Here is a 114,786-nt window from a genome sequence, read left to right as displayed (position 1 = left end):
GGCAGACGAAAACTCGAAATACTCTGCGACAGCTGCTGCGCCTGCTCCTCCAGCGAGGCCGCGGCTGCGGCGGATTGCTGCACCAGCGCCGCGTTCTGCTGGGTCACACCGTCCATCTCCGTTACGGCCTGCCCAACCTGACCAATTCCACGGCTCTGCTCTTCTGAGGCAACCGAAATCTGTTCCATCAGCGTATGCACTTTATTCACAGAGCTGATAATAGAATCAATCACCTCTCCCGAACGATTCACCAGTTCCGCACCGTTTTTCACGCTGGAAACAGACTGGGCGATAAGGCTTTCGATATCCTTCGCCGCCACCGCGCTTTTCTGGGCCAGGGTGCGCACTTCACTTGCCACCACGGCAAATCCTCGCCCCTGCGTACCGGCACGCGCCGCTTCAACGGCCGCGTTCAGCGCCAGAATATTAGTCTGGAAAGCAATACTGTTGATGACGCTGGTGATGTCCTCAATACGCTTCGAGTTGGACGCGATAGTATTCATCGTTTCGATGACTTCACGGGTTACCGCTTCACCGGTATGGGCATTTTTCACGGCATCCTGCACCAGCTTACCGGCCTGGAACACGTTATCGGTGTTATTCGCCACCGTCGCGCTCAGCTCTTCCATGCTGGCGGCCGTCTGGGTAAGGGCAGAAGCCTGTTGCTCGGTACGGGAGGCCAGGTCGATATTGCCGGAGGCAATTTCCTGCGCCGCATGCGTTACGGTGTGGCTGGCATCGCGCACCTGAGAAATGGTGGAGAGCAGCGCCTGGCGCATCTGCTCCATCGAGGACATCAGGTGATCGATTTCATTCCCGGAATCACGCTTGATCGGTACCGGTACGTCCAGCTTCCCGGCCGCAATCTGTCGACAGTGCTCGCGCGCCAGGTTCACTGGCGCAAAGACCACGCGTTTCATCAGCAGGCTGACGACGAAGATCACCACCACGAACAGCACCGCAATGCAGGCGATAATAACCAGACCCGACACAAAATTATGGCTCGCATCCTCGTTAAGTGTTTTGGCGTACTTCTGGTGAACGGAGAGAACCTGATCGAGCACAATTTCATATTGGCGATCGAGTTGAGACACCACGGGAATAAGAGCGTTGAACCGCGACACATCGTGAGCGGCGGCAGCGGCAATCAGCGGTGCCAGTCCCTGGTTACGGTAATTTTGCCACGCTTGCTGGTAGGCAGTGACCAGCGGGGCTTCGTCCTGCAAACGCGGCGAGGCCATAAACGCCGAAAATGCACTATCGGCTTTGGTCAGCGCCTCTTTAACCGAGGCCAGTTTCGCAGGCGAGTCGGTGGCGTCCCCCGCTTCCACCATTTTTACATACTCCATAACCCTGACGCGCAGGGTTCGGCTATGGTTAATGGGATCAATAATGGACAGGACCACCTGAATTTCTTTGTTCACATTATCCAGCGAAGTATTACTTTTAATGATGAGCCCAACGCTGGTGATGGTGCTGGCCACAAAGAAGAAAAGCAGGGAAAACAGGATAATCAGGGATGATTTTTTCAACGACATAACACACCTCAGGGATATAATTTCCCTTTGGTTATCGGCTGAATCCGATCTTTAATTAATTAAAGTTATTGATATATCCGTCAGACGTTACCCTGTCACTCCACGGCCTTGTATCGCCGTTGCAGTGTGGCATCCAGTTTACGCTGGATTGGCTCCGGCGTTTCCCCTTCAATCAGTTTGCCAATCAGATCAAAGCAGTGCCAGGCGAGCTGGCGGTTATCCTGACGAACGGTATCGACAGGAATGGTCAGAGAATCATAGAGATAATGATCGTCAAAGCTGGCCAGACGCATATCGCTTTGCAGCAGATTATGTTGCCCCATATAGCGTAACACCCCTTCCAGCAGACCGCAGGCGGCGGTAAAAAGGGCTTTTGGCGGGCGGCCCAGGCGCGCGCAAAGTTCGGCAAACATTTCGTAGCCGGAGCTGGGATGGTAATTACCATGAATAATCCACTCCGGACGTAGCTCGACGCCAGCGTCACGCAGCCCCTGCTTAAACCCTTCCAGACGGTCACGCGTCGGGGAAAGCCGCGGCTGGCCGCCGAGGAAGTAGAACTCATCCGGATGCTGGCGCGCAATGTCGGCCACCAGCGTGGCGGTCGGGGTAATTGAATCGGTGAGGACCAGCGGCAGAGAACTGTCGTTCATATGACGGTCAAAGAGCACAACGGGCAACTGCTCGCTCAGCTTTTGATAATCCGCGTCGTTGAGCATGCTGGAGGCGACAATCAGCCCGTCCACCTGGCGGGCCACCATGTTATTGACCACCACCGTCTCCTGGCCCGGATTTTCATCGCTACAGGAGATCAGCAGCTGAACACCCGCCTCGCGGCAGAGGGTCTCCAGCTCATGAGAAAAAACGGCAAACCCGTAGTTGGTGATTTCCGGCACCACCAGACCAATGGTGTGGCTGCGGTTGTCCCGCAGCGAACGGGCGTGAATACTGGGCTGATAATGATGTTCTTTGGCAATCGCCAGCACACGCTCGCGTGTCTCCTCCGCCACCCGAAGCTCTTTGCTGCGGCCGTTCAGAACCAGACTGGCTGTGGCTTTTGATACCCCCGCCAGCTCCGCGATATCTTTAATGGTGACGCGTTTTGTTTTTCTCACAACGACTTAGATCCGGCTGCCAAAACCCCTATTCTATCATGCAGCTGCGCAGCGACCAGTAGCGTAATGTGATGTCGGACGCACCTTCGAAGCGAACCTGGGCCGGATGGTCAGGAAAATAGCGGCTGCTCATGATGCCTTCACCGTGATTGATGAAAATTTCGACGCTGGAACGGTCACACAGCACGCGTAAATGATGAACAGAGCCCTGCCAGTAGCGGGTCAACGTCTCTCCGGTTTCCAGGCTGGCGCGTTCCAGACGGATCCCCGCATCATCCACAATCAGCCGCAACGCGCCGGCAAAATCCACGTTTACGCACGATGCGCTCAGTTCGAACTCAAGACGGGTTCCCTTCAGCACCGGGGCATCGCTGGCGCGTCCCTGCCAGTGATGTTCATCCTCGCGCAGCGTTTCCAGCTCACGGACCGGCGTTTGCCAGAGCTTACCGTCGCGGTAGCGCAGCTCGCGCGGACAGGTCATCTGGTGGATCCAGCCGTGCCCTCGTGTAGGCTGGAGCATCTCTTCGCCGTCCGGCACGCCCATCCAGCCGATGAGGATGCGGCGGCCGTCTTCTGCCACCGTGGTTTGCGGCGCGTAAAATTCGAAACCGGCATCAAGCTCATGCAATTCGTCGTGCGCAAATGCAGGCGTTTGATAATCAAATGCCCCACTCATCCAGACGGACGGATAGGTGTTGAGATAGCGATGCGGTTCGCGCGCCAGCCCCTGTGGGCAGCAGATCAAGACGTGTGTGCCATCAAGCGCAAACAGATCCGGGCACTCCCACATATAGCCCGCGTCCGTGAGTCCATTGACGCCGTGACCGGCGATTTCGCCGCAGGACGCCCAGGTGTGCAAATCGGCTGACGTAAACAGCAGCACCTTGCCGCGCTTATGCTGATCCTGCGCCCCGAGCACCATGTACCACTGCCCGTCATGGCGCCACACTTTCGGGTCGCGGACGTGCCCGGTATACCCGTCCGGCAGGGGCAACACCGGTCCCAGTTTGGCAAACGTGCCGTCGTCATTTTGCACCGCCAGACACTGCCAGGCGGTGCGGCCGCCATCGTCAAACTTAACGTTGCCGGTATAGCACAGGGTCAGCACGCCGTTGTTATCCACGGCGCTGCCGGAGTAACAGCCATTGCGGTCATACTCTTCGTCAGGCATCAGCGCCATTGGCTCGTGCTGCCAGTGCACCAGATCTGCTGAGCTCCAGTGTCCCCAGCACTTGTAGCGATGATCGCAGCCCAGCGGGTTCCACTGATAAAACAGATGGTAACGTCCGGCAAACCAGATAAAGCCGTTCGGATCGTTCATCAGCCCCGTCACCGGCGCAGGATGCCACTGCGGATAGTGGCTGTCCGCTTGCGCACGCGGCTGGCCTTGCATAACGGCCTGCAACACGGCAGGCCAGCGGGAAGGTAAGGTCATTATTCAGAGTCCGTCTTATATTTCAGCAGCAGAGAGACGGTGAACGCCACGCCAAAGGCAATCACCATGCCGATAATATAGTTGAGCAGCGAGCTGGCCTGAACGATCGCCATACCGGGAAGCGCCGTCAGACCAACGGCGGTCATGTAGACATGCACCGACACTACCCAGGCCCCGCCCGCTGCGCCACCGATCAGGGCCGCGATAAACGGCTTCACGAAACGCAGGTTGATGCCAAAAATTGCCGCTTCGGTGATGCCCAGCATCGCGGAAAACGCCGACGGTAAGGTAATGGCTTTGATTTTGGCATCGCGGGTTTTGAACCACACCGCCAGACACGCCCCGCCCTGCGCCACGTTCGCCATCGCCCAGATCGGCAGCAGGAAGTTCACGCCAATCGACGGGTTACCCAACAGTCCGGCCTCAATAGCGTGGAAGCTGTGGTGAATGCCGGTAATGACAATCACCGAATAGAGCCCACCAAACAACAGCCCGGCCAGCCAGCCCGCGTGGGCAATCAGGGTGCTAAGAATAAAGGAGATCCCGTCGCCCAGCGCGCGTCCCGCCGGGCCAATAATCAACAGCGCGATAAAGCCGGAGATAATGACGGTCAGGAACGGCGTCAGGATCAGATCTAACGCATCCGGGATCGCCCGGCGAAGCTGTTTTTCCACAATGCTCATAAACCACACTGCCAGCAGCACCGGGAAGACGGTTCCCTGATAGCCAATCATGGCGATTTCAAGACCGAAGAAGTTCATGGTGTGGAAGCCGGATGCTACGCCCCAGGCGTTGGTCAGCGCCGGATGAGTCAGGATGCCGCCGAGCGTTGCGCCCAGATACGGGTTGCCGCCAAACTCCCGCGCGGCGGTGAAGCCAATCAGGATCGGCAGAATAATAAACGCCGCCGAGCTGCACATATCCAGCATGATATAGAGCGCGTTATCCGGATTAACCCAGCCGTAGGTTTTAACCATCCCGAGCAGGCCCATCAGCAGACCCGAGGCCACGATCGCCGGAATAATCGGCACGAAGATGTTGGAGAGCAGACGCGCGATGCGCTGGAACGGGTTAAGCTTGCGGGCTGCAATATCCGCCGCTTCCGATTTACTGGACTCGCTAATCCCTGCCGCCTGAATAAACGCGGTGTAAACCTTATTCACCACCCCTGTGCCGAAGATCACCTGCATCTGCCCGGCATTTCGAAAACAGCCTTTCACGCCTTCAACCTTGCCGATAGCCTGCTGGTCGGCAAGCGCATCATCGACCAGCACCAGACGAAGGCGCGTGGCGCAATGTGCCGCGCTGGCAATGTTCTCTTTGCCACCGAGCAGCGGAATCAGCTCGCGCGCAATATGATTAAAATCCATAGATACCTCTTCCTGACCTCTTTTTATGATGTTCGAAACGCCCCCGCAATGCGGGAGCGTGAAGGGTTAAAACCAGGTTTCCATCTGCACCCCAAAGTTCCATTCCCCACCCGCATTGAAGCCGCTGCTGCCAAAGGCGTCATCGCTGGCGTAGTTATCCAGCTTGCTGCTCCAGTCCATCCAGGTGGCGAACAGGCGCAGCTCCGGACGGCTGAAGAAATCGCCAATCTTGCCCGCCTTTAACGTCGGGGCAAAGGTTAGCTTGTAGAAGCTACCGTTAACCGCATTGCGATCCTTGTAGCCTTCCGGGTTTAAATCCATGTATTGATAACTGCCCTCGAACGCGAGGGCGAAATTCTGGGTCACCTCTTTGATCAGACGCGTATTGAGCGTGACCCACTCATAGCTGTCGCCCTTCACGTAGCGGTCCTTACTGCTTTGCGCCAGCACGGCGGGCGCAATGTGCCAGCCACCGCCCAGCGGCGTGACACCGTAACTTGCAAAACGCCAGGTATCGGCTTCTGACAGCAATGCGCCGTCTGCACCAATGCTTTTCACCTCGGCCCCCAGACCGTGGCCGTAAAGCAGCGCCGTTTTGGCGGAACCTTCCCGCAGGCCGTAGAAGCTCTCGTTATGCAGACCAACCAGCGCATGTACCCCGTTATTGGCCGCGTCGGTTTTAATCGGATCGCCGTTGCTGTCCTTACGGTCGTCATTATCTTTTGCCCGTAAGCCGCTGACCATCAACTGCACCGGCCCGGCGAAGTGGTTCATGCTTAAGATGTAGTTCTGGACGTTGTTGTCGATCTCCTCTTCGCTGCCGAAGTTACGGCCATAAAGGGAGAAGTTACTGCGCAGCGTATCGTTCCACTTCACGTCATAGACGCCGCCGCCGGTCCCGGCGAGAAATACCACGTCGGAATCCAGCCAGTGAATGTCGAAGTTGTCGCGGTCAAAACGCTTACCCGCCCAGAAGGTGCTGCCTTTCAGCGCGCCGGTAACGTCCGGCAAAGTGCCCAGCTCGGCAAAGGCCTGACGAATGTTCAGGTCGCTGCTGTCTGCCGACCAGTCGTTATAGGTTTTCTGACCGTCGGCCAGCATCGCCTTAAAGCGCGTCGTCGCGCCATTTTCCAGCGTCTGTTTGTGCTCAACATTCAGCTCAACGTAGGTATCCGCTTCGTTCCCCAGACGCCCGATGGCCCCACCCGTTTCCCCGGCGGGTGTCAGATAAGGACCGCTTTTGCTGCTGGAGGCAGCGTCGTTCATCAGCAGCCCGGAACGGGCGTAACCGTGAAACTCAAAACCGCCTGTCCGATCGGCTTTCTCTTCCAGCGCAGTGGTACGTTGCGCCACCGCCTGTGTGGAGGTTTGCGCTTCCTGCTGCGCAGCCACCAGTTGCTGCGTTTTCTGTTCCGCTGCCGTGGCGCGTTTTTCAGCAACCTGCGCACGGGTTTCCGCCTCCTGCAAACGCTGCTCCAGCGCTGCCAGGCGCGCTTCGATACGGGTCATATCCGTCTGGGCAAAAACAGAGGTACAGCCGGCCAGCATGCCTATCATCACGGCAAGTCTGCGTTTTTTATACATTTTGTCGCATCCCTAATAACTATCGGTAAAAGTGCTAAATTGCTAAACCGGTTTAGGCTGATGATACTAAACCGTTGAATTTTGAATCGGCAACGTTTTTTGCTAAACCGTTTTAGTAAGTGTGATCGAGGCGACAATTCAGGCCGCCGACCGGAGGCCTGGAGAGGTGAATTACAGTTCGTGATGATAAGGCAGCGCGGTCATTGCCCCTTTTGCGGTTGTCGCCAGCGCTCCGCAGCGCTGCGCTAACGTGATGACCTCTGAGAGACGGGCCTGGCCATGACGTGCCAGACCGAACAGCAGCCCGGCGACGAAAGCATCCCCCGCACCGGTGGTATCAATGCATTCCACGGTTGATGCAGGATAGTGCGTCAACGCGCCTCCCTGCCAGGCGGTCACGCCCTCTTTTCCCTGCGTCACCAGCACCAGCCTGGCCGGACAGGTGCGCATCAGCGCCGCCAGCCCCTCATGGACCTGCGCATTTCCGGTCAAGAACGCCAGCTCTTCCACCGAGATTTTCACCACATCTGCACAGGCTAATGCCCGCTCAAGACACTGGCGCAGCTCGACTTCATCGTGCCAGAGATCGGCGCGGATATTGGGGTCAAAGCTGACGAAACCGCCCGCCTGTCTGATAGCGGCCATCGCCTGAAACGTCGCGGAACGGCTGGGTTCGGCGCTAAGCGCGATAGAGCAGACGTGCAGCCACTCCCCGGCGCGGAATGGCGGGAGATCGGCGGCGTCAAGGAACAGATCAGCACTCGGGCGAACCATAAAGGTAAATGAACGTTCCCCGTCGTCATCGAGATCCACCACCACCGTGGAGGTGCGATGCCGCGGATCCCGTCTCAGCCATTCTGTATTAACCTGCTCATCCGCAAGCGTTTTTTGCATAAAACGCCCGAAGGGGTCGTCGCCCACCCGGCCTATAAAGGCGCTTCTGCCTCCCAGACGCGCTACCCCTACCGCAACGTTGGCCGGTGCGCCGCCAGGACATTGCAGCAGTTTGCCCTCTCCGTCGGGCAACAGATCCACCACTGCATCGCCAAGTACCCAGATCGTCTCCATATCACCTTCTTAGCTAAATAATGTTAAACCGGTTTAGCTATTTAAGCACAGGCAGGGTGTCGGGGAAATATGGCGAGGGACAATTTGCTTAACCCACCCGATGGGGCCAGTGAATATCACCCACGCCATTGAGCTGCGGGCGGGCGAACAAAAAGCCCTGGAAGCGGCGAATACCGGCGGATTCAAGCCAGCACCACTCTTCTATCTTCTCAATGCCTTCTGCGACCAGCGTAATCTCCAGATCGGTGCAGCAGCTGATTATCGACTTCACAATCGCCTGCTTGGGCCCGCTCAGGTGGATATCGCTGACGATCTCTCTGTCGATTTTGAGCTTATCCGGCTGGAACCGCGTGAGCAGTGAAAGACCAGCATAGCCGGAACCAAAATCATCTATCGCCAGCCCAACCCCTTCCGCGCGCAGCTGTTTAATGGCGCTGTTAAACTGGTTGAAGCCAGATATCATCTCGTTCTCAGTGACTTCAATGATCACCTGCTCTGGCTGTAGATTGTGCTTTTTGATCTGCGTTACCAGGAACTCTACCGCGCCCGGCACGTTAACCAGCGACATTGGCAGCAGGTTCACCGCCAGTTTGTGGCTGCCGATGCCGAGCTTTTGCGCCAGCGCAAAGGTCCAGGCTTTGGTTTGCAGGTCGACTTCGTAAATCTGTTCACGATCGAGACTATGGAAGAAATGCTCCGGGCTGCCGCCGTCGTTTCCGCGTATAAGCGCTTCGAGAGAACTGATTTTGCCTTCGGACGGCTCGACAATGGGTTGCAGCGCAAACTGGCAGGGCTGTCCCGCCAGCAGACCTAACCCTTTACCAAACGGCGCGCGCTCTCGCGAAAGCGTCCATTTATCAGGCTCATAGTCCGAAGCGGGTGGGATAGCGGTTTTGCCGGTGATAAAGGTCTGAATAAATTTGAAGACCCGATCCTCAGAAGTCAGATAGCTTTCCAGCTTGCTGTAATGCAGAACCGACGCCAGAACCGCTTTCGGGGTCTGAACATCCAGGTCAAACAGCAGCATTCCCACGTCTTCGAAACGTCTGCGCGGGCCGTAATCGCGCATCAGCTCCACCACGCCGGTATGCCGGTCATCCGCACGGATGGTGTTAAAAAGCGCGACGACGTTCTGTTCCGTGCCTTCGAGAATTTGCAGAACGTCACGTCCACTGGAGAGAAGAATGCCTGAGATGCCCTGCTCCGTATTACGGATCCTGGCCTTTTCAACCAGCGCGCTTAACGCTGCGGAGGTGCAGGTTAAGCTCAGCTGGCTTCGATAAATGAGAGTTGTCAGCACAGAAACGGGGTCCGGTATGGGGTATACGCCTGAACGGTACTGTTTAACATAGTTCCCTGTGGTGGCCTAGTCTATTCCACTTCGGGGTTGATTCTCCCCGAGACGGCTGTCGATCCGCGTCTGCATATAGTCGTAGAAAGGATTCGACGTTACGCGCATTAACGCATCTTTACCGACGCTCAGAACTGAGGTTTCTCCCCACAGGGCTATCGTCCCGAGACTGATTCCATAGCGGTTTTTCACCTCAGGATGGCGGCCATACAGATCGTCTTCAGGCGGGAACGGAATGGCAATATGCGACAGGGAATAAACCTCCTGCGGATACGAGACCGACAGCGGCGTCACCGTTTCCCGGGTGCTGCCCGCAGGCGTTGTCTTTGCCACCATATCAAACCTGTCAGGGCTGGCATTGGTCACGATTGTGACACTGTAACGTCTTTTCGCCTCGGGCAGCAGGTCAGCCACCGCCGTCCAGGATGATGGCCTGAACAGTGGACGGAAACTCCCGGCCTGATTGATGTCAAATACCACCAGTTCGCTGCCATTTGCCGGAAGCTGGTCAAACAGCCCGCTGACTACGGCGCGGGTACTGACCGTTGAATCCATGACCGACTGAAACGCCAGTACCGGCGGGAGCTGCGTTAGTTTGTGATCATGAACATCGCGGTTTATCTGCTCATGCAGAGCCCGGGTAAGCAGCCAGGACTGACGTGCCGCATTCACCGGGAACGAATTGTATTTATAAGGATTATATTCCGGCGAAATGTTGAGCCACGCGGCTTTGGCAAACGCCGGTAACATAGCCGGTAGCCCGGCGAATCCGGCAAAGCGCGCAAACGCCGTGACGCCAATCATCGGTGAGAGCAAAACGATCTGCTGAGGTTTACGCAGTTCAGGCGCATCAAGGGCGTCGAGGGCGTATTTCATCGCCAGCGCCCCGCCGTTGGAATAGCCCACCAGGTGCAGGGGGAGATCGTTCCCTGTCAGGCGTGTTGCTTCACGAACCGCAAGGCGCGTAGCTGCCAGCCACGCCTCCCAGTCAACGTCTGTCAACGCGCCCGGCGCCGTGCCGTGTCCGGGCAAACGAGGCACTACGGCCACAAAGCCGTGCTTTTGATAATTCACAGCCAGACGCCTGACGCTGTAGGGCGAATCCGTCAGACCGTGCAACAACACTACCGCCCCGCGCGGCTTTCCGGCAGGCATCAGCACAAACGACCGGTTTGCATCCGGAGTAAAGTGTCCTGGCCACACCAGGCTCTGACGGTAATAGCGGTTCAGCGGCGTGCGCTCTGCGGGGGTGACTTTCGCCGTCACCTCAGCATCAAGAGCGGTGAAGATGGCGTTTTCCCGCGCGACATAAGCTGCGAAGGTCGCGTTATCCATCTCCTGCACGGACATTTCGTCAGCCCGCCATGTATGCCAGTGATGCAGGGCCGGCCCCTGCTGCGAAAGATAAACCCGCACCGCCAGCAGAACGAGCACAATGATCCCGATGACCATCGCTATTTTTTTTGCGAGAGCCATCAGGCGCACGCTGACCCGCCAGGGCAAATTCGCCATGTAAGGCTCCCTCTCTTATCCACAGAGCTTTCATCTTACCAAAAAATGTGAAGAGGCTGTCGTATTCACCAAATAGATATCGCTCAGGCCGGACACTGCACCAAAAGTGAACTACGCTGCACAAATGTTGAGCATCTGTTAAACAAATATTGCATTAACTTTGCTGCACAGCGCGTTTTCGCCGCAATGTGAACATGGCACGCGTCCTGCATTGTTAATCCGATAACAGAAACCCGGCCTTTGACAGCCAGTTAACAGCGAGGCGGTATGACGACCAAACCTGAGGTGTTAAGCCGTATCGAAGCGACCTTCAGCCAGCTCACCCCGAGCGAAAAGCGGGTGGCAAGCTGGATGCTGGCGCACGTCGGACAGATCCCTTTTGAAACGGCTGAGAGCGTGGCGCTGGCCACGGCCACCAGCGGGATCACCGTCGGACGCTTTCTGCGCAAGCTGGGCTATCGCAACCTTGATGACGCCAAAAAAAGCCTGCGCGCTCCCCATCAGCCCTGGGGCATAAACGAGCGTCTGGACTCCTGGAAACAGCAACAGCCGCTGTCGGATCGCCTTCAGCACTCCCTGTCGCTGGAGGTGGACGCCATTGCCCATGTCTACCAGCTGGCGCAAAGCGAAACGTTCAGGCAGGTGGTCCAGCAACTTTCCCATGCCGACGCCGTCTTCGTGCTGGGGATCCAGTCCACGCGCGGGATCGCCAATGCGTTCTTCAGCCATCTGGAGTATCTGCGCCCGCGGGTAAGCTATTCCGAAGGGCTCTCCGGTAGCTGGGTGGAGTCGCTTAACTCCGGCTTTGCTAACCCGTATATCGTGCTGACCGATACCCGCGCCTACTCCGCCATTGCCCGCCAGTACTGCCGCGTGGCGAGCGAAAAAGGCCTGGCGATGGCGCTGATCACCGATATCTGGTGCCCGTGGGCGCGGGATTACCCGATTGATTTACTCCAGGTGAAGACCGATACCGGCCATTTCTGGGACTCGCTGGCGCCGGTGAGCTGTCTGTTCAACCTGCTGCTGTCGGGCGTTGTGGCGGCGCTGGGGGAAGCGCTGCCGGAACGTCTGGCAATCAACCGACAACTACAACAAGAATTTGGTCAATTTGAACGCTAAAGGAGCGGAGCTATGCCTGAAGAGAGTCAACTGATTGATGTGGCGAAAACTTTTCCCACGCTGCATATCGATCTGAAATACGCGACCGCCGATAACATTACCGGCCGCCCGATCTATCAGCACGCCGCGTGCCTGCTGCACACGGATGCCGCCACCGCGCTGGCGAAATCGATCAGTATCGCCGCGCTGGCCGGTCTGAAGCTGGTGGTCTACGACGCCTATCGCCCGCAGCAGGCACAGGCGCAACTCTGGGATGCCTGCCCCAATCCGGAATACGTGGTGGATGTCGCGATTGGCTCGAACCACAGCCGGGGCACTGCCATTGACGTCACGCTGATGGATGAACACGACAACGTGCTGGATATGGGCGCCGGGTTTGACGAAATGCACGACCGTTCTCATGCCTGGCACCCTTCCGTTCCGCCCGAGGCGCAGCGAAATCGTCTGCTCCTGAACGCCGTTATGTACGGCGGCGGTTTTGTGGGCATCAGCAGCGAGTGGTGGCATTTCGAGCTGCCGAACGCCGCCAGCTATCCGCTGTTAGATGACCAGTTCGCCTGTTATCCGACCACACACTCACTGTAATTCTGGAGCCCGGCCATGAAAACAACGCTGCTTACTACCCTGATTGCCGCTACGCTCGCCCTGAGCACCCTTCCCGCTCTGGCGGCGGTGCCAAAAGATATGCTGGTGATAGGGAAAGCTGCCGATCCGCAAACGCTGGATCCGGCGGTCACTATCGATAACAACGACTGGACGGTGACCTACCCCTCGTACCAGCGTCTGGTGAAATACAAGCCTGGCACCACGGAGGTGGAAGGCGATCTGTCGACGGGCTGGAAGGCGTCAGACGACCAGAAAGTGTGGACGTTCACCCTGGCAGATAATGCAAAATTCGCCGACGGCACGCCGGTGACCGCCGAAGCGGTCAAGCTGTCGTTTGAACGTCTGCTTAAAATCAACCAGGGACCTTCCGAAGCGTTCCCGAAAGATTTGAAAGTGGACGTGGTGGATGAGCATACGGTGAAATTCACCCTCAGCCAGCCGTTTGCCCCGTTCCTCTACACGCTGGCCAATGACGGCGCGTCGATCGTCAACCCGGCGGTGCTGAAGGCCAATGCCGCCGACGACGCACGCGGTTTCCTGGCGCAAAACACCGCGGGTTCCGGACCGTTTATGCTAAAAAGCTGGCGGAAAGGTCAACAGCTGGTGATGGTGCCCAACCCACACTGGCCAGGTGAAAAGCCGCACTTTAAGCGCGTCTCGGTGAAGATTATCGGTGAAAGCGCCTCGCGTCGCCTGCAACTTTCCCGTGGCGATCTGGATATCGCCGACGCCCTGCCGGTGGATCAGCTTGCTGCTCTGAAGCAGGAAGGCAAAGTGGCCGTGGCGGAATACCCGTCCCTGCGGGTGACCTACCTCTATCTGAACAACAGTAAGCCTCCAATGAATCAGGTGGATTTGCGCCGCGCGGTCTCCTGGGCGACCGATTACCAGGGGATGGTGAAAGGCATTCTCAGCGGGAACGGCAAGCAGATGCGCGGCCCGATCCCGGAGGGCATGTGGGGCTTCGATGCGAACGCCATGCGGTACAACTTTGACGAGGCCAAAGCCAAAGCGGCGCTGGAGAAAGTCAAAGATAAACCTGCCAGCCTGACGTTCCTCTACTCCGATAACGACCCGAACTGGGAGCCTATCGCCCTCTCCACGCAGGCGAGCCTCGGCAAGCTGGGGATTAACGTCAAGCTCGAGAAACTGGCGAACGCCACCATGCGCGACCGCGTCGGCAAAGGTGATTATGACATTGCGATTGGTAACTGGAGCCCGGACTTCGCTGACCCGTACATGTTCATGAACTACTGGTTCGAATCGGACAAAAAAGGGCTGCCGGGTAACCGCTCATTCTATGAGAACAAAGAGGTCGATGCGCTGTTGCAGGCGGCACTGAAAACCACCGATCAGGCGGAACGCACCAAAGATTACCAGCAGGCGCAGAAAGTGGTGATTGACGAGGCGGCTTACGTTTATCTGTTCCAGAAGAACTACCAGCTGGCGATGAACAAAGAGGTCAAAGGCTTCACCTTTAATCCGATGCTTGAGCAGGTTTTTAACATCGCCACCATGAGTAAGTAACGGCCCACGCCGGGGGGAAGTGTATGACGTTCTGGAGCATTGTGCGCCAGCGCTGCTGGGGGTTAATCCTGGTGGTGGCCGGTGTCTGTATTATTACTTTTATTATTTCACACCTGATCCCCGGCGATCCGGCCCGCCTGCTGGCCGGTGATCGCGCCAGCGATGAAATCGTGCAGGGCATCCGCCAGCAGCTGGGGCTGGATCAACCACTCTATATTCAGTTTGGCCGCTACGTTGAGGCGCTGGCACATGGCGATCTGGGCACGTCTATTCGCACCGGTCGCCCCGTTGCGGAAGATTTGAAAGCTTTTTTCCCCGCCACGCTGGAGCTTGCCTTTTGCTCCCTGCTGCTGGCGCTGGTGATTGGCGTGCCGCTGGGTATTTTATCGGCGGTGTACCGTAACCGCTGGCTGGATCACCTGGTGCGACTGATGGCGATGACGGGCATCTCGACGCCTGCCTTCTGGCTGGGACTGGGAGTTATCGTTCTGTTCTACGGTCAACTGCAAATTCTGCCCGGCGGCGGCAGGCTGGACGACTGGCTCGATCCGCCCGCCCACGTTACCGGTTTTTATCTGCTGGACGCTCTGCTGGAAGGCAACGGCGAGGTGTTTTTCAACGCCCTGCAGCACCTGATTTTACCCTCCCTGACCCTGGCCTTCGTGCATCTGGGTATTGTGGCGCGTCAGGTACGTTCCGCGATGCTGGAGCAACTGAGCGAGGATTATATTCGTACCGCCCGCGCGAGCGGGTTGCCGGGCTGGTACATCGTCCTGCGCTACGCCTTACCCAACGCCATGATCCCCTCCATTACCGTGCTCGGGCTGGCGCTGGGCGATCTGCTGTACGGGGCGGTGCTTACCGAAACCGTGTTTGCCTGGCCGGGAATGGGGGCCTGGGTGGTGACCTCCATTCAGGCGCTGGACTTCCCCGCCGTCATGGGCTTCGCGGTCGTGGTATCGCTGGCCTATGTCTTCGTCAATCTGGTGGTGGATCTGCTGTATCTGTGGATCGACCCGCGAATTGGGCGCGGAGGTGCCGAATGATGTTAACTCAGGAAACGCCCGTCCCTGTCAGCACCGCTAAACAGCGCATCAACTGGGCAAAGCTGTTCTGGATGTTACGCAAAAGCCCGCTCACGCTGATCGGCGGGGTCATTATGATCGTGATGCTGCTGATGATGGTGGTCTCGCCGTGGATAGTCCCGCACGATCCGAACGCGCTGGATCTGACCGCGCGCTTGCAGGCACCGTCAGCCCAGCACTGGTTCGGCACCGATGAGGTGGGCCGGGATCTGTTCAGCCGCGTGCTGGTGGGCAGCCAGCAGTCCATCACAGCGGGGCTGGCGGTGGTGGTGATTGCGGGCGGCATCGGTTCGCTGCTCGGCTGTTTGTCCGGCGTACTTGGCGGGCGCGGCGACGCCATCATTATGCGCATCATGGACATTATGCTCTCCATCCCCTCGCTGGTGCTGACGATGGCCCTGGCCGCCGCGCTCGGCCCAAGCCTGTTTAACGCGATGCTGGCGATTGCGATTGTACGCATTCCGTTTTACGTGCGGCTGGCACGCGGGCAAACGCTGGTGGTGCGCCAGTTCACCTACGTGCTGGCCGCCCGCACCTTTGGCGCATCGCGCTGGCACCTGATCAGCTGGCATATCCTGCGTAACGCCCTGCCGCCGCTGATCGTACAAGCGTCGCTGGATATCGGCAGCGCCATTCTGATGGCCGCCACGCTGGGCTTTATTGGATTAGGCGCGCAGCAGCCGACCGCCGAATGGGGGGCAATGGTGGCCGTGGGGCGTAACTACGTGCTTGACCAGTGGTGGTACTGCGCGTTTCCGGGGGCGGCAATTCTGATCACGGCGGTTGGCTTTAATCTGTTTGGCGATGGTCTTCGCGACCTGCTGGATCCCAAATCAGGAGGGAAGCAGTCATGAGTGATTCCGTATTATCGATTGAAGATTTGCACCTGAGCTTCCCCATTTTTCGCGGTGACGTCCACGCGCTCAACCACGTCTCGCTGGAGATTGGCCGGGGTGAAATTGTCGGCGTGGTGGGCGAATCCGGCTCGGGAAAATCGGTCACCGCGATGCTGGCGATGCGCCTGCTGCCGGAAGGCAGTTACCATGTTCACCATGGCCGGGTCACGCTGCTCGGGGAAGATGTGCTGAACGCGTCGGAAAAACAGCTTCGTCAGTGGCGCGGCGCCAGGGTGGCGATGATTTTTCAGGAGCCGATGACGGCGCTTAACCCCACGCGCCGGATTGGCAGGCAGATGGTGGAGGTGATCCGCCAGCATCAGTCGCTTTCCCGCCGCGACGCGCAGCAGAAGGCGATCTCCCTGCTGGGCGAGATGCAAATCCCGGATGCGGCGCAGGTAATGGATCGCTATCCGTTTGAGCTTTCCGGCGGTATGCGCCAGCGGGTCATGATCGCCCTTGCCTTCTCCTGCGAGCCGGAGCTGATCATCGCTGATGAACCCACTACCGCGCTGGATGTGACCGTCCAGCTTCAGGTGCTGCGTCTGCTGAAACATAAAGCGCGCGCCAGCGGAACGTCGGTGCTGTTTATCAGTCACGATATGGCGGTGGTGTCGCAGCTTTGTGACCGGATGTACGTTATGTACGCGGGCAGCGTGATCGAAAGCGGCAGCACGCAGACCTTGATCCACCATCCTGTGCACCCCTATTCGATTGGCCTGCTGCGGTGTGCCCCGGAAAATGGTGAACCGCGCGAGATCCTCCCGGCCATTCCCGGCACGGTACCTAACCTCAGCCACCTCCCGCGCGGATGTGCTTTTCGCGAACGCTGTTTTGCTGCCGGGGCGAAATGCAGCGAAACGCCGCGCTTAATTTCCACGGGCGCAGAAGGCCAGCAGGCTGCCTGCTGGTACCCACAACAGGAGAGACGCCATGTCTGAGGTACTGCTGGAACTGGATAGCGTGCATGTGAATTTTCCTGCGCGCAAAAACTGGCTGGGGCGCGTGACGGAACAGGTACACGCCCTTAACGGCATGGATCTCCGGATCCATCGCGGCGAAACGCTGGGCGTTGTGGGGGAATCCGGCTGTGGAAAGAGCACGCTGGCGCAGCTGCTGATGGGCATGCTCAAACCGAGTACCGGTGCCTGTCAGCGCGCGAATGCGGCGGGTGGTATGCAGATGGTATTTCAGGACCCGCTCTCGTCCCTTGATCCACGTTTACCCGTCTGGCGCACCATCACCGAGCCGGTGTGGATACAGCAACGTCGCAGCGAACGGGAGCGTCGTCAGTTGGCTGAAACGCTGGCGCAGCAGGTTGGGATTCGAGCGGAATATCTTGACCGTCTGCCGCATGCGTTTTCGGGCGGACAGCGCCAGCGAATCGCTATTGCCCGGGCGCTATCTTCGGATCCGGACATCATCGTGCTGGATGAACCCACCAGCGCGCTGGATATTTCCGTCCAGGCACAGATCCTCAATTTGCTGGTTGCCCTGCAACAGCAGCGAAATCTGACCTACGTGCTAATCTCGCACAACGTCTCGGTGGTCCGGCACATGAGCGACCGGGTGGCGGTAATGTATCTGGGGCAAATCGTGGAACTGGGTCCGGCGAACCAGGTGCTGGGTCAGCCGCGCCATCCGTATACGCAGCTGCTGCTTGACTCCGTTCCCCGGACCGGAGAACCGCTGGATGAGGATCTGGCGTTGCGAAAAACCGATCTTCCGGGTAATCGCCACCTGCCCGTTGGGTGCTATTTCCGCGACCGCTGTTCGCTGGCGACGCAGGGATGTGAACAGCCGCAACAACTCCAGCCCTCTTCCGCAAGCCGAAACGTGCGCTGCTGGCGTAACCGTTAAAAATGAGCCGGGCATGCGCCCGGCCCGATATCAGTTCAGTTTGTAATCCAGCGTGATTTCCGCTTTCAACAGCTGCGAGACCGGGCAACCGGCCTTGGCTTTCTGGATAATGCCGTCGAACTGCTGCGGATCGATACCCGGTACCGTCACCTTGCTTTGCAGCGCGACTTTGCTGATGGCAAAACCGCTGTCGGTTTTATCCAGCGAGACATCCGCCGTGGTATCGATGGAATCGGCGGTATAACCCGCTTCGCCCAGCATTAGCGACAGGGCCATAGAGAAACATGCCGCGTGCGCTGCGCCAATCAGCTCTTCCGGGTTAGTCCCTTTCTCGCCCTCGAAGCGGGTGTTAAAGCCGTAAGGTTGCTGGTTAAGGACGCCACTTTCGGTCGATACCGTCCCTTTGCCGCGTTTGATGTCGCCAGACCAGTGTGCTGAACCGTGCTTATGAATCGTCATTCTTGCTCTCCTTTTGGCTTACAAAGGGATAAGTATAGGACGCATAATCTATTTTGCAGGGAAGACAGACTAGTCCGATCGCGTGGCAAGGTGGTTTGCCAGCGCGTCGAGGAACACACGCTGCGCCGCAGGCTGATAGTCTCGCGACTGATAAATACCAAAAATGCCGATCGGTTTTGGCGTATAGGCGCTGAGCACCGGCACCAGGCTTCCCTGCCGTAGCGCCGCGTCGGCCTCGCGCTCGGGCAGCATGGCAATACCACAGTGATTTATCGCCGCCTCCATCAGCAGAGATGAGATGCTGGCGCTGAGATTGCCGCTGACCGCCGTCGTGACCGGCTCCCCTGCCGGCGTAAAAAAACGCCACGACTGACCGGCAAAAAAGCTGTAATGCAGGCAGTTGTGCCGGGCTAAGTCTTCCAGCTCCTCTGGAACGCCCCGACTTACAAGGTAGTGCGGCGAGGCGCAAAGCACGGACCGACACTCTCCCAACCGGCGAGCGATCATACCCGGTTCGGGGTTATCGGTGATGCGGATCGCCACGTCAATTCGCTCGCCCACCAGGCTCACCGGATGGTTGTTAACATCCAGCTCAATGCGCAGTTGAGGGTAACGCTGCAACAGATCGGGCAGCACCGGAGCGATAATCTGCATCGCGGTAAAATGCGCGCAGGCGACACGAAGCGTGCCTGAGGGTAAATCCTTCACTGACTGATCTTCAATTTCCTGAGAAATTTGCGATAGCTTGCGCGTCTTTTGCAGGACTTTCTCCCCCGCCGCCGTCAGCGTCAGCTTGCGGGTGGAGCGGTTAACCAGCCGCGCCCCGGCCCACTTCTCCATCTGCTCCAGATAACGGCTCACCATGGGACGGGAAATCCCCAGCGCCCGCGCCGCCGCGCTTAAACTCCCCAGCTCACAGATGCGGTTGTACACCTGGGCGGCAATAACGCGATCCATTTTGACCTCCATTTGCTCGATCTACGAAACTAAGCATCTCCTGTTTCAGGAATTCTGGCAAATGAAGAGATCCGTACAATAGAGACTTTCCTGAAGAACAGAGACCTGACCATGACAATCGCCCGCCTTGCTTTGCTGACAACCCTTTTCACTCCGGCCGTCTTTGCCGCGCCGTTGGCCGTTGATACGTATAACCCGCAGGAAAAAGGCATTTTTGCCGTTTCTTCCACGCTGGTATCTGGTCCGGTAGAGGCGGTACTGTTTGACGCCCAGTTCAGCGTGAAAGATGGCGAAGCGCTGGTAGAAAAAATTCGCCACAGCGGTAAAACGCTGAACAAAATCGTGATCACTTCCGGCGATCCGGATTTCTATTTCGGCCTGCAACCGCTGATGAAAGCCTTCCCTAATGCCAAAGTTGTCGCCACGCAACAGGTGGTGGACCATATCAGGGCCACAAAAGACGCGAAGCTCGCCTTCTGGGGGCCACAGATGAAAGATGGCGCGCCGACGCAGCTCTACGTGCCGCAAGTGCTTGCCTCAACCACCTTTATGATTGACGGTGAGAGAGTAAGCATTGAAGAGCCTGAAAGCTATGCGGCGTACGTCTGGATCCCATCCGCCAAAACCATCCTCGGCGGCACGGGCGTCTCATGGGGCATTCACGTCTGGACCGCGGATACCCAAACGCCGGAAAGCCATAAACAGTGGCAGCAGACGCTGGATAGCATGGCTGCCCTAAAGCCCGAACGCGTTATTCCGGGCCACTACCTTGGGACACCGCCAGCGGGTACCGGCGCTATCGACTTTACCCGTCGCTATCTACAGCAGTTTGAACAGGCTCTCACGACACATAAAGCGTCTACCGACGTCATCATCGCGATGAAAAAACAGTGGCCGAACCTTGCGGAAGAAAGTTCGCTCGAACTGAGTGCCAAAGTGAATACCGGCGAAATGAAGTGGTAATAGCCTGATTATCTCCTGCTATATTTAAATTTTTTATAGCAGGAGTTTACTATGCAATCATCAGTAAGGGGTATTGACCATATCGGTATTACGGTGCCCGACATTGAAAAAGCCACCCTATTTTTTGAACGCGCTTTCGGCGCACAGGTTTTATATCATTCTGTCGATGCAGAAACCGATAATATCGATCAGCCCGCCCAGCAGCACACCTTAAAATTATTTCCCGGCACTAAAATTCATGCCATTCGCATGCTTGTTATGCCGCACGGACCCGGCATAGAACTTTTCGAAATGCATGGCCCTGAACAGGGAATGCCCGCTCGCGCCAGCGACTTTGGACTTCAGCATTTTGCTGTTTATGTTGATAATTTTGATAGTGCCATCGCGGCTTTCACCGCCGCCGGCGGTGAGATGTTCACCGCGCCGAAGCCGCTTAGCTTTCCGGATGAGCAAGGTGAAGGCAATGCTTTCTGCTATGGTCAAACCCCCTGGGGCAGCATTGTGGAATTGATCTCCTGGCCGACGCCCATGCCTTATGAAAAAACGACAAATTTACGCCGCTGGAAACCCTGAGTTTTATTTCTGTGCTACGGGAGATGTTATTTTTAATTCCAGGACGAATCTGAACCACAACGGCAAAAATATTTGCCAATCTGAATGTGAATTACGATTTTGCACGCCGTAACATTAAACAGACAACGACACGGAGGCAGCATGTTTACTTATTACCCGGCACATACCACAGCAGCACAACCGGAACTTGTTAACGCGATCGCACAAGGTCTTCACGCCGAGCACGGTGTTGTTACTGAAGATGACATTTTGATGGAACTGACCAAGTGGGTGGAAGCCACGGACAATGACATCCTCAGTGACATCTACCAGCAAACCATCAACTATGTGGTTAGTGGGCGAAACGCACCTCTGTAAAAACCTGCTAAGCTGGATCTGCAACCTAAGGGGTTACATTTCGTTTGCGTAAGCAAGCTTGTCCTTAAAACTATCAACAGGATTGAGGAGTTAACATGAAATCGAACCGTCAGGCACGCCATATTCTGGGACTGAACTACAAGCTCTCTAACCAGCGTAAAGTGGTTATTGAGGAGGGGAGCGAAACGCAGGTTACCCACGCTACCGGCAGAAAACGCCCTTCCGGCAAGTAAGTTCCGGCACGATATTCACAACACCATCGGTAATCCCGATGGTGTTTTTGTTTATGTGTTGCGGTAATTAATATTCAGCTCCTTTATAATACCGCCCGACCGCACCCCGTAGCACAGGCCAGAAAGATGACAAACAGCAGTGTCAGGGACGGATCTTCTTAAAAAGAGTGAGTGACATGGACAACAAACTGAAAAAACATCGTTCCCTTTATATTCCTTACGCCGGTCCGGTTTTACTGGAGTTCCCCCTTCTGAACAAAGGCAGCGCCTTTAGCATGGAAGAGCGCAGCAGCTTTAACCTGCTGGGCCTGCTGCCTGAAGTGGTTGAGACCATTGAAGAACAGGCAGAACGTGCCTGGATCCAGTATCAGGGCTTTAAAACCGAAATCGATAAACACATCTACCTGCGTAATATTCAGGACACCAACGAAACCCTCTTCTACCGCCTCGTGCAGAACCATCTTGAAGAGATGATGCCCGTCATTTACACCCCCACCGTCGGCGCGGCGTGTGAACGCTTCTCAGAGATCTACCGTCGTTCCCGCGGTGTGTTCATCTCTTATCAGAACCGTCACAACATGGATGACATTCTGCAAAACGTGCCTAACCACAACATCAAGGTGATCGTGGTGACCGATGGCGAACGTATTCTGGGCCTCGGTGACCAGGGCATTGGCGGGATGGGGATCCCCATCGGTAAGCTCTCGCTGTATACCGCCTGCGGCGGGATCAGCCCGGCCTACACCCTGCCGGTGGTACTTGACGTGGGGACCAATAACCAGCAACTGTTGAACGATCCGCTGTACATGGGCTGGCGTCACCCGCGCATTACCGACGACGAGTACTATCAGTTTGTGGATGATTTCATCCAGGCCGTGAAGCACCGCTGGCCTGACGTGCTGTTGCAGTTCGAAGACTTCGCACAGAAAAACGCCATGCCGCTGCTGAACCGCTACCGCGATGAGATCTGCTCGTTCAACGATGACATTCAGGGCACTGCGGCAGTGACCGTCGGTACGCTGATTGCTGCGAGCCGTGCGGCAGGCAGCCAGCTCAGCTATCAGAAAATTGTCTTCCTGGGTGCAGGCTCCGCGGGCTGCGGCATCGCCGAGCAAATTATTGCCCAGACCCAGCGCGAAGGCTTAAGCGAAGAGCTGGCCCGCTCCCGCGTCTTTATGGTGGACCGTTTTGGCCTGCTGACCGACGGCATGCCAAACCTGCTCCCGTTCCAGACCAAACTGGTGCAGAAGCGCGAAAACCTGAAAAACTGGGATACGGATAACGAAGTGCTCTCGCTTCTTGACGTGGTGCGCAACGTGAAGCCGGACATTCTGATCGGCGTGTCCGGGCAGACCGGCCTCTTCACGGAAGAGATTATTCGCGAGATGCACAAGCACTGCGAACGCCCTATCGTGATGCCGCTGTCTAACCCGACTTCACGCGTGGAGGCAACGCCGCAGGACATCATCGCCTGGACCGAAGGTAAGGCACTGGTCGCAACCGGCAGTCCGTTTGATCCGGTGGTGTGGAAGGACAAACTCTACCCCATCGCGCAGTGCAATAACTCCTATATCTTCCCGGGTATTGGTCTGGGAGTTATCGCCTCCGGCGCGTCCCGCATCACCGACGAAATGCTGATGTCCGCGAGCGAAACGCTGGCAGGTCACTCTCCGCTGGTGAATAACGGTGAAGGCCTGGTACTGCCGGAGCTGAAAGACATTCACAAAGTGTCCCGCGCAATTGCCTTCGCGGTAGGCAAAATGGCGCAGCAGCAAGGCGTCGCGGTGAAAACCTCTGCCGATGCATTGCAACAGGCGATTGATGATAACTTCTGGATGCCGGAATACCGTAGCTATCGTCGTACTTCGATTTAAATCCGGGTGCTGACCGTTCCCTCGCCCCTCCGGTGCTGAGGGATCTCAGTAATTTGAAAGCAGAAGCGATAACCTTGCCTTCGGAATAACCGAAGGCTTTCAGCGAGGCCCTGGTCCGGCTGTAAATCGCTGAGGCGTTTCCTCCCGTCCCCGATAAGCCGGAAGGAATAAGCCGAAGGGACCGCGAAGCGGCGATTTTCCACCGGAAGCCCGGGTTGCCAGGGTAGTGGCGACTGAGCCACCCTGGCACGTTCACCGGTCATGTCATAACAGAGTAGCAAGGAACGTAAAGTGAACGGAATGACCACCACAGCCGTATGTTCCCCTCACCCTGGCCCTCTCCCCTGAGGGGCGAGGGGATGTTCTCTACCCATATTTATTTGTGGGGATCCCTCAGTCCTTTGGAAGAGGGTGAGACATCATGCCTTTCTTCCACTAGCCAAACCCATTTTCCCCCGCTACACTCCCTTCATCCATTAACCTACTGAATATATTAAGGAGGCCAATTATGCTGTACTGTGAAATTTTCAATGTTTCACATACATTTGGTGATCGCACCAGCTCAAGCGTTATCGGTATCGTGCTGCGATAACTTCCGCTTGAGCGAAGACACCAACCCCTGAAATCCCTTCTCTCGGGCTTACTGAGTTATCGTCAGCGATGTTTGACGAGGCATAAACATGCCTGTAACTCTTGGGTAAGCAACAATGAGCACTTTACTCACTGCACAATCTTTACGTGTTGATACGGCGTTTGGCACGCTGTTCGACTCCCTCTCCTTTACGCTGAAAAAAGGCGACCGCATTGGCCTGCTGGGCGACAACGGCTGCGGCAAAAGTACGTTGCTGAAGGTGTTGGACGGCACAGACTCCCCTGCTGCCGGAACCGTCGCATTGGCCGGATACTGTCTGATGGCGCGCGTTGAGCAACACCTGCCAGAAGCCATTTATCCCCTGACCATGCTGGATGCCGTGCTGGCGCAACTGCCCGCGACTGAACGCGAGAGTCTGCACTGGAAAGCTGAAACGCTGCTGGCGGGTATGGGCTTTACACCGCAGGACATGGCCTTAACGTCGGCAACGCTGAGCGGCGGGCAGCACACGCGTCTCCTGCTGGCGCGGGCGCTGATCGGCGATCCAGATCTGTTACTGCTGGACGAACCGAGTAACCACCTCGATTTGCCGACCCTGCTCTGGCTGGAACAGTTTTTACAGAACTGGTCCGGCAGCTTTGTGCTGGTCTCACACGACAGGCAACTATTGGATGCCGTCACCAACGGCAGCTGGATCCTGCGCGATAAGATGTTGCACTACTTCGCCCTTCCCTGCACCGCCGCGCGTCAGGCGCTGGTAGCCAAAGACGAAAGTGATGCGCTGCGGCATAAGGCGGAGCAAAAGGAGATTGATCGCGTAACCGCCAGTGCCAGACGGCTGGCCACCTGGGGCAAGGTCTACGATAACGAAGATCTGGCCCGCAAAGCCAAACAGATGGAAAAGCAGGTCGAACGGCTTAAGGAGAGTCAGACAGAGCTCACCGCAGGCAGTCCGTGGACATTAACCCTGCGCGGTGACGCCCTGCGGGCAGACCGGCTACTGGAGATGGAAAACCTAAGCGTAGCGCCTGAGCCTGGCCTGTCTGAGCTGTTTCACGTCGACATTGCGCGGCTTAGAAGTGGCGATCGCGTGGCTATCGTCGGGCGTAATGGCTGCGGCAAATCATCACTGATGAAGCTTATCTGGCGGCATTTCTCAGGTGAACCTTCAGAGGCTGGCCTGAAACTTCATCCTCGCGTGTCGCCAGGCTATTACGATCAGACGCTGAATCAGCTTTCGGAGGAGGCAACAATCTTTGACGCGCTGGAGCCTTTCGCGCCAGATCCGCAGACCCGTAAAATGGCCCTCATCAGTGCCGGGTTCCCGTGGGCGCGACACGGACAAAAAGTCAGTACGCTGAGCGGTGGGGAACGTTCGCGCCTGCTGTTCATCGGCCTGACGCTTGCTCGCTATAGCCTTCTGATGCTGGATGAGCCAACCAACCACCTGGACATGGAAGGCAAAGAGGCGCTGGCGGAAACACTGCAACAGTTTGAAGGCGGAGTGCTGCTGGTGAGCCACGATCGTCAGTTAATTAGCCAGAGTTGTAACCGCTACTGGCTGATTGAGGACGGCAGGCTTAGCGAATGGCACGATGCGGAGGCGGTGTTTGAGCGCCTGCGTGCGAGCACCGGTCCGGTGGTGCCTGAGGCGTCGAAGACTGCATCGAAGGCACCACCTTCAGCGTCTAACGATCTGCTCGAACGCCTGGTTGCCCTGGAAATGCTGCTGGAAGAGGATTTGGCGCGCAAGCCAAAACACCAAAAACCGCAGTTGCAGGCGCAATGGCGAAGAGAGATTGAGGAGATAGAAGCCCAACTATAAATCTGTACCCGGCGGTCGTTACGCCGGGTTTTTTACGTTAGCGTTTTCCCCTACTGATTATTAGAGGATCACCGTATTCTTAATCTGAAACTGAATTAATTGATGACATTATGTTGCGGTTGCCTTGCATTACAGCGCCAAAGTATTAATCCTTAATGGGTATTACACCTGCTATGCAGATACTCATTAGTAAAAGGAGAAACACATGAAGGCTGCTGTTGTCACTCAGGATCATCAGGTTAACGTTACAGAGAAAACCTTACGCGCGCTCAAACATGGTGAAGCGCTGCTGAAGATGGAGTGCTGTGGCGTTTGCCATACCGATCTCCATGTTAAAAATGGCGATTTTGGCGACAAGACCGGGGTGATCCTCGGCCATGAAGGGATTGGTATTGTCAAAGAGATTGGTCCGGGCGTCACGTCACTGAAAGTTGGCGATCGTGCAAGCGTGGCGTGGTTCTTCGAAGGCTGTGGCCACTGTGAATATTGTAATACCGGCAACGAAACTCTGTGCCGTGACGTAAAAAACGCGGGTTACTCCGTCGACGGCGGCATGGCGGAAGAGTGCATCGTGACCGCGGATTACGCGGTTAAAGTCCCGGAGGGGCTGGACTCTGCGGCGGCCAGCAGCATCACCTGCGCCGGTGTCACCACCTACAAAGCGGTAAAAGTCTCTGAGATCAAACCCGGCCAGTGGATTGCGATCTATGGCCTTGGCGGTCTGGGCAACCTCGCACTGCAATACGCCAAAAATGTCTTTAATGCGAAAGTTATCGCCATTGACGTGAATGACGAGCAGTTGAAGCTCGCTGCCAGCATGGGCGCAGACTTAACCGTGAACTCCCGCAGTGAAGATGCGGCAAAAGTGATTCAGCAGAAAACCGGCGGCGCACATGCGGCAGTGGTGACGGCGGTAGCGAAAGCGGCCTTCAACTCTGCCGTTGATGCAGTTCGCGCCGGAGGCCGCGTGGTGGCTGTTGGCCTGCCGCCGGAAGCGATGAGCCTGGATATACCACGTCTGGTCCTGGATGGAATTCAGGTGGTGGGCTCTCTGGTGGGTACTCGTCAGGATCTGCTCGAAGCCTTCCAGTTTGCGGCTGAAGGTAAGGTGGTTCCGAAAGTCACGCTGCGCCCACTGGAAGATATCAACGCCATCTTTAAAGAGATGGAACAGGGCCAGATCCGTGGCCGTATGGTGATTGATTTACGTTCTTAACCGCGGTGGCCGGGTAGCGGGTTTGCCCTGCCCGGCCTGTCACGTAGACGAACGGCGATCGGAAATCCACTCCTGAACCTCGATCTGGAACGTGTCCGGCGCTTTTCGATACATCTTCCGCGCCAGATCCAGGATGGTATGGCGTCCTAACTCCTCTTCCATCCGCTGCTGCGCGCTGTCCATAACCGATCGCACCCCGCACGGTCCGTCACAGACCCAGGCCGGTGGCGTTTCATCAAATACCGCCAGGCGCTGACGCACTTCCCGACATTCGAACATATTCTTATCGCCGTCGATGGCGTGCGCCACGTCCAGCACGCTGATCAGCTCTGCCGGACGCGCCAGCCGGAATCCACCCCCCTTGCCTTCGGTGCTGATAACCAGCCCCGCGCGTGACAAACGAGTGAAAATCTTCCCAAGATAGTCGTACGGTACGCCCTGCAAGGCCGCCATCTCCCGGACGCTCATCTCACGCTCATTGCCTTTTGCATCCACCATACACATCAGGCTATGAATGCCATATTCCACACCAGAACTGTAAAACGCCATGGCTCACTCCGGGTCATTGTTCGCTGCATTATAACGAATTTTAACTCAGAAAGAAGTTGTCGTAGTTAACTCCGACAAGTATAGTGGCAGTTATGTCAGACACACAGCCTGACGAACAAAAGGATCGAGTATGAAAAAGCAGATTTTAATTGTGGGTAGTGGGTTTTCCGGTATGTGGGCTGCGGTCAGCGCCGCGCGTCTTTCTGCTCTGGAAGGTAATAATAGCCTCAGCATTGCCGTGCTGGCCCCGGTGCCGGAACTGCGCGTTCGTCCACGTTTTTATGAAGAGAACGTGTCGACGATGGTCGCGCCACTGACCAAACTGTTTGCTGAGCTGGGTATTGCCTTTATTTCGGGCGAAGCACAACGTATTGATACCTCATCTAAAACCGTTTTGTATCGCGATTCAAACGGCGCCATTGCCGAAGTCAACTGGGAACGTCTGATCCTCGCAACCGGTAGCCAGACTAAACGTCCGCCGATTGCCGGTCTGACTGAATACGCATTTGATATCGACCAACTCGACTCCGCCAGGCTGTTCGAGCAACATCTTGATTCGCTGGTTTCGCGCCCCTCCACCCCAGAACGCAATACCGTGGTCGTGTGTGGCGGCGGTTTTACCGGCATTGAGCTGGCAACGGAACTCCCTGCTCGTCTTCGCACCCGCTTCGGCGCCGATACAAAGACTAAAGTAATCGTAGTTGAAAGAGGTGCAACTATTGGCGGGCGTTACAGCGAGGCGCTGCGTAACACCATTGAAGAAGCAAGCAACACGCTGGACGTTGAATGGCGTTTAAACAGTGAAATTGAAGCTATTGATGCCAGCGGCGTGACGCTGAAAAACGGAGAGCGCATTGCCAGCGCGACTGTAGTGTGGACGGCAGGGGTAGAAGCTAACCCCCTCAGCCTGCAAATTGACGGGGAACGCGACACTCAGGGACGCCTTATCGTCACCGACACGTTGCAGATCCCTGCGCATCCGGAGGTTTACGCGACGGGTGATATGGCGCACGCCAAAACGGACGATGCGGGCAACACGGCACTGATGACCTGCCAGCACGCGATCCAGCTGGGGAAATTCGCCGGACATAACGCAGCTGCCAGCCTGTTAAATCTGGAGCCGTACCCTTACCGTCAGGTGAATTACGTCACCTGTCTGGATCTGGGTGGCTGGGGCGCGGTGTACACCGAGGGCTGGGAACAGCGTGTTAAATCCGTGCGCGAGGAAGGCAAAAAGATCAAAGTCGCCATCACCAACGAACTGATTTACCCGCCAGCAGCAGACAAAGCAGTCGCATTTGCCGCCGCTGACCCACTGGCGAAATTCGTGTAGTCCCCTCCTGTGCCCGCGACCAGCGGGCAAAGCGTGAAATCAAGCCAGCGCTCCTGCGTTGGCCTGACGCTTTTTGGCACATAAAAAACCGTACATCAACAGAGAGGTCATTGCTGAGAAGGATAAGATCGCTGCCGGAAGCGTGACATAGCTCCAGCTAAAGCCGAGCGTAATCATCATTCCACCGAAATACGCGCCTATTGCGCTGCCGAGGTTAAACGCCATTTGCCCGCCTGCGGCGCCCAGCATCTCGCCGCCTTTCGCATTTTGCAGCAGCAGTATTTGCAGCGGCGCAGAGAGCGCAAACAGCCCGGCGCAGCAGACGAACCCCATTACCAGTGAAGCTGTTTTAAGCTCGCCAAACGCGAACAGTAACAGCAGCGAAGCCACAATCACCATGTCGGTGGTGGCAGCAATGCGCAGCGGGCTAAAGCGCGACGACAGCTTGCCGCTGAAGACATTACCCAGCACCATGCCCAGCCCCATCAGCATCATGATCGCGGTCATGACGCCCTCGGAAAAGCCTGACACGTTGACCATAAACGGCTTCACGAAGCTAAACCAGGCAAACACCCCGGCATTGCCAAACATCGTAGCGGCAAAAATCAGCCACGGTTCTGGTTTTTTCAGGAAGTGGAATTGTTCTGTCAGCCGGGTGGTTGTCGTGTCGTGAATGTCTGGCACCCACAGCAGAACAGAGAGGATCACCAGCGCATCAAAGACGGCAATCAAAAAGAAGGTGTAGCGCCAGTTAAATTCATGTCCCAGCCAGGTCCCGAGCGGGACGCCAAGCAAATTGGCAACGGTCATCCCGGCAATCATCCCTGCTACAGCAACCGTCACCTTACCCGGTGGCGCAATTTTTGACAGGATTATCGCCCCCACACCGAAAATCGCGCCATGCGGGAAACCAGAGATTAAGCGCCCCGCCGCCAGCCCCATGTAGGTGTCAGAGAAGGTAAAGAGCGCGTTACCGACGACGCACATCGCCACCAGAAAAAGCAGCGTTGTTTTCAGCGAAAATTTACTGGAGAACAGCGCCACAATCGGCGCGCCGATCACTACGCCAAAAGCGTAAAACGAAATCATATTTCCGGCGGAGGGAATCGAAATGCCCGTATCATGAGCCAGTTCTGTCAGCACGCCCATAATGCCAAATTCAGCCATCCCCAGGCCAAAGGTAGCCAGTGCTAACGAAAAAATTGTTTTTTTCATACCGCGACCACTGTTAAAAAATACGCAGCGTGCATTATTGATTAAACTTGTATGGTGAACCAGTTCAAATCAGCTTTCTGACACATTAATCCATTCATTCAGGCCGATTACACGCTTAGTACGGCCTCGATCCCGCGACCGGACCCATAGGGAGACCCGCCATGGTCAGTAAGAAGAAAACCCGTGTTGTTGATGATGTCGTTAAAAACGCGCCGCTCAAAACCAAAGCGTACGAGCAAGAGCTTCGCCGCCTCCATGTTGAACTGGTTAAGCTCCAGCAATGGGTGGTCGCCAAAGGGTTAAAGGTCTGTATTGTTTTTGAAGGGCGAGACGGCGCGGGTAAAGGCGGCGCCATCAAAGCCATCACCGAACGCGTCAGCCCCCGGGTGTTTCGCGTTGTTGCGTTACCGGCCCCCACCGATAAAGAGAAAAGTCAGCTCTATTTTCAGCGTTACGTTCCCCATCTGCCCTCTGCCGGTGAAATCGTTATTTTTGACCGGAGCTGGTACAACCGCGCAGGCGTGGAAAGAGTAATGGGTTTCTGTACCGAAGAGCAGGCCGACAAATTTCTTGATGGAACGCCGGTGATGGAAAAAGCGATGGTCGATGCCGGTATCATATTGTTGAAATACTGGCTTGAAGTAACGCCAAAAGAGCAGGAACGCCGCCTGCGCGATCGCATTAATGATGGTCGCAAGATCTGGAAGCTGTCTCCAATGGACATAAAATCTTTCAATCTGTGGGATGAATATACCCTCGCCCGTGATGCGATGTTTAAAGCAACCGACACCGCCTGGGCACCGTGGTTTGTGGCGCGCTCAGAAGATAAAAAACGGGTTCGGTTGAATATTATTTCGCATCTGCTTTCACAGATTCCCTATAAAGAAATTCACGTTGACAAGGTGGATTTACCGAAACGAAAGATCGGCAAAGTGAAGCCAACAAAATATCCCTTCCGGTATATTGCAGAGCGGTTTTGATATTACTGGAAGACGGCTCGCATAATGTAGATTACCAGGGGAAACAGTATTGTTTTTTGTTGGCTGCGGTTGATAATGACCGCACCAACAAAGGAGAAAACATGAAACCGAACCGCACAGAAAGATGTGCTACGACAGAGCGCCATACGGGGAATAGACCTCGCCCACTCTCTACAGCAGGAGAGCTCAAGCGGCAGCGTCAACAGGATCAAGGATTTATTAAAGCAATGAATGAATTAACGGCCAAAGCCGGGCTATTATCGGATGACCCTTATTTCGGAGGGCTTTGATGTGTTTTCAGTTTGACGTTTACCGCAATCCATCAAACAGAACGTGTGAATATCAACCCTATTTTATGATTATTCAGCACGATTATTATGACGACTTATCAACGAGACTTATTGTCCCGTTAAGCTATCACAATCATTTAAGAGGATATTCAAACGCTGCAACGCCACTGGTGAACCTTGAATTCCAGACATATTTTCTTAATACAGCCAACATCACACACGTGGAGACAAAAAAACTTAATAATAAGGATTATGTATGTAATCTGCGCAGTACATGAAGCAGTGTTCTTGCAGGAATTGATGCGTTAATTACCAATACGTAGCTAAAAGCCACGCAAGCGCAGCGCCGCCGGACAATGCCGACGGCGCGAGGTTTACTTCAACCCTTCCGAACTCTCTTTTTGCGCTTCAAGACGCTCAATGTCGCGGTACCAGCGCGGATGGTGCTTCTGCGCCCAGCGGCGGCTCACCTTCCCTTCAATCATGCCTTTAATCGATCCTTTCACCCAGAATGCCATATACATATGGATCAGAATGGCGTGGATCAGAATAATGGCCGAGGTCGCGTGGATCAGCAGCGCATAACGCACCACCTGAATCGGGAAATAGTGCGCAAAATACGGACGCCAGATAATCACCCCGGTCACCAGCAGCACAAAAATCATGCTCATGATGGTCCAGAACATCATCTTCTGCCCGGCGTTATATTTGCCCACCTTCGCGACTTTATGCTCGTTGCCTTTCAGAACCTCAACAATCCCTTTTAGCCACGGAATATCCTGCTTGTCAGGGATGTTGTGATGAACGAAACGCACAAACATAAACATCAGCACCACGAAAATCAGTACGCCGAAGAACGGATGCAGAATGCGCCCCATCTGCGGTGTCCCGAAGGTTTCCGTTAGCCACTGTAGCGTCGGGAAGAAGAACGAAATGCCGGATACCGCCACCAGGAAGAAGCAGATGACCACCGTCCAGTGACAGGCGCGATCGACAAATTTTGTGCGCACTATCATTTTCGACTTACTCATGATGCTCCTCCTCGTCGTCATCCACCTCTTTATTCGGCCCGATACCGATGTAGTGATAAATCAGCCCGGCAAAGGTGGCGATAAAGCCCGCCGCTGAGAGCGGCTTAAGCGCCCCTTTCCAGAGGTTGATTGAGGTATCGATCGCCGGATCCTTCGGCAGATTGTGATACAGCTCCGGCTGGTCATTGTGGTGCAGAACATACATGACGTGCGTACCGCCCACGCCCTGCGGGTTATAAATCCCGGCCTTGTCATAGCCGCGCGCTTTGAGCTTATCCACCCGCTGCTGTGCCACTTCCAGCATCTCTTTTTTGGTGCCGAAGTGGATAGCCCCGGTAGGACAGGTCTTCACGCAGGCAGGCTCCTGTCCGACGCTGACGCGATCGACACACAGCGTGCATTTATAGACCCGGTTATCTTCTTTATTGAGGCGCGGGATATTAAACGGACAGCCTGCGATGCAGTAGCCGCAGCCGATACAGTTATCCTGCTGGAAGTCGACGATCCCGTTGGCGTACTGAATAATTGCACCCGCAGACGGGCATGCCTTCAGGCAGCCCGGATCTTCACAGTGCATACAGCCGTCTTTACGGATTAGCCACTCCAGCTTGCCGTTCTGGTCGGTTTCGCTAAAGCGCATCACCGTCCAGGACTTGGCGCTCAGATCAGCCGGGTTATCGTAAACGCCAACGCAGTGCCCCACCTCGTCGCGGATATCGTTCCACTCCGAGCAGGCCACCTGGCAGGCCTTACAGCCCACGCAGGAGGAGACATCGATCAGCTTGGCGACTTCTGCCTTGTAGTCCCGCGCGCGAGGCGCGGGCGTTATCGGGTTGGTCGCGGAGCGTTTAATAATGTCTTGTGTTTCCATCGCCATTTAATCGCTCCTTACGCTTTCTCGATGTTGACCAGAAACGCTTTATACTCCGGCGTTTGCGAGTTGGAATCGCCAACGTTTGGCGTCAGGGTATTGGCGATGTAACCTTTCTGCGCCACCCCTTCAAAGCCCCAGTGCAGCGGGATGCCGACGGTTTCTACCTGCTGGCCGTGTACGTTCAGACTTTGCAGACGACGGGTGACCACCGCTACCGCGCGAATAAAGCCGCGTTTGCTGCTCACCGTCACGCGATCGCCATTGGCAATGCCTTTCGCCTTCGCCAGCGTTTCGCTTATCTCCACAAACTGTTCCGGCTGCGCGATGGCGTTAAGCCGCGCATGTTTGGTCCAGGTATGGAAATGCTCGGTCAGGCGGTAGGTAGTTCCGACATACGGGAACTTGTCCTTTTTACCTAAACGCATCACGTCATCTTCATAGATACGCACTACCGGGCTGGAGACCACGTTCGGGTGCAGCGGGTTAGTGCCGAGCGGCGTTTCCATCGGCTCGTAATGTTCCGGGAACGGCCCTTCCGCCAGCTTGTCGATGGCAAACAGACGTCCCAGCCCTTCCGGCTGCATGATAAACGGCCCGGTGTTGCTGCCCGGCGCGGCGGTGCTGAAGTCCGGGATATCGTTTCCCGTCCACTTCGTGCCGTTCCACTCGATCAGCATGCGCTTCGGATCCCACGGCTTACCGTTCACGTCTGCCGAGGCACGGTTGTACAGTACGCGGCGGTTCAACGGCCACGCCCATGCCCAGCCCAGCGTGTTGCCCAGGCCTGACGGATCGGCGTTATCACGGTTGGCCATCTGGTTACCCTGCTCCGTCCAGCTACCGGTGTAGATCCAGCAGGACGAGGCCGTGGTGCCGTCGTCACGCAACAGCGCGAAGCTATTGAGCAACTGGCCTTTCTTCGCCACCAGATTGCCGTTGGCATCGTACAGGTCGGCCAGCGCCACGCCGTTGTTCTCTTTTGCCACCTCTTCGGACTCAGGATGATCCGGCTGCTTGTAGTTCCAGCTCATCTTCAGCAGCGGCTCTGCGCCTTTGCCGCCTTCGGTGCGGTACATTTCGCGCAGACGATGGTAAATCCCGGCCAGAATTTCGCCGTCATTACGCGCTTCACCCGGCGCATCCTGACCTTTCCAGTGCCACTGTAGCCAGCGGCCAGAGTTGGCAATAGAACCGTCCTCTTCCGCAAAGCAGGTCGATGGCAGGCGGAACACCTCTGTCTGAATGGATGCCGGATCGACATCGTTAGACTCGCCGTGGTTCTGCCAGAACGTAGACGTTTCGGTGACCAGCGGATCGATAACCACCATGTACTTCAGCTTGCTCAGGCTGCGAACGACTTTGTTTTTATCCGGGAATGACGCCACCGGGTTAAAGCCCTGGCAGATATACCCCGTGACGTCGCCCTTATCCATCATGTTGAAATACTTGATGACATCGTAAGCCTGATCCCATTTCGGCAACCACTCAAAGCCCCAGTCATTCTCTTTCTGCGCCGCATCGCCGTAGAACGATTTCATCAGACTGACGGCAAACTTCGGATAGTTACTCCAGTAGTTCACCTGGTCCGGACGCGTCGCTTTTGGCGTGTTGGCGTCAAGCCAGCTTTGCCAGTCGGTCTGCTTCTCCGACGGCAGGGTCAGGTAACCCGGCAGGCTGGTCGACAGCAGGCCGAGATCGGTTAAGCCCTGAATGTTGGAGTGTCCGCGCAGGGCGTTCACGCCGCCACCGGCCATCCCCATGTTGCCGAGCAGCAGCTGGATCATCGCCATGGTTCGGATGTTCTGCGCGCCCACGGTATGCTGCGTCCAGCCCAGCGCGTACAGGAAGGTGGTTGTTCTGTCGGCGGCACTGGTGGAGGCCAGCACTTCACATACTTTCAGGAAGTCTGCTTTCGGCGTACCGCAGATGTTTTCCACCACGTCTGGCGTATAACGGGAAACATGCTGTTTCAGCAAGTTCCACACGCAGCGCGGATCGGTCAGGGTCTCATCGCGTTTCGCGTAGCCGTTTTCGTCGAACTGATAGTTCCAGGACGATTTATCGTACTGACGTTTCTCTGCGTCATAGCCGCTGAACAGGCCATCTTCGAAGGCGAAATCTTCCCGCACCAGCAGGGCGGCATTGGTGTAATGCTTAACATATTCCGCGTTAATCTTATTGTTTTCGATCAGGTACAACAGCACGCCGGAAAGGAACGTAATATCCGTACCGGAGCGGATCGGCGTATAAATATCAGCCACCGATGCCGTACGCGTAAAGCGTGGATCGACGACAATCAGCGTCGCATCGTTGTTGTTTTTCGCTTCCATCGCCCAGCGGAATCCCACCGGATGGGCTTCAGCGGCGTTACCGCCCATCACCACCACGACGTTTGCGTTTTTGATATCAACCCAGTGGTTGGTCATCGCACCGCGACCAAATGTTGGAGCAAGACTTGCTACCGTTGGTCCGTGTCAGACGCGCGCCTGGTTATCAACCGCCAGCATGCCGAGGGAGCGCACAAATTTTTGCGTCAGCATGCCGGTCTCATTACTTGCCGCAGATGCACACAGCATCCCGGTGGAGGTCCAGCGGTTAACCGTAACGCCCTGCTCGTTCTTTTCAATAAAGTTGGCGTCGCGATCCGCTTTCATCAGTTTTGCAATACGTGAGAAGGCCTCGTCCCAGGAGATGCGCTGCCATTTATCAGAGCCCGGCGCACGATATTCCGGATAGCGCAGACGGTTTTCACTGTGGACGTAGTCCAGCAGCCCCGCCCCTTTCGGGCAAAGCGCCCCGCGGCTCACCGGATGGTCCGGGTCCCCTTCAATATGATAAATCGCTTCTTTGGCGTTCTTCGCGCCATCACCCAGGCTATACATTAATAGCCCACAACCCACGGAGCAGTATGTGCAGGTGTTACGGATCTCTTTCGCGCGCAGCAGTTTATAGTTGCGTGCCTGAGCCAGCGCCATTTTGGGAGCGAATCCCAGCATTGCGGCTGTTGTTCCGGCCATACCGCCCGCGCAGATTTTAAAAAATTGTCTGCGGCTGACGTCCATTGCTGTCCTCGTTATCTGATAAGACTTCGCGCCGCAAACTAACAGCAAAGCCCCTGTTTTTTTTGCGTCAAATCAAGGTCGCCGAACTTCGCCCCCTTAATAGTCACCGCTGGTATGATTTATTACTCCTTTCGGGTTAACCGCGAAACAGAAAATTCGCCTGGTGAATGGGTTAGATGCTATAAGTTTACCCTTTGATTTTTATGAGACTGGCAGGGTAATGGACAGAAAAAGAGCAACGCTGATTGGCCTGGTGGCCATACTGCTGTGGAGCACCATGGTGGGTCTCATCCGCAGCGTCAGTGAGGGACTTGGCCCGGTGGGGGGCGCAGCGATGATCTACACCGTCAGCGGATTATTGTGTCTGGCGACGGTAGGTTTCCCTGATATTAAACGGTTTTCGAAAGGCTATCTCATTGCGGGCAGCGTCCTGTTTGTCAGCTATGAAATGTGCCTTGCCCTGTCGCTTGGCTTTGCCGCGACGCGCTCGCAGGCAATTGAGGTGGGCATGGTCAATTATCTCTGGCCAAGCCTGACGATTTTGTTCGCCATTTTGTTCAACGGACAAAAATCCACCCTGTGGGTGATCCCCGGCTTAGCGATCTCCCTGTTGGGCGTGGGCTGGGTCTTAGGCGGCGAAAACGGGCTGCACGTTCACGACATCATGCTAAACATCGTTTCCAGCCCGCTGAGCTACGGGCTGGCATTTGCCGGTGCCTTTATCTGGGCCGCCTACTGCACCGTCACCAGCAGGTATGCCAGAGGGCAAAATGGCATTACTCTTTTCGTCCTGCTGACCGCCCTGAGCCTGTGGGTCAAATATGCCGTCAGCGATCAGCCCGAAATGGTATTCAGCGTGCCGGTAGTCGTGAAACTGTTGATGTGTGGTGTTGCCCTTGGCTTTGGCTACGCCGCCTGGAACATTGGGATCCTCCACGGTAACGTCACTGTGCTTGCGGCCGTCTCCTACTTCACCCCGGTACTCTCTGCCGCGCTGGCGGCTATTATGCTGAGCTCTCCGCTTTCATTCTCATTCTGGCAAGGGGCATTAATGGTTTGCGCCGGATCATTACTTTGCTGGTATGCCACCCGCTAATAGTATTTTAATTTTACCGGGCACGAATCATGCCCGGTAAAAATTAACATTATTTTAATATGTGATCACAGTAAAGAATATTATTTATAACATTCGTATGTATTTCTATTTCTGTATAGAGTACTCATAAAAAGTCAGATCCGTTGTGGAAATTGACATAAACTGACAACGCGTGTAATTAATTCAACCCCAATATTCCCGCGCTATATAGCACATAGTGCAATAGTTTATTTCTGGATGTTTCTTTTAAAAAGCAGTTGCTGGCTTCCGGATAAATCCACAACCCACTGTTTTAAAAGTCAATAACGCGCCCCATTCCTTGACATTATCTGCCAAGCCCTTTTATCTCCCTCTAAAAACAAAAACGCATGGCAACTATTTCCAGCCTTATTATCGTGTTTTGTTAATAATCAATTTATGTATATAAATTAACCTTATTGAGCGATTTAAGGGAAATTTATCGGATCAGGATCACACTAATTGAAATTATCTTTAATATTTTGAAACTTATTATTGAAAGCAGTCTACGGAATTTTAAAAATAGTCTGCCATTGACGATAAGCCTCGTTTAAAAATCGCTCAGGTGGCTTAGGAAATACCTAAATAAAATTATAAGGGTTAGTTAAGATGAAACTTAAATTAGTTGCAGTGGCAGTGACTTCCATGTTGGCGGCTGGCGTTGTTAACGCGGCTGAAGTTTTTAACAAAGACGGTAACAAACTGGATCTGTACGGCAAAGTTACTGGTCTGCACTATTTTTCTGATGATGCTGGTAGCGACGGCGACAAAACGTACGTTCGTCTGGGCTTCAAAGGTGAAACTCAGATCAACGATCAACTGACCGGATACGGCCAGTGGGAATATGAGTTCAAGGGCAACCGCTCTGAAGCTCAGGGTTCCGACGGCAACAAAACCCGTCTGGCCTTCGCTGGTCTGAAATTCGATGAATTCGGTTCCTTCGACTACGGTCGTAACTACGGTGTTGCTTATGACATCGGCGCATGGACTGACGTTCTGCCAGAGTTCGGTGGCGATACCTGGACGCAGACTGACGGCTTCATGACCGGTCGTACCACTGGCGTTGCCACCTACCGTAACACCGACTTCTTTGGTCTGGTTGACGGCCTGAACGTGGCTGCCCAGTACCAGGGTAAAAACGACCGTTCAGAGATCACCGAATCCAACGGTGACGGCTGGGGTCTGTCTTCTACCTATGAATTCGACGGCTTCGGTGTGGGTGCGACCTACGCGAAATCTGACCGTACTGACCGTCAGGTTCGTGCTGCAAGCAACCTGAACGCCGGTGGCGAAAACGCAGAAGTCTGGGCTGCTGGCCTGAAGTACGATGCGAACAACATCTACCTGGCAACCACCTACTCTGAAACCCGCAACATGACGGCGTTCGGTAGCGGTCACGTTGCCAACAAAGCACAGAACTTCGAAGTTGTGGCTCAGTACCAGTTTGACTTCGGTCTGCGTCCATCCATCGCTTACCTGAAATCCAAAGGTAAAGACATCGGTTCTTATGGCGACCAGGACCTGGTTGAATACGTTGACGTTGGCGCGAGCTACTACTTCAACAAAAACATGTCCACCTACGTTGATTACAAAATCAACCTCGTGGATGACAGCCAGTTCACCAAAGATGCCAAAGTGGCTACCGACAACATCGTGGCTGTAGGTCTGACCTACCAGTTCTAAGATGTGTTAGTTCAAAAGGCCAGCCCTCGCGGCTGGCCTTTTTTTTACTGCTGCCCTCCGACCTTCGCCAGACTAAACCAGATCCCGATCGCCAGAATCATCAGCATGGCTCCCGCACTGCCCAGGGCCACGCTGTGCGAGGTGATGAACGCGGTTTTCGCCGCCGTCATCACCGGCTCGGCCAGTGACGGCGTCAGTTCCTGCGCAACCTTCATCGCTTCACCGATGGACGACGAGGCTTTATCGGTCAGCGACGCGCTCAGCCCCTGCGGCAGTACAATTGACGCCGAAAAGCTGCGGGTTAACAACAGACCGAAAATGGCGATCCCGAGACCAGCGCCCAGCTCGTAGGACATGGTTTCGATCGCGCCTGCCGCGGCCGCTTTCTCTTTCGGCGCGGCAGCCATGATCGCTGACGTCGATGCCAGCAGTGCGCTGGCGGCACTGAAGCCCAGCAGCACCATCAGGCTCCACGCCTGCCACTGTTGGGTGCTGAAATCGAGCGTCGACAGGCCGATAAAACTGATCGCGCTTAGCCCCATGCCTCCGGCCGCGACAATACGCAGCCCCAGACGCCCGACCAGCACACCCGCGATCGGCCCGCTAAATCCGCTCGCCACCATCACCGGCAGCATAAATATCCCTGCTTCAAACGGCGTAAAACCATGCACGAACTGCAACTCCTGCGCCATCAGCAGTTCAAAGCCCACCAGCGCAATCATGGCGGTCATTGCCATGACCACGCCGCTTAAAATAATGCGATGGCAAAACAGACGCATGTCTATCATTGGCACGCGCGCGCGCAGCTGGATACGGACGAAAATAAACAGCATCACCGCCCCGGTAAGCAGCGTAGAGGCCACCATCCACGGCGACAGCACCCCTTTCAGGGCGGTTTTGGCGCTGTAGACCAGCAGTAAAATGGCGACAATCAGCATAATGGCATGGCTGATATTGAGCGGCTGCTCGGGCCGACCCTGCTGAGCAGGCACAAAGCGCGCAGCAAGCGAAACCACGATCAGCACGATCGGCACGTTAATCAGGAAGACCGAACCCCAGTAAAAGTGCTCCAGCAGCATGCCGCCAATCAGCGGGCCAAACGCCGCGCCGCCCGACCCAACGGCAGCCCAGACGCCAAGGGCGATGTTACGGTGCCGCACGTCAATAAACAGCGTGCGGATCCCTGCAAGCGTAGCCGGAATGATCATCGCCGCGCCAATCGCCAGCGACGCGCGGGCGGCAATCAGCCAGCCCGCGGACGGCGCAAAAGCCGCCGCTAACGATGACAGGCCAAACAGCACGCTGCCGATCATCAGCAGGCGCTTAAAACCTATACGATCGCCCAGCGCGCCCATCGGCAGCACCATCCCCGCCATCACCAGCGAGTAAATATCAATAATCCACAGCAATTCGTTGCCGCTGGCACCCAGCGTCATGCTCAATGTTGGCGCCGCCACGTGCAGCACCGTCGCGTCAATCGCCACCGGGATATACACCAGCACGATAATCACTAACGCTAACCACTGACGAAACATAAATTTCCTTTTCAGTTAAAAACTGGACACATGTCCAGATTGCGATCCTACGTAAAGTTGAACACTTGTCCAGCTCTTTGTTACACTCGTTTCGTTGCCATTGAGAGTGAGAAATTATGCGTTATCTGAGCAAGGACGAGCGGCGGGAAGAGATCCTACAGGCCGCAATGCGCGTGGCGCTGACCGAAGGATTTGCTGCGATGACCGTGCGCCGAATCGCTACCGAAGCGGGCGTCGCCACCGGGCAGGTGCATCACCACTTTGCGTCGGCGGGCGAGCTTAAATCGCTGGCGTTTGTCAGGCTGATCCGCGATTTGCTGGATGCTGAAATCGTTGGCGAAAACGCAGGCTGGCGCGAGCGCCTGCATGCCATGCTCGGCAGCGATGACGGCGGGTTTGAGCCCTACATTCGGCTGTGGCGGGAGGCGCAAATTCTCGCCAGCCGGGATAGCGATATCAAAGGCGCCTACGTTTTGACCATGGAGATGTGGCACCAGGAAACGGTCGCAATTATCCGCGCCGGTACGGAGGCCAACGCCTTTACGCTTGCTGATCAGCCGGAAAATATCGCCTGGCGTTTAATTGGTCTGGTATGTGGCCTGGATGGCATATACGTCTTAAATATGCCTGAAATGGACGACGCGGCATTTAATAAGCATCTGGATAAACTTATCTCCCTCGAATTGTTTTAATACTCCCATCGGAGTATTAATTTCCGCAAAGAGTTACAATTAGTAACACATAAAGCGAACCCTGATTCCCATTCCAAACTCAGGGATTCGCTTTTTTATCTATCCTTTCAGATGTATCCCATAACATCCTATAAATTTCATACGCCACTGACAGGTATCTTTCTGTTTTTCCTTCTTTTTTCTCTCCACTTCGGTAAGCAAGAGGGTGATATGTCACATCAAAGCGAGAAGAGTAATCAGCATCTGTTGAGTAACTGGAAACCGGAAAACGCGCAATTTTGGGAGAATAAAGGGAAACATATCGCACGAAGAAACCTGTGGATTTCCGTGGCATGTTTGCTTCTGGCGTTTTGCGTCTGGATGTTGTTTAGCGCTATTGCGGTAAATCTTAATAAGGTCGGATTTAATTTCAGCACCGATCAGCTTTTTATGCTAACGGCATTACCTTCTCTCTCCGGCGCGATATTGCGTGTCCCCTACTCTTTTATGGTACCGATATTTGGCGGACGTTACTGGACCGTGTTAAGCACCGTTATCCTGGTCGTACCCTGTGTCTGGCTTGGGATCGCCATTCAGAATACCGCCACGCCCTATTGGATCTTCATCATCATCGCGCTGCTGTGCGGTTTTGCCGGTGCCAACTTCGCTTCCAGCATGGGAAACATCAGCTTCTTCTTCCCGAAAGCCAGACAGGGCAGCGCACTGGGCATTAACGGCGGGCTGGGTAACCTGGGCGTGAGTGTGATGCAGCTGGTTGCGCCGCTGGTGATTTTCCTGCCGATGTTTACCTTCCTCGGCGTGCACGGCGTACCGCAGGAGGATGGCTCGACGATGTGGCTGGCGAACGCGGCGTGGATCTGGGCGCCGCTGCTGATTCTGGCCACCATTGCGGCGTTTTTTGGCATGAATGACATCGCCAGCTCGAAAGCGTCCATTGCCAGCCAGCTTCCGGTGCTTAAGCGCTTTCATCTCTGGCTGCTGAGCCTGCTTTATCTGGCAACATTCGGCTCGTTTATCGGTTTCTCGGCAGGCTTTGCCATGCTGTCGAAAACCCAGTTTCCGGACGTTAATATCCTCCACCTCGCCTTCTTTGGCCCACTGATCGGCGCCCTGGCGCGTTCGGCTGGCGGGATGATTTCAGACAGGCTGGGCGGTGTAAGGGTGACGCTGATCAACTTCGTCTTTATGGCCATCTTTAGCGCCCTGATTTTCCTGACGCTCCCCGGGTCTGGTTCAGGTAGCTTTATCGCCTTCTATCTGGTCTTTATGGGCCTGTTTCTGACCGCAGGCCTGGGTAGCGGCTCGACCTTCCAGATGATCGCGATTATCTTTCGCCAAATCACCCTCGACCGCGTGAAAAAACAGGGCGGGAGCGATGAACAGGCACAGCATGAAGCGGTGACCGAAACGGCTGCGGCGCTGGGCTTTATCTCTGCCATCGGTGCGGTGGGCGGGTTCTTTATTCCCAAAGCCTTTGGCACCTCCCTGGCGATGACCGGTTCCCCGGTGGGCGCCATGAAAGTCTTCCTCGTGTTTTACATCGTCTGCGTGCTCGTCACCTGGCTGGTGTACGGCCGCAAATCCTCACAAAAATAATAACTACCTCTTCGCCGGAGCGTGATGCCTCACCCTCCGGCCATGTTATCGAAGCAGGAGAAATGTCATGAGCAAACTGTTGGACCGCTTCCGTTACTTCAAAACAAAAGGCGACAGTTTCGCCGATGGGCACGGCCAGGTGTACCACACCAACCGCGACTGGGAGGACAGCTACCGTCAGCGCTGGCAGTTCGACAAGATTGTGCGATCCACCCACGGCGTTAACTGCACCGGCTCCTGTAGCTGGAAGATTTATGTCAAAAATGGCCTGGTGACATGGGAAACCCAGCAGACCGACTACCCGCGTACCCGCCCCGACCTGCCTAACCACGAACCGCGCGGCTGCCCGCGTGGCGCAAGCTACTCCTGGTATCTCTACAGCGCCAACCGTCTCAAGTACCCGCTGGTACGCCGCAGGCTGATCGAACTCTGGCGCGAGGCGCTGGCGCAGCATACCGATCCAGTGCTGGCCTGGGATGCCATTCAGAACGATCCACAGAAAGCGCAAAGCTACAGAAAGGCGCGCGGTAAAGGCGGGTTTATCCGCTCAAACTGGAAAGAGCTTAACCAGCTGATTGCTGCCGCCAACGTCTGGACCATCAAAAATTACGGCCCGGATCGGGTAGCCGGTTTTTCCCCTATCCCGGCCATGTCGATGGTCTCTTATGCCGCCGGTACGCGCTATCTCTCTCTGCTCGGCGGCACCTGCCTGAGCTTCTATGACTGGTACTGCGATTTGCCTCCGGCATCGCCGATGACCTGGGGCGAGCAGACCGACGTGCCGGAATCGGCGGACTGGTACAACTCCAGCTATATCATTGCCTGGGGCTCGAACGTGCCGCAGACGCGTACCCCGGACGCCCACTTCTTTACCGAAGTGCGTTACAAAGGCACCAAGACCGTCGCCATTACGCCGGATTTCTCGGAGGTGGCGAAGCTCAGCGACCAGTGGCTGGCCCCAAAACAGGGTACCGACAGCGCCCTCGCCATGGCGATGGGGCATGTGATCCTCAAAAAGTTCCACCTTGATAACCCGAGCGATTACTTCCTCAACTATTGCCGCCGCTACACCGACATGCCGATGCTGGTCCTGCTGGATGAACAGGCTGACGGTCGCGTGGTGCCGGGCCGCATGCTGCGCGCGTCGGATCTGGCCGACGGGCTGGGTGAAACCAATAATCCGGAGTGGAAAACCATCGCCTTTGACGTCGCCGGAAATCTGGTGGCGCCGAACGGCTCTATCGGTTTCCGCTGGGGCGAAAAAGGCAAATGGAACCTGGAGTCGCTGGCCGCGGGACAGGAGACCGAGCTGACGCTTTCCCTGCTCATCACCCACGACAGTGTGGCAGACGTGGCCTTCCCTTACTTCGGGGGCAACGAGAACCCGCATTTCCGCAGCGTGAAGCAGGAGCCGGTGCTGACGCGCCGCGTACCGAGTAAAACCCTGACGCTGGCCGACGGCAGCCAGAGACGCGTGGTCAGCGTGTACGATCTGGTCCTCGCAAACTACGGCCTCGATCGCGGTCTGGAAGACAGTAACGCGGCGGCAAACTACGCCGAGATCAAAGCCTACACCCCGGCCTGGGGCGAACAAATTACCGGCGTACCCGCTTACCTGATAGAAAAAATCGCCCGTGAATTTGCCGACACGGCGCACAAAACCCATGGTCGTTCGATGATCATCCTCGGGGCCGGTGTGAACCACTGGTACCACATGGACATGAACTACCGCGGGATGATCAACATGCTGGTCTTTTGCGGCTGCGTCGGGCAGAGCGGCGGCGGCTGGTCGCACTATGTCGGCCAGGAGAAACTGCGCCCGCAAACCGGCTGGCTGCCGCTGGCCTTCGCACTGGACTGGAACCGTCCGCCGCGCCAGATGAACAGCACCTCTTACTTCTACAACCACGCCAGCCAGTGGCGCTATGAGAAGCTCACCGCACAGGAGCTGCTTTCTCCTCTTGCAGACGCGTCGAAATTCACCGGTCACCTGATTGATTTCAACGTCCGCGCCGAGCGCATGGGCTGGCTCCCTTCCGCGCCGCAGCTCAACCTCAACCCGCTGCACGTTAAGGCCCGCGCCGACGCCGCCGGGATGTCGCCGCAGGATTACACCGTGCAGGCGTTAAAATCGGGCGATATTCGCTTTGCCTGCGAACAGCCGGACAACGGCATGAACCACCCGCGCAACCTGTTTGTCTGGCGTTCTAACCTGCTTGGCTCGTCCGGAAAAGGCCATGAGTACATGCTAAAATACCTGCTTGGCACCGAGAGCGGGATTCAGGGCGAGGATTTAGGCTCAACGGATGATGTCAAACCTGAAGAGGTGGAATGGCAAACCGCCGCCATTGAGGGCAAGCTGGATCTGCTGGTGACGCTCGATTTCCGTATGTCCAGCACCTGCCTGTTCTCCGATATCGTCCTGCCGACCGCCACCTGGTATGAAAAAGACGATATGAATACCTCGGACATGCATCCGTTTATTCACCCGCTCTCTGCCGCCGTTGACCCCGCGTGGGAGTCCCGCAGTGACTGGGAGATCTACAAAGGCATCGCCAAAGTCTTCTCTGAAGTGTGCGTCGGGCATCTCGGCACCGAAACTGACGTGGTGCTACAGCCGCTACAGCATGACTCCCCGGCGGAACTGTCGCAGCCTTTTGATATTCTGGACTGGCGCAAAGGCGAGTGCGATCTCATCCCCGGTAAAACCGCGCCAAACATTGCGGTCGTCGAGCGCAACTATCCGGAAACCTACGAGCGCTTCACTTCTCTCGGTCCGCTGCTGGACAAGCTCGGCAACGGCGGAAAAGGCATATCGTGGAACACGCAAAACGAAGTCGATTTCCTCGGCAAGCTCAATTACGTCAAGCTCGACGGCCCGGCCAAAGGCCGACCGCGCATTGAAACCGCCATTGATGCTTCAGAGGTGATCCTCGCTCTTGCGCCGGAAACCAACGGTCAGGTCGCGGTCAAAGCCTGGGAGGCCCTCGGCGAACTGACCGGGCGCGATCACACCCATCTGGCGCTGAACAAAGAAGACGAGAAAATTCGCTTCCGCGATATTCAGGCGCAGCCGCGCAAAATTATCTCCAGCCCAACGTGGTCTGGCCTTGAGAGCGAGCACGTGTCGTATAACGCAGGCTATACCAACGTTCACGAGCTGATCCCGTGGCGCACGATTTCCGGCCGCCAGCAGCTGTATCAGGATCACACCTGGATGCGCGCCTTCGGTGAAAGTCTGGTGGCCTATCGTCCACCGATTGATACCCGCAGCGTCACCCACATGCGCGAGATCCCGCCGAACGGCTTCCCGGAAAAAGCGCTTAACTTCCTGACGCCGCACCAGAAATGGGGCATTCACTCCACCTACAGCGAAAACCTGCTGATGCAGACCCTGTCACGCGGGGGGCCAATCGTCTGGATCAGCGAAACCGACGCGCGCGAGCTGGGGATTGAGGACAACGACTGGATCGAAGCCTTCAACGCCAACGGCGCCCTCACCGCCCGCGCGGTGGTTAGCCAGCGCGTGCCGCCGGGCATGACCATGATGTACCACGCTCAGGAGCGCATTCTGAACATTCCGGGGTCAGAAGTGACCGGACGGCGCGGCGGGATCCACAACTCGGTCACCCGCGTCTGTCCGAAACCGACCCACATGATTGGCGGCTACGCGCAGCTGGCGTACAGCTTTAACTATTACGGCACCGTCGGCTCGAATCGCGACGAGTTCATTATGATCCGCAAAATGAAAAACATTAACTGGCTGGACGGCGAAGGTCGGGATCAGGTTCAGGAGGCGAAAAAATGAAAATACGCTCACAGGTTGGCATGGTACTGAATCTCGATAAATGCATTGGCTGCCACACCTGCTCGGTCACCTGTAAGAACGTCTGGACCGGGCGCGAAGGGATGGAGTATGCGTGGTTTAATAACGTCGAAACCAAACCGGGTATCGGCTATCCGAAAAACTGGGAAGATCAGGATGAGTGGCAAGGCGGATGGATCCGCAGTATTCACGGCAAGCTGACCCCGCGCCTCGGCGGAAAAATGGGCGTCCTGTCGAAAATTTTCGCCAACCCCGTGTTGCCGCAGATTGACGATTACTATGAACCTTTCACCTTCGATTACCAGGATCTTCACCGCGCCCCGGAGGGGGATCACCTCCCTACCGCCCGCCCCCGCTCGCTGATTGACGGTAAGCGGATGGATAAGATCGTCTGGGGACCAAACTGGGAGGAGCTGCTGGGCGGCGAGTTCGAAAAACGCGCCCGCGATCGAAACTTTCAGAAGATCCAGAAAGAGATGTACGGTCAGTTCGAAAATACCTTCATGATGTACCTGCCGCGCCTGTGCGAGCATTGCCTCAACCCGAGTTGCGTTGCCACCTGCCCGAGCGGTGCGATTTACAAACGCGAAGAGGACGGCATTGTGCTGATCGACCAGGACAAATGCCGCGGCTGGCGACTGTGCATCAGCGGCTGTCCGTACAAGAAAATCTACTTCAACTGGAAAAGCGGCAAGTCAGAGAAGTGCATCTTCTGCTATCCGCGCATCGAGTCCGGCCAGCCGACCGTCTGCTCAGAAACCTGCGTTGGACGCATCCGCTACCTTGGCGTGCTGTTGTATGACGCGGACCGTATTGAAGAGGCGGCCAGCACCGAGCATGAAACCGATCTGTATGAGCGCCAGTGCGACGTGTTCCTTAACCCGAACGATCCGGCGGTGATTGAAGAAGCCCTGAAGCAGGGCATCCCGCAGAACGTCATCGACGCAGCGCAGCGTTCCCCGGTTTACAAAATGGCGATGGACTGGAAGCTCGCCCTGCCGCTGCATCCGGAATACCGCACCCTGCCGATGGTCTGGTATGTGCCGCCGCTGTCACCGATTCAGTCCTACGCGGACGCGGGTGGTCTGCCGCAGAGCGACGGTGTACTGCCTGCGGTCGAAAGCCTGCGCATCCCGGTGCAATACCTGGCAAATATGCTCAGCGCGGGCGATACCGGCCCGGTGCTGCGCGCTCTGAAGCGCATGATGGCGATGCGCCACTACAAACGCTCCCAGACGGTGGAAGGCGTGACCGATACCCGCGCCATTGAGGAAGTGGGCCTGACCGAAGCGCAGGTTGAGGAGATGTACCGCTATCTGGCCATCGCTAACTACGAAGACCGCTTCGTGATCCCGACCAGCCACCGCGAAATGGCGCGCGACGCCTTCCCTGAGAAAAACGGCTGCGGCTTCACCTTCGGTGACGGCTGTCACGGCTCCGACACCAGGTTCAACCTCTTCAACAGCAGCCGCATCGACGCGATCAACATTACCGAGGTGCGCGATCACGGGGAGGGAGAATAATGCAGATCCTTAAAATCATCGCGCTACTGATTGAGTATCCCGATGAGCTGCTTTGGGATAACCGTGAAGAAGCGCTTTCCCTGGTGGAACAGGATGCGCCCATGCTACTGCCGTTTGCGCAGCAGCACCTGAGCGCCCCGCTGCTGGATAAGCAGGCCGAATGGTGTGAAGTTTTCGAGCGGGGGCGCGCGACTTCACTACTGCTGTTCGAGCACGTTCACGCCGAGTCCCGCGATCGCGGTCAGGCGATGGTCGACCTGATGAGCCAGTATGAGAAAGCCGGGCTGGAGCTGGATTGCCGCGAGCTGCCGGACTATCTGCCGCTCTATCTGGAATATCTCAGTATCGTCAGCGACGACGAGGCGCGTGAAGGGCTGCAAAACGTCGCGCCTATACTGGCGCTGATTGGAGGCCGCCTGAAACAGCGCGAGGTAGCGCATTACCAGCTGTTTGACGCCCTGCTGTCGCTGGCGGAAACACGGCTTTCCAGCGACAGCGTGGCGAAACAGGTATCCGGTGAAAAACGTGATGATACCCGTCAGGCGCTGGACGCCGTGTGGGAAGAGGAACAGGTCAAGTTTATCGAAGACAACGCCACATCGTGCGACAGTTCGCCGATGCAGCAATATCAACGACGCTTTAGCCAGGACGTCGCGCCGCAGTACGTGGACGTCAGCGCCGGAGGCCCAAAATGACTCATTACCTGAACGTGTTTTTCTATGACATTTATCCGTACATCTGCGCCACCGTCTTCTTCCTCGGCAGTTGGTTGCGCTACGACTATGGGCAGTACACCTGGCGGGCGTCATCAAGCCAGATGCTCAGCAAGCGCGGGATGAACTGGGCTTCGAACCTGTTTCATATTGGGATTCTGGGGATCTTCTTCGGGCACCTGTTCGGCATGTTAACCCCGCACTGGATGTACGCCTGGTTTTTACCCGTCGCGGTTAAACAGCAGTTAGCCATGATTGCGGGAGGTATTTGCGGGGTGCTGACGCTGATCGGTGGGTCGATGCTTTTGATCCGTCGCCTGTTCAACCAGCGGGTGCGCGCCACGTCCACCACGCCGGATATTATCATCATGAGTATCCTGCTGCTTCAGTGCATCCTTGGGCTGTCGACCATTCCTTTCTCCGCTCAGTACCCTGACGGAAGCGAGATGATGAAGCTGGTCGGCTGGGCGCAGGGGATCGTCACGTTTAAGGGCGGCTCGTCGGAAATGCTGAGCGGCGTCGCGCCGATCTTCCGCGTGCATCTGGTGCTGGGGATGACAATCTTCCTCATCTTCCCGTTCACCCGCCTGGTGCACGTGTGGAGCGCGCCGTTTGAGTACTTCACGCGTCGGTATCAGGTGGTGAGATCGCGCCGTTGATTTGTCGGGTGGCGGCTACGCCTTACCCGACCTACGTTCACACGCCCGTAGGCCCGGTAAGGCGTAGTCGCCACCGGGCTATTTCCCTGCCTGCGGATGCGTATCAAACCCTGCCATTACTGCCGTCAGCTCTGCCAGTGTAAAGCCGTGCTTCGGGTCATCAACGCCCAGGCCAAACCGCTCCTGCATCAGCTTATATAGCGCCTCCGCATCCGGCAAATGGATCTGCTCCTCCACATGACCGTTCTGCCAGTGGGTAAAATTAAAGTTGGTCAGCGTCAGCTTGCCCCCGTCCGGCAGATGGCGACACATCAGCAGGTGATGACGAAAATGGGACTGAGGCCAGTGCGCCGACCAGAAGTTACCCATCACGTAATCGTTGAAGTACTGCGTCCCCAGGTCAAATTGGTACATTGACTGCCAGTGCTCGTGATGGCGGAATTGCAGTACCCAGTCGTTACCCTCGCTCAGCAAACGATAACTCCCGTGCGGGGTTTTCTGCTCCTCGTTGGCGATCAAACGAATCGGCGCCGTCAGCGTTTGTCCGCCAAATCCCACATCGGCGATCCAGCGCTCGCCGTTCAGCTCAACCAGCAGCAACCGGTGCGTGCGCGGCGGCATCTGCGACGGATTCGCCAGCACAACCCGCCCCAGCACGCTGCGTACCGTAAACCCAACTTCGCGCAACACCCGCTCAAACAGGCCATTTTGCTCGAAGCAATATCCCCCCCGACGCGCGGTGACCAGTTTATCCACCAGACACCCGTCGTCCAAATGGATTTCCCGCGGCAAAACGACGTCAATATTTTCATAAGGGATCGCGCAGTTATGGTGTAAATGGAGCCCCCGCAGGGTATCGATATTAACCTGTACGGGCTGCTGCCAGCCCGTGCGGGCAAAATAAGCACTCAGAAATGGGGACATGATTTGCTCCATGATGTGATATCCCCTGTTTATAAACTATTTTCCCTTATGCATATGCGCAAAAGTGCTTTTTCGGCATACTCATCGTGTACATGAGGAGATCCTATGAGCCACTTTCGTCCTGTTGAATTACGTCATGCCAGCCGTCTTCTGAATCACGGTCCAACCGTGCTCATCACCAGCCGGGATGAGACCATCGATCGTCGCAACGTCATGGCCGCCGCATGGTCTATGCCGGTGGAATTTGAACCCCCGCGTATCGCGATCGTGGTAGACAAAAGCGCGTGGTCACGGGAGTTGATCGAACGCAGCGGGAAATTCGGCATTGTGATCCCCGGCGTGGCGGCAGCCAACTGGACCTGGGCGGTCGGCAGCGTCAGCGGGCGCGACGAGGATAAATTTAACTGCTACGGGATCCCGGTTATTCATGGCCCTGAGCTTGGTCTGCCGGTTATAGAAGAGAAATGTCTGGCGTGGATGGAGTGTCGGTTATTACCTGTCACTTCTGCGGCCGAGAAATATGACACCCTGTTTGGCGAAGTGGTTTCCGCCGCGGCAGATGAACGCGCATTTGTCTCCGGACGCTGGCAGTTTGACGGGGATAAGCTGAATACGCTGCATCATCTGGGGGCCGGGACGTTTGTGACGAGTGGGAAGATGGTGAAGGCGCTGGATTGATTTTTTAATTATACCCATCTGAATTATATAAAATTTCTATGGCATTTTATGTTTATCATAACGATGTTAAACGGAGGATATTTCAGAAGCTGTTGCATAAACAATCTTTCGTAAAGGAAATATCCATGTCATGGAACAAAGATGGCGCAATATCATATGCGAAATCACACGCGCAACCCAGCAGCACGGGTTATTGTGCTCGTTACGTAACAGAAGCGATCAGAGCGGGTGGTCGATTAAAAATCCCCAACACGCGTCTGGCAAAAGATATGGGGCGCACATTAGTCAATGCAGGCTTACCGCAACATACAACCTCATTACGAACTGTTCAGGCATGATTAATGAAACCACTCTACTTTTTAATTTTCGCCCTTTCTCCGCTCGCGGCCGCAGAAAACATTTATGCACCGGGTCAGGCGGCGCTTAAATTCAATCAATGGTATATAGCGCAGTTAGATCAGAACAAACCGCCCGTACTCAATCCAGACATTATGAACGAGTACGTAGCCTCAAGGACCATTGCAGCAATTAAAGAAATGTACTCTGGCGACAGTAACGACAAAGATATGCCCGATGCGGATATGTTTATCAAAGCGCAGGACTGGGATGATGACTGGAATCAGATAACCGTCTTACATTCTGATTGTGACGCCGTTTGCACAAACGTCTATGTCGCATTTGGTAAGAAGCAAGATCATGTTATTGCAGATTGTCTCGTTGAAGAGCAAGGAAAATGGAAAGTGCGCTCGGCGACGCTAATTAAGTAACAGGCATAAACTCCCTGTCGTAATAATAAAGGCACATGGTAGCCAAATGACTACCATGTGCAATTAATTAACTCTTCACGCGCTTCGCAATAATCTCATCCGCCACATTCCGCGGAGCTTCCGCAAAATGATGGAACTCCATCGTATACGTCGCGCGCCCCTGGGACATCGAGCGCAGCGTGGTGGCGTAGCCAAACATTTCAGCCAGCGGGACGTCAGCGCGAATAATCTGGCTGCCGTACTGCTCTGCCATCCCCTGCACCATGCCGCGACGGGAGGAGAGATCGCCCATAATGTTCCCGGCATACTCTTCCGGCGTTTCCACCTCAACGTGCATCACCGGCTCAAGAATAACCGGATCCGCCCGCCGCGCGCCCTCTTTGAAGCCGAGGATCGCCGCCATGCGGAAGGCCATCTCCGAGGAGTCAACGTCATGGTAGGAACCAAACGTCAGGGTCGCTTTCACATCGACAACCGGATAGCCCGCCAGCACACCCGTATTCATGGCTTCTCGCAAGCCTTTTTCCACCGACGGGATGTACTCCCGCGGCACTACCCCGCCTTTGGTGGCATCTTCAAACACAAAACCACTTCCGGCTGCTAACGGCTCCAGACTCAGGACCACATGACCGTACTGCCCTTTCCCGCCGGACTGTCGGACAAATTTACCTTCAATATCCTTCACCGCTTTACGCAGGGTTTCACGGTAGGTGACCTGCGGACGACCAATGTTTGCCTCAACGCCAAACTCACGCTTCATGCGGTCAACGATGATTTCGAGATGCAGTTCGCCCATCCCGGAGATAATGGTCTGACCGGACTCTTCGTCCGTGTGCAGACGGAAAGACGGATCCTCCGCCGCCAGGCGCTGTAGGGCAATCCCCATTTTCTCCTGATCGGCCTTGGTTTTCGGCTCAATCGCCAGCGAAATAACCGGGTCCGGGAACTCCATCCGTTCAAGGGTGATCACCGCATTCGGGTCGGTCAGCGTGTCACCGGTGGTGACGTCTTTCAGCCCGACACAGGCTGCGATATCCCCTGTGCGCAACTCGTCCACCTCATGGCGGTCGTTGGCATGCATCAGCACGATGCGCCCGATTCGCTCTTTTTTGCCCTTCACCGGGTTATACACCGCGTCGCCTTTGCGCAGTATGCCGGAATAGACGCGAATAAAGGTCAACTGTCCGACGTACGGATCGCTCATCAGCTTGAAGGCCAGCGCAGAGAATGGTTCATCATCGCTTGGGTGGCGCTCGGCGTGCTGTCCATCTTCGTCTACCCCATCAATAGCGGGCACGTCCAGTGGAGACGGCATCAATTCAATCACCGCGTCGAGCATGCGCTGCACACCCTTGTTCTTGAAAGCGCTGCCGCACAGCATGGGCTGTATTTCACCGGAGATCGTCCGGATCCGTAGCCCTTTGATGATTTCAGCTTCATCCAGTTCGCCCGTCTCAAGGTACTTATCCATAAGCTCATCGCTGGCTTCTGCCGCAGACGAGACCATTTTTTCTCGCCACGTCTGCGCGGTGCTCAGCAGATCGTCGGGCACCGGCGCGTAGGTGAACGCCATGCCCTGGGTCGCATCATCCCAAAGAATGGTGCGCATCTTGATGAGATCAACCACGCCGGTGAAGTGTTCCTCTGCGCCCACGGGGATCACAATCGGGACCGGATTAGCTTTCAGCCGCTCCTGCATCATCCGCACCACGCGGAAGAAATCCGCACCCGGGCGGTCCATTTTGTTGACGAATGCCAGACGCGGGACGTGATATTTATTCGCCTGACGCCAGACGGTTTCCGACTGCGGCTGCACGCCGCCGACGGAGTCATAAACCATCACCGCGCCGTCGAGCACACGCATGGAACGTTCCACCTCAATGGTGAAATCCACATGCCCGGGGGTGTCGATAATATTGATGCGGTGCGGTTCAAAGCCTCTGTCCATGCCGGGCCAAAAACAGCTCACCGCCGCCGACGTAATGGTGATCCCGCGCTCCTGCTCCTGCGCCATCCAGTCGGTGGTTGCCGCGCCATCGTGTACTTCACCCAGCTTGTGGCTCATCCCGGTGTAAAACAGGATGCGCTCAGTGGTGGTTGTTTTGCCCGCATCGATATGCGCGGAGATACCGATGTTGCGATAACGTTCGAGTGGAATGGGTCGGGGCATGATATTTCCTTACGTCTTCATGACGGGTTTGTGACGACCAGGATAGTCGCGTGTTTGTTCGTTTGTTATAATAGTCCTATTGTACGAGTATTATCGAACTATTTTTTAACGGTTGACCTATTGTTGATATAGCTCAATCTCACGCGAGACGCAGGAAAACGATGATCCCAAACCACCCGGAACCAGAACAAATACTGCTGGAAAATGTGCTGTTCGCCCTCGGCAATCCGCTGCGGCTGGCGATTATTCGACGGCTGGCCGACGGCAGTGAGCTGAGCTGCAACGCGCTGCGCCCGGACGAGGTGGTGAAATCAACCATGACTCACCACTGGCGTGTACTGCGCGACAGCGGCGTGATCTGGCAGCGCCCGCAGGGGCGCGAGAATATGATTTCACTGAGAAGAGAAGATCTGGACGCCCGCTTTCCGGGGCTGATGGCGATCCTGTTACAGTCGAAATCATAAGCGCACTGACTGTTGCCTTTCGGCCAGCGCGCGCAGCGTAGCTTTGAGCCAGTTCGTAACGCCTCGTTTCCCGCTGCGCTTGTGCGAATAAATTTTTACTTCAAACGGACTGATATGGAACGGTAAATCAAAAATTTTAATACGGGTAGCTGGCAGCAGCTTTTCAGCGGCGAATCGAGGTAACGCCATCAGCAGATCGCTTTCTGCAATAACAAACGGGGCGCTGAGCATAGACGGGGTTTTGATCGCAATGTGTCGGGTATAACCCATGCGTTCCAGCTGCAAATCCAGCACCCCCTGCTTCTCATTCCACGGCGTAACCACAAGATGCCGGGCGGCGAGATAATCCTCCAGCGTGAGCGCGCTCCGGCTCGCATTGCTAATCACCACATATTCATCTTCGAACCAGCTGATCTCTTCCAGCTCCGGGTACCGGCGATCCTCAATGGTGCTGAATCCCAGGGCCAGATCCACCTCTCCTGCCAGTAATTCCGTCAACGCCGGGCTGTGCGGCAAATATCGTAATTCCAGACGCAAGCCAGGCGCCGCATGTTGAAGCGTATTCATGAGCGCAGGGAATATGCAGAACGCGGTAAAGTCCGTTATCGCGATCTGCAAACACGCTGTACTGATAGCAGGATCAAATTCCGGCTGCGGCGACAGCTCCTGGTCGAGATATTTCAGGGCCGATGCAATAACTGGCGCAAGCTGGGTGGCATAGACGCTGGGACACATTCGATGTCCTTCCCGGTAGAACAGCGGGTCGTTGAGCGAAACACGCAGCCGTGACAGGGCATGGCTGAGCGCCGAGGTGCTCATCGCCAGCTCATCTGCCGCAAGTCGAATGGAACTGTGGCGATAAATCGCGTCAAAAACCGGCAGAAGGTTTAAATCAAGGCGCCTTAAGGCTGGATGCATAATATTCATCATTTATTGATTTCATTGCACTTAATTCTTCTGACATTAGCCTTTATGCTTATCCCCATCAACTACAAACAAAGATAAAGGGAAAGGAATGAGCATTACGATTCGTCAGGCGCGACCTGAAGATGCAGCGGCAATATACGATATGATTTACGAACTCGCAGTCTATGAAAAAGCGCCAGAAGAAGTGGTCACCACGCCGGACGAAATCCGTAAAACGCTGTTTGGTGCAGACAGTAAAACCGAAGCGCTGGTTGCCGAATATGCAGGCCATGCTGTGGGGTATGCCGTTTTTTTCACCAGCTATTCCACCTGGCTTGGTCGCAACGGCATCTATATGGAAGATTTGTATGTCTCCCCGGAATACCGCAGCAAGGGTGCGGGAAAAGCACTGCTTAAAAATATCGCGCAATGCGCAGTGGAACGTCACTGCGGCCGGCTGGAATGGAGCGTGCTTGACTGGAACCAGTCTGCAATTGATTTTTATCTGAGCATCGGCGCGGTACCGCAGTCCGAATGGGTACGCTATCGTCTTGATGGCGAGGCATTGCGGGCATTTGCTGAGTAGCAATGCCATCGCGTGAAACGCCCCTCTTTCTAAGGGGCATAATGTCAATGAAAGCTTTGCTGAAGCACGGTATATCTGAGAAAGAGCTTACCGTCTTTTTTTGTTTTCTCTGAGACGTTCGACGATTCAGCGACCGAGGCTCATTCCGGCTGCGTCAGGCTGTAGACAGGGATCCGCCGGGTTGTCATCGTTAGCGTATCAAACACCTCAGTCTCTGACGTCACAATCCTCGTGCCCGTTTTTCTTAGCCTCTGCACATCGGCCGCGATGCGCTGAATGCCAAACCAGAAAAGCCCGTCGAGCGCCGTTACAGATAGTCCATTTTCGAGTGCCAGTTTGAGTCGTTCCCTGGGCGCTTTCACCTGCTGTGCAATTTGCCGGTAAGGTACTTCACTTCCGCCAGTGCTGTCGCTTCGCTGGATTCGCGTTTTCAGGTGATAGGTAAATTCGTCAGGAACGCCTTCCAGGTCCTGTTTAAGGCTGTAAACGCAGCCAAACCGCTTGCCATTGAACAGGACATTTTTTTGACTGAGCTGGAACTCATTTCTGATCCCATCAATCAACTGCGGGGCGCGGGTGAGGAGTAACCGGAAGGGAAGCTCAAAGCTGGTCACATAATCCACATTCAGCAGCGCGAGACGCAAACGCTCTTCCGCACCGGATTTTTGCTCGCGACACTCGCGCATCACTTCTGCCCACTGGCGGGTCAGACGTTCTGGCTCGGCGACTTCGGTGAGGAGATATTTTTCAAGGTGATAGTCGACTCTTCCGGTCATATTTTGCATCCCGACAAGGTGGATGCGGTAATTCTATCCAGCGGCGCAGATTTTATAAAGGGCGGAGCGCAACGGCATCCGCCCCCTGTGCTACTGCTGGATACTCGACCGATCCGACATATCGCTGGCAGAGAAAGTTCTGACTGAGGACTGGACCTGTTTTTTTCGCGCATACCGGTCCGGTTGCCCTTCAGGACGCGTTTTGAAGCGACGATGCAGCCACATATATTGCTCGGGTGCCATCATCACCGCACGCTCAATTGCCCTGTTCATCTGCGTAGCCACGGCCACTTTATCGCCTCCCTGCAAGGTATCGCTAATATCGTCCAGGATAATCAGCTCATACCCTGTGCCGTCTGCTTTTCTGCGTGGTACAAACGGGATCACGGCCGGTCTGGCACTTTTCACCAGCATATAGCTCCCGGCAGTTGTCGCGGCGTCCGGGACGGCAAAAAACGGCACAAACACGCTATTCGTTTTTCCATAGTCGTGATCCGGGGCATACCAAAGGATCTCATTTTGCTTAAGCGCGCGGATCATGCCCTTCAAATCGTAACGGTCGAGCATGGTTTTATTGGAACGCAGACGACCGCGCGTCTGTAGCCAGTCGAGCAACGCATTGTTGTTGGGACGATAGACGCCAATACCCGCGTTGAGCATGCCAAAGATGCGTGCGCCTAATTCCAGCGTGAGAAAATGCATGCCAATGAGCACCACGCCCCTTCCTTGCGCCCTTGCCTGTTCCATATGTTCGTAGCCGGTCACGCTGAAGTGTTTGCGCACGCGCCAGTCAGGCCAGAACCACGCGATGCCCGTTTCGATGACGCCCATTCCAACCGATTCAAAATTACGCTCAAGCAAACGCTCGCGCTCACCCTCTTTCATCTCCGGAAAGCAAAGCTCAAGATTTCGTCTGGCGATTTCCACGCGGCGTGGAAGCAGACGCATGGCCAGACGCCCGAGTCCGTGCCCTGCTTTTAACAGAAGCGGATACGGAAGCTGAACCGTGCCCCAGAGCGCAGCAATGCCTGCCCAACTGAGCCAGTAACGAGGATGCATAAAGGCGAGTGAAAACCGAGGTAATTTTGTCATGAAAAAATTATCCTTTTACTATCTGTACTTAATCTGGTGCAGTTGTAGTGCTTACCTGCTGATTTAACGAATATTGTTTGGAGGAGTGAATTGTAGCGGAAACGTTGTGCTGTTTATTATCGATTTTTGCGAAAGGAATGAAAGGCGGGGATCGCCGGGTGATACTGCACCACCCGGCAGGCGAGTTACATCGAATAGCCGGGCTTCTTAATCAGTTCATCCAGTTTAGGTCCAATCTCGGTATCCCAGACCTGCGCCTTCCAGTCAGCTTCCTGTACTTCGTGAAGCGCCACGGAGATTGAGCGATCTTTGCTGTTCAGATGACGGACTATTGTTTCGGCGATATCCGCCGCCAGGGCCGTTTTTTGTTCGTCAGTCAGATCGCGTGGAAAACATTTGATATCAACGTGAGGCATGGGCAGGGCTCCTTTTATAGGTTAGCGTTCCACGTTATCAGATTATGTCGTTAGCTTTTAGCACCTTGTGCAGTTCTGGCAACGCGCAGACGGCATCCGCGATGGCGGTGATATTAGGTGCGTTGGTGGTAAACCACTCATGACCTGGCCCCCAGGTACGCACGACGGCAATATAGACGTCAAGCAGCGTAAGCTGTTGGCCAAAGGCATAAGGCGAGGCGCTGAGCTGGCTGTCAAACCACAGATAGAGGGATTTCCGGTACTCAATACAGTTTTTCTTCAGCTGTTCCGGGGCATCAGGCACCCAGCGTTCCGGGTAATCTGCATACGTAAAGGTGGGATAGACGTTCGCCACAAACCAGATGAGCAGGCGCTGAAACTGCTGGCGCTCGGCCTGCCCAACGGGCGGCGCGAGGTCGGGTCGTCTGTCGAGCACCATCAGGGCGATCGCCGCGGTTTCCGTCACGATCGCCCCATTTTCCAGCTCCAGCGTCGGCACCTGGCACAGCGGGTTCAGTTTCAACAGCAATTCGCGCTGCGGGCCGGGCTGGTCAAACCCATCCACGTTGACGAACTGATACGGGATGTCTGCCAGAGTCAGCATCACCTCACTGATTGCCGATCCCCAGCCGGGTACGCCATAGAGTTTGATCATGTTGCCTCCTCAGGGATGAAAACCCTAAGTGTATACCCGTCATACTTCAAGTTGCAGGTGCGTTGGCTGCATTCACTCACCCCAGTCACGTACTTATGTACGCTCCCGGGGATTCGTTCCCTTGCCGCCTTCCTGCAACTCGAATTATTTAGGGTATAGAGCACCATTAGTAGGTTATCCCGGGTGGATTAACGTCTGAAGACGTCACCGCTTCGCCCGCTTCCCCCCAGCGCGCCAGCACCTTTTGATAATCCCCGCGCTTAATCGCACCGTCCAGCGCAGCCTGCAACGCATACACCAGCCCATTGCCTTTTTTGGTTGTGGTGGCGACATAGGCTTTCTTCGGGCCTAATCCCACGACGCGGGTTTTGCCGGTTAACGCGGCTTTGTAGGCCGAAACGGACTGCGGTCCAAAGAAGACATCCGCCCTGCCGGACTGAATATAGAGATTGCCTGAGGCGTCGTCGGTCAGATAAACCGGCAACGCAGGCTCGCGTCCGGCCTTTTTATTCTCTTCGTTCCAGCCCAGCAGAATACGTTCCTGATTGGTGCCTGACCCGACAATCACCTTTTTACCGGCCAGATCTTTCGCACTGGTGATCGACTGTACGTTGCTGGTGGATTTCACCGAGAAGGCCAGGGAATCGACGCGATAGGTTGCAAAATCGAACTTCTCCTTACGTTGCTCGGTGACGGCGATATTCACCAACGCCACGTCATAGCGCCCGGAAGTGATCCCCAGCGGCCAGTCTTCCCACGCCGTTGGCACCAGCTTCAGCTTCAGCCCCAGACTGCCCGCCAGTAACCGGGCGATATCCGGGTCGCTGCCAATACGGGTGCGGTTATCACTGGCCAGCAGCGCCAGCGGCGGAGAATTCAGGGCTGAAATCGCCACCGTGAGGGTACCCGGCTCAACAAATTTATAGTTCGCAGGGATTTTCGCCACTGCCTGTTGATCAACCGTCACTGGCAGCGGCTGTTCGTTGGCCTTTAAATCAATGCTGGCGTGGCTCGCTGTCGTGAAGACCAGCCCCGCCAGGAGTCCATATTTCATCTGCGCTCCTTACAGCACTTTTGAGAGGAACTGGCGCGTTCGCGGATGCGACGGTCGGTTTAACACGTCGTCGCTGCTGCCCTGCTCCACAATTTTACCGTCGACCATAAATACCACCTGGTCCGCCACTTCCCGTGCAAAGCCGATCTCATGGGTGACCACCACCAGCGTAGTGCCGGAGCGGGCGAGCTTTTTAATCACGTCCAGCACTTCGCCAACCAGTTCCGGATCCAGCGCCGAGGTTGGTTCATCAAACAGCATCACGCGCGGGCGCAGCGCCAGCGCGCGGGCAATGGCAATGCGCTGCTGTTGGCCGCCGGAGAGGTGACGCGACCAGGCATCGGCTTTATCGCGCAGACCTACCACATCCAGAAGGCTGTAGGCGTTTTCAATAGCCTCTTTTTTACTGAACTTTTTATGCGCGATGGGTGCTTCAACCAGGTTTTCCAGCACCGTAAGATGCGGAAAAAGATTGAAGTTCTGAAACACGTACCCAACGTTGACGCGCTGTTTGAGGATCTCTTTCTCTTTGAGCTCGTAGAGTTTGTCACCCTGACGGCGATAGCCGATGTAATCCCCGTCAATCTGGATAAAGCCTTCGTCTACGCGCTCCAGATGGTTAATAGTGCGCAGCAGCGTCGATTTTCCCGATCCAGAGGGTCCGAGGATCACCGTCACGGAGCCCGGTGGGATCTCAAGCGTGACGTTATCGAGCGCTTTATGTCGGCCAAAAAACTTACTGACGCCGGTTATGGAAATGTGTCCTTCAGGAGAGGCTTGCATGAACGGGCTCCTGTGCTGACGAAGTGGTGACGGAACGCGCGCGGCTGGTCGCCCGGCTCTGGTTTACGGCGGAGCGGCGCTCGCTGCGGGCGAGTCCACGCTCAATAACATGCTGGATGGCAGACAGTACGGTGGTGATCACCAGATACCAGACGGCCCCCACCATCAACAGCGGGATCACCTCCTGGGTGCGGTTGTAGATCATCTGGATCGTGTAGAACAGTTCCGGCATCGCCAGCACGTAAACCATCGCCGTCCCTTTGGCGAGGCTGATGATTTCGTTAAACCCGGACGGCAGGATGGTGCGCAGCGCCTGGGGGAGAATTATGCGCACGGTGCGACGCCACGCCGGCAGACCCAGCGCAGCGGCCGCCTCATACTGACCGTGGTCGACCCCAAGGAAGCCCCCGCGAATGATCTCCGCAGTATAGGCGCTCTGCACCAGCGTCAGCCCCACGATGGCGGTAGAAAACTGCCCGAGAACGTTGATGGTTTCAAAGCTGCCCCAGGTAATGCCGGTAAAAGGCACGCCGAGAGAGAGCGTGTCGTAGAGATAGGAGAAGTTATAGAGGATAATCAGTACCACGATCAGCGGCAGCGATCGGAACAGCCAGATGTAACCCCACGCCAGGCTGCTCAACAGCCATGATGACGAGAGCCGCGCCAGCGCCAGCATGCCGCCAATCACCACGCTCAGTACGGTGCTTATCAACGTCAGCAGCAGCGTCTGTCCGACGCCTTCAAGGATCACCGGGTCAAAGAACCAGCGGGCAAATACCGCCCACTCCCAGCGCGGATTAAAGGCCACGGACTGGATCACGACAGCCAGCACAAACAGCGCCACCACGGCGCCAGCAGCGCGCAGCGGATAACGTGCCGGGACCACTTTTATGGTTTCAACGTTGCTCATCGTCGCTCCTTATGCGGTTTTGCTGAGCGCTTCGCGGATCAGCGTCTTGGTGAAACGCAGCCGACCGTCGAACGGCGGCTGGCTATACTCTTCCGGGTCGCGGTTGAGATCGAACTGCGGCTGATACCCCTGACTGAGATAGAGCCGCACCGCCTCCGGCTGACGAAACCCCGTAGTCAGGTAGATGTGGCTGTAACCCGCCAGCACCGCCCGGCGCTCCAGCTCCTGTACCACGCGCGCGGCCAGTCCCTGCTGGCGCAGCGTTTTATTCGTCCAGATACGTTTGATCTCTGCGGTATGTTCGTCGAAGGGCTTGTACGCCCCGGTGGCGATGATCTCGCCATCGCGCTCCAGGACGATAAACAGCCCCTGCGGCGCCAGGTACCACTCTGTCAGCTCGACTTCCGCATCCTTTGAAAAGTAGTCGCCGTAACGAGCGGCGTACTCACCGAAAAGCCCCGCGATAATGGGCTGAAGATCGGCATCTTCCGGCGAAACGTCACGAAATTGTTCCTGCATAGCGCCTCCTTAATCGCCCAGACCCGCCGGGTTAACTTCGGAACTGGAGATACGCTCCACGCCTTCCCCCCAGCGGTTCAGCACCTTTTCGTAATCTCCGTTCTTGATCGCGCCGTTCAGCGCGGTTTGAACCGGTTCGACCAGGCCGCTGCCTTTTTTCAGCGTCACCGCGATATGCGCCGCCTTCGGCCAGCCGCCGTCGACGCTGCCGACAAGTTTGGTTTTACCGTTGAGCGCCGCTTTCCAGGCGCCGATCACGTTCGGGCCAAAGTAGGCGTCCGCGCGTCCGGACTGAAGCGCCAGCGTTTGGGCCGCGTCGTCTTTGGTGTAGATCGGCGTAAAGGGTTTAAGCCCTTTTTTGAGGTTCTCTTCGTTCCATGCCAGCAGAATGGCTTCCTGGTTGGTGCCGGAACCCACGATGATGCGCAGCCCGGCGATATCCTCTGCCTTCACAAGCGAGTTGATGGGACTGGTGGATTTCACGTAGAAGCCAAGTGAATCCTTGCGATAGGTGGCGAAGTCGAACTTCTCTTTGCGCGCTTTGGTGACGGTGATGTTGCTGATAGCCGCATCGTATTTCCCGGAGGCCACCCCCAGCGGCCAGTCCTCCCAGGAGGTGGGAACCACGTTCAGCTCCAGCCCAAGGCTGTCCGCCACCAGACGCGCAATGTCGACCTCACTTCCCAGCAGGGTCTTGTTGTCGTCGGAAAAGACCGTCAGCGGCGGTTGATTCAGTCCCGCCACCGCCACGGTAAATTTCCCCGGCACGGCAAAGCGATAGTCTTTCGGCAGTTGCGCGATCGCATCGCTGTTTTTGGCGGTATTGATCGGCGTTTTATTGGCCTCAATGCTCACGCCGGTGCCGTTAATATTGACGTTCTCTGCCCAGACGACAGGGGTAAAGGCCAGCGCAAGCGCCAGAATAAGCGATGATTTCTGCATAGCGTTTTTCTCTTTTATTGTTGTGTGAACTGATTTTTGGGCTCGTCTAAGCCCAGACTTTCGCGCAGCGTGGTGCCGGGATAGTCGGTGCGGAACAGGCCGCGCGCCTGTAAAAGGGGGACCACCTGGTCGACAAAGCGCGGGAAGGTGTCCGGCGTACCGCCCTGAATGATGAAGCCATCCGCCGCCTTCTCCTCGAACCAGGCCTGTAAACCATCGGCCACCTGCTCCGGTGTGCCGGAAAAACGCGGGCGCGGCGATGCGGCTTCCAGCGCGATCTGACGCAGAGTTAAGTTGCGCTCACGGGCGTTACGCTTGATTTCATCGGTGGTGCTGCGGAAGCTGTTTTTGCCCAAATCGCCAATGTCCGGGAACGGCGCGTCGAGGGAATACTGGCTGAAGTCGTGATGCTCGAAATAACGTCCGAGGTAATTCAGCGCATCATTAATGGAGACCAGTGCCGCCGTGGTTTGATACTGGTTTTCTACGTCATCGGCGTCGTTTCCAACAATCACGCTGACGCCCTGGAATATATGTAAATCCCCTGCGCGGCGGCCGTGACTTTCCAGCTGCTGTTTAACATCGCGGTAAAAAGCCTGGGCTTCTTCCAGCGTGTCATGGTGGGTAAAAATCGCGTCAGCATGTTTTGCCGCCAGCTTTTTACCGTCGTCGGACGCACCAGCCTGAAAGACAATCGGACGTCCCTGCGGGGTGCGGCCAATATTCAGCGGGCCAGAAACCCGGAAGAAATCACCGTGGTGATCCAGAGTATGCAGTTTCGACGCATCAAAGAACTGTCCGCTCTCTTTATTCCGGATAAAGGCATCCCCTTCCCAGGAGTCCCACAGCCCTTTCACCACGTCGAGATACTCATCGGCAATGCGGTAGCGCAGCGCATGCTCCGGGTGTTTTTCGCGGGAGAAGTTCTTCGCTGACCCTTCCAGCGGCGACGTCACCACGTTCCAGCCTGCGCGTCCGTTGCTCAGGTGATCGAGGCTGGCGAACTGGCGTGCAGCGGTGAAAGGCTCGCTGTACGAGGTGGATAACGTGCCGACCAGCCCCAGGCGCGAGGTGATACTCGCCAGCGCGGACAACACCGTCAGCGGCTCAAAGCGGTTTAAAAAATGCGGAATGGATTTCTCGTTAATATAAAGACCGTCGGCCACAAATATAAAGTCGAGCTTGCCCTCTTCTGCTTTTAAAGCCGTTTCTTTGACGAAATCAAAATTAATGCTGGCATCCGCGACCGCCGCCGGGTGGCGCCAGGCAGACATATTTCCGGATGCACCATGCAAAATGGTCCCCAGCCGCAATTGACGATGTGCAGACATATTCACCTCAAATTAATTAAACGTGTTGCAGGGCTTTTTCCGCGAGCTGAGCAAAATAGCGGGCAGCGGGTTCGATTAATGCTTCGTCCGGGTTAAATGCCGGGTGATGTAACCCAAACGGACTGTTGCTGCCAATGCTGACAAACGCGCCGGGTATGTTTTGCAGATAGACCGCGAAATCCTCCCCGCCCATGTGCAGTTCCGCATGCCGGGTTTCATATCCCGCTTCGCGCGCAACCGAGGTGGCAAACCCGGCCCAGTGCTCATCGTTCACCAGCGCGGTGGGTCCGGCGTACCAGGTGATGTTGATCTGCGCGCTAAAGGCGCTGGCAAATCCGGCGGCGATTTCACCGACGCGCGCTTTCACGTTCTGCTGCACTTCCGTGCGGTGCGTGCGCAGCGTGCCCTCCAGCTCAACGCTTTCCGGCAGCACGTTCCAGGTATTCCCCCCGGCGATGCGCGTCACGCTCAGAACGACCGAATCCAGCGTGTTAACGTTACGGCTGGCTACGCTTTGCAGCGCGGTCACCAGCTGGCTTGCCAGCACGATGGCGTCGTTGCCTTCATGGGGACGTGCGGCATGCGCGCCTTTGCCGGTAACATGAATAACGAAGCGATCGACGTTCGCATAGAATGGGCCGCCGCGCGTAGCAAACTCGCCGACCGGCAGTGAAGGCTCGTTATGCATTCCGAAAATCGCGCGTACGTCACGTAACGCCCCGGCCCGCACCATACTTTTTGCTCCGCCGAAATTCTCTTCCGCAGGCTGGAACAGGATCCGCACGCGACCGTTGAGCGAGGCTTCCCGCTCCTTTAGCTTTAACGCAGCGCCGAGGATCACGCTGGTGTGGATGTCATGGCCACAGGCATGCATCACCCCCGCACGCCGGGAGCTAAACGGCACCCCACTGCGCTCGTCGATGGGTAACGCGTCGATATCGGCGCGCAGCGCAACCAGTGCGTTGCCCGTGCCGATCTCCGCAACCAGCCCGGTCTGGAGATCGTAAGGCAGCGGTGCAATCCCGGCCGCCGTCAGCCACTCGCGCAGACGCGCCGTTGTTTCGACCTCCTGACCGGAGAGTTCAGGGTTCTGGTGCAGCTCACGGCGCCAGGCAATCAGTTGTTCGCTAAAGCTCATACGGTTACCTCCCTGTTAAATCGCGCCTCGGCCAGCAGTCGCAGTGACTGCACGCGCGTTGCGCCATCAGCGACCGGCGTGTCGATGATAAATTCGTCAATCCCCCACTGCTGATGCAGCGCGTTGAGCTGTTCAAGCACCGACGCCGCCGTTCCGGCCAGCAGAGACTGCGCCCGACGCGCGATGCGCACCGGTTCACTCCCCGCCTGCCGCGCAAAGGCGTAGGCCTGTTCTTCGCTGGCCACGGTGACGCGCTGTCCGTTTACCAGCTCCACGCCCCACACTTCAACCTTCTGCGCCAGCGCATCGGCCTCAGCCTGGGTTGGGGCAACAATGACCTGCACGGCCACAATCACCTCCCGGACGCTGTGTTGACGCCACGCTGTGACGACCTCGCGCAGCAGCTCAGGATCACCGTTCAGATGGGCGGCAAAGACAAAATGCCAGTCGAGGGAGGCCGCCAGTAGCGCGCTTTCGGTACTGGCGCCCAGCAGAAATCCCCGGGCAGGCACCGGCGGCAGCGGCGTGGCGCGAACGTCCTCCTCCGCTGACTGATTTTCAGGGCGGATCCAGCGATCAAGCTGCGTCAGTTGTTCAGTAAAGCTGCCTTTTTCCTGCGGATTTAGGCCGTACTGCAAGGCGCGGGTAGAAAGCGGCAGACCGCCGGGCGCTTTGCCAACGCCCAGATCAACCCGGCCCGGCGCAATGGCGGCCAGTACGTTAAAATTTTCGGCGACTTTATAGGGGCTGTAATGTTGCAGCATGACGCCGCCTGAGCCCACGCGAATACGTTTTGTTTGCCCGAGGATCCAGGCAATCAGCAGCTCCGGCGAGGGGCTGGCAAGCTGCGGGGTATTGTGGTGTTCGGCAATCCAGAAGCGGTGATAACCCAGCGTTTCTGCCTGTTGCGCCAGTGCTAAGGTTCGCGCCAGCGCATCGGCGGCTGTTTCGTGTTCTGCGACGGGGCTTTTATCCAGAATGCTGATTCGCCATGACATGTTGCGTTCTCGTTTGACTTAACATGTCGTCATTATTAAAGGCGGATTTCACCTCTGAGAAACAATTAATTTACATTTGGATTGCCGGAAATCAGCTATAGCTTACCGCTACTCGTTCGGATACTGCTCGTCGGTGACCTTCTCCAGCCATGCCACCGGGCTCCCGTCGACAGCTTCTGCGATGGCGATATGGGTCATGGCCGTCTGCACGCTTGCACCGTGCCAGTGCTTCACGCCGGGTGGGATCCAGGCGATATCACCCTGATTCAGCGGTTCCGCCTCTTTCCCCCACTCCTGTAACCAGCCGCGCCCCTGCGTCACGATCAGCGTTTGTCCAAGAGGATGCGTATGCCAGGCGGTACGTGCGCCGGGTTCAAAGGTGACGGTCGCGCCGCCGACTTTTGCCGGTTCAGTCGCCTGGAAAGGTGCGTCAATGCGCACGCTGCCGGTAAACCAGGCCTCTGGCCCATGAACGGAAGGTAGCGAACCGCTACGGATAATTTTCATGATCTACTCCTCGTTTGCTATTGCGTTAACAGTAGCGTAAAGCCATGGGGAGCATTAGAGTGCATAATCAGAAAGGAACTATGAGTTCAATTCATAAATAGGATAAGCCGCCATGTTAAAAGACAACTTCAACGATCTGCTCTCCTTTATGGTTGTCGCCCGGGAGCGCAGCTTTACCCGCGCCGCGGCGCAGCTTGGGGTATCTCAGTCGGCGCTCAGTCACGCGATGCGCAATCTGGAAGCGAGGCTGGAAGTCCGTCTGTTAACCCGCACCACCCGCAGCGTGGCCCCTACCGAGGCCGGCGAGCAACTCTTCATGCGCTTAAGCCCCCATCTGCTGGAGATCGAGCAGGAACTTACCGCGCTGCGTGATACCCGCGACAGACCTACCGGGAATATTCGCCTAACCGCCGGGGAGCACGCCATGTCTGCCGTGCTGTGGCCTGTGCTTAAACCCTTTATGGCGCAGTATCCTGACATCAACGTTGAAGTCACGGTGGACGATGGGCTGACAGATATTGTCGATGGCCGCTTTGACGCGGGGGTGCGTCTGGGTGAGCAGGTGGCGAAAGATATGATTGCGATACGTATTGCCCCGGACATGCGCATGGCGGTCGTCGGGTCGGCAGACTATTTGCATCGTTTCGGGGTACCGGAAACGCCGGAGCAGCTTGATCAGCACCGCTGCATTAATATGCGCCTGCCCACACGCGGCGGATTATATGCCTGGGAATTTGAACGGGACGGACGTGAGCTGCGCGTGCGGGTTGACGGCCAGTTGATCCTCAACAGCCTGCCGCAACGCATTGATGCCGCCGAAAACGGTCTGGGGCTGGCGTACGTCCCGGAAGATGCGGTTCAGGACGCCCTTGCTGAGGGCCGGTTAGTGCGTGTGCTTGAAGCCTGGTGTCCGGCTTTTGCCGGTTATCATCTCTATTATCCGAGCCGCCGCCAGCACACTTCCGCGTTTTCATTACTTATCGCAGCTCTGCGGCATCCATAAGCTCTACCTACCATAAGTTCTACCTATAGGTAACTATTAAGTAAACCTGATGATTAAATCAGCATTCGCCGACCTTTTTGCCTAAAAAAACGTCACGATTCAGCGCGTTGTGATCGCAGTCTGCTCTGACCACACGATTTCCTTCGACGAGCATCACTTTCGGCACGGTTATATTTTGCGTCGCTTATCAATTGCGGGTAGGATGCCTCGCCATGTTTTGCCTTATCCATACACAGAATGACTGGAAAGGCAGCATGTGTCTGCGCAGAAGCAATCGTTTGTTTCGGCTTCTGCCAGGCAGGACTATCACGTTAATGGTTCAGACAGGCAAACAGGTAACTCAATGAAAACAAGCAATAAAAGCGCAGCCGATCATCATGCTGCTAAACGTCGCTGGTTGAACTCTCATGAAGAGGGCTATCACAAGGCGATGGGCAACCGTCAGGTTCAGATGATCGCCATCGGCGGCGCTATCGGTACAGGTCTTTTTTTAGGTGCAGGCGCACGTCTGCAAATGGCTGGACCCGCTCTCGCCCTGGTCTATCTGGTGTGCGGTATCTTCTCTTTCTTCATTCTTCGCGCCCTCGGCGAGCTGGTGCTCCACCGCCCTTCCAGCGGCAGCTTTGTCTCTTACGCCCGTGAATTTCTCGGTGAAAAGGCCGCGTATGTCGCGGGCTGGATGTACTTCGTTAACTGGGCAATGACCGGTATCGTCGATATCACCGCCGTTGCGCTGTACATGCACTACTGGGGCGCGTTTGGCGATGTGCCGCAGTGGGTGTTCGCCCTCGGGGCGCTGGCAATCGTCGGGACCATGAACATGATTGGCGTGAAATGGTTCGCCGAGATGGAGTTCTGGTTCGCGCTGGTGAAGGTGCTGGCCATTGTGATCTTCCTGGTGGTCGGGACCGTATTCCTCGGCACCGGTAAACCGCTGGACGGCAACGCCACCGGCTTCCACCTGATTACCGATAACGGTGGTTTCTTCCCGCACGGCCTGCTGCCAGCGCTGGTTCTGGTGCAGGGTGTGGTGTTCGCCTTTGCCTCCATCGAACTGGTCGGTACGGCGGCAGGTGAATGTAAAGATCCGCAGACGATGGTGCCTAAAGCCATCAACAGCGTGATCTGGCGTATCGGTCTGTTCTATGTGGGCTCCGTGGTATTGCTGGTACTGCTGCTGCCGTGGAATGCATACCAGGCGGGGCAAAGCCCGTTTGTGACCTTCTTCTCTAAGCTGGGCGTGCCGTACGTGGGCAGCATCATGAACATCGTGGTACTGACTGCCGCGCTCTCCAGCCTGAACTCCGGGCTCTATTCGACGGGCCGTATCCTGCGCTCCATGTCGATGGGGGGCTCTGCGCCGAAGTTTATGTCGAAGATGAGCAAGCAGCAGGTGCCTTACGCGGGTATTCTGGCTACGCTGGTGGTGTATATCTTTGGCGTGTTCCTGAACTATCTCGTGCCGTCTCAGGTGTTTGAGATCGTGCTGAACGTCGCTGCGCTGGGCATCATCGCCTCCTGGGCCTTTATCGTGGTGTGTCAGATGCGTCTGCGCAAAGCAATTAAAGAAGGGAAAGCGGCTGACGTCAGCTTCAAGCTGCCGGGCGCGCCGGTGACCTCCTGGCTTACCCTGTTGTTCTTGTTGAGTGTGCTGGTGCTGATGGCCTTCGACTACCCGAACGGTACTTACACCATCGCCACAATCCCGCTGCTGGCGGTGCTGTTGATTGCTGGCTGGTTTGGCGTGCGTAAACGCGTGAATGAAATCCACAGTACCGCCCCGGTTCATCCTGGAGATGACAAACAGGATGGTCCGCTGGTGGAAGAGACGTCGCGTTAATAAAAAAGCCGGGTGGCGGCTACGCCATACCCGGCCTGCATTTCATGGTTTTCCAGGCCCGGTAAGCGCAGCGCCACCGGGCAATTCCCACCTTAAAGCGCGATACGGATCACATCGTCAGGCTGAGTGGCTTCCTGCTGACGGGTAGACTTCTGTTTCACCGTCACGTACAGCGTTTTACCGTCCGCAGACAGCGCCAGGCTGTTCGGGTAAACCGGCGTATCGAAGGTTTTGGTCACTTTGTAAGTTTTGGCGTCAATCACGCTCACCTTGCCCGCCTCGCGGTGCGTCACATAGGCTTCGTTACGCGCCGGGTTAAACAGCACGGCCAGCGATTCTGGCGCGGCGATTTTCTGCATTACGCTGCCATCTTTCAAATTCACCACCAGCACTTCAGGCTGTTTTGAATCCGTCACAAACGCACGCTGGCCGGCAGTGTCCAGGCTCAGGTTCAGGTAGAAGTGCTCTTTTCCGTCTTCCTGTACTTTCTTACGGCTGAGGATTTTGTTGGTCGCGGTATCAATGGTCACCAGCTCACCGTCCGCATTGGTGGTATACAGGCGTTTTGCCTTCGCATCCAGCGCCAGTCCGGTGCTGAACGTGCCGGTGTTCGTGATGGTGTCCTTCAGCTTCAGCGTTGCGCCATCAATAACCCAGATCACGCTCTCCTTGCCGATGCCGGTAATGTATACCGTATTGGTCGTGTCATCGGCCACCAGCTGGCGCGGCTGAAGCGGCTTCACCGTGTCGCTACGTTTGCGATCGTCCAGCACCAGGCGCCCTTTCACCTCGCTCGTTTTGGCGTCAATCGCCGTCACGGCACTGTTGACGGTGTTACCGAACCACAGCGTCTGGGTGGCGTTATCGATCGTGGCGCCAAACGGCTTGAGATCGTTATGAATCGCCTGCGTCACTTCCAGCGTGACCGGATCCAGACGATAGACCACGCCGCCCTTATCGGTTTTGCGGCTTTGTGACGTCGCAACCCACAGCGCGTTTTCCTGCTGGCTGACGGCCATTTCATACGCGCCCTTGCCGACCGCTTTGCGCAGCATCTCTTCAGCGGCATGAACCTGGAACGTACCGGCAAACAGTAAAGAGCCCAACAGCAGAGACCCACGCAGGCGCGGCGAGCACAGATGACGTAAAGACATAACAATTCCTTTTTAAATGAGGAGATTTACCGCTGACATCGCTTCCGGCGGGCAAAGTCATCGCTTTGCCGTTATTTTAATGAGAATAGTAATCATTAATGAATTGAATGTGGAGTCTTTCTTTCCTGCAAAACCTTACATTCACGAAATGTGCGGTTATAGTTTTCATAACATTTACAAAGGATTTAACATATATACACAGGTTCCAGTTGATTTGGTTCGAATTTTTTCTTAACCGGCTTACTCCATGAAAATTATTACTGCCCATAAGGCCTCACTCCCCCTGTTGTTCGTTCCCGTCATTTTTGGCCCGCTGAGTGCGATGGCCGCGGATGAACAGACCATGATCGTCAGCGCCACGCCGCAAACCGTCTCAGAACTGGACACCCCGGCCGCCGTCAGCGTGGTGAGCGGCGAGGATATGCGACATGCCACACCGCGCATCAACCTTTCTGAATCCCTTGGGAGCGTACCTGGCCTGCAAATCCAGAACCGCCAGAACTATGCTCAGGATCTGCAACTTTCTGTTCGCGGATTCGGCGCGCGCTCAACCTTCGGCGTGCGCGGGATCCGCATGTACGTGGACGGCATTCCGGCAACCATGCCCGATGGCCAGGGGCAGACATCAAACATTGACCTCAACAGCATAGAGAGCGTCGACGTGCTGCGCGGCCCCTTCTCTGCCCTGTACGGTAATGCCTCCGGCGGCGTGATCAACATCAACACCCAGACCGGACAACAGCCAGCCACCATTGAAGCCAGCAGCTATTACGGCAGCTACGGCACCTGGCGTTACGGCATGAAGGCCACCGGGGCGGTGGGTGATGGTACTCAGGCGGGCGATGTGGATTACGCCGTATCCACTACCCGTTTCACCACCCATGGCTATCGCGACCACAGCGGCGCGCGCAAAAACCTCGCCAACGCGAAACTGGGCGTGCGTATTGATGATGTCAGCAAGCTGACGCTGATTTTTAACAGCGTGGACATGAAAGCCAACGATCCGGGCGGACTGAGCTATCAGGAGTGGCAGAACAACCCGCGCCAGTCACCACGTGGCGATCAGTACAACACGCGTAAGACCATTAAGCAGACCCAGGCCGGGATCCGCTACGACCGTCAGCTGAGCGAACAGGACGACCTCAGCGTGATGATGTATGCCGGTGAGCGTGAAATGACTCAGTACCAGTCCATTCCGGCGTCCACTCAGCGCGAGAATCCTGCGCATTCGGGCGGTGTGATTGATATGCAGCGTCACTATCAGGGTATTGATACGCGCTGGACCCACCGCGGCGAACTGCTGGTTCCGGTGACATTTACCACCGGGTTGAACTACGAAAACATGAGCGAAAATCGTCGCGGGTATGAGAACTTCGTGATGGACAACGGCGTGCCAGATTATGGCGTGAAGGGTAATAAACGCCGTGACGAACGCAATCTGATGTGGAACCTGGATCCCTACCTGCAAACCCAGTGGCAGCTAACGCAAAAACTGTCCTTAGAGGCGGGCGTACGTTATAGCTCCGTCTGGTTTGACTCCAACGATCGTTACATTACCCCGCAAAACGGTGATGACAGCGGCGACGCCAGCTACCACAAATGGCTCCCGGCAGGTGCGGTGAAATACGCCGTGACCGACGCATGGAACCTGTATGCCGCGGCAGGACGGGGATTTGAGACGCCGACCATCAACGAACTTTCCTACCGTTCTGATGGCAAAGGTGGCCTCAATATGAACCTGCAACCGTCCACCAACAACACCTATGAGATTGGCAGCAAAACCCGCATCGGCAATGGCATCCTGACAGCGGCGCTGTTCCGCACGGATACCGACAACGAGATCGTGGTGGACGAAAGCAAGGATGGTCGCACGACTTATAAAAACGCGGGAAAAACGCGCCGTCAGGGTGTGGAAATTGCGCTCGACCAGCAGTTTGCCGAGAACTGGAAGCTGAAGATGGCGTGGACCTATCTTGATGCCACCTACCGCACCAACGTCTGTAGCAATGCAGACTGTAGCGGCAACCGGATGCCGGGGATCGCCCGTAACATGGGATATGCGTCGTTTGGCTGGGAGCCTGAGGAAGGCTGGTACGCGGGGGCAGATGCCCGCTACATGAGCGACGTGATGGCAAACGACACCAATACCGCCAAAGCGCCTTCTTATACCGTGGTCGGTCTGAATACCGGGTATAAACTCAACTACGGCAAATGGGGAATGGACGTCTTTGGTCGCGTCGATAACCTGTTCGATAAAGAGTACGCCGGTTCAGAGATTGTTAACGCTGGCTACAACCGCTATTACGAACCTGCCCCTGGTCGTAACTATGGCGTGGGCCTGTCGGTCTCTTATCGTTTTGAGTAAACCATTCTCCGGCAGCGCACGTTGCCGGTAAAAAAATAAGCAAAATAACATCATTCCCGGTTGCCTGATGCGCCGGGAATATAATCAAGGACGTTTGATACAAATAAACAAATAAGTGCGCCAGAGGGATCCTTAACTGTAGTATTGCCGTTGCAGAAGAATATTGGCTTCATCAATGGCTTTGTCGATCGCTTCCCGGCTGGCCGTCACATCCCTTTGCTCAAGCGCAGAAAGCAGATCGTCATAATGATAGGTCGCTGCGGGAACCTCGCTTAACTCTTCATGCAGATAGTGAATGCACGGACCAATCCGTACCCAGAGCTGCTCAATCAGCGAGTGAAGGGTCGGCATCTCGGCATACTGATAGAGCGTGAACCGGAACACGCGGTTGGCATGGATCGCTTTCTGTACATCGCCCTGATGCATGGCGGCACTGAAGTTATCTGACAGCGCGCGTAACGCATCCAGTTTGGTCTCGGTCATATTCTGGCACGCCGCCGCAACGGCCATCGGTTCAAGCTGCTTTCTGATGGCGTTAATTTCGTTATAGCGTTCCAGCGTCACTTCTGGCACCAAAAACGCCTGCGCTGGCGTGGCCTGTAATGCCCCCGCCGACACCAGGCGCAGCAGGGCTTCGCGCACCGGTGTGATACTGGTGCCCAATTTATCCGCAATCTCTTTTGTAACGAGTCGAGCCCCAGGTTTTAATGAGCCCGTAATTAATGCTCCCTTTAAACTGTTCTCTACTTGCAAAGTCAGACTGATTCTTTGTGCTTTTTCCATATGTTCCAAATCAAGCATGTTTAATTCCCGTAGCCAAACAAAATGCCATTTTCAGCGTCTGTTTAAAAAAACATCGCCGGTTAGATATATCCTGTATCGTCATGCCTGGTATGAGGGGCGCGCGTAATATTAAAATCGTTCAAATAATATTGCATTTTTCACTTCTGGCTCAGCTGGGCCGAGGCGCGCAAAGCTTATGGATTAATTAAAGACAATATATCGTATCTTCACAAATAATTATGGCGGACACTGCCCGCCATAACCGATGCTCTGTTTAGTCGGCCGCCACGCGGATCACAACCTTGCCGAAGTTTTTCCCCTCAAGCAGGCCAATCAGGGCGTCCGGCGCCGCGTCCAGCCCTTCCGTAACCTGCTCGCGATAGTGAATTTTGCCTTCCTGCACCCAGCGGCCCATTTCCTGCTGGAACTCGTCAATACGATGACCATAGTCCTGCGCGATAATAAAACCCTGCATACGGATGCGTTTTTTCAGGATGGTCCCCATCAGTAGCGGTAAGCGGTCCGGACCCTCCGGCAGGTTGGTCGCATTGTAGCCGCTGACCAGTCCGCAAACCGGCACGCGCGCGGAGGTATTCAAGAGCGGCAGCACGGCGTCAAAGACTTTACCGCCGACGTTTTCGTAATACACATCAATGCCCTGCGGGCAGGCTTTAGCCAGTTGTTCGTCAAAATCATCCGCATGGTGATCCAGACAGGCGTCGAAACCGAGCACGTCGACCGCATGACGGCATTTCTCCTCCCCGCCAGCCACGCCGATGACCCGGCATCCTTTGATTTTACCGATCTGCCCCACCGTTGCGCCGACCGGCCCCGTGGCCGCCGCCACGACAAGGGTTTCCCCTGCCTGAGGCTGGCCGATATCGAGCAGCCCCATATACGCGGTGAAGCCCGGCATCCCTAGCACCCCGAGTGCCCATGAAGGATGCGACGGGTTTTCACCCAGCTTCACCAGCCCCTGCCCGTCGGATAGTTCATACTCCTGCCAGCCGCTGTAACCCAGAACCCATTCACCCTCTTTATAATCCGGATGACGGGAGGTCTCGACGCGGCTTACCGTGCCGCCCACCATCACCGCGCCAATCTCGACCGGAGGTGAATAGGATGGCGCATCGCTCATACGGCCTCGCATGTACGGATCAAGCGAGAGCCATACGGTGCGTAATAACACCTGCCCCTCTGCGGGCGCGGGGATCGGCTGCTCTTCCAGGCGGAAATTATCGGCAACCGGCGCGCCGTGTGGACGGGAAGCCAGTACCCAGCGTCGGTTTTGCGTAGTAGATTGACTCATTCATCGCTCCTTACTGCTGAAAATGTCATTCAAGTCTGGCACGTTATCCTGCGGATCGCCTGTGCATTATGAGCCGGACTGATTAAGCCGCACGACCAGATAAAGGCACGATTCATCCGTTTCGTTGATAAACCGGCAGTCGTTCGGCGGCCCGAGTTCCAGACAATCTCCGGCCTTCATTTCATGGCGAGTATCCCCCTCCAGAAAGACCAGTTCACCTGCCTGCAACCAAATCAGCTGTCGTGCCAGCGCATAAGAGGAGGCGGGCATCGGCACATCGCTACCTGCGGGTAGCTCCACCTGGACGAGGTCGATAGGCATATCGCTGCGCGGCGACACATGGCGACGCAAATAGTGGGTTTGCGGATCGCGCCAGACGGGCTGATTCGCCAGACGTAACAGTTTGCCCTCCTGCATTTCCGCGCGCGCAATAAGCGTAGACATGCTAATACCGAAGGCACCGGATAACCGCGCAAGCAGCGTCGCCGTTGGGCTACTGTCACCCCGTTCAATCTTGTGGATCATGGCGCGTGAGATACCTGCCCGTTCGGCCAGTTCGCTTAATGACCAGCCCCGCGACTCGCGTTCAAGGCGTATGCGGGCGCTAATGCGTTGATTCATATTGTCTGTCATTGTATTCATGACGTCATACTATAGTGTACGGATGGTTTTTCGGGGCAGTTTTATGACAAAAAAATAGGGATTTTGTCGTAGCGATGCAATATAAGAACTGTGTAATATTGTGAGTAAATCGTACTACTATAGTGAACAACACAGCCAGAGGTTACCCATGATTGTTCGTCATGCCTGCAAAGAAGATTGTGCCGCTATCGGTGAAATTTATAACCATGCGGTGCTGCACACCGCCGCCATCTGGAATGATAAAACTGTCGACACCGATAACCGTATCGCATGGTTTGAGGCGCGTACTCTGTCGGGTTATCCAGTGCTGGTCAGTGAAGAAGACGGAGTGGTGACGGGATACGCCTCATTTGGCGACTGGAGAGCGTTCGACGGATTTCGCCACACGGTGGAGCACTCGGTGTACGTTCATCCCGAACATCAGGGCAAAGGCATTGGCCGGCTGCTGATGACGGAGTTAATCAAGGAAGCCCGCCAGATCGGTAAACACGTGATGGTTGCCGGTATTGAGGCGCAGAACCAGGCGTCAATTCATCTGCACGAAACCCTTGGCTTTATTACCACCGGCAATATGCCGCAGGTGGGAACCAAATTCGGTCGCTGGCTGGACTTAACCTTTATGCAGCTCCAGCTTGATGAGCGCAGCGATCCGGATGCTCTGCCATGAATCAATCGTTGACGTTAGCGTTTCTGGTAGCCGCCGGGATTGGGCTGGTGGTGCAAAACACCCTGATGGTGCGCATTACGCAATCTTCCTCCACCATTCTTATCGCCATGCTGCTGAACTCGCTGGTGGGGATTGTGCTGTTTGTCAGCATTTTGCTGGTGAAAAATGGCCTGGCGGGGTTTAACGAACTGGCGTCAACGGTGCGCTGGTGGACGTTGATCCCCGGCCTGCTGGGGTCTTTTTTTGTCTTTGCCAGTATTAGCGGCTATCAGAATGTGGGCGCGGCAACGACCATTGCCGTCCTGGTGGCAAGCCAGCTGATTGGCGGTCTGGTGATGGACATCCTCAAGAGCAACGGCGTTCCCCTGCGCGCGCTGGTTGGCCCGGTCTGCGGCGCAGTGATGCTGGTGGTCGGCGCCTGGCTGGTGGCACGGCGCCAGTTTTAACCCTTACAGAATAGTCCCGCCTTGGGTGAGGTGGGCATGGCGTGCCTCCGCCTCTTCTTTATGCTGCTTGCCATGATGCGCAATCGCGGTACGCAGGCGCTGCTGCTGGCTATAGCGATCTTCACGGCTGAGCTCTGCATCATCGCTTAATTCGATCAGCAGTTCGTTCATGTGAGTAATTACGCTCTCTTCGATGGTGGCATCGACGCGGGCGATAACATCATTTAAATGTGACATTGTCACTCCTTTTCACATGCCCGGTGGCGCTACGCTTACCGGGCCTACATTTGACACCCGTAGGCCGGGTAAGGCATAGCCGCCACCCGGCAAAATACGATCAGTTCAGCTTCGCTTTCGAGAAATCGCTGCCCATCAGGCTTACGCTGTACCCGGTCACATTGCTGCGGGTCGCGTAGAACGTTTTACCGTTAGCTAACGCAATCCACGGTGCCTGCTGGTAGAAAATCTCCTGTGCCTGGCCATACAGCTTCGCACGTTCGTCCGGGTTGCTGGTCAGTTTGGCCTTTTGCACCAGCTCATCATACCCCTTATCACACCAGCGCGCGGCGTTAGATCCGGTTTTGATGCTGTTACAACCCAGTAGCACATCGGCGAAGTTGTCCGGATCGCCGTTATCAGACATCCAGCCGAACAGCGCGGAATCATGCTCGCCTTTGCGCATGCCGGAGAGATATTCCCCCCACTCGTAAGAGACGATTTTCGCCTTCACGCCCACCTTCGCCCAGTCAGCCTGGATCATCTCTGCAATGCGTCGGGAGTTCGGGTTGTACGGACGCTGAACCGGCATGGACCAGAGGGTCACTTCCGCGCCTTTCTCCAGACCCGCCTGCTTCAGCAGCGCTTTCGCTTTTTCCGGATCGTAGCCGTAATCCTTCAGATCTTTGTTAAAGCCGAGCATGTTCGGCGGGATCGGCGATTTAGCGACCGTACCAGACCCCATAAAGACCGCGCTCACAATGGCCTTTTTGTCCGTCGCGTAATTCAGAGCCTGGCGCACCAGCACGTTATCAAACGGTTTTTTCTCTGTGTTGAACGCCAGGTACCCCACATTCAGCGCATCCACCGAGTGCAGCGTCAGGTCTTTGTTTTTCTTGATCGCTTCAAACTGCACCGGCGACGGCGCAGGAATGATCTGACACTCGTTCGTTTGCAGCTTCGCCAGACGCGTCTCAACGTTTGGCGTGATGGAGAAGATCAGGTGTTTGGTCGGCACCTCACCGTCCCAGTAGTTCGGATTGGCGACGTAGCGGATCAGCGAATCCACCTTGTACTGCTGAAGCACATACGGCCCGGTGCCGATTGGCCAGGTGTCCACATTTTCAGGCGTGCCCTTTTTCAGCATCGCGTCCGCGTACTCGGCAGAGAGGATCGAGGCGAAGTCCATTCCCCAGTCGGCCAGGAAAGCCGCGTTGGGTTCGCTCAGCGTGAACTGAATGTGATAATCGTCGATCTTTTTCACATCCTGAATGAGCTTGTCGAGGCCCACGTCATTAAAGTATTCGTAATTACCCTGGGAAACATTGTGATAGGGATGCTTAGGGTCTTTCTGACGCATAACGGAGAAAATAACATCATCAGCGTTAAAATCACGGGTCGGTTTGAAGTATTTATTGCTGTTGAATTTCACCCCTTTACGCAGGGTAAACGTGTATGTTTTGCCGTCTGGCGAAATGGTCCACGACTCCGCAAGAGAAGGCACCGGCGTGTTTTTTACCGGGTCGAAGTTAATCAGACGGTTATACAGCGTTTGCGAGCTGGCAACAAACGAGGGGCCAGAGCTGGCGATCTGCGGGTTAAACGACTCCGGCGACGCCTCGGAGCAGTAGATAATGGTGTCTTTGTTTGCCGCCCATGCGGCGCTTGCCGGTAGCAGCGCGCTCAGCGCGAGGGCGAGCACGGTTTTCCCTGTAAACATAATTATTACCCTTTCGGTTTTATTATAGTGAACAGTAATAACAGCACAGACGTTTTGGCCTGACAAATAACGAATCACTATCAGGTTATTCTAAAGCCGTACATTTCGCTGGTTTTAACATCAGCCCGCAGAAACCGATTTGCCTTAAGGTCCATTATTCGTCAAGCACAACCGTTACGATCAATGCCGCAAGAAATCGTCCCTTTTGTCGTCTCCTCCGCCGTTTGCTTGCTTACCTGATTCGTTAAAGTAACGGCGTGAAGAAGTCTACAGGACCAAATCGTGGCAAAAACACTTTTACGCAGCGGTAATCTGGATGATTTTCAGGCCGTTGGCGGCGGCGGACAGGCCGTTTTTGAATCAGCGCTGCAAATCCGCGAAGCGCTTCGGTTGCGCAAACAGCAGGCTATCGTCGATTGCCTGGCCATTCCTCAGGTCAATGACGGCGGCGATCGCGTTGACTGGTACTCCCCGGTTGAGGGAACCGTCTCCAGCTGGAAGGCGGCGGATGAAGACGATCGTTTTCGCGCCCTGCGCTATCTGGAAAACACGCTCGCCAGCATAGAGTCGCTGAGTAAAAAATGCCTTCAGTCACCGAAAATGGCGCAGCAACTGTTTGGATCTCTGCTCTCTAAAGCTTTCCAGTTTCCCGGTGAAAACTTTGTTTTCCTGGTGGATGGCAAACCGGTGATCTGCTTCTGGGGTTTCGTCAGTCTTAACGAAAACGCGCGCGACGACGTGCTGGACTGCCTGCGCGAATCGTTGGTCCCTGAACCTGAACCCGTGATGATTAACGAACCTGAACCTGAGCCAGAACCGGCCCCGGTGGTGACCTTCGAGCAGGCCGACGCGCCGCTTATCACGCCTGTGGCTACCGTCCGTATCACCGAAGATGAGCTGTATACGCCAGAGCCGGTGCGCATGAACACCGTGCCGTCAGAGCCCGCACCAGCGGTGGTGCAGAAAAAACGTCGCTCCCCCCTGTGGTTGCTGCCGGTTGCCGCCGTCATTATTGCAGCCATTGCCACGCCGCTGCTCTGGCCAAAACAGGCCCCGACCGCAGCGCCAGTTACCTCACCAGCGCCAGCACCTGTCGCCATTGCTCCGGCCCCCGTGAAGACGGTTGAGCCGCTTGAGCTGAAACTCCCGCTGCACCAGGCAGAAGTGGTAGAGCCCAAGGTGAAGACGCCTGCCCCGGCAGCCGAACCGGTGGTCATTACCGCTATCCCGAAAGATGCGATGGTGATGGAGGCAAACCAGGTCAAAGCGGGGTTAACGCGCTTCCTGAACGGCACCTGGCGCGCGTTTCTCGATGTGCAGGATCCGCTCACCGGCAAACCGCCGTCTCTGCGCTACCAGATCCAGAACAATAAAGGTTTCGCCCGGGTCGTGCATGGCGACAACATTGTCTGCCGGGTAGACGTCTTTTCCGGATTACACAGCAACGGCGAGCTGTTGATCAAAACGCGCGGAAACGCTCGTTGCACCGACGGTTCACGCTATCCGATGCCGGAAGTGACCTGTAAGGCAGGTGCCAGCGACGTGGCGGAATGCACCGCACGTTACGATGCCAACACCGTCGTTCCTCTGACGTTCAAGAAAGCAGGTGTCTGATCCTATGCTGGTTAATCTTTGCGACTATAAACAGAGCGTGACGCTGATTGCTAACAGCGGCGTACAGTTTCTCGATTTTGGCCTGACTCCGCAGGACACCGCCAGCAACGGGCGTTTCGTGCGTAAAACGGCAAATGGCCCGCTGCTGCGCCTGGATTTTGACCTGGTCAACGGCCGGTACACGCTGCCTGCCACCGATGGCGGGAAGCCGGAAGTGGTCAAGCCTGAAAGCACCATTCCACTGCATGACTCCCTGACCGTGCTGGACGGTGTCTGGCTGCCGCTCCCTTTCCTGCGCTTTAACCCGCCGCGGACGTTTGTTGATGGCCCGAATAACTGGGCGCGCGTCCAGGTACGGAAGCTGTCCACGCCCGACGCGGCAGGCAATACGCACCGGGTCACCGTCGCGCTCGACAGCCAGATTGCGGAGCATGCGACGTCTGCCCTGTCGCCGGTTGAAAACGACATTCTTAACGGCACGCGTTTCGCCCTCGCCTGGCGCGACAGTGAGGTTGAGAGTTTCCTCGACCAGACCTGGATTGACGGCTGGCTGCGTGAAGCCTTCACACAATATGCTGACGGTGTTGAAAAACGCGCCGAGCGCGAGCTGCATCAGGCCATGCGCAGCTTTGAATATCAGGCGCACTGGCTCAACCTGCTCTCCATGCTCGGTGAACAACTCACCGTGCCGGAAGTGAAGTTTGTCACCCATACCCTGAGCACCCCTGCTATTCCTGTCGATCTGATCCTTGACGTAGGCAACACCCACACCTGCGGCGTGATTATTGAAGATCATGGTGATGCCAACGACGGCCTGCGCCAGACGGCTGAGCTCCAGGTGCGTTCCCTGAGTGAGCCGCAGTTCCTGAATGAGCCGCTTTTTACCAGCCGTCTTGAATTTTCCGAAGCGCGTTTTGGCAAGCAGCACTTCTCGGTGGAAAGCGGCCGGGAGGATGCGTTCGTCTGGCCGTCGATAGTCCGCGTGGGTGATGAAGCGCGTAAGCTGGCGATGCAGCGTCTGGGCACGGATGGCAACAGCGGTATCTCCAGCCCGCGTCGCTATCTGTGGGACGAGACGCCGGTGGTGCAGGACTGGCGCTTTAGCCAGATGAACAGCAAAACTCAGCGCGAACCGCTGGCAACCGCGTTTCCGCTGATGAACCTGATGAACGACGACGGGGAACCGCTCTTTACGCTGCCGCAGGATGAGCGCCTGCCGGTGTTCTCTCCGCAGTACAGCCGCAGCACCCTTATGACGCACATGCTCTGCGAGCTGCTGGCTCAGGCGCTTGGCCAGATTAACAGCGTAGCCACCCGCTTGCGGCTCGGCTTCCCGGCCTCTCCCCGCCAGCTGCGGACGCTGATCCTCACCCTGCCTTCGGCGATGCCGAAACAGGAGCGCGAGATTTTCCGGCGCCGCATGTTCGAAGCCATCGCCATCGTCTGGAAAGCGATGGGCTGGCACCCGCAGGATGAAGATTTTGCCAGCCGTAAACAGCAGGAAAAAAGCGTGGTGCCGGTCCCTGAGATCCAGATGGAGTGGGACGAGGCCAGCTGCGGCCAGCTGGTGTGGCTGTATAACGAAGCCATTTCCCACTTCGGTGGCCAGACCGAGGCCTTTTTCGCCTCCCTTGCCCGTCCGGATCGCGCGCCTGAGCCTGGCGTCCAGCCGGGGCGCGCTCTGCGCGTGGCCTCGATTGATATCGGCGGCGGCACGACGGATATGGCCATCACGCACTATCAGCTAGACGATGGTACCGGTAATAACGTCAAAATCACCCCGCAACTGCTGTTCCGCGAAGGGTTCAAGGTCGCTGGCGACGACACACTGCTGGACGTGATCCAGCGCTACGTTTTGCCCGCACTGCAAACCCAGCTTCAGAAATCCGGCATAGCCGATGCCTCCCAGCTGATGGCATCCCTGTTCGGTGACTCCGGGCGGATCGATACCCAGGCGGTCCTGCGCCAGCAGACGGCGCTTCAGCTCTTTATGCCGATCGGTCACGCGATCCTGGCGGCGTGGGAATCGAGCGATGTTGACGATCCGCTGGCCGGGCTGCATGCCACCTTTGGCGATCTGCTTGCGCAAAAACCGACGCGCAACGTGATGAATTATCTCCAGCAGGCGATCGACCATGCGTTGCCTGCCGGCTCAGAACACTTTGATCTGTTCAGCGTCCCGCTGCACGTCAGTTTCCGCGAGATGCAGGACGCGATGCTGGCGGGTCAGTTCACGCTTGCCGCCCCGCTGCATGCGGTATGTGAGGCGATCTCTCACTACAGCTGCGATATTCTGCTGATCACGGGACGGCCAGGCTGTCTGCCAGGCGTTCAGGCCTTGATTCGCCACCTGCAACCGGTGCCCGTCAACCGCATCGTCTGGCTGGATAAATACCAGGTTCATGAATGGTATCCGTTCAGCCAGCAGGGACGGATCGGCAACCCGAAATCCACAGCCGCCGTGGGAGCGATGCTCTGTAGCCTGGCGCTGGATCTTCGTCTGCCGCGCTTTAACTTTAAAGCAGCAGATATTGGCGCGTACTCTACGGTGCGCTATCTGGGCGTGCTGGATAACACTATCAATACCCTGCGGGACGAGAACGTCTGGTATCACGATATCGACCTCGATAAACCCGGCGCGAAACTGGACACCCGTCTGCACTTCCCGCTGCGCGGCAACGTTACGCTCGGCTTCCGGCAACTGGCCAATGCCCGCTGGCCCGCGACGCCGCTCTATACCCTGAGCATCAACTCTGCCGAGCTGGCGAAAGCCATTGCGGGCGACGGCGTACTGAACGTGCGCCTGAAGCTGCGTGGCGGCAATAAGCAGGAGGGGCCGGAATCTTTCGAGCTGAGTGATGCCTGGCTACAGGACGGCACGCCAGTGCCGCCGGACGCCCTGACGTTTAAACTGAATACTCTGGCCGATCGCCGACACAGCGGCAGCCACTACTGGATCGACAGCGGGAGCGTATACCTCAAATGACTGCGACGACTGCCACCACTCAGGCCTTAATCGGGTGGATCAACGAGACGCGACAGCACGCCCCGATGCTGGATAACGAAGCCGACGCCCTGCTTGCCCGCCTTAACGCAGTAAGCGCGCGTGAAGAGGCGCTCGATCGCGCCCTTGTCAGCCAGGGCAGTATCGGCCTATATGGCCACTCGCAGGCCGCGAAAGCGCACCTGCTGGCTGCCCTGTGCGGCAGCGGGGACGAACGGCTGAACGTAACGCCGGGTCAACGCACGTTTGATTACTTCTCGCATATTAACCCCGGGCATGCACCGACCAACATGGCCGTGCGTTTCAGCAGAGCGTCCCGCGAGGTCGCAGACGACGCGTTTCCCCTGCGCCTGCGCCTGGTAACGGAGGCCGAGCTGGTGCAGCTGTTTATCGCCCGCACCACGTTGGATCCGCAGATCCGTGCGGTGGATAAATCGGTGATTGAAGCACGGCTTGAGAAGTGGCGGGCGCTGCGTCAACCGCAGAGCGTGCCGGGAATGACGGCGCGGGAAGTCGCGACCATTGCCCGGTTCTGGCAAAGCGTAGTACCCGGCGCTAAGCAGCATATTGATGATGCCCTGTGGCACCAGTTTGCTCTGCTGGTTCCGTCGCTTGATCTCAGCACCCGCGCCAGCGTCTGGTCTCTGCTGTGGGGTGAGCAGCAGGAGTTAACCCAGCAGTGGCTTAAACTCGCCCAGGTGCTGCATCAAACCAGCCATGCCAGCGCGCTTGCGGCGCCGTTGAGTCTGCTGGTGGACAGTTTTGGTCTGCCGTGTGAAGGTTTCCTTACTCACGGGGCCTTTACCGTGCCGGAAGCGCAGGAAACATTGCTTCATCCGGTAAATAACGGCGAGTTGCTTAATGCCATTAGCCTGCCCGTCGATGTGCTGGCCTGCCTGACCCGCGAAGTGGTGCTGCCCGTTGAAAACTGCGTTCTGGATAACGTAGATATTATTGATATTCCGGCCATTTCTGAGGAAAACACGCCGCTGATGACGCAGGCAAAATGCCTGTGGTTGCTGGAGCATTATCGTCAGCACATACAGCCGGATGTCCTGGTTATCTGCAATGCGACGGCCCACCACCAGCAGACGGCAAAAACGGCCAGACTCCTGCAAAACTGGGTCAAAGAGACGCAGCCGGTGGAAGAGTCCGCGTTGCCGGGCCTGGTCTGGGCCATTACCCCTCACGATGCGCGGTTTACCACAAAGCAGAATCTGGACGAAGCGGTGCAACAGTTGCTGGGCCAGCCGGGTCTGCGCTGGGGCACGCTCCAGGCGCTCGATACCCACAGCATGCAGCGGGTAATTGAATGGCTGTCGCAGGCTACCCTTCCAGCACAGCGCCAGAAGCGTCTCCGCGCGCTGAAAAGGCTGTTACAAGAGTCGCTGTCGACGCTGATGCGCCCATATGTCGCGCCTCTCACTCAGGAGCCAGGCGCAGGGCGGGCAATGGCCGAAAAAATGGTCCGAACGCTGCAAGGCAGTGCCGCTCGTCATGGTGAACTGCTTGAGGGGCTTCTGCCGCCGTTAAACGCGTTTGAGACGCTGCTGACCGTTCACCAGCCTCGTGAGGAACAGGTCAACGGCCTGTTTAACGACGTTATCGATCTGTTTGCGGAAGAGACGCCGGAATATCCAGGCACGTTGCAGACCAAAGACAAGGCGCGACTGGCCCATAACGTGTGGGTTAACCATCTTCGTCAGTGGAGTCGCAACGACGCGGCCGCCGCCCGTCTGGGCCTGGACCCAGAGGTATTACAGCAGATTGCGGATGTGTTAATCGTTACCAGCTACCGGCTGGATCTGCCGCTGCAACTGCAACGCATTGCAGAAACAGATAAAAGCAGTGCTGCGCAGCTGCATGCCGCGACAGGCAATTTCGTTAGCTGGCTTGGCTATGAACTGACGCCCGTTTCTGAACGGCCTGCAAGCCGGATCCGCAAAGGTCAGCCAATTTTTGTGACGCCAGTTGTGAGCTGCGCTTCACCCCGGCTTACCCGACTTGGCGAGCAGCCTGTTCACGCGGCGACAGCCTATGTTTATGACTGGCTGGTTGCGCTCTACACCCGCGCGATTGAGAATGTGGATTATCAGTGCCCGTATGACATTAAGCCTGCTGCGCGGAAAGCCTTGTCTGCCTTGCTGTCTTAATCATTGCAGCCCGCAGCAATGCGGGCTACCCCTTCATGATCCGTTTATGAAGCCAGACAAAGCCTGAGCCAACGCTGACGGGTTTTCCCAGGACATTGAATGGCCCGCATCAGGGATAATTTTTACAGCAACGCCTTTTTGTTGCAGGCGATTAAAATCTTCATCAGGCAGGGACCACTCACCAAAAACTAACATGACCGGGCAGCTCAATGACAAAAACAGGTGTTCCCAGTCGGGTTTAACGCCCTTGACCAGGCTCGTTGCGCCGCGCCAGACGGCCCAGGGGGCATTGCTTTGAAGGCTTCCAGACCACGCCGTCGTTTCCGCCCGCAGCATGTCATCATAGCCCTGTTCCAGAAAATGTTGTTCCGTTTGGGCCGCAATTGCCCGGCTGAACATCCCGCCACCCGCATGAAAATTGGGTTCAGACACTATCAGGCCTTTAACGCGTGACTTTAGCAGCGTTGCCGTTTCGATCGCGATACTCCCCCCCATGCTATGACCATAGAGCCAAAGACTATCCAGGCCGAGATGGTCTAACAGTTCAACCACCACCTGCGCCTGTTCACTTGTGCGATAACGGTAGTTGTCAGGTTTGTCACTGTAACCGCTACCGGGGAGATCGATCAGAATGGCTCTGCGCCCCCCGAAACGGGTATCACAGACAATTCGAGGATATTCATACGACGATGCACAGCCCAACCCGTGGATAAACACAACCGGGTCACCGAAACCGGGAAGATCCTGCCAGCGCACCGTGCAGCCTGCTTGCTGTGAATAGAAACTGTTCATAAGCACTCCATGTATGACGGACTGTATATTTATACAGCCTCAATGTATGGAATGCTATGTCTGGATGCCGATTCTTGAAGCGTGCTTCAGAAAAGAGAGATTAACAGGGCAACAGGAAAGCTCATCGGCCAGGTGGAGCCCACCAGGAATGCGCTCAACAGGCGAATACGTTTACGATCTTTAGACAGGAACCAGGTGATTAATGCGCAGATGGAGGCCATGATTGCGTAGAACACCAACATCTTTTGATACAACGTCATTCTGTTTACCTGAGCCGAAAAATAACCGCACGCAATATGCGTCATATGTTGACACAGATCAAGTTTTTTCGTTACACAATAACCACTTAATTATTAATGATAATAACAACTGAGTACCTTGTGTAACAACGCCGGGTAAAGCAAAACGGTTATTATTGATAAGATGCATATAGAATGCACTTTTTGGTAAATCTATCCCTGCAGAAAGCAGTCTAATAAAAGCAGGCTTTTAAGGGAGGAAACATGCTACGCATTCCGCAGAGTTGCATTCACACCCGTTCCACGCCTTTCTGGAACAAAGAAACGGCCCCCGCCGGCATTTTTAAACGTCACCTTGATACGGGCACGCAGCCGGGCGTTTACCCTCGCCTGTCGGTGATGCGCGGCGCGGTGCGTTATCTGGGATATGCTGATGAATTTACACCTGAGCCTGACAGCGAGCTCGTCATTGAAGCGGGTCGTTTTGGCGTTTTCCCGCCAGAGAGATGGCACCACATTGAGGTGATGACCGACGACACCCTGTTCAATATTGAATTCTTTGTTGAACCTGAGGTGCTTAAGTCCCTTTAAGCGTCCGACAACATGAAGGAAACTATTATGTTACGTATTCCTGAAAACTTTGTTCATACCCGCTCGACACCGTTCTGGAATAAAGAGAGCGCCCCAAAAGCGCTTTTTACCCATCACAACACCAAAGCCGGCGTGTACGGTCGGTTGTCCGTCATGCAGGGTGCGGTGCGTTACTTTGGCTTTGCCGATGGCGATGCCACCGAACCCGATCTGGAAGTGATCATTGAGGCCGGTTCTTTTGGCATCTCGCCACCGCAAAAATGGCACCGCATTGAGCTACTGACCGACGACACCTATTTTAATATCGACTTTTTCGCGGATCCTGCCGTCACGCTCAGCGGTGCGGGTATCGGTAAAGTGGTCAACACGCATAAGGAGTAAATAATGGGTAAGGCTACCTATACCGTGACCGTCACCAACAACAGCAACGGCGTGTCGGTGGATTATGAAACAGAAGCGCCAATGGAGCTGTTGATTCCGGACGTCGCGGCAGATGTCGTGAAGGATCTGGTGAATACCGTTCGCGCCTACGATACGGAAAATGAACACGAGGTATGTGGCTGGTAAGCTGAATCGCCCGGCACTGCGCCGGGCATGAGGGTTTAGTGTTTAAACATGACATGTCGGACTACCGTGTAATCCTCAAGTCCGTAGACCGACATATCTTTGCCATAACCGGATAACTTCATCCCGCCGTGCGGCATTTCGCTCACCAGCATAAAATGGGTATTGACCCAGGTGCAGCCATACTGCAACCGTGCGCTAAGGCGATGGGCGCGTCCGACGTCTTTTGTCCAGACGGACGAGGCCAGGCCGTATTGCGAATCGTTAGCCCAGTTCAGCACCTGCGCTTCATCCTCAAATTCTGTCACGCTGACCACCGGGCCAAACACTTCTCGCTGGACGATCGCATCTTCCTGCTTCGCCCCGGCCAGCAGCGTTGGCTGGAAGTAATATCCTGCCCCCTCTCTTTTACTGCCACCGGTGACGACGCGGATATGTCCAAGGGCTTTGGCTTCATCCACGGCAGCGCAAACGCGGGAAAGATGCGCTGCGGAGCTGAGCGGGCCCAGCTCCGTTGATGTATCGTCCGGCGCGCCCATTTTCAGGCTGGTAACAGCTGCGCCCAGCTTTTCGACCAGCGCGGAGTAAATCCCCTTCTGGGCATAGATACGACAGGCTGCGGTACAATCCTGACCAGCATTGTAGAAACCAAACGTACGCACGCCTTCAACCACGGCATCCAAATCTGCATCGTCAAAGACAATGACCGGGGCTTTTCCACCCAATTCCATATGGGTACGTTTAACTGAAGATGCGGTATGCCCGATAATATGTTCTCCGGTAGCAATAGAGCCGGTGAGAGAAACCATACGGACTTTTTCGTGACCGGTCAGCGGATCTCCTACGGTTTTGCCGCGACCAAACAGCACGTTGAGCACGCCTGGCGGGAAGATATCTTTCGCCAGTTCCGCCAGCTTCAGCGCCGTCAACGGGGTGATTTCAGATGGCTTGATGACGACGCAGTTTCCCGCCGCCAGCGCGGGCGCCAGCTTCCACGCCGCCATCATCAGAGGATAGTTCCAGGGCGCGATAGAGGCGACAACGCCAACCGGGTCGCGGCGGATCATCGAGGTATGTCCTTCGAGGTATTCTCCGGCAGCCAGCCCATTCAGGCAGCGGGCGGCCCCGGCAAAGAAGCGAAACACATCGACCACGGCCGGGATCTCATCTCCCTGGACACAGTGCAGCGGTTTCCCGCAATTTAGCGACTCCAGTTGTGCGAACGCGTCAGCGTTGGCTTCTATCACATCAGCCAGTTTCAACAGACATTCGGCGCGCGTTTTCGGCGTCGTTTGTCCCCACTCTGTAAACGCGCGATCGGCAGCCTGGACGGCAGCGTCCACCTGTGCTGCCGACGCTTCAGCAATCTCCAGCAATACTTCACCCGTGGCAGGATTGTAAACCGCCTGCTTCTCACCCTCGCCGGTCACCAGTTCACCATTAATCAGCAGTTGATTTTGCATAGCATCGTCCTGTTGAAATCGACATAGTTTTCGCTGTCAGCACACGTTCTGGCTGGTCGATGCGTGACAACGTCACGTCACCAATCCGCACTCCCTTACTAAAGGTAGACCGCGCATCATGTCGCTTCAGGAATTTTCATCAAGGTGTGACTGGGGGCAGCATCATTTCGCGAATTAACGCCGCCAGTTGGACGACCGCCTGCTCCTCCCGCTCGCCCCATCCCCATGAGGTATTGAAACGGAAAAACGGTGTCCAGATATTGGAGGTGGAAAACATTTTGCCGGGCGCAATGCTGATTTGATGAGTTAATGCCTTTTCACTCAACTGCCCCGCATCCAGCTCTTCAGGCAGTTCCAGCCATAAAAAGTAGCCGCTGTCGTTATGATGGATTTTGACGCCAGCAGGCATATGGCGCAAAAGCGATTGCCAGGCCTGCTGTTTGCGTTCAGCAAGCGTGCGCCGCAGGCGACGAAGGTGGGCGTCGTAACGTTTGGTCGCCAGGTAATCCACCAGCGCCAGCTGCATGGGGGAGCTGGTGGATAACGTACTCATCAGCTGTAACTGCTGAATACGGCGCGCATGTTTTCCCGCCGCCACCCAGCCAATACGGAAACCGGCCACCAGACACTTGGAGAATGAGGAGCAGTGCAACGTCATATCCTGCTTATCCCAGGCCTTTGCCGGAAGCGGCTTTTCGCGGCCAAAGTAGAGTTCGCTGTAAACATCGTCTTCAATCAGCGTGACGTTATGCCGGGTTAATAAGGCCACCAGCTGAGCTTTCTTCTCTGCACTCAGCGTGAAGCCGAGCGGGTTCTGACTGTTGGTCATCAGCCAGCAGGCTTTCACCGGATAATCATTTAACGCCTGCTCAAGGGCACTGAGATCGATGCCCTCACGCACGTCAGTAGCAACCGACAGCGCTTTCAGTTTCAGACGTTCAAGTGCCTGGAGTGCGCCATAAAAACAGGGGTTTTCAACGATAACCCAGTCACCTGGTTCAGTGACAGCCTGCAAACTAAGGTTGAGTGCTTCGAGCGCGCCCGCGGTGATCACAATTTCGTCCGGGGAGATATTCATCCCCTGCTGAGCGTAGCGACGGGCAATGGCATGACGTAAGTCGACGTTACCCGGCGGCAGGTTTTCAATCACGCTCATGGCCGTGGCCGTTTTACTGACATTAGCAAGCGAGCGGTTGAGTTGCTGAAGCGGGAATAGGCGCGGATCGGGAAATGCCGAGGCAAAAGGGACAACGGAGGGGTCGCGGCTGGCCTGTAGCACGTCGAAGATATAGGTGTTGATGTCAACTACTTCATCGCGCATCACCTGCGCGGGCGGTGCTGGCTGATGTGTGGTCGGACGGGCGGCAACGTAATAGCCTGACTGCGGTCTGGCAACAATGCGCCCCTGACTTTCCAGCATCTGATACGCGTGGCCCACGGTCATGAAACTCATGCCGCTGCTTGCCACCTGCTCTCGCAGAGAAGGCAGCTTATCGCCCGGCAACCATACGCCAAGCTCAATCTGCGAGATAATTTGTTGCGCCAGACGCTGGTATTTTTTCATCAGATTCTCCTTATTGCTGACAGTGTATATCAGCAGGAGAAAAAGAGAAGAATTTGCTAACTGTTATGGGAAACGCGGTAGATTACTTGCGGTACTCAGTAATGTGATTCTGAGCAGAACGCGCTGCGGCCAGGTGGTCGAGCGTGATCATCGACGATTTGCAGAAAATGCATTTTGCGCCGAACGGATTTTTGTCAGACACATCAAAAGCTGAGGTGCGGTACTGCGAGCCATGACAGCATGGGCAGCGGAAATGGATATAAGAAGTCATAGGATTCTCCTGTAAACGTAAAAACGTAAATTACTCATGAGCCGATCAGGCAAAAGTTGGTTCGATACAAAACTAATCGGAATGTAGATAAAGACCCAAGAGAGGCTGCGGAGAGGCACAACGTGATGAGAACTGCTTTATAAAACTACGTCAGATATTTATTTGGATTCAAAACCAGAAATCCATTAACGCATGTTGCTGGCGACAAAGCAAGCTGTTTAATGCGTAAAAATCATAAAAAGAAATTTTTTATTCAAGATTGTCTACAGCTTCATTGATTATTCAAGAAACCGATTTCGAAGCACCAACACATAACACATTGAAATATAATTGTTTTATATGGCATTTTATGCCTACCTGGTTGGTTCAACAGAGGTATTAACTTTTCAGATTCACTCAGAAAAAAGGAACTATAGGATGGCAATTCCAGCATACCTCTGGCTAAAAGATGACGGTGGCGCGAATATTAAGGGCTCTGTCGACGTTGTAAATCGTGAGGGAAGTATCGAAATTTTGAGTTTTGGGCACGGCCTGTATCTCCCTACCGACAACATGACCGGTAAGATCACAGGTACCCGTATTCATAGCCCACTTAATTTTGAAAAAGAGTTCGACAGCTCAAGCCCCTATTTGTACAAAGCAGTAGCAAAAGGACAAACCTTAAAAAGCGCTGAGTTTAAGTGGTATCATATCAATAATGCAGGCCAGGAGGTCGAATACTTCAACATGCTACTGCAGAACGTGAAAGTTGTCTCTATCTGCCCACTCATGCATGATATAAAAAATCCCGCGACTGAAAAACATAACCATCTCGAAAGTATCGCACTTCGCTACGAAAAGATTACCTGGAAGCATTGCGACGGGAATATTCTCTTCTCTGATGAATGGAAAGACAGATGATTCGATGTACTTTTCATTTAAACGGGGGACAACTTTCAACGCTGAGCTGTCCTGGCCTGGGTTTTTTCCCCGCATATTCAGGAAACTCAGGTCACAACAGAAACAATCCTGATGCCGTTTCAACGCCTGAGGTAGGGCCATTACCACCCGGACTCTATTATATCGTTACACGTCCTCGAGGTGGGTTAGCTACCCACTGGCATGATGTTATCAAAGAGTTTGAAAGCGGATCGAACCGTGATTTTTGGTTTGCTCTTTATCGTCATGATAATCACATTGACGATACAACCTTTATCAACAGAGTTGAGCGAGGATCTTTTCGTCTACACCCTGCGGGACAGTCCGGTATTAGTAATGGATGCATCACATTACCAAACCATGCTCACTTCAGAATATTAATGCATGGACTACTGGCGTCCGGCACAATAAAAGTCGCTGCTGGATTAAATACACTTGGCACCATACAGGTATATTGATGAATGCAAGAAAACATGCCCTTACGTGGGTGGTCGAAACATTGATGCTTTTCATTATTTATTCGCTGGTATGCTACATCATGCCGGATGTTTTGCTTTATCACCTCTACACCAGACATTTTGGATTTGTAACTGAACTTGAATGGAGTGAAAGCTACACATTATTACTTTTTATTTTTTCCTTTCTGCTTAACGCCGTATTGATCTACCTTTGGGCGTTACGAAAGTGAGCGTTAACATGGGCGGTAATATTACCGCCCGATACAAGTTTCACATAGACGGTCAAGAAAACTGTTATAGATAAATAACATCGGTCTGTCTCTGCAACCCAGACCTGGCAAAGCTTAGAATGGCATCGAATTTTTTGCACTGCGGAGTTTTGCATGTTTGGTTTCGATGCGTTTCATCTTGCGCGAATACAGTTCGCCTTTACCGTATCCTTTCATATTATTTTTCCGGCGATAACCATTGGCCTGGCGAGCTATCTCGCCGTGCTGGAAGGGCTGTGGCTGAAAACAAAAAACCCCGTCTGGCGTTCGCTGTACCATTTCTGGTCGAAGATCTTCGCCGTCAACTTTGGGATGGGCGTGGTCTCCGGCCTGGTGATGGCTTATCAGTTTGGCACCAACTGGAGCGGGTTTTCGCAGTTTGCGGGCAGCATTACCGGCCCTCTGCTGACCTATGAAGTGCTCACCGCGTTCTTCCTTGAGGCGGGGTTCCTCGGGGTAATGTTGTTTGGCTGGAATAAGGTCGGGCCGGGGCTGCACTTCTTTTCGACCTGCATGGTGGCACTGGGGACCCTCATGTCTACGTTCTGGATCCTCTCGTCAAACAGCTGGATGCATACACCGCAAGGGTATGAAATCATCAACGGTCAGGTCGTTCCGGTGGACTGGTTTGCCGTGGTGTTTAACCCCTCCTTCCCTTACCGCCTGCTGCACATGTCGATTGCGGCATTTCTCAGCAGCGCGCTGTTTGTCGGAGCCTCCGCGGCCTGGCATTTGCTGCGCGGAAACAACACGCCTGCCATTCGCACCATGCTCTCCATGGCGTTGTGGATGACGTTGATCGTAGCCCCTGTTCAGGCACTGGTGGGTGATATGCACGGGCTTAATACCTTAAAACACCAGCCTGCGAAAATAGCCGCCATTGAAGGCCACTGGGAGAATCCCCCGGGTGAGCCTACTCCGTTGCTGCTGTTTGGCTGGCCGGATATGGAGCAGGAACGGACCCGTTTTAACCTTGAAATTCCCGCTCTCGGCAGCCTTATCCTGACCCACAGTTTCGATAAACAGGTTCCGGCATTGAAGGAGTTCCCAAAAGACGATCGCCCGAACGCCACCATTGTCTTTTGGTCTTTCCGCATCATGGCCGGTTTAGGGATGTTGATGCTCTTCCTGGGCATGGTGGCGGTCTGGCTGCGTTACAAACAGCGCCTCTACACCTCACGTTCCTTCCTGTGGTTTACCCTGCTGATGGGGCCGTCCGGGCTAATCGCGATCCTCGCCGGATGGGTAACAACGGAGGTCGGCCGCCAGCCCTGGGTCGTCTATGGGCTACAGCGTACGAAGGATGCGGTTTCCGCACATGGCGATCTGCACATGAGCATCAGCTTGCTGGCCTTCTTCGTGGTTTATACCGCGGTGTTCGGCGTGGGTTACAGCTATATGGTGCGTCTGATTAAAAAAGGGCCGCAGCCTTATGAATCCTTCGCGACTGAATCCGATGGCCGCCCTGCTCGTCCGCTTTCTGCCGTCACCACTGAATTTAAGGAGTAACCGTAATGGGTATCGATCTTTCCATTATCTGGTTCGTGATTATCGTTTTCGCCACGTTGATGTATATCGTGATGGACGGTTTTGATCTGGGGATAGGCATACTGTTTCCGGTAACGCCGAATGCGGACGATCGCGACGTAATGGTCAACAGCGTGGCTCCCGTCTGGGACGGCAACGAAACCTGGCTGGTGCTTGGCGGTGCGGCCCTGTTTGGCGCCTTTCCTCTCGCCTATGCGGTGATCATCGACGCGCTAACCATTCCACTGACAATAATGCTGATCGGGCTTATATTTCGTGGCGTCGCCTTCGAATTTCGCTTCAAAGCGACTCCGGCGCACCGTCCGTTCTGGGATAAGGCCTTTATTGGCGGGTCAATTGTGGCGACCTTCAGCCAGGGCATCACCGTCGGCGCGGTCATCCATGGGTTCAACGTCACCGGTCGTGCTTACAGCGGTGGTCCGTTTGACTGGTTTACCGCGTTCAATCTTTTCTGCGGTGCGGGTCTTGTGGTGGCTTACGCACTGTTAGGAACAACGTGGCTGGTAATGAAAAGTGAAAATGCCCTGCAACAGCGGATGCGTCAGGTATCGAAAGTGCTTCTGCTCCTGCTTCTGGTATTCATTGCGGTAATCAGTATATGGACCCCTCTCGCCCAACCAGCCATTGCTGCGCGCTGGTTTACGCTGCCAAATCTGTTTTATCTGCTGCCCGTTCCTGCGCTGGTTGCGATCCTGAGTCTGTGCCAGTGGCGCTGCCTGAACGATCCTGCGAGCCATACACTGCCGTTTATCATGACGTTAGGGCTGGTTTTTCTTGGCTTTAGCGGGCTTGGGATCAGCATCTGGCCGCATATCATCCCGCCGGACATTACCCTCTGGCAGGCCGCTGCGCCAGCCCAAAGCCAGGGCTTCATGCTGGTGGGCGCACTGTTGATCATTCCTGTGATTCTGGTCTACACCTTCTGGAGTTATTACGTTTTTCGCGGAAAAGTACAGCATGGGGAGGGTTATCACTGATGCAACAACCTGTATGGAAACGTTTGATGTGGCTTGCCATCATCTGGGGCGGCAGCGTCCTGGCACTGGCCTGCGTAAGTATGCTCTTTAAAATGCTGATGGCCGCAGCCGGATTTAAATCGCACTAATTCATTCACCGGGTGCGTTGCCGCCCGGTCCTTATCTCGCACTTTCAGATAAACCCCATTAACACCCTGGAGGGTATGGTTACACTGAAAAAATATTTACAGCATTGATAGTTTGAGAAGAAAAATGAAAAAGCTCGCGGCAGTAAGTTTAATCAGCCTCGCACTGGCGGGATGCGTTAATCCCGGTAAAGCCTCCGTTCAGACCGATCAGTTAGAGAATCACCGTTTCGTGCTGGAAAACGTTGATGGAAAAGCGGTTAAGGGCCTGAAAACGCAGCCTGAAATTCGGTTCAGCGCGCAGCCCAGTATCAGCCTGATTAACAACATTGCCGTCTCCGGCACAATGTGCAACGGCTTCAACGGCCAGGGAAAATTGTCCGAAGGAGAGTTGACGGTCAAAACGCTGGCAATGACGCGGAAACTCTGCACCGAGCCGCAGCTTAATGAACTGGATCAGACCCTCGCCGATATGCTACGCACAGGCGCTCAGGTAGACCTGACCGAAGACCAGTTAACGCTGGCGACAGCCAATAAGTCTTTAATGTTTAAGCGAGTTGAATAACTCAGTAACTTCCGCACGATCCTACGGCAAGCGACTGCTCACTACAGCGTTTGCCGTTTGGCAACGCGCACATGCCGATAGCGGAGCCGTCGAGCTGACGGGCAACGGAGAGTGATCCTCCGATCATTGCGCAGTTGGCCTGGCCTGAACTGGACATAGCCGCTCGCATACCTGGCTTAACGTGTGCCGCAGTCGCCTGCTGTACAGGTTCATTGCTGCATGCCGACAACAGTAACGCGGCACATCCGACCCAAAATGCAGAACGCATACCTTCCTCCCCATAGTTAAAGCGAAACCTATGCATAATAGGCATCACGCGCCGCATCGTCGAGAGCGGATGTGCGTATTTATGCGCTCTGGTAACAATTTCTCGCAATTTTTTATCGCGAATAGCCATCCAGTCATTGATACAGCGCATACCAAGGACACAAAAGCGAAAATCGTAAAACCTGAGCTTTGCTAAAATACACAGATAATATTCAGGGTCTGTCGTCGTTTTACAGGCCCTTCATTTTTGCGCAATGTAAGGGTGTTGTCCTATGCAAACTATTGACGGCAATGGTGCAGTCGCGTCTGTTGCGTTTCGCACCAGCGAAGTTATCGCCATCTACCCCATCACCCCAAGCTCCACTATGGCTGAACAGGCTGACGCCTGGGCTGGTAATGGGGTAAAAAACGTCTGGGGCGATGTCCCGCGGGTTGTTGAGATGCAGTCCGAAGCCGGCGCCATTGCCACCGTGCATGGTGCGTTGCAGACCGGTGCCCTGTCGACCTCGTTCACCTCGTCTCAAGGGCTGCTGTTGATGATCCCCACGCTTTACAAGCTGGCAGGACAATTAACGCCGTTTGTCCTGCACGTCGCCGCACGTACTGTAGCCACACACGCGCTCTCTATTTTTGGCGACCACTCAGACGTGATGGCCGTGCGTCAGACCGGCTGCGCTATGCTCTGCGCCAGCAGCGTGCAGGAAGCACAGGACTTCGCGCTGATTTCGCATATCGCCACGCTGAAAAGTCGAGTGCCATTTATTCATTTCTTCGATGGTTTTCGCACCTCTCACGAGATCAATAAAATCGTTCCGCTGCCGGATGACACCATACTGAACCTGCTGCCGCAGGCTGACATTGATGCCCATCGCGCTCGGGCCCTCAATCCGGAACATCCGGTGATCCGGGGTACCTCTGCCAACCCGGATACCTATTTCCAGTCCCGCGAGGCGACAAACCCGTGGTACAACGCGGTATATGAGCACGTCGAACAGGCGATGGACGATTTTTCCGCTGCGACGGGTCGCGCATATAAGCCATTTGAATATTACGGTCATCCGCAGGCCGAGCGCGTGATCGTCCTGATGGGCTCCGCCATCGGCACCTGCGAAGAGGTGGTCGATGAGCTGCTTACGCGTGGTGAAAAAGTTGGCGTGCTAAAAGTTCGCCTCTACCGTCCATTCTCTGCGAAACATCTGCTCGCAGCCCTGCCGGAAAGCGCGCGTGCCGTGGCGGTACTTGACCGCACCAAAGAGCCTGGCGCGCAGGCTGAACCCCTTTACCTTGATGTAATGACCGCTCTGGCTGAGGCGTTTAATCACGGTGAACGCGAAACGCTGCCGCGCGTCATTGGCGGGCGTTATGGTTTGTCTTCCAAAGAGTTCGGGCCGGAGTGCGTCCTGGCCGTATTTGCTGAACTGCGCGAGGCAAAACCGAAGCCGCGCTTTACGGTCGGCATTTATGATGACGTGACTAACCTTTCTCTCCCTTTGCCGGAAAACACCCTGCCCTCGAATGCGAAACTGGAAGCGCTGTTCTACGGTCTGGGCAGCGACGGCAGCGTCTCGGCGACCAAGAACAACATCAAAATTATCGGTAACTCCACGCCGTGGTATGCGCAAGGGTATTTCGTCTACGATTCCAAAAAAGCGGGCGGGTTGACCGTCTCGCACCTGCGCGTCAGCGAACATCCAATCCGCTCGGCATACCTGATTTCTCAGGCGGATTTTGTTGGCTGTCATCAGCTCCAGTTTATCGATAAATACCAGATGGCCGAGCGCCTGAAGCCCGGCGGTATTTTCCTGATCAACACCCCGTATAGCGCCGATGAGGTCTGGGCACGACTGCCCCAGGAAGTCCAGGCGGTGCTAAACCAGAAACAGGCGCGCCTGTATGTCATTAACGCCGCGAAGATCGCCCGCGAGTGCGGCCTGGCCGCGCGTATCAATACGGTTATGCAGATGGCGTTCTTCCACCTGACCAATATTCTGCCGGGCGACAGCGCGCTGATGGAGCTCCAGGGGGCGATAGCCAAAAGCTACAGCAGCAAAGGTCAGGAGCTGGTTGAGCGCAACTGGCAGGCGCTGGCGCTGGCCCGCGAGTCGCTGTTCGAGGTGCCGTTGCAGCCAGTCAATACCAGCAGCCCGAACCGGCCGCCAGTGGTGTCTGACGCTGCCCCGGATTTCGTCAAAACCGTTACGGCGGCGATGCTTGCCGGGTTGGGCGACACTCTTCCCGTCTCTGCGCTTCCGCCTGATGGCACCTGGCCGATGGGCACAACCCGTTGGGAAAAACGCAACATTGCCGAAGCGATCCCTATCTGGAAAGAAGAGCTATGCACCCAGTGCAACCACTGCGTGGCGGCCTGCCCGCACTCGGCCATTCGCGCCAAAGTGGTGTCGCCAGAAGCGATGGCGGACGCACCGGAAAGTCTGCACTCGCTGGATGTAAAATCCCGTGATATGCGTGGCCAGAAATATGTTCTTCAGGTGGCACCAGAGGACTGTACCGGCTGTAACCTGTGCGTTGAGGTGTGCCCGGCGAAAGATCGTCAGGATCCGACAATCAAAGCCATCAATATGATGTCGCGTCTGGAGCATGTTGAAGAAGAGAAAGTGAATTATGACTTCTTCCTCGACCTGCCCGAAATCGACCGCAACAAGCTGGAACGTATTGACATTCGTACCTCACAGCTCATTACGCCGCTTTTCGAGTACTCCGGGGCGTGTTCTGGCTGCGGTGAAACGCCGTACATTAAACTGCTTACCCAGCTTTACGGCGACCGGATGCTGATTGCCAACGCGACGGGCTGCTCGTCAATCTATGGGGGGAACCTGCCGTCCACGCCTTATACCACCGACGCGTACGGCCGCGGCCCGGCTTGGGCAAACTCGCTATTTGAGGATAACGCAGAATTTGGTCTGGGATTCCGCCTGACGGTCGATCAGCACCGCGCCCGCGTAATGCGTCTGCTGGAACAGTTTGCCGATAAAATCCCGGCAGAGCTGAATGACGCCCTGCATGCGGAGGCCACGCCTGACGTTCGTCGCGCACAGGTTGCTGAACTGCGCCACGCGCTTCAGGGTGTTGAAGGGGCTGAACAACTGCTGACCGATGCTGACGCGCTGGTTGAAAAATCTATCTGGCTGATCGGTGGCGACGGATGGGCCTACGATATTGGTTTCGGTGGTCTTGATCACGTCCTGAGCCTCACCGAAAACGTTAACATTCTGGTGCTTGATACTCAGTGTTATTCCAACACCGGCGGACAGGCCTCGAAAGCAACCCCACTGGGTGCGGTCACGAAATTTGGTGAGCATGGCAAACGAAAGGCGCGTAAAGATTTGGGCGTCAGCATGATGATGTATGGACACGTCTACGTCGCGCAGATTTCGCTGGGCGCGCAGCTTAACCAGACGGTGAAAGCCATTCAGGAAGCGGAAGCGTATCCTGGCCCGTCGCTGATCATCGCCTATAGCCCGTGTGAGGAGCATGGCTACGATCTGGCGCTTAGCCACGACCAGATGCGTCAGCTTACCGCAACCGGCTTCTGGCCGCTGTACCGCTTTGACCCGCGCCGTGCCGATGAAGGAAAATTACCGCTGGCGCTGGATTCCCGTCCGCCTTCAGACGCCCTTGCCGAAACCTTACTTCAGGAGCAGCGTTTCCGCAGGCTGAACGCTCAACAACCAGAAGTAGCAGAGCAGCTATGGAGGGACGCGGCAGCGGATCTTCAGAAGCGTTATGACTTCCTTGCTCAGCTAGCGGGGAAAGCAGAAAAATCAACCAGCGAATAACCATTATGCCCGGCTTGTCCGGGCATTTTTTTGCCATAAAAAAGCCCGATGCACGTGCACCGGGCTAATCCAGAAGTTCGGTGAAAATTGCCTCAATGTTCTGAACAATATTCACGTGAATTATGGATGAAAAAATCTTAAAGGCATATAACGCCATGGAGAATACCTGCTTTACCACTTAATTAATAATTTTTATTTTGTATCGATTATAACGATTAATTCACGGCATCAATTGTTATTTCAAACGCATCATTTGCTTTAGATTTTACTCAACCCGTAACAATTATATTTTATTCATCAGCCCTCTGTGTGATTTAGCATGGGACAGCTTTCCAGCCCGGAAAGTTCACTAAGCAATAAAAAAATAACTGCAAAGGAATAATCAAAATGCAAAGAAAAGTACTGGCACTGATGATCCCCGCTTTGTTAATGGCTGGAGCCGCTCACGCAGCTGAAATTTATAATAAAGACGGCAATAAACTGGATCTGTATGGCAAAGTAGATGGTCTGCATTATTTCTCTGACGATGCGTCAAAAGATGGCGACCAAACCTATATGCGTCTGGGTTTCAAAGGTGAAACCCAAATCAACGACATGATGACCGGTTACGCGCAGTGGGAATACAACATTCAGGCAAACAACACCGAAGGCTCTGACAATCAGTCCTGGACGCGTCTGGCCTTCGCGGGTGTGAAGGTGGGCGACTACGGATCCTTCGATTACGGCCGTAACTATGGCGTCCTGTACGACGTAGAAAGCTGGACCGATATGCTGCCAGAATTTGGTGGCGACTCTTATACTTATGCCGATAACTTTATGACCGGTCGTGCAAACGGCGTGGCGACCTACCGTAACACCGACTTCTTTGGTCTGGTGCAGGGTCTGAACTTCGCGGTGCAGTATCAGGGTAATAATGAAGGTAATAACTGCGATGAGAATTTCTGCTCTACCAATGAAGGGACCAACAACGGTCGTGATACACGTCATGAAAATGGTGACGGTTACGGTATCTCCGCAACCTATGATTTCGGCATGGGCTTCAGCGCAGGCGCGGCATATGCTTCATCTGACCGTACTAACGATCAGGTAAATTACACTACTGCGGGAGGTGATACTGCGGATGCATGGACCGCAGGCCTCAAATACGATGCCAACAACATTTACCTGGCTGCAATGTATTCCGAAACCCGTAATATGACGCCGTACGGCGACAATGCAGATGCGGTTGCAAATAAAACCCAGAACTTTGAAGTGACCGCACAATATCAGTTTGACTTCGGCCTGCGTCCGGCTGTTTCCTATTTACAGTCCAAAGGTAAAGATCTGGGCAATGGTCAGGACGATAAAGACCTGGTGAAATACGCTGACGTCGGTGCTACCTACTATTTCAACAAAAACATGTCCACCTATGTTGATTATAAAATCAACCTGCTGGATGAAGATGATTCATTCTACAAAAACAATGGCATCGGTACGGATGACATCGTAGCGTTAGGTCTGGTTTACCAGTTCTAATCCCGTTAGCCCGCAGCGATCTGCGGGCTAATTTTATCTCTGTTTCGCCTGTTCTTTGCGAAAAGAGAGATAGCCAATTACCCCGCTGTCGCCATCCATAGGGTGATTTATCCCATCCATTACCGCCACTTCCGGGAAGTCGAATGGCGTAACATTTTCCAGACAGGCGACATTCACACCATATTCATTGGGATTGGAACGTCGTTGATGGAACGTGTAAATACCGCAAACCGAGCAGAAGAAATGGCGCGCCGTGCCGGTGTTGAAACGGTACTCTGTGAGCGTGTCCGCGCCCTGCGTCACCTTAATACCCGTCAACGGCGCGGAAACCACTACTGCCCCGCGCATCCTGCAAAACGAGCAGCTACATCGCCGTGCGGTATTCAGGCCGTCCGTCAGCTCAACAGTAAATTTCACCGCCCCACAATGACACTGTGCATGACGAATTTCAGCCATCGCTTATACCCCTTTTCTCACTAACTCAGCCGCTTTTAAAAAGACCTCATCTTCGACACCATCCCCCTTCTGCCTGCCGAGCCTCACCAGCTCATCGACAATACTTTCACGGTTGATGATCTTCTGCGCTGAAACCAGCCCGATAACGGCGGCACCAATCGCCAGCCCAACTAATCCTGTCTGTTCGTCTTTATTTTTCATAGAAGCGCTCCCTTGTCCCCCTCAAAAGCGTAGCAGGAGAACTGTAAAACGTGCTGGAACGCGGGGATGAGATCGGTGCTTTATCTCACCTTCTCGTCCGGCAAAACAGGGGGTTCTGAGCGGGTATCGGAATATCGTGAATAGCGTTGCGCATAGAGAGGCCGTAATGGGTGTTAAAACCGCCTTCGTAAAGGCGGCTGGTCATTACTCTGGAACTTTATCGCCTGATTCAGGCGCTGAGCCAGGATCATCTTTCGGTTTTCTTCCATCCTTTTCCGGGTTATCCGGGCTGGGATTATAATCAGGATGGTCACCATTAACGGGACGGTCAGACATTTTCACCTCCGTTTTTACTGCGTAAGCTGTAAGTGTAGACAACCCGTTAGTCTTAACCAAACTTCTTTGAGGGGCTCATTTGTAAATCGTGCTGGCATTCGGCGCTGCAATCCGTACCATACACGACACACTTTCGCATGCTGGTTTTTACCGGTAGCCGCAAACCCGTCTTTTATCGCTAACCAGATGGGGCACGTAAATGCGCAGATGGTGTATGAAATCTATGCTACATGGATAGAAGAGATGAACACGAAGCTGACGCTTTGAAATCGTTTTCTCACCCTGTGCCCCATTTGAGATCTGAGTAACGAATAGATGCAACAAAATCAAGAGATTAACAAGAAAGAACAGTACAACCTGAATAAACTGCAAAAGCGACTGCGCCGTAACGTGGGCGAAGCCATTGCAGACTTCAACATGATTGAAGAAGGCGATCGCATCATGGTCTGCCTGTCGGGCGGTAAAGACAGCTACACCATGCTGGAGATCCTGCGCAATCTACAGCAAAGCGCACCGGTGAACTTTTCCCTGGTCGCGGTTAACCTCGATCAGAAACAGCCAGGATTCCCGGAGCATATCCTGCCGGAGTACCTTGAAAACCTGGGTGTTGAGTACAAAATCGTAGAAGAGAATACCTACAGCATTGTTAAAGAGAAGATCCCGGAGGGCAAAACGACCTGCTCGCTTTGCTCACGTTTGCGTCGCGGCATTCTGTACCGCACCGCAACCGAACTGGGCGCCACCAAGATTGCGCTTGGTCATCACCGGGACGACATTCTTCAAACACTGTTTCTGAATATGTTCTACGGCGGCAAAATGAAGGGAATGCCACCGAAGCTGATGAGTGACGACGGCAAACACATCGTGATCCGCCCGCTCGCCTACTGCCGCGAGAAAGACATTGAGCGTTTCTCTCAGGCCAAAGCCTTCCCTATCATTCCGTGCAATCTGTGCGGTTCACAGCCGAACCTGCAACGTCAGGTCATTGGCGACATGCTGCGTGACTGGGATAAACGCTATCCGGGTCGCATTGAAACCATGTTCAGCGCCATGCAGAACGTGGTGCCTTCGCACCTCGCCGATGTTGAACTGTTCGATTTCAAAGGGATTAACCACGGTTCAGAGGTGGTGAACGGCGGGGATCTGGCGTTTGACCGCGAAGAGATCCCGATGCAGCCTGCTGGCTGGCAGCCAGAGGAAGAGGATGCGCAATTCGATGAACTGCGCCTGAACGTGCTGGAAGTGAAATAACCTGACTGCGTCTCAGACAGTGCTTCTGAGACGCTTTTATCCTTACTTCAGCAGCCGAACGCGGCAGGTTTTCCCTTTAATCTTCCCGCCCTGCAACTGTTTCCAGGCCTTATGCGCAACCGACTGGCGAACTGCTACGTAGACATGTGCAGGATGGACCGTGATCTTGCCAATATCTGCCCCGTCGAGACCAATATCCCCTGTTAACGCCCCCAGAACGTCACCGGGACGCATTTTGGCTTTTTTACCGCCGTCGATGCACAGGGTGGCCATTTCCGCCGCCAGCGGAGCGATGCTGATATTACCGGGGGCATTCACCCAGTTGAGTTTCAGTTGCAGCATTTCCGCAAGAATATTAGCGCGCTGCGCCTCTTCAGGCGCGCAGAAGCTGATGGCGAGACCACTGTTACCCGCACGCGCGGTACGCCCGATGCGGTGGACATGCACTTCCGGATCCCATGCCAGTTCGAAATTCACCACTAGCTCAAGCGATTTAATATCCAGGCCACGAGCCGCCACATCCGTTGCAACCAGCACGCGAGCGCTGCCGTTAGCGAAACGCACCAGCGTCTGATCGCGATCGCGCTGCTCCAGATCGCCATGCAGCGATAATGCGCTCTGTCCGGCATCATTCAGGGCATCGCACACCGCCTGACAATCTTTTTTGGTATTACAGAACACCACGCAGGACGCTGGCTGGTGTTGGCTAAGCAATTTTTGCAGCAGTGGAATTTTGCCCTGCTGCGACGTCTCGAAGAACTGCTGCTCAATCGCTGGTAACGCATCGACAGTATCGATTTCAATGGTCAGCGGGTTCTTCTGCACGCGCCCGCTGATCGCCGCAATCGCCTCTGGCCAGGTGGCAGAAAAAAGCAGCGTCTGACGTGTGGCGGGCGCAAAGCGGATCACGTCGTCAATCGCATCGCTGAATCCCATATCCAACATGCGGTCAGCTTCATCCATCACCAGCGTTTGCAGTGCATCGAGTGAAACGGTGCCTTTTTGCAGGTGATCGAGCAGACGGCCCGGCGTTGCCACAATGATATGCGGCGCGTGTTGAAGGGAATCGCGCTGCGCACCGAACGGTTGCCCGCCGCAGAGCGTTAAAATTTTAGTGTTAGGCAAAAAACGCGCCAGACGACGCAGCTCACCCGCGACCTGGTCGGCCAGCTCGCGCGTCGGGCAGAGTATCAGGGACTGGGTCTGAAACAGGGTTGCATCAATATGCTGCAACAGGCCGAGTCCAAATGCAGCCGTTTTTCCACTACCGGTTTTCGCCTGCACGCGCACATCCCGGCCTTCAAGGATAGCCGGCAGCGCGGCGGCCTGGACAGGGGTCATAGTGAGGTAACCCAACTCATTCAGGTTTGTCAGTTGGGCTTCAGGCAGAACGTTCAGCGTGGAAAAAGCGGTCACAATATACTCTCATGGTAATGATTGCAGTCAGATGGCGCGTATCCTCGCAGATCTCCGCTAACGATGCGACAATTTAATCGGTTCTTCGTCCGGTGGCGGATCCGGCATCGGCTGCGGACGCGGGATGGGATCGGGAATTGGGGTCGGATCGGTGGGCACCGGATCGGACTGCCATGTGTTCAGGCGTTGCAGGGCAAGTAGCATACTCATCTTTTCCTCCAGATTAGGGTGCTTACCCCTAAAGGGTAGACGCAGATAAACAGGAGGCAAAAAAAAGCCGACTATGAAGTCGGCGTCGTACGAATCAATTGTGCTATGCAGTAATTCAAAAAAAGGAAGTAAGACAATATGGAGCGCAACGCCCATCGCTTGACGTTGCATTCACCTGCGGGAGTAATATTGCACCTAACATGGTGTAAGTTTATTGACTTCGCTCAATTAAAATGTCGTTTTGAAGCAGTCGCAGCATTAGAAAATGCGTAAATTTACAGCCATTTACTACGATGCAACCACCATGCAACACCCCCAATCAAAACCACTAACATGACGCAAAACGTAGTGAAGCCATAGTGATATTCACCGCCGGGGATCCCCCCAAGATTGACGCCAAACAACCCAGTTAAGAACGTACTTGGCAAAAAGACCATCGCCATCAGCGACATGGTATAGGTTCTCCTGGCTAATGACTCCTGCATTACCTGTGCTATCTCATCCGCCATGACCGCCGTTCTGGCGATACACGAATCAATTTCGTCCAGACCACGTCCCAGCCGGTCAGCAATATCCTGCATTCTGCGACGCTGATCGTCATTCATCCAGCTCATGCGTTCGCTGGCCAGTCTCGCATAGACGTCGCGCTGCGGGGTCATATAGCGGCGCATAACAATAAGCTGTTTTCGCAACAACGCCAGAAAACCACGTGGGGGAATTTGCTGATCGAGCAGGTTGTCTTCCAGATCGATGATTTTATCGTGGAGTTCTTCAATAAACTCGCTGGCATGATCGGTCAGCGCATCACATACATCCACCAGCCAGCTTCCGCAATCCGTAGGCCCCGTGCCCTCTTTCAGATCGTTAATGACGTCATCCAGCGCCAGCACTTTTCGCTGACGGGTGGAAACAATCAATCGTTCATTCATGTAGACACGCATTGCCACCAGCTGATCCGGACGCTCATCCGTACTGCCGTTTATGCAACGCAGTGTTATTAACGTCCCCTCACCCATCCGGCTGACGCGAGGTCTGAGACTTTCTCCCGCCAGCGCATCCCGAACGTTGTTGGGCAATAGCGGCGTGGACGCGAGCCACTCGGCGCTGTCCGGGTGCGTGTAGTTGAGGTGCAGCCAGCATGGGTGTTCGTTGTCGATGTGATCCTGATCTTCAAGCGGCCTTGCGCCCCCGCGCCCATCAAGTACCCATGCAAAAACCGCGTCAGGTACGTTAACTTCAGACCCTTTAATGCTCTCCACAGCGCCTCCACCGATTTATCTCTTTCGGTGTCAGTCTAGCTTTCGTCGAGGGTTAAGCAATAATTATGTGAGGCATCATCCTGAATATGCTCAGGAATTCACCACCCATTCGCGGCTTATTAACGCATTATCAGCCTGGTACTCGTTCTTCAGACGGAAATTACGTGTTCGTGTCTGAAGTTCAATCACCTGATTGCGCAGCACATCTGACGAACCGTTGAGTTCTTCAACCATCGACACATTGCTCTGTGTTACGCGTTCCAGCTCTGACAATGCCAGCGTGATTTGTGAAATCCCTTTTTCTTGTTCCGATGTTGAGGCGGAAATTTCATCCATCAGTCGGCTCACGTTGCCCGAGCCGGTAACGATGTCGTGCATGTTTTTTTCAGCTTCAGAGACTACGTTAACGCCCTGCGTCACGTTATGGCTGGTGACTTCAATCAATGACTTAATATTTTTTGCCGCTTCGGCGCTACGATGCGCCAGGCTTCTGACCTCACCAGCGACCACTGAAAATCCTTTTCCATGGTCGCCCGCTCTTGCCGCTTCAACGGCGGCGTTAAGCGCCAGAATATTGGTCTGAAAAGCGATACCGTCAATCAGCGAGATAATCTCTGTCATTTGCTGGGCGCAGTCGGTAATTGATTGCATATTGTTCGCGACCTGCCCCATTAACTCTCCGCCTTTACGCGCCTGCAACGTCGCGATATTCGCCTGTTCGCTGGCTAAACGGGTATTGTCGGCATTATTTTTTGTACTTGCAGCCATCTCTTCCATGCTGGCTGCCGTTTGCACCAGCGAAGCTGACTGCTGTTCTGTTTTAACGGAAAGCTGCGCGCTGCGTGAAGAAAGCTGATCTGACAGGGTCATCGCGGTTTGCGAGGAGGCGCGGATCTCACGGACCAGCGTTGCAATGTTGCTGGAGAGACTATTAATGCCCGGGATCAGTCGTCCCGCACAGTTGTTGCCGAATTCAGGGATCGACACGCCGAGATTGCCTGACGTCACTTCTTCAATACTTTTTTTCACAGTATTGATCGGCGTCACAAGATATTTTGTCATATACGCCCAGAGTAAAATTAAGGCGATACATTGTACGATAATGACTGCAATAAAAAGCGAAAAACTCCCTGAAAATAGCGCTATAACTCCATCACTTACCAAAAACACACATAAAAGGAAATAGACAATGAAGGTTCTGACACTAATATTTCTTAGCATAGTTTTTCCTACGACTTTATATTTTTGTGGGCTCTAAGGTTTATAGCATTGCCACAGTATTTTGTCCTCACGTTCGTCGTTGGTTTGTTGTTTTGCAGTTTGATTTGAGCAGTTTCGCTTAAGGCAGATAAAAAGCATGATATACGGTAAATATCCAGCTTGTAGTTTGGTTACCGCCCCCCCTTAAATATTAGCGCTTACCTATTTAAGAAGGAGTACCGTAGGGCAACATTGTTTAGTCATGCTTAATAAGTTAACGTAGTTAATATTTATCAACTACGTTACCGTGACCTCCCACCAGGCTGGCTTACGTTCAGGCCAGACAGTCGACTGACTGGAAAAAATAGTCCTCCGTCATGAGGACATTCTCTTTCACACTTTGATGTCCGCGACGAATATACCAGCCTGTTTCAGGCGCCATGCTTAAATGGTATATCCTCTCCCCCGATATACTGCCGGGGGCATTAATGCACATTGTCATACACCCCTTCTCTGATCCCCTGATGATCTGTTCTGGCATAATGCTGACGCTGCGATCTCCATTTCGCAGAATGACAGTCGTGATGACATAACGACATATACTGCTACTGAGGCTGTAGCCGACTGTACTCAAATCGGTGATATGCTTTTGGGATAACAGGACTTCAATACCAGAACCCTCAAACCAAACAATAATTTGCTGTGCAAGATCATCCATCCGCTGACAAAAAACCCTGACTTCGGCTTCAGCCGAATTAATATGAATCGGTTTATTTACGTTATTCTGCTGCACTTTCTTAAAAAAACGCTCTCTTACTGACATGTTAACTCCGTGTTTTTCGCCAGTCTTATTGTTCTTTTTTGTGCTTCAGCAGGGCGTAGCTAACAATCAACTGCTGAAGATGTTGTTCGACCTTGTTTTGCTGCGCTGCTGACCGGGGTTGCCCGGCAGGTAGAGTGGAAAGCAGACGAAGCTGCTCCTCAAGCGGTATGGTTTGGCTAAATGACTGCGACATGGCAAACACGTCTGATTTCAGTTCACTCACCGTCATGTACTTCCCCTTCTGTTCATCCAGTGCGTTCAGCTTGTTCGTCAACTGCTGCAACTGCGCCATACCCTGATGCCATCCATTCAGATCTAAATCTGCTAGCGCAGCGATACTCATCTGTTTCTGCCAATGCTGCGCCAGGGGTTTGGCCTCTTCCGGCCACAGCATCAGCGCCTGCTGCACCAGACGGTCGCCGAAGCTCACTGCCCAGTCTGGTTTCAACTGTAAAAGCTGCGCTAACAGCTGTTGTGTCTTGCCAATCCCCGGTTCCGGTGACGGTGACGTTTGTTGCAGCGCCTCTAATTGCCCTGTAGATAGCCCTTGAGGTAGAGGAGCCAGAGCCGCGGCTAGCTGCGCTTGTGCCGAATCTGGCGCATGCAACATCTGCCATCCTCCTGCGACGACACTGGCTGCCACCAGCATGGTCAACATACCAGCAGCAAATGGCTTCCAGGGTTTCATCGACACCGGAGGTTCTTTAACCACCCCAACGTTCAGCACCGGCTCGGGCTCAACCACATAAACCCATTTACTACGCTCAGTCGGTTCGACGAGGTGAATTTCCGTAGCACCCAATGCGTCACCGTGCAGACTCATGTCCGTATTTTCGCTGTTTTCCAGACGCACTGCTGCGTTCTGCATCATCGTGCGCAGAGCATCAAGCTGAGTAGCATGCTTGAGTTCCATACGCTGCAAGACGTCCCCCAAAGCGCTCAGATGCTCTTCAGACTGATACAGCTGCCCTAAGTCAGCGTACGTCAGCGATAGCGTTCGTACTACCTGTTGCAGGCGCTTGCTGAGTGCACTGAGGATTTCGATTCGCGCATGGACAGGCTGTGGCCAGAGGTTTCCCCACTGGCGGGCTACCAGTGCAGCAAGTACCGCAAGCCCCTCATTCATACCGTACAATCCGGCCAGATGCGTACGGGCGAGCGTATACCAGGCAGCCGTTTGTAGCTCCACACCGTTATGCCCGAACAGTGACAGACAGAGCGTTTCCGCGTGTTGCCAGTTCACATCCGGGCGTGCCGGATGGGTGAGCTTGTTCATTTCTTCGCGCAAGGCAGCGTAATCCGCAAGCGTGCGCGGATCCCCGCCGGTTTTAAGTTGGCGTTCAGAATTTATTGTCATAACTGTTTTAACCTGAGTAATAACTAGATGGCGGCTCGTGCATCGAGGTATTGCTGTTGTTTCAGATGACGGATTAATACCCTGCCCTCGGGCATAAATTCCGTGCCGTAGCGCACCAGCCCCACCCCCTTCAGCTCCGCATCAATGGCGTAGCGAAGCTCACCGGCCTGAATCTGTTCCTGCATCACCACGTTAATTCGATTCAGGCGCGGCTCATATTTCAGCAACACGGCCGACAGTGTGGTGATCAGCTGATGGGCGCTTCCGGGCATCCCCTGGAGGATTTTTGTCATATCCGGCATGCCGTAGTCTGGCAGGTGAGCCAGCGTACCAGCGCGGCAGTTGAGGATGCGCTGCATGTTATCGAGTACTGATAAAATCACCTGATTCTGTTCGCTGACCTGGTTGAGGTTCAGGCCACCTGAGAAATTGCCGCTCAGCATTTCATACAGCGATGGCGTATTATGTCCCTTTGGCATCAGTCATCCTTCAATGGCTGTAACGTCAGGTGGTTATTCCCGGCCTCCAGAATGCGCGGCTTATCCGGATCGAGATCTTCACGTTTTAGAACCTGCTTCCAGGTATTGTTGTCCAGGTCCGGGTGACGAAACAGGCCGACTACCGCGACAAACTGCGTTTCTTCTTCCATTGGCATATCAAGATTTGTATCACCACCCGGTTTTACGACCACATCTCGGGTCGCCAGCAGGTCGGCTTTCAGGATGGTTTCGCCATCTTTCAGGAGTTGCTGGTAAACCGTTTTATCGAAGATTTTACGGTCTTTCAGTTGATAGACGCGGACTACCACCGGCTCGGAGAGTGAGTTATTTTCGCGGGAATCGGTGTTTAACGCTTCACGCGCCGTGAAATCCAGGTGCAGCATCTTAATTTTTTTGTAGAACACGGAGTTAAATGCCGATTTGGTGCCATCAGTGATGCCCTGCGTCACCCCGCACCCCGTCAGGCTGAATGCCAGCAGAGCAGGCAGCAAGCTCGCGTGTTTAATTGAACTTGTACGTAACACGTCGGTTTCCTTGTTGTGATATTGCCGGCTTCAGGCCGGTGTAATAGCCCAGTTCCGTCGTAAAGGTCGGTGGGATATCGTCTGTAAACTCCCCCTCATCAGCCCCCAGCACGCCGTTCATCCCGAGCCAGAAAGGGCCTTCACCAAGCGGCGGAACGGCAAGAAGTCGGGTCCGGGTGGTCAGGGTGAGTTTTGCCTTAAAACGCCAACCGAGCCAGACACGAAGCATCACCATAAAGTCCTGATACAGCAGACCGTCCGGCTTCCAGCCCTGTGCCTCCTGTTCATTATCTGTCCTAAGCGCAACCAGCAGTTGGCTACCCGCATCCATCGCTTCGTCACCCAGTGGTGTGTTGCCGTCCAACAGAAAATCGTCATCACCGTAAAAGCCCAGTGGCTGACCAATTTCCACCGGCCGCAGGCAGTACGGGCTAACCTTAACGGTGGTTTCCGGGGCCAGCAAAGTCACCAGCGCCTGCATCCCCTCCTGAGTTTTGCCCGGTTGCTGTAGGACACCCAGCAAAGCCAGAAAACGGGATACCGGTGTGGCAATGTGGTCTGCTGTGCCGGGAATACCCAGCCCCACCAGGCCCAGCAGTGACTGCGAGATGCTGTCCGTACCACCGGGTTCAAAGGTGGCAGGATAAGAGTATTTACGCCAGATACGGTAAAACTGCGTCAGAATGCGATGACTGAAGATATCCAGAAAACCCTGTAGTGCATCATGCCCTTCCCGACGCTGAGCGATGTCATCGAGATACGCCGTCGGCAAGGGTGAGTCGACACCGTACATTCCCATAAAGGTCGTGCGGATGAGTGGTGGCCGGCTGTCATCCTCCTCATCATATTCCACGGCTTTCATCTCACTGGCCGGAAATCCCATCCCCGGATGTGGGGCAAAGCGTACCGGATCATCCCCCGGGTGACTGGTCGAGCCCATCAGCGGCCTGCCCGGGTTACGCTTCTCCAGTAACTGGCATAAACGGTAAAAGTTAATGCGATGCAGGTCGGCTTCCAGCCGTGGGCTCAGCCGGGAATACGGCGATTGTGCTTCTCTTCCCATTCCAGGCGCTCTCCGGTAGGTTGCAGGATGATAATCAGTCGGTTAAACAGATAAATGTCGGTGTAGAGCGCAAAGAAACGACTCAGCATCTCGCCAAACAGGCAGATGTCACCGCGCCCGGCAAAGCCATGGCTGTCCAGGGTCACCTCAATCTGCACGCCGCGCACCAGATAGCCCTGCTCAAAGCGTTCGGTTTCACTGTGCTTCACGTCAATGATGGCTTCCAGGCGGCGACGGTTCATCTCGCTGTCGGTCCATTCATACAGCGCCAGGGTACCGCGCAGCACGTCGGCATTATCCATCATCGACAGAAATCCGCTGCCAAGGTGACTCAGCACGCGCCAGTGGAAACGGTCCTGCGCCGGTGGGTAACAAGGTAGCGTCGGCGCGCACAGGTTGCGCACGGCAATGCTGACCGAAGTGGTTTTCATCACCGTATCAAGCACGGTGCTTTGCAGCGCACGTCGTGGCAGTTGACCGTTTGTGCCGGTGAGCGTCAGCGACAGGCTTTCGTCTTCCGGGACGGTATGATTATCAAATGCTTCGCCGCCAAGAATGAGCCAGGTGTTATGCAGGCCGGACGGACCGCGGCGCACGCGGGTGTGGTAGTAATATTCCGGTGCTTCATGACGCATCATTCCTCCCTTATGACGGAAGCTCGAAAACGGCACGTAGGTATGCTGACTCGACGACATCACCGAATCCACGGTATATATCTCGGTATGGCCATCCTGCACGCGCATCGGGCGCAGCATGTATTCGGTTTGCAGAGAATTGAGCGTCAGCGGATCGGATTCCAGCGGAAACAGGTTAATGACCGGCACGCAATTCAGGCGCAGGTGCTTTTCGGTAAAGCTGAAGTCATGCTCCCAGCGTTCCGCCAGCACCACGTCGATTTCAAACCAAGGAAGCTCAGAAGGAAAGATCACGGCCTCCAGCCCGCGCAGCCCCATGAACATAAATTTCTCGCGGAAGGTGAAGTACTCCAGCAGCAACTGGTAACCGCTGAAACTGCTGTCCCCCTTCGGCCACAGCCTGTCATCATCACCAAACCCCAGTGCGGTGAAATACCCGTCCATCGGCCTTCTGTCTACGTCACCTGGCATGCGCAGCCACAGACGCGCCGTATTGATGGTAAAAGCTTCATGCATAGCGCAGGCCAGCGGTGCGTCAGCATTGAAATAGAACGGGATCTGGCTGAGATCGACACGGCTCCAGTCAGCAAGATGGCTACAACTGAAGCGCAGGCTGATGACAGAGCGCCCGTCAGGATCAGTCGACAGGCGGGCATGCTCCAACGCCAGTGGCTGAAGGGTTATCTCTTTAGTTGTGGTGTAGCGACAACGCGTGCCTTTTTCACCGATCGGCCGCGAATTGACCTCGAAACCTCTGGCGATACGCATCGGTTCTTTCATCTCACGCCAGACAGGAGTGAACTCCACCACCGACATCGAGGGAATGGTGCGCAGGTAATGCGGCCACAACAGGCTGACCAGCCCTTCGGTCAGTTCCGGCAGGTCGTCGTCAAGCTTCTCGCGCAGACGGCCCATCAGGAAGGCAAAACCTTCGAACAGGCGCTCCACGTACGGGTCGCGCGCGCCCGTCTTATCGAGATTGAGCATTGCTGCCTGCTCAGGGTGAGCGCGGGCAAATTCTTCGCCGGCTTCCAGCAGGTAGCGCATTTCAGCGTCGTAATAACGCAGGGTTAAATCATCCATAAGAACCTGAATAAATGTGTTTTAAAGGTATGTCAGTCGCTTTACCCGCAAAGCACCGCACAGCCTGCCGGGTCAAGCGCAATCAGGCCCGCCAGAAGCTGGTCCATCTCTGGCTGAAGCCGTGACTTATCGGTTTCGCTGCGGGCGGCTTTCATGCGCAGCAGCCTGAGGCGGCGCGATTTCACTTCAAACAACAATGCTGGCGTCCATTGCGTGAGGGTGATGGC

107 protein-coding genes and 2 pseudogenes (2 of these 109 running past the window's edge) are annotated in these 114,786 nt (G+C 55.3%); 52 read left to right on the top strand and 57 right to left on the bottom strand.

Annotated elements, in window-relative coordinates; all coding sequences use genetic code 11:
- The 8 genes from ACNQ0T_RS02935 to ACNQ0T_RS02900 form a co-directional block, all read right to left on the bottom strand.
- Positions 1-1,538: the 5' portion of a methyl-accepting chemotaxis protein gene (locus tag ACNQ0T_RS02935; RefSeq protein WP_417929523.1), read on the bottom strand. Its footprint begins 13 nt before the window's first position; the window shows 1,538 of its 1,551 coding nt (coding positions 1-1,538); it begins with the start codon at positions 1,536-1,538; its stop codon lies off the left edge, out of view.
- Positions 1,539-1,633: 95 nt separating this feature from the next.
- The gene (locus tag ACNQ0T_RS02930; RefSeq protein ID WP_017693400.1) at positions 1,634-2,650 is read right to left on the bottom strand and encodes a LacI family DNA-binding transcriptional regulator; all 1,017 of its coding nucleotides are present in this window, start codon (positions 2,648-2,650) and stop codon (positions 1,634-1,636) included.
- A gap of 28 nt (positions 2,651-2,678) precedes the next feature.
- Entirely contained in the window at positions 2,679-4,085 is a 1,407-nt protein-coding gene (locus ACNQ0T_RS02925; RefSeq protein ID WP_417929521.1) for a sucrose-6-phosphate hydrolase, read from the bottom strand.
- On the bottom strand, positions 4,085-5,455 hold the full coding sequence (locus ACNQ0T_RS02920; protein WP_038416083.1) for a sucrose-specific PTS transporter subunit IIBC: 1,371 nt from the start codon (positions 5,453-5,455) through the stop codon (positions 4,085-4,087). Before ACNQ0T_RS02920 ends, ACNQ0T_RS02925 begins: the two co-directional genes overlap by 1 nt.
- Positions 5,456-5,521: 66 nt before the next feature.
- Positions 5,522-7,039 (bottom strand): carbohydrate porin, encoded by a 1,518-nt coding sequence (locus ACNQ0T_RS02915; RefSeq protein WP_063147301.1) that lies wholly within the window; start codon positions 7,037-7,039, stop codon positions 5,522-5,524.
- 171 nt (positions 7,040-7,210) lie between these two features.
- Positions 7,211-8,107, bottom strand: a complete 897-nt coding sequence (locus tag ACNQ0T_RS02910; protein ID WP_417929520.1) for an aminoimidazole riboside kinase — start codon at positions 8,105-8,107, stop codon at positions 7,211-7,213.
- An 88-nt stretch (positions 8,108-8,195) separates the two neighbouring features.
- Positions 8,196-9,407 (bottom strand): diguanylate phosphodiesterase, encoded by a 1,212-nt coding sequence (locus tag ACNQ0T_RS02905; RefSeq protein ID WP_063147299.1) that lies wholly within the window; start codon positions 9,405-9,407, stop codon positions 8,196-8,198.
- Between the two features lie 66 nt (positions 9,408-9,473).
- Positions 9,474-10,970 (bottom strand): alpha/beta hydrolase, encoded by a 1,497-nt coding sequence (locus ACNQ0T_RS02900; RefSeq protein WP_063147298.1) that lies wholly within the window; start codon positions 10,968-10,970, stop codon positions 9,474-9,476.
- Between the two features lie 267 nt (positions 10,971-11,237).
- On the opposite strand from ACNQ0T_RS02900, the gene ACNQ0T_RS02895 reads away from it, so the two are divergent.
- Genes ACNQ0T_RS02895 through ACNQ0T_RS02865 form a run of 7 tightly spaced genes read left to right on the top strand, consistent with a single transcriptional unit; the run spans position 11,238 to position 18,066 of the window.
- Positions 11,238-12,092, top strand: a complete 855-nt coding sequence (locus tag ACNQ0T_RS02895; protein WP_063147297.1) for a MurR/RpiR family transcriptional regulator — start codon at positions 11,238-11,240, stop codon at positions 12,090-12,092.
- A 12-nt stretch (positions 12,093-12,104) separates the two neighbouring features.
- Entirely contained in the window at positions 12,105-12,677 is a 573-nt protein-coding gene (gene ddpX / locus ACNQ0T_RS02890) for a D-alanyl-D-alanine dipeptidase (RefSeq protein WP_022648182.1), read from the top strand.
- A gap of 15 nt (positions 12,678-12,692) precedes the next feature.
- Positions 12,693-14,225, top strand: coding sequence for an ABC transporter substrate-binding protein (locus ACNQ0T_RS02885; RefSeq protein ID WP_063147296.1), 1,533 nt, complete (start codon positions 12,693-12,695; stop codon positions 14,223-14,225).
- A gap of 23 nt (positions 14,226-14,248) precedes the next feature.
- Positions 14,249-15,271: an ABC transporter permease gene (locus tag ACNQ0T_RS02880; RefSeq protein ID WP_003857077.1), complete on the top strand. Its 1,023-nt coding sequence runs from the start codon at positions 14,249-14,251 to the stop codon at positions 15,269-15,271.
- Positions 15,268-16,164: a D,D-dipeptide ABC transporter permease gene (ddpC, locus tag ACNQ0T_RS02875; protein ID WP_022648185.1), complete on the top strand. Its 897-nt coding sequence runs from the start codon at positions 15,268-15,270 to the stop codon at positions 16,162-16,164. Before ACNQ0T_RS02880 ends, ddpC begins: the two co-directional genes overlap by 4 nt.
- Entirely contained in the window at positions 16,161-17,147 is a 987-nt protein-coding gene (locus ACNQ0T_RS02870; RefSeq protein ID WP_063137770.1) for an ABC transporter ATP-binding protein, read from the top strand. The genes ddpC and ACNQ0T_RS02870 overlap by 4 nt, the downstream gene beginning before the upstream one ends.
- Positions 17,140-18,066 carry an oligopeptide/dipeptide ABC transporter ATP-binding protein gene (locus ACNQ0T_RS02865; protein WP_063147295.1) on the top strand — a complete coding sequence of 309 codons (927 nt, stop codon included), beginning with the start codon at positions 17,140-17,142 and terminating at the stop codon, positions 18,064-18,066. Before ACNQ0T_RS02870 ends, ACNQ0T_RS02865 begins: the two co-directional genes overlap by 8 nt.
- Before the next feature lie 30 nt (positions 18,067-18,096).
- Here the strand turns inward: ACNQ0T_RS02865 and ACNQ0T_RS02860 are convergent, their stop codons facing one another.
- The gene (locus ACNQ0T_RS02860) at positions 18,097-18,525 is read right to left on the bottom strand and encodes an OsmC family protein (protein ID WP_003857069.1); all 429 of its coding nucleotides are present in this window, start codon (positions 18,523-18,525) and stop codon (positions 18,097-18,099) included.
- Positions 18,526-18,594: 69 nt separating this feature from the next.
- Complete coding sequence (locus ACNQ0T_RS02855; protein WP_074136308.1) at positions 18,595-19,482, bottom strand: LysR family transcriptional regulator; 888 nt, start codon at positions 19,480-19,482, stop codon at positions 18,595-18,597.
- A gap of 111 nt (positions 19,483-19,593) precedes the next feature.
- Between ACNQ0T_RS02855 and ACNQ0T_RS02850 the strand changes: the two genes are divergently transcribed.
- The 7 genes from ACNQ0T_RS02850 (at position 19,594) to adhP (ending at position 27,115) form a co-directional block, all read left to right on the top strand.
- Positions 19,594-20,445, top strand: coding sequence for a Vmh family MBL fold metallo-hydrolase (locus ACNQ0T_RS02850; RefSeq protein ID WP_063147293.1), 852 nt, complete (start codon positions 19,594-19,596; stop codon positions 20,443-20,445).
- A gap of 51 nt (positions 20,446-20,496) precedes the next feature.
- Positions 20,497-21,018, top strand: a complete 522-nt coding sequence (locus ACNQ0T_RS02845) for a VOC family protein (protein ID WP_063147292.1) — start codon at positions 20,497-20,499, stop codon at positions 21,016-21,018.
- A gap of 141 nt (positions 21,019-21,159) precedes the next feature.
- Entirely contained in the window at positions 21,160-21,375 is a 216-nt protein-coding gene (gene bdm / locus ACNQ0T_RS02840) for a biofilm-dependent modulation protein (RefSeq protein ID WP_022648192.1), read from the top strand.
- Between the two features lie 95 nt (positions 21,376-21,470).
- Positions 21,471-21,608 (top strand): stationary-phase-induced ribosome-associated protein, encoded by a 138-nt coding sequence (gene sra, locus ACNQ0T_RS02835; protein WP_023300167.1) that lies wholly within the window; start codon positions 21,471-21,473, stop codon positions 21,606-21,608.
- A 176-nt stretch (positions 21,609-21,784) separates the two neighbouring features.
- The gene (locus ACNQ0T_RS02830) at positions 21,785-23,482 is read left to right on the top strand and encodes an NAD-dependent malic enzyme (protein WP_022648194.1); all 1,698 of its coding nucleotides are present in this window, start codon (positions 21,785-21,787) and stop codon (positions 23,480-23,482) included.
- A 707-nt stretch (positions 23,483-24,189) separates the two neighbouring features.
- A complete protein-coding gene (locus ACNQ0T_RS02825; RefSeq protein ID WP_058646564.1) occupies positions 24,190-25,899 on the top strand; it encodes an ABC-F family ATP-binding cassette domain-containing protein in 1,710 nt (569 codons plus the stop codon).
- Between the two features lie 205 nt (positions 25,900-26,104).
- Entirely contained in the window at positions 26,105-27,115 is a 1,011-nt protein-coding gene (gene adhP, locus ACNQ0T_RS02820; RefSeq protein WP_150311759.1) for an alcohol dehydrogenase AdhP, read from the top strand.
- A gap of 39 nt (positions 27,116-27,154) precedes the next feature.
- Here adhP and ACNQ0T_RS02815 read toward each other — a convergent pair whose 3' ends face one another.
- The gene (locus ACNQ0T_RS02815; protein ID WP_022648200.1) at positions 27,155-27,664 is read right to left on the bottom strand and encodes an RrF2 family transcriptional regulator; all 510 of its coding nucleotides are present in this window, start codon (positions 27,662-27,664) and stop codon (positions 27,155-27,157) included.
- 130 nt (positions 27,665-27,794) lie between these two features.
- On the opposite strand from ACNQ0T_RS02815, the gene ACNQ0T_RS02810 reads away from it, so the two are divergent.
- Positions 27,795-28,997: an NAD(P)/FAD-dependent oxidoreductase gene (locus ACNQ0T_RS02810; protein WP_157507545.1), complete on the top strand. Its 1,203-nt coding sequence runs from the start codon at positions 27,795-27,797 to the stop codon at positions 28,995-28,997.
- Positions 28,998-29,036: 39 nt separating this feature from the next.
- On the opposite strand, the gene araJ is transcribed toward ACNQ0T_RS02810, so the two are convergent.
- Positions 29,037-30,212 (bottom strand): MFS transporter AraJ, encoded by a 1,176-nt coding sequence (gene araJ / locus ACNQ0T_RS02805; protein ID WP_063148920.1) that lies wholly within the window; start codon positions 30,210-30,212, stop codon positions 29,037-29,039.
- Between the two features lie 161 nt (positions 30,213-30,373).
- Here araJ and ppk2 point away from each other — a divergent pair, with 161 nt between their 5' ends.
- Genes ppk2 through ACNQ0T_RS02790 form a run of 3 tightly spaced genes read left to right on the top strand, consistent with a single transcriptional unit; the run spans position 30,374 to position 31,760 of the window.
- Complete coding sequence (ppk2, locus tag ACNQ0T_RS02800) at positions 30,374-31,192, top strand: polyphosphate kinase 2 (protein ID WP_022648203.1); 819 nt, start codon at positions 30,374-30,376, stop codon at positions 31,190-31,192.
- Positions 31,189-31,482 (top strand): hypothetical protein, encoded by a 294-nt coding sequence (locus tag ACNQ0T_RS02795; protein ID WP_161177956.1) that lies wholly within the window; start codon positions 31,189-31,191, stop codon positions 31,480-31,482. The genes ppk2 and ACNQ0T_RS02795 overlap by 4 nt, the downstream gene beginning before the upstream one ends.
- Positions 31,482-31,760 carry a CcdB family protein gene (locus tag ACNQ0T_RS02790; protein WP_417929516.1) on the top strand — a complete coding sequence of 93 codons (279 nt, stop codon included), beginning with the start codon at positions 31,482-31,484 and terminating at the stop codon, positions 31,758-31,760. Before ACNQ0T_RS02795 ends, ACNQ0T_RS02790 begins: the two co-directional genes overlap by 1 nt.
- Positions 31,761-31,856: 96 nt before the next feature.
- On the opposite strand, the gene fdnI is transcribed toward ACNQ0T_RS02790, so the two are convergent.
- From fdnI to fdnG, 3 genes are read right to left on the bottom strand one after another with little or no spacing between them, the layout of a single operon-like run.
- On the bottom strand, positions 31,857-32,513 hold the full coding sequence (gene fdnI, locus ACNQ0T_RS02785) for a formate dehydrogenase-N subunit gamma (RefSeq protein WP_023300174.1): 657 nt from the start codon (positions 32,511-32,513) through the stop codon (positions 31,857-31,859).
- On the bottom strand, positions 32,506-33,390 hold the full coding sequence (gene fdxH, locus ACNQ0T_RS02780) for a formate dehydrogenase subunit beta (RefSeq protein ID WP_003857048.1): 885 nt from the start codon (positions 33,388-33,390) through the stop codon (positions 32,506-32,508). The genes fdnI and fdxH overlap by 8 nt, the downstream gene beginning before the upstream one ends.
- 11 nt (positions 33,391-33,401) lie before the next feature.
- Positions 33,402-36,449 (bottom strand): formate dehydrogenase-N subunit alpha, encoded by a 3,048-nt coding sequence (gene fdnG / locus ACNQ0T_RS02775; RefSeq protein WP_417929515.1) that lies wholly within the window; start codon positions 36,447-36,449, stop codon positions 33,402-33,404.
- Positions 36,450-36,669: 220 nt separating this feature from the next.
- Here fdnG and yddG point away from each other — a divergent pair, with 220 nt between their 5' ends.
- A complete protein-coding gene (yddG, locus tag ACNQ0T_RS02770; RefSeq protein ID WP_417929514.1) occupies positions 36,670-37,545 on the top strand; it encodes an aromatic amino acid DMT transporter YddG in 876 nt (291 codons plus the stop codon).
- A gap of 627 nt (positions 37,546-38,172) precedes the next feature.
- The gene (gene ompC, locus ACNQ0T_RS02765) at positions 38,173-39,246 is read left to right on the top strand and encodes a porin OmpC (protein ID WP_022648207.1); all 1,074 of its coding nucleotides are present in this window, start codon (positions 38,173-38,175) and stop codon (positions 39,244-39,246) included.
- A 44-nt stretch (positions 39,247-39,290) separates the two neighbouring features.
- Here ompC (ACNQ0T_RS02765) and ACNQ0T_RS02760 read toward each other — a convergent pair whose 3' ends face one another.
- The gene (locus ACNQ0T_RS02760) at positions 39,291-40,781 is read right to left on the bottom strand and encodes an MFS transporter (RefSeq protein ID WP_023306260.1); all 1,491 of its coding nucleotides are present in this window, start codon (positions 40,779-40,781) and stop codon (positions 39,291-39,293) included.
- 116 nt (positions 40,782-40,897) lie between these two features.
- On the opposite strand from ACNQ0T_RS02760, the gene ACNQ0T_RS02755 reads away from it, so the two are divergent.
- From ACNQ0T_RS02755 to narI, 6 genes are all read left to right on the top strand, one after another.
- Positions 40,898-41,473 carry a TetR family transcriptional regulator gene (locus ACNQ0T_RS02755; RefSeq protein ID WP_161177215.1) on the top strand — a complete coding sequence of 192 codons (576 nt, stop codon included), beginning with the start codon at positions 40,898-40,900 and terminating at the stop codon, positions 41,471-41,473.
- 210 nt (positions 41,474-41,683) lie between these two features.
- Complete coding sequence (locus tag ACNQ0T_RS02750; RefSeq protein ID WP_058646716.1) at positions 41,684-43,069, top strand: NarK family nitrate/nitrite MFS transporter; 1,386 nt, start codon at positions 41,684-41,686, stop codon at positions 43,067-43,069.
- 67 nt (positions 43,070-43,136) lie between these two features.
- A complete protein-coding gene (locus ACNQ0T_RS02745; protein ID WP_161177214.1) occupies positions 43,137-46,877 on the top strand; it encodes a nitrate reductase subunit alpha in 3,741 nt (1,246 codons plus the stop codon).
- Positions 46,874-48,418, top strand: coding sequence for a nitrate reductase subunit beta (gene narH, locus ACNQ0T_RS02740; RefSeq protein WP_023306263.1), 1,545 nt, complete (start codon positions 46,874-46,876; stop codon positions 48,416-48,418). Before ACNQ0T_RS02745 ends, narH begins: the two co-directional genes overlap by 4 nt.
- Positions 48,418-49,113, top strand: a complete 696-nt coding sequence (gene narW, locus ACNQ0T_RS02735) for a nitrate reductase molybdenum cofactor assembly chaperone (RefSeq protein ID WP_022648213.1) — start codon at positions 48,418-48,420, stop codon at positions 49,111-49,113. Before narH ends, narW begins: the two co-directional genes overlap by 1 nt.
- Positions 49,110-49,790 carry a respiratory nitrate reductase subunit gamma gene (gene narI, locus ACNQ0T_RS02730; protein ID WP_022648214.1) on the top strand — a complete coding sequence of 227 codons (681 nt, stop codon included), beginning with the start codon at positions 49,110-49,112 and terminating at the stop codon, positions 49,788-49,790. The genes narW and narI overlap by 4 nt, the downstream gene beginning before the upstream one ends.
- Positions 49,791-49,868: 78 nt before the next feature.
- On the opposite strand, the gene nhoA is transcribed toward narI, so the two are convergent.
- Positions 49,869-50,714: an N-hydroxyarylamine O-acetyltransferase gene (gene nhoA, locus ACNQ0T_RS02725; protein WP_161177213.1), complete on the bottom strand. Its 846-nt coding sequence runs from the start codon at positions 50,712-50,714 to the stop codon at positions 49,869-49,871.
- A gap of 105 nt (positions 50,715-50,819) precedes the next feature.
- On the opposite strand from nhoA, the gene ACNQ0T_RS02720 reads away from it, so the two are divergent.
- The 3 genes from ACNQ0T_RS02720 (at position 50,820) to ACNQ0T_RS02710 (ending at position 52,159) form a co-directional block, all read left to right on the top strand.
- Positions 50,820-51,392, top strand: coding sequence for a flavin reductase family protein (locus ACNQ0T_RS02720; RefSeq protein ID WP_045622528.1), 573 nt, complete (start codon positions 50,820-50,822; stop codon positions 51,390-51,392).
- Positions 51,393-51,517: 125 nt separating this feature from the next.
- Entirely contained in the window at positions 51,518-51,730 is a 213-nt protein-coding gene (locus ACNQ0T_RS02715) for a hypothetical protein (RefSeq protein ID WP_223862043.1), read from the top strand.
- 3 nt (positions 51,731-51,733) lie between these two features.
- Entirely contained in the window at positions 51,734-52,159 is a 426-nt protein-coding gene (locus ACNQ0T_RS02710; RefSeq protein WP_063200164.1) for a DUF3828 domain-containing protein, read from the top strand.
- A gap of 67 nt (positions 52,160-52,226) precedes the next feature.
- On the opposite strand, the gene fusA is transcribed toward ACNQ0T_RS02710, so the two are convergent.
- Positions 52,227-54,329 carry an elongation factor G gene (fusA, locus tag ACNQ0T_RS02705; protein ID WP_023300184.1) on the bottom strand — a complete coding sequence of 701 codons (2,103 nt, stop codon included), beginning with the start codon at positions 54,327-54,329 and terminating at the stop codon, positions 52,227-52,229.
- Positions 54,330-54,490: 161 nt separating this feature from the next.
- Here fusA and ACNQ0T_RS02700 point away from each other — a divergent pair, with 161 nt between their 5' ends.
- The gene (locus ACNQ0T_RS02700) at positions 54,491-54,793 is read left to right on the top strand and encodes an ArsR/SmtB family transcription factor (protein ID WP_022648218.1); all 303 of its coding nucleotides are present in this window, start codon (positions 54,491-54,493) and stop codon (positions 54,791-54,793) included.
- Here the strand turns inward: ACNQ0T_RS02700 and ACNQ0T_RS02695 are convergent.
- Entirely contained in the window at positions 54,788-55,723 is a 936-nt protein-coding gene (locus ACNQ0T_RS02695; protein ID WP_063200158.1) for a LysR family transcriptional regulator, read from the bottom strand. The two genes, ACNQ0T_RS02700 and ACNQ0T_RS02695, sit on opposite strands and share 6 nt — an antisense overlap.
- A gap of 85 nt (positions 55,724-55,808) precedes the next feature.
- On the opposite strand from ACNQ0T_RS02695, the gene ACNQ0T_RS02690 reads away from it, so the two are divergent.
- Positions 55,809-56,285: a GNAT family N-acetyltransferase gene (locus ACNQ0T_RS02690; protein WP_022648220.1), complete on the top strand. Its 477-nt coding sequence runs from the start codon at positions 55,809-55,811 to the stop codon at positions 56,283-56,285.
- A 140-nt stretch (positions 56,286-56,425) separates the two neighbouring features.
- Here the strand turns inward: ACNQ0T_RS02690 and ACNQ0T_RS02685 are convergent, their stop codons facing one another.
- The 12 genes and pseudogenes from ACNQ0T_RS02685 to ACNQ0T_RS02630 form a co-directional block, all read right to left on the bottom strand.
- On the bottom strand, positions 56,426-57,061 hold the full coding sequence (locus ACNQ0T_RS02685) for a helix-turn-helix domain-containing protein (protein ID WP_022648221.1): 636 nt from the start codon (positions 57,059-57,061) through the stop codon (positions 56,426-56,428).
- A 90-nt stretch (positions 57,062-57,151) separates the two neighbouring features.
- Positions 57,152-58,153 carry a Kdo(2)-lipid IV(A) acyltransferase gene (locus tag ACNQ0T_RS02680; RefSeq protein WP_161177212.1) on the bottom strand — a complete coding sequence of 334 codons (1,002 nt, stop codon included), beginning with the start codon at positions 58,151-58,153 and terminating at the stop codon, positions 57,152-57,154.
- 185 nt (positions 58,154-58,338) lie between these two features.
- Positions 58,339-58,569 (bottom strand): tautomerase PptA, encoded by a 231-nt coding sequence (pptA, locus tag ACNQ0T_RS02675; RefSeq protein WP_022648223.1) that lies wholly within the window; start codon positions 58,567-58,569, stop codon positions 58,339-58,341.
- A gap of 37 nt (positions 58,570-58,606) precedes the next feature.
- On the bottom strand, positions 58,607-59,224 hold the full coding sequence (locus ACNQ0T_RS02670; protein WP_022648224.1) for a glutathione S-transferase family protein: 618 nt from the start codon (positions 59,222-59,224) through the stop codon (positions 58,607-58,609).
- Positions 59,225-59,390: 166 nt separating this feature from the next.
- Positions 59,391-60,278 (bottom strand): transporter substrate-binding domain-containing protein, encoded by an 888-nt coding sequence (locus tag ACNQ0T_RS02665; protein ID WP_022648225.1) that lies wholly within the window; start codon positions 60,276-60,278, stop codon positions 59,391-59,393.
- A 9-nt stretch (positions 60,279-60,287) separates the two neighbouring features.
- Positions 60,288-61,061 (bottom strand): amino acid ABC transporter ATP-binding protein, encoded by a 774-nt coding sequence (locus ACNQ0T_RS02660; RefSeq protein ID WP_022648226.1) that lies wholly within the window; start codon positions 61,059-61,061, stop codon positions 60,288-60,290.
- Positions 61,045-61,971, bottom strand: a complete 927-nt coding sequence (locus tag ACNQ0T_RS02655) for an amino acid ABC transporter permease (protein WP_022648227.1) — start codon at positions 61,969-61,971, stop codon at positions 61,045-61,047. Before ACNQ0T_RS02655 ends, ACNQ0T_RS02660 begins: the two co-directional genes overlap by 17 nt.
- Positions 61,972-61,980: 9 nt before the next feature.
- On the bottom strand, positions 61,981-62,490 hold the full coding sequence (locus tag ACNQ0T_RS02650) for a GNAT family N-acetyltransferase (protein ID WP_048965889.1): 510 nt from the start codon (positions 62,488-62,490) through the stop codon (positions 61,981-61,983).
- A 9-nt stretch (positions 62,491-62,499) separates the two neighbouring features.
- Positions 62,500-64,763 (bottom strand): annotated as a pseudogene (locus ACNQ0T_RS02645) (NtaA/DmoA family FMN-dependent monooxygenase).
- Positions 64,764-64,779: 16 nt separating this feature from the next.
- On the bottom strand, positions 64,780-65,901 hold the full coding sequence (locus ACNQ0T_RS02640; protein ID WP_017382285.1) for an amidohydrolase: 1,122 nt from the start codon (positions 65,899-65,901) through the stop codon (positions 64,780-64,782).
- Entirely contained in the window at positions 65,898-66,899 is a 1,002-nt protein-coding gene (locus ACNQ0T_RS02635; RefSeq protein WP_063163010.1) for an MsnO8 family LLM class oxidoreductase, read from the bottom strand. Before ACNQ0T_RS02635 ends, ACNQ0T_RS02640 begins: the two co-directional genes overlap by 4 nt.
- 108 nt (positions 66,900-67,007) lie before the next feature.
- The gene (locus ACNQ0T_RS02630; RefSeq protein WP_032624190.1) at positions 67,008-67,406 is read right to left on the bottom strand and encodes a cupin domain-containing protein; all 399 of its coding nucleotides are present in this window, start codon (positions 67,404-67,406) and stop codon (positions 67,008-67,010) included.
- Positions 67,407-67,518: 112 nt separating this feature from the next.
- Between ACNQ0T_RS02630 and ACNQ0T_RS02625 the strand changes: the two genes are divergently transcribed.
- Together ACNQ0T_RS02625 and ansP are read left to right on the top strand one after the other, a co-directional pair.
- The gene (locus tag ACNQ0T_RS02625; RefSeq protein WP_417929512.1) at positions 67,519-68,409 is read left to right on the top strand and encodes a LysR family transcriptional regulator; all 891 of its coding nucleotides are present in this window, start codon (positions 67,519-67,521) and stop codon (positions 68,407-68,409) included.
- A gap of 343 nt (positions 68,410-68,752) precedes the next feature.
- On the top strand, positions 68,753-70,249 hold the full coding sequence (gene ansP / locus ACNQ0T_RS02620; protein WP_022648235.1) for an L-asparagine permease: 1,497 nt from the start codon (positions 68,753-68,755) through the stop codon (positions 70,247-70,249).
- Positions 70,250-70,341: 92 nt separating this feature from the next.
- On the opposite strand, the gene ACNQ0T_RS02615 is transcribed toward ansP, so the two are convergent.
- Positions 70,342-71,403 carry a YncE family protein gene (locus ACNQ0T_RS02615; protein WP_417929510.1) on the bottom strand — a complete coding sequence of 354 codons (1,062 nt, stop codon included), beginning with the start codon at positions 71,401-71,403 and terminating at the stop codon, positions 70,342-70,344.
- Between the two features lie 247 nt (positions 71,404-71,650).
- Here ACNQ0T_RS02615 and pqqU point away from each other — a divergent pair, with 247 nt between their 5' ends.
- Positions 71,651-73,768, top strand: coding sequence for a TonB-dependent receptor PqqU (pqqU, locus tag ACNQ0T_RS02610; protein ID WP_045308170.1), 2,118 nt, complete (start codon positions 71,651-71,653; stop codon positions 73,766-73,768).
- A 132-nt stretch (positions 73,769-73,900) separates the two neighbouring features.
- On the opposite strand, the gene ACNQ0T_RS02605 is transcribed toward pqqU, so the two are convergent.
- The 3 genes from ACNQ0T_RS02605 to ACNQ0T_RS02595 all read right to left on the bottom strand — a co-directional run bounded on the left by ACNQ0T_RS02605 (position 73,901) and on the right by ACNQ0T_RS02595 (position 76,502).
- Positions 73,901-74,569, bottom strand: a complete 669-nt coding sequence (locus tag ACNQ0T_RS02605; RefSeq protein WP_022648238.1) for a GntR family transcriptional regulator — start codon at positions 74,567-74,569, stop codon at positions 73,901-73,903.
- Between the two features lie 256 nt (positions 74,570-74,825).
- Positions 74,826-75,860, bottom strand: coding sequence for an NADP-dependent oxidoreductase (locus tag ACNQ0T_RS02600; protein WP_022648239.1), 1,035 nt, complete (start codon positions 75,858-75,860; stop codon positions 74,826-74,828).
- 66 nt (positions 75,861-75,926) lie between these two features.
- Positions 75,927-76,502 carry a helix-turn-helix domain-containing protein gene (locus ACNQ0T_RS02595; RefSeq protein ID WP_017382277.1) on the bottom strand — a complete coding sequence of 192 codons (576 nt, stop codon included), beginning with the start codon at positions 76,500-76,502 and terminating at the stop codon, positions 75,927-75,929.
- Positions 76,503-76,650: 148 nt separating this feature from the next.
- On the opposite strand from ACNQ0T_RS02595, the gene ACNQ0T_RS02590 reads away from it, so the two are divergent.
- Both ACNQ0T_RS02590 and ACNQ0T_RS02585 read left to right on the top strand, forming a co-directional pair.
- A complete protein-coding gene (locus tag ACNQ0T_RS02590; protein WP_023306282.1) occupies positions 76,651-77,169 on the top strand; it encodes a GNAT family N-acetyltransferase in 519 nt (172 codons plus the stop codon).
- Positions 77,166-77,615 (top strand): DMT family transporter, encoded by a 450-nt coding sequence (locus tag ACNQ0T_RS02585; RefSeq protein ID WP_022648242.1) that lies wholly within the window; start codon positions 77,166-77,168, stop codon positions 77,613-77,615. The genes ACNQ0T_RS02590 and ACNQ0T_RS02585 overlap by 4 nt, the downstream gene beginning before the upstream one ends.
- A gap of 3 nt (positions 77,616-77,618) precedes the next feature.
- On the opposite strand, the gene ACNQ0T_RS02580 is transcribed toward ACNQ0T_RS02585, so the two are convergent.
- Together ACNQ0T_RS02580 and ACNQ0T_RS02575 are read right to left on the bottom strand one after the other, a co-directional pair.
- Positions 77,619-77,852 (bottom strand): YdcY family protein, encoded by a 234-nt coding sequence (locus tag ACNQ0T_RS02580; protein WP_045308172.1) that lies wholly within the window; start codon positions 77,850-77,852, stop codon positions 77,619-77,621.
- Positions 77,853-77,952: 100 nt separating this feature from the next.
- Positions 77,953-79,551, bottom strand: a complete 1,599-nt coding sequence (locus ACNQ0T_RS02575) for an ABC transporter substrate-binding protein (RefSeq protein ID WP_161177208.1) — start codon at positions 79,549-79,551, stop codon at positions 77,953-77,955.
- Between the two features lie 282 nt (positions 79,552-79,833).
- On the opposite strand from ACNQ0T_RS02575, the gene ACNQ0T_RS02570 reads away from it, so the two are divergent.
- Genes ACNQ0T_RS02570 through ACNQ0T_RS02560 form a run of 3 tightly spaced genes read left to right on the top strand, consistent with a single transcriptional unit; the run spans position 79,834 to position 86,322 of the window.
- Positions 79,834-81,165, top strand: a complete 1,332-nt coding sequence (locus ACNQ0T_RS02570; RefSeq protein ID WP_417929508.1) for an SrfA family protein — start codon at positions 79,834-79,836, stop codon at positions 81,163-81,165.
- 4 nt (positions 81,166-81,169) lie between these two features.
- A complete protein-coding gene (locus tag ACNQ0T_RS02565; protein ID WP_417929506.1) occupies positions 81,170-84,151 on the top strand; it encodes a virulence factor SrfB in 2,982 nt (993 codons plus the stop codon).
- Positions 84,148-86,322, top strand: a complete 2,175-nt coding sequence (locus tag ACNQ0T_RS02560; RefSeq protein WP_417929504.1) for a virulence factor SrfC family protein — start codon at positions 84,148-84,150, stop codon at positions 86,320-86,322. Before ACNQ0T_RS02565 ends, ACNQ0T_RS02560 begins: the two co-directional genes overlap by 4 nt.
- A gap of 33 nt (positions 86,323-86,355) precedes the next feature.
- On the opposite strand, the gene ACNQ0T_RS02555 is transcribed toward ACNQ0T_RS02560, so the two are convergent.
- Complete coding sequence (locus ACNQ0T_RS02555) at positions 86,356-87,114, bottom strand: alpha/beta fold hydrolase (RefSeq protein WP_023306286.1); 759 nt, start codon at positions 87,112-87,114, stop codon at positions 86,356-86,358.
- Positions 87,115-87,200: 86 nt separating this feature from the next.
- Positions 87,201-87,374 (bottom strand): GhoT/OrtT family toxin, encoded by a 174-nt coding sequence (locus tag ACNQ0T_RS02550; RefSeq protein WP_003856960.1) that lies wholly within the window; start codon positions 87,372-87,374, stop codon positions 87,201-87,203.
- 243 nt (positions 87,375-87,617) lie between these two features.
- Between ACNQ0T_RS02550 and ACNQ0T_RS02545 the strand changes: the two genes are divergently transcribed.
- Genes ACNQ0T_RS02545 through ACNQ0T_RS02535 form a run of 3 tightly spaced genes read left to right on the top strand, consistent with a single transcriptional unit; the run spans position 87,618 to position 88,511 of the window.
- Positions 87,618-87,944 (top strand): DUF1971 domain-containing protein, encoded by a 327-nt coding sequence (locus tag ACNQ0T_RS02545; RefSeq protein WP_022648249.1) that lies wholly within the window; start codon positions 87,618-87,620, stop codon positions 87,942-87,944.
- Between the two features lie 27 nt (positions 87,945-87,971).
- Positions 87,972-88,325, top strand: a complete 354-nt coding sequence (locus ACNQ0T_RS02540; RefSeq protein WP_022648250.1) for a DUF1971 domain-containing protein — start codon at positions 87,972-87,974, stop codon at positions 88,323-88,325.
- Between the two features lie 3 nt (positions 88,326-88,328).
- The gene (locus ACNQ0T_RS02535; protein WP_003856955.1) at positions 88,329-88,511 is read left to right on the top strand and encodes a DUF1869 domain-containing protein; all 183 of its coding nucleotides are present in this window, start codon (positions 88,329-88,331) and stop codon (positions 88,509-88,511) included.
- Positions 88,512-88,546: 35 nt separating this feature from the next.
- On the opposite strand, the gene patD is transcribed toward ACNQ0T_RS02535, so the two are convergent.
- The 3 genes from patD to ACNQ0T_RS02520 all read right to left on the bottom strand — a co-directional run bounded on the left by patD (position 88,547) and on the right by ACNQ0T_RS02520 (position 91,806).
- Positions 88,547-89,971: an aminobutyraldehyde dehydrogenase gene (gene patD / locus ACNQ0T_RS02530; RefSeq protein ID WP_045308179.1), complete on the bottom strand. Its 1,425-nt coding sequence runs from the start codon at positions 89,969-89,971 to the stop codon at positions 88,547-88,549.
- Between the two features lie 139 nt (positions 89,972-90,110).
- The gene (locus tag ACNQ0T_RS02525; RefSeq protein ID WP_058646533.1) at positions 90,111-91,535 is read right to left on the bottom strand and encodes a PLP-dependent aminotransferase family protein; all 1,425 of its coding nucleotides are present in this window, start codon (positions 91,533-91,535) and stop codon (positions 90,111-90,113) included.
- A gap of 82 nt (positions 91,536-91,617) precedes the next feature.
- Positions 91,618-91,806 carry a hypothetical protein gene (locus ACNQ0T_RS02520; RefSeq protein ID WP_017693360.1) on the bottom strand — a complete coding sequence of 63 codons (189 nt, stop codon included), beginning with the start codon at positions 91,804-91,806 and terminating at the stop codon, positions 91,618-91,620.
- Between the two features lie 417 nt (positions 91,807-92,223).
- Here ACNQ0T_RS02520 and ACNQ0T_RS02515 point away from each other — a divergent pair, with 417 nt between their 5' ends.
- From ACNQ0T_RS02515 to hslJ, 6 genes are all read left to right on the top strand, one after another.
- The gene (locus tag ACNQ0T_RS02515; protein WP_200521039.1) at positions 92,224-92,706 is read left to right on the top strand and encodes an Hcp family type VI secretion system effector; all 483 of its coding nucleotides are present in this window, start codon (positions 92,224-92,226) and stop codon (positions 92,704-92,706) included.
- Positions 92,703-93,182 (top strand): DUF2778 domain-containing protein, encoded by a 480-nt coding sequence (locus ACNQ0T_RS02510; protein ID WP_417929501.1) that lies wholly within the window; start codon positions 92,703-92,705, stop codon positions 93,180-93,182. The genes ACNQ0T_RS02515 and ACNQ0T_RS02510 overlap by 4 nt, the downstream gene beginning before the upstream one ends.
- Positions 93,183-93,565: 383 nt before the next feature.
- A complete protein-coding gene (locus ACNQ0T_RS02505; RefSeq protein WP_417929499.1) occupies positions 93,566-94,960 on the top strand; it encodes a cytochrome ubiquinol oxidase subunit I in 1,395 nt (464 codons plus the stop codon).
- Between the two features lie 5 nt (positions 94,961-94,965).
- A complete protein-coding gene (cydB, locus tag ACNQ0T_RS02500) occupies positions 94,966-95,976 on the top strand; it encodes a cytochrome d ubiquinol oxidase subunit II (RefSeq protein WP_063149894.1) in 1,011 nt (336 codons plus the stop codon).
- Complete coding sequence (locus ACNQ0T_RS02495) at positions 95,976-96,104, top strand: DUF2474 domain-containing protein (protein WP_017693358.1); 129 nt, start codon at positions 95,976-95,978, stop codon at positions 96,102-96,104. The genes cydB and ACNQ0T_RS02495 overlap by 1 nt, the downstream gene beginning before the upstream one ends.
- A gap of 124 nt (positions 96,105-96,228) precedes the next feature.
- Positions 96,229-96,666 carry a heat shock protein HslJ gene (gene hslJ, locus ACNQ0T_RS02490; protein ID WP_023300211.1) on the top strand — a complete coding sequence of 146 codons (438 nt, stop codon included), beginning with the start codon at positions 96,229-96,231 and terminating at the stop codon, positions 96,664-96,666.
- 1 nt (position 96,667) lies between these two features.
- Here the strand turns inward: hslJ and ACNQ0T_RS02485 are convergent, their stop codons facing one another.
- A complete protein-coding gene (locus tag ACNQ0T_RS02485) occupies positions 96,668-96,934 on the bottom strand; it encodes a DUF333 domain-containing protein (RefSeq protein ID WP_417929498.1) in 267 nt (88 codons plus the stop codon).
- A 271-nt stretch (positions 96,935-97,205) separates the two neighbouring features.
- Here ACNQ0T_RS02485 and nifJ point away from each other — a divergent pair, with 271 nt between their 5' ends.
- The gene (nifJ, locus tag ACNQ0T_RS02480; protein WP_417929496.1) at positions 97,206-100,730 is read left to right on the top strand and encodes a pyruvate:ferredoxin (flavodoxin) oxidoreductase; all 3,525 of its coding nucleotides are present in this window, start codon (positions 97,206-97,208) and stop codon (positions 100,728-100,730) included.
- A gap of 387 nt (positions 100,731-101,117) precedes the next feature.
- Positions 101,118-102,245 carry a porin OmpC gene (ompC, locus tag ACNQ0T_RS02475; RefSeq protein ID WP_417929494.1) on the top strand — a complete coding sequence of 376 codons (1,128 nt, stop codon included), beginning with the start codon at positions 101,118-101,120 and terminating at the stop codon, positions 102,243-102,245.
- A 33-nt stretch (positions 102,246-102,278) separates the two neighbouring features.
- Here the strand turns inward: ompC (ACNQ0T_RS02475) and ACNQ0T_RS02470 are convergent, their stop codons facing one another.
- The 3 genes from ACNQ0T_RS02470 to ACNQ0T_RS02460 all read right to left on the bottom strand — a co-directional run bounded on the left by ACNQ0T_RS02470 (position 102,279) and on the right by ACNQ0T_RS02460 (position 103,238).
- Complete coding sequence (locus tag ACNQ0T_RS02470; RefSeq protein WP_023300213.1) at positions 102,279-102,701, bottom strand: GFA family protein; 423 nt, start codon at positions 102,699-102,701, stop codon at positions 102,279-102,281.
- Between the two features lie 3 nt (positions 102,702-102,704).
- Complete coding sequence (locus tag ACNQ0T_RS02465) at positions 102,705-102,902, bottom strand: hypothetical protein (RefSeq protein WP_022648260.1); 198 nt, start codon at positions 102,900-102,902, stop codon at positions 102,705-102,707.
- A gap of 204 nt (positions 102,903-103,106) precedes the next feature.
- Positions 103,107-103,238 carry a hypothetical protein gene (locus tag ACNQ0T_RS02460; RefSeq protein WP_417929492.1) on the bottom strand — a complete coding sequence of 44 codons (132 nt, stop codon included), beginning with the start codon at positions 103,236-103,238 and terminating at the stop codon, positions 103,107-103,109.
- A gap of 81 nt (positions 103,239-103,319) precedes the next feature.
- On the opposite strand from ACNQ0T_RS02460, the pseudogene ACNQ0T_RS02455 reads away from it, so the two are divergent.
- Positions 103,320-103,505 (top strand): annotated as a pseudogene (locus ACNQ0T_RS02455) (tyrosine-type recombinase/integrase); the annotation flags it as partial.
- Between the two features lie 48 nt (positions 103,506-103,553).
- Positions 103,554-104,489 carry a tRNA 2-thiocytidine(32) synthetase TtcA gene (gene ttcA, locus ACNQ0T_RS02450; RefSeq protein WP_063853456.1) on the top strand — a complete coding sequence of 312 codons (936 nt, stop codon included), beginning with the start codon at positions 103,554-103,556 and terminating at the stop codon, positions 104,487-104,489.
- 42 nt (positions 104,490-104,531) lie between these two features.
- On the opposite strand, the gene dbpA is transcribed toward ttcA, so the two are convergent.
- The 11 genes from dbpA to tssA all read right to left on the bottom strand — a co-directional run.
- Positions 104,532-105,905, bottom strand: coding sequence for an ATP-dependent RNA helicase DbpA (gene dbpA / locus ACNQ0T_RS02445; protein WP_032624171.1), 1,374 nt, complete (start codon positions 105,903-105,905; stop codon positions 104,532-104,534).
- 57 nt (positions 105,906-105,962) lie between these two features.
- A complete protein-coding gene (locus ACNQ0T_RS02440; RefSeq protein WP_369702450.1) occupies positions 105,963-106,109 on the bottom strand; it encodes a hypothetical protein in 147 nt (48 codons plus the stop codon).
- A 281-nt stretch (positions 106,110-106,390) separates the two neighbouring features.
- Complete coding sequence (gene zntB, locus ACNQ0T_RS02435; protein ID WP_032624170.1) at positions 106,391-107,374, bottom strand: zinc transporter ZntB; 984 nt, start codon at positions 107,372-107,374, stop codon at positions 106,391-106,393.
- A 90-nt stretch (positions 107,375-107,464) separates the two neighbouring features.
- The gene (locus ACNQ0T_RS02430) at positions 107,465-108,595 is read right to left on the bottom strand and encodes a methyl-accepting chemotaxis protein (protein ID WP_022648264.1); all 1,131 of its coding nucleotides are present in this window, start codon (positions 108,593-108,595) and stop codon (positions 107,465-107,467) included.
- Positions 108,596-108,908: 313 nt separating this feature from the next.
- Complete coding sequence (locus ACNQ0T_RS02425; RefSeq protein ID WP_193131950.1) at positions 108,909-109,397, bottom strand: hypothetical protein; 489 nt, start codon at positions 109,395-109,397, stop codon at positions 108,909-108,911.
- A 25-nt stretch (positions 109,398-109,422) separates the two neighbouring features.
- A complete protein-coding gene (locus ACNQ0T_RS02420; RefSeq protein ID WP_417929489.1) occupies positions 109,423-110,754 on the bottom strand; it encodes a VasL domain-containing protein in 1,332 nt (443 codons plus the stop codon).
- A 23-nt stretch (positions 110,755-110,777) separates the two neighbouring features.
- Positions 110,778-111,233 carry a type VI secretion system baseplate subunit TssE gene (tssE, locus tag ACNQ0T_RS02415; RefSeq protein ID WP_045308189.1) on the bottom strand — a complete coding sequence of 152 codons (456 nt, stop codon included), beginning with the start codon at positions 111,231-111,233 and terminating at the stop codon, positions 110,778-110,780.
- Positions 111,233-111,778, bottom strand: coding sequence for a type VI secretion system lipoprotein TssJ (gene tssJ, locus ACNQ0T_RS02410; protein WP_032624166.1), 546 nt, complete (start codon positions 111,776-111,778; stop codon positions 111,233-111,235). The genes tssE and tssJ overlap by 1 nt, the downstream gene beginning before the upstream one ends.
- The gene (gene tssG / locus ACNQ0T_RS02405; protein ID WP_096216971.1) at positions 111,756-112,841 is read right to left on the bottom strand and encodes a type VI secretion system baseplate subunit TssG; all 1,086 of its coding nucleotides are present in this window, start codon (positions 112,839-112,841) and stop codon (positions 111,756-111,758) included. The genes tssJ and tssG overlap by 23 nt, the downstream gene beginning before the upstream one ends.
- Positions 112,805-114,559 (bottom strand): type VI secretion system baseplate subunit TssF, encoded by a 1,755-nt coding sequence (tssF, locus tag ACNQ0T_RS02400; protein ID WP_417929487.1) that lies wholly within the window; start codon positions 114,557-114,559, stop codon positions 112,805-112,807. Before tssF ends, tssG begins: the two co-directional genes overlap by 37 nt.
- Before the next feature lie 41 nt (positions 114,560-114,600).
- Positions 114,601-114,786: the 3' portion of a type VI secretion system protein TssA gene (tssA, locus tag ACNQ0T_RS02395; RefSeq protein ID WP_417929485.1), read on the bottom strand. 1,416 nt of this gene lie beyond the right edge of the window; only the last 186 of its 1,602 coding nucleotides appear in the window; its start codon lies beyond the right edge, outside the window; the stop codon is at positions 114,601-114,603.

The organism is Enterobacter cloacae complex sp.6700776 (assembly GCF_048284255.1).
GTDB classification, from domain to species: Bacteria; Pseudomonadota; Gammaproteobacteria; order Enterobacterales; family Enterobacteriaceae; genus Enterobacter; species Enterobacter intestinihominis.
The sequence above is the reverse complement of the archived record's forward strand: the minus strand, read 5'-3'. Positions and strand labels throughout refer to the sequence as shown.

Coding starts and splice junctions, on each gene's coding strand:
- ACNQ0T_RS02600 (WP_022648239.1), bottom strand. CDS start 75,860: ATGAGTCAATCTACTACGCAAAACCGACGCTGGGTACTGGCTTCCCGT.
- ompC (WP_022648207.1), top strand. CDS start 38,173: ATGAAACTTAAATTAGTTGCAGTGGCAGTGACTTCCATGTTGGCGGCT.
- ACNQ0T_RS02590 (WP_023306282.1), top strand. CDS start 76,651: ATGATTGTTCGTCATGCCTGCAAAGAAGATTGTGCCGCTATCGGTGAA.
- ACNQ0T_RS02680 (WP_161177212.1), bottom strand. CDS start 58,153: ATGACAAAATTACCTCGGTTTTCACTCGCCTTTATGCATCCTCGTTAC.
- fusA (WP_023300184.1), bottom strand. CDS start 54,329: ATGCCCCGACCCATTCCACTCGAACGTTATCGCAACATCGGTATCTCC.
- fdxH (WP_003857048.1), bottom strand. CDS start 33,390: ATGGCGATGGAAACACAAGACATTATTAAACGCTCCGCGACCAACCCG.
- ACNQ0T_RS02760 (WP_023306260.1), bottom strand. CDS start 40,781: ATGTTTCGTCAGTGGTTAGCGTTAGTGATTATCGTGCTGGTGTATATC.
- ACNQ0T_RS02695 (WP_063200158.1), bottom strand. CDS start 55,723: ATGATGAATATTATGCATCCAGCCTTAAGGCGCCTTGATTTAAACCTT.
- ACNQ0T_RS02440 (WP_369702450.1), bottom strand. CDS start 106,109: ATGCTACTTGCCCTGCAACGCCTGAACACATGGCAGTCCGATCCGGTG.
- ACNQ0T_RS02895 (WP_063147297.1), top strand. CDS start 11,238: ATGACGACCAAACCTGAGGTGTTAAGCCGTATCGAAGCGACCTTCAGC.
- pqqU (WP_045308170.1), top strand. CDS start 71,651: ATGAAAATTATTACTGCCCATAAGGCCTCACTCCCCCTGTTGTTCGTT.
- narI (WP_022648214.1), top strand. CDS start 49,110: ATGACTCATTACCTGAACGTGTTTTTCTATGACATTTATCCGTACATC.
- ddpC (WP_022648185.1), top strand. CDS start 15,268: ATGATGTTAACTCAGGAAACGCCCGTCCCTGTCAGCACCGCTAAACAG.
- ACNQ0T_RS02670 (WP_022648224.1), bottom strand. CDS start 59,224: ATGATCAAACTCTATGGCGTACCCGGCTGGGGATCGGCAATCAGTGAG.
- ACNQ0T_RS02430 (WP_022648264.1), bottom strand. CDS start 108,595: ATGCTAAGAAATATTAGTGTCAGAACCTTCATTGTCTATTTCCTTTTA.
- ACNQ0T_RS02720 (WP_045622528.1), top strand. CDS start 50,820: ATGAGCCACTTTCGTCCTGTTGAATTACGTCATGCCAGCCGTCTTCTG.
- cydB (WP_063149894.1), top strand. CDS start 94,966: ATGGGTATCGATCTTTCCATTATCTGGTTCGTGATTATCGTTTTCGCC.
- ACNQ0T_RS02595 (WP_017382277.1), bottom strand. CDS start 76,502: ATGAATACAATGACAGACAATATGAATCAACGCATTAGCGCCCGCATA.
- ACNQ0T_RS02545 (WP_022648249.1), top strand. CDS start 87,618: ATGCTACGCATTCCGCAGAGTTGCATTCACACCCGTTCCACGCCTTTC.
- ACNQ0T_RS02635 (WP_063163010.1), bottom strand. CDS start 66,899: ATGTCATGGCGAATCAGCATTCTGGATAAAAGCCCCGTCGCAGAACAC.
- ACNQ0T_RS02690 (WP_022648220.1), top strand. CDS start 55,809: ATGAGCATTACGATTCGTCAGGCGCGACCTGAAGATGCAGCGGCAATA.
- ACNQ0T_RS02460 (WP_417929492.1), bottom strand. CDS start 103,238: ATGTCTGACCGTCCCGTTAATGGTGACCATCCTGATTATAATCCCAGC.
- ACNQ0T_RS02565 (WP_417929506.1), top strand. CDS start 81,170: ATGCTGGTTAATCTTTGCGACTATAAACAGAGCGTGACGCTGATTGCT.
- ACNQ0T_RS02650 (WP_048965889.1), bottom strand. CDS start 62,490: ATGCAGGAACAATTTCGTGACGTTTCGCCGGAAGATGCCGATCTTCAG.
- ACNQ0T_RS02910 (WP_417929520.1), bottom strand. CDS start 8,107: ATGGAGACGATCTGGGTACTTGGCGATGCAGTGGTGGATCTGTTGCCC.
- ACNQ0T_RS02550 (WP_003856960.1), bottom strand. CDS start 87,374: ATGACGTTGTATCAAAAGATGTTGGTGTTCTACGCAATCATGGCCTCC.
- tssE (WP_045308189.1), bottom strand. CDS start 111,233: ATGCCAAAGGGACATAATACGCCATCGCTGTATGAAATGCTGAGCGGC.
- ACNQ0T_RS02830 (WP_022648194.1), top strand. CDS start 21,785: ATGGACAACAAACTGAAAAAACATCGTTCCCTTTATATTCCTTACGCC.
- nhoA (WP_161177213.1), bottom strand. CDS start 50,714: ATGTCCCCATTTCTGAGTGCTTATTTTGCCCGCACGGGCTGGCAGCAG.
- nifJ (WP_417929496.1), top strand. CDS start 97,206: ATGCAAACTATTGACGGCAATGGTGCAGTCGCGTCTGTTGCGTTTCGC.
- ACNQ0T_RS02850 (WP_063147293.1), top strand. CDS start 19,594: ATGACAATCGCCCGCCTTGCTTTGCTGACAACCCTTTTCACTCCGGCC.
- ACNQ0T_RS02580 (WP_045308172.1), bottom strand. CDS start 77,852: ATGTCACATTTAAATGATGTTATCGCCCGCGTCGATGCCACCATCGAA.
- patD (WP_045308179.1), bottom strand. CDS start 89,971: ATGCAAAATCAACTGCTGATTAATGGTGAACTGGTGACCGGCGAGGGT.
- ACNQ0T_RS02750 (WP_058646716.1), top strand. CDS start 41,684: ATGTCACATCAAAGCGAGAAGAGTAATCAGCATCTGTTGAGTAACTGG.
- ACNQ0T_RS02655 (WP_022648227.1), bottom strand. CDS start 61,971: ATGAGCAACGTTGAAACCATAAAAGTGGTCCCGGCACGTTATCCGCTG.
- tssF (WP_417929487.1), bottom strand. CDS start 114,559: ATGGATGATTTAACCCTGCGTTATTACGACGCTGAAATGCGCTACCTG.
- ACNQ0T_RS02615 (WP_417929510.1), bottom strand. CDS start 71,403: ATGTCTTTACGTCATCTGTGCTCGCCGCGCCTGCGTGGGTCTCTGCTG.
- ACNQ0T_RS02605 (WP_022648238.1), bottom strand. CDS start 74,569: ATGCTTGATTTGGAACATATGGAAAAAGCACAAAGAATCAGTCTGACT.
- ACNQ0T_RS02870 (WP_063137770.1), top strand. CDS start 16,161: ATGAGTGATTCCGTATTATCGATTGAAGATTTGCACCTGAGCTTCCCC.
- ACNQ0T_RS02920 (WP_038416083.1), bottom strand. CDS start 5,455: ATGGATTTTAATCATATTGCGCGCGAGCTGATTCCGCTGCTCGGTGGC.
- yddG (WP_417929514.1), top strand. CDS start 36,670: ATGGACAGAAAAAGAGCAACGCTGATTGGCCTGGTGGCCATACTGCTG.
- ACNQ0T_RS02505 (WP_417929499.1), top strand. CDS start 93,566: ATGTTTGGTTTCGATGCGTTTCATCTTGCGCGAATACAGTTCGCCTTT.
- ACNQ0T_RS02525 (WP_058646533.1), bottom strand. CDS start 91,535: ATGAAAAAATACCAGCGTCTGGCGCAACAAATTATCTCGCAGATTGAG.
- tssG (WP_096216971.1), bottom strand. CDS start 112,841: ATGGGAAGAGAAGCACAATCGCCGTATTCCCGGCTGAGCCCACGGCTG.
- ACNQ0T_RS02495 (WP_017693358.1), top strand. CDS start 95,976: ATGCAACAACCTGTATGGAAACGTTTGATGTGGCTTGCCATCATCTGG.
- ACNQ0T_RS02575 (WP_161177208.1), bottom strand. CDS start 79,551: ATGTTTACAGGGAAAACCGTGCTCGCCCTCGCGCTGAGCGCGCTGCTA.
- ACNQ0T_RS02470 (WP_023300213.1), bottom strand. CDS start 102,701: ATGGCTGAAATTCGTCATGCACAGTGTCATTGTGGGGCGGTGAAATTT.
- ACNQ0T_RS02560 (WP_417929504.1), top strand. CDS start 84,148: ATGACTGCGACGACTGCCACCACTCAGGCCTTAATCGGGTGGATCAAC.
- ACNQ0T_RS02860 (WP_003857069.1), bottom strand. CDS start 18,525: ATGACGATTCATAAGCACGGTTCAGCACACTGGTCTGGCGACATCAAA.
- ACNQ0T_RS02515 (WP_200521039.1), top strand. CDS start 92,224: ATGGCAATTCCAGCATACCTCTGGCTAAAAGATGACGGTGGCGCGAAT.
- ACNQ0T_RS02855 (WP_074136308.1), bottom strand. CDS start 19,482: ATGGATCGCGTTATTGCCGCCCAGGTGTACAACCGCATCTGTGAGCTG.
- ACNQ0T_RS02715 (WP_223862043.1), top strand. CDS start 51,518: ATGTCATGGAACAAAGATGGCGCAATATCATATGCGAAATCACACGCG.
- ACNQ0T_RS02540 (WP_022648250.1), top strand. CDS start 87,972: ATGTTACGTATTCCTGAAAACTTTGTTCATACCCGCTCGACACCGTTC.
- araJ (WP_063148920.1), bottom strand. CDS start 30,212: ATGAAAAAAACAATTTTTTCGTTAGCACTGGCTACCTTTGGCCTGGGG.
- narW (WP_022648213.1), top strand. CDS start 48,418: ATGCAGATCCTTAAAATCATCGCGCTACTGATTGAGTATCCCGATGAG.
- ACNQ0T_RS02520 (WP_017693360.1), bottom strand. CDS start 91,806: ATGACTTCTTATATCCATTTCCGCTGCCCATGCTGTCATGGCTCGCAG.
- ACNQ0T_RS02625 (WP_417929512.1), top strand. CDS start 67,519: ATGTTAAAAGACAACTTCAACGATCTGCTCTCCTTTATGGTTGTCGCC.
- ACNQ0T_RS02880 (WP_003857077.1), top strand. CDS start 14,249: ATGACGTTCTGGAGCATTGTGCGCCAGCGCTGCTGGGGGTTAATCCTG.
- ACNQ0T_RS02420 (WP_417929489.1), bottom strand. CDS start 110,754: ATGACAATAAATTCTGAACGCCAACTTAAAACCGGCGGGGATCCGCGC.
- ACNQ0T_RS02510 (WP_417929501.1), top strand. CDS start 92,703: ATGATTCGATGTACTTTTCATTTAAACGGGGGACAACTTTCAACGCTG.
- ACNQ0T_RS02825 (WP_058646564.1), top strand. CDS start 24,190: ATGAGCACTTTACTCACTGCACAATCTTTACGTGTTGATACGGCGTTT.
- ACNQ0T_RS02815 (WP_022648200.1), bottom strand. CDS start 27,664: ATGGCGTTTTACAGTTCTGGTGTGGAATATGGCATTCATAGCCTGATG.
- ACNQ0T_RS02710 (WP_063200164.1), top strand. CDS start 51,734: ATGAAACCACTCTACTTTTTAATTTTCGCCCTTTCTCCGCTCGCGGCC.
- ACNQ0T_RS02535 (WP_003856955.1), top strand. CDS start 88,329: ATGGGTAAGGCTACCTATACCGTGACCGTCACCAACAACAGCAACGGC.
- ACNQ0T_RS02640 (WP_017382285.1), bottom strand. CDS start 65,901: ATGAGCTTTAGCGAACAACTGATTGCCTGGCGCCGTGAGCTGCACCAG.
- ACNQ0T_RS02790 (WP_417929516.1), top strand. CDS start 31,482: ATGTGTTTTCAGTTTGACGTTTACCGCAATCCATCAAACAGAACGTGT.
- ddpX (WP_022648182.1), top strand. CDS start 12,105: ATGCCTGAAGAGAGTCAACTGATTGATGTGGCGAAAACTTTTCCCACG.
- ACNQ0T_RS02845 (WP_063147292.1), top strand. CDS start 20,497: ATGCAATCATCAGTAAGGGGTATTGACCATATCGGTATTACGGTGCCC.
- ACNQ0T_RS02465 (WP_022648260.1), bottom strand. CDS start 102,902: ATGAAAAATAAAGACGAACAGACAGGATTAGTTGGGCTGGCGATTGGT.
- ACNQ0T_RS02900 (WP_063147298.1), bottom strand. CDS start 10,970: ATGGCGAATTTGCCCTGGCGGGTCAGCGTGCGCCTGATGGCTCTCGCA.
- ACNQ0T_RS02755 (WP_161177215.1), top strand. CDS start 40,898: ATGCGTTATCTGAGCAAGGACGAGCGGCGGGAAGAGATCCTACAGGCC.
- ACNQ0T_RS02685 (WP_022648221.1), bottom strand. CDS start 57,061: ATGACCGGAAGAGTCGACTATCACCTTGAAAAATATCTCCTCACCGAA.
- ACNQ0T_RS02485 (WP_417929498.1), bottom strand. CDS start 96,934: ATGCGTTCTGCATTTTGGGTCGGATGTGCCGCGTTACTGTTGTCGGCA.
- ACNQ0T_RS02425 (WP_193131950.1), bottom strand. CDS start 109,397: ATGTCAGTAAGAGAGCGTTTTTTTAAGAAAGTGCAGCAGAATAACGTA.
- ACNQ0T_RS02585 (WP_022648242.1), top strand. CDS start 77,166: ATGAATCAATCGTTGACGTTAGCGTTTCTGGTAGCCGCCGGGATTGGG.
- ACNQ0T_RS02660 (WP_022648226.1), bottom strand. CDS start 61,061: ATGCAAGCCTCTCCTGAAGGACACATTTCCATAACCGGCGTCAGTAAG.
- fdnI (WP_023300174.1), bottom strand. CDS start 32,513: ATGAGTAAGTCGAAAATGATAGTGCGCACAAAATTTGTCGATCGCGCC.
- bdm (WP_022648192.1), top strand. CDS start 21,160: ATGTTTACTTATTACCCGGCACATACCACAGCAGCACAACCGGAACTT.
- ACNQ0T_RS02925 (WP_417929521.1), bottom strand. CDS start 4,085: ATGACCTTACCTTCCCGCTGGCCTGCCGTGTTGCAGGCCGTTATGCAA.
- ansP (WP_022648235.1), top strand. CDS start 68,753: ATGAAAACAAGCAATAAAAGCGCAGCCGATCATCATGCTGCTAAACGT.
- pptA (WP_022648223.1), bottom strand. CDS start 58,569: ATGCCTCACGTTGATATCAAATGTTTTCCACGCGATCTGACTGACGAA.
- ACNQ0T_RS02630 (WP_032624190.1), bottom strand. CDS start 67,406: ATGAAAATTATCCGTAGCGGTTCGCTACCTTCCGTTCATGGGCCAGAG.
- ACNQ0T_RS02885 (WP_063147296.1), top strand. CDS start 12,693: ATGAAAACAACGCTGCTTACTACCCTGATTGCCGCTACGCTCGCCCTG.
- ppk2 (WP_022648203.1), top strand. CDS start 30,374: ATGGTCAGTAAGAAGAAAACCCGTGTTGTTGATGATGTCGTTAAAAAC.
- ACNQ0T_RS02865 (WP_063147295.1), top strand. CDS start 17,140: ATGTCTGAGGTACTGCTGGAACTGGATAGCGTGCATGTGAATTTTCCT.
- ACNQ0T_RS02665 (WP_022648225.1), bottom strand. CDS start 60,278: ATGAAATATGGACTCCTGGCGGGGCTGGTCTTCACGACAGCGAGCCAC.
- hslJ (WP_023300211.1), top strand. CDS start 96,229: ATGAAAAAGCTCGCGGCAGTAAGTTTAATCAGCCTCGCACTGGCGGGA.
- ACNQ0T_RS02915 (WP_063147301.1), bottom strand. CDS start 7,039: ATGTATAAAAAACGCAGACTTGCCGTGATGATAGGCATGCTGGCCGGC.
- ACNQ0T_RS02810 (WP_157507545.1), top strand. CDS start 27,795: ATGAAAAAGCAGATTTTAATTGTGGGTAGTGGGTTTTCCGGTATGTGG.
- ACNQ0T_RS02700 (WP_022648218.1), top strand. CDS start 54,491: ATGATCCCAAACCACCCGGAACCAGAACAAATACTGCTGGAAAATGTG.
- ttcA (WP_063853456.1), top strand. CDS start 103,554: ATGCAACAAAATCAAGAGATTAACAAGAAAGAACAGTACAACCTGAAT.
- adhP (WP_150311759.1), top strand. CDS start 26,105: ATGAAGGCTGCTGTTGTCACTCAGGATCATCAGGTTAACGTTACAGAG.
- sra (WP_023300167.1), top strand. CDS start 21,471: ATGAAATCGAACCGTCAGGCACGCCATATTCTGGGACTGAACTACAAG.
- narH (WP_023306263.1), top strand. CDS start 46,874: ATGAAAATACGCTCACAGGTTGGCATGGTACTGAATCTCGATAAATGC.
- ompC (WP_417929494.1), top strand. CDS start 101,118: ATGCAAAGAAAAGTACTGGCACTGATGATCCCCGCTTTGTTAATGGCT.
- ACNQ0T_RS02555 (WP_023306286.1), bottom strand. CDS start 87,114: ATGAACAGTTTCTATTCACAGCAAGCAGGCTGCACGGTGCGCTGGCAG.
- ACNQ0T_RS02745 (WP_161177214.1), top strand. CDS start 43,137: ATGAGCAAACTGTTGGACCGCTTCCGTTACTTCAAAACAAAAGGCGAC.